The 115,343-nt window shown below is 42.7% G+C and carries 107 protein-coding genes, 1 tRNA gene, 1 other RNA gene, 4 pseudogenes and 2 riboswitches (1 of these 115 running past the window's edge); of the genes and pseudogenes, 87 read left to right on the top strand and 26 right to left on the bottom strand.

Annotated features, from left to right (window positions below):
* From hprK to BTO30_RS00715, 22 genes are all read left to right on the top strand, one after another.
* Window positions 1-646 carry the 3' portion of an HPr(Ser) kinase/phosphatase gene (gene hprK, locus BTO30_RS00820; protein WP_075396813.1) on the top strand. It extends 293 nt beyond the left edge of the window, so 646 of the gene's 939 nt are visible here — the last part of the coding sequence; the start codon falls outside the window, past its left edge; its stop codon occupies window positions 644-646.
* Between the two features lie 11 nt (window positions 647-657).
* A complete protein-coding gene (lgt, locus tag BTO30_RS00815) occupies window positions 658-1,485 on the top strand; it encodes a prolipoprotein diacylglyceryl transferase (protein WP_075396812.1) in 828 nt (275 codons plus the stop codon).
* Window positions 1,482-2,423 (top strand): nucleoside recognition domain-containing protein, encoded by a 942-nt coding sequence (locus tag BTO30_RS00810; RefSeq protein ID WP_075396811.1) that lies wholly within the window; start codon window positions 1,482-1,484, stop codon window positions 2,421-2,423. Before lgt ends, BTO30_RS00810 begins: the two co-directional genes overlap by 4 nt.
* Window positions 2,420-3,076, top strand: coding sequence for a pyrophosphatase PpaX (ppaX, locus tag BTO30_RS00805; protein WP_075396810.1), 657 nt, complete (start codon window positions 2,420-2,422; stop codon window positions 3,074-3,076). The genes BTO30_RS00810 and ppaX overlap by 4 nt, the downstream gene beginning before the upstream one ends.
* Window positions 3,073-3,567, top strand: coding sequence for an acyltransferase (locus BTO30_RS00800; protein WP_075396809.1), 495 nt, complete (start codon window positions 3,073-3,075; stop codon window positions 3,565-3,567). The genes ppaX and BTO30_RS00800 overlap by 4 nt, the downstream gene beginning before the upstream one ends.
* Window positions 3,568-3,726: 159 nt before the next feature.
* Window positions 3,727-4,434, top strand: coding sequence for a response regulator (locus tag BTO30_RS00795; protein WP_075396808.1), 708 nt, complete (start codon window positions 3,727-3,729; stop codon window positions 4,432-4,434).
* A gap of 128 nt (window positions 4,435-4,562) precedes the next feature.
* Window positions 4,563-5,480, top strand: coding sequence for a DUF4003 family protein (locus BTO30_RS00790; protein ID WP_075396807.1), 918 nt, complete (start codon window positions 4,563-4,565; stop codon window positions 5,478-5,480).
* Window positions 5,481-5,608: 128 nt separating this feature from the next.
* Window positions 5,609-6,793 carry an ATP phosphoribosyltransferase regulatory subunit gene (locus BTO30_RS00785; RefSeq protein ID WP_075396806.1) on the top strand — a complete coding sequence of 395 codons (1,185 nt, stop codon included), beginning with the start codon at window positions 5,609-5,611 and terminating at the stop codon, window positions 6,791-6,793.
* Complete coding sequence (gene hisG / locus BTO30_RS00780) at window positions 6,793-7,425, top strand: ATP phosphoribosyltransferase (RefSeq protein ID WP_075396805.1); 633 nt, start codon at window positions 6,793-6,795, stop codon at window positions 7,423-7,425. The genes BTO30_RS00785 and hisG overlap by 1 nt, the downstream gene beginning before the upstream one ends.
* A 6-nt stretch (window positions 7,426-7,431) precedes the next feature.
* Window positions 7,432-8,697 carry a histidinol dehydrogenase gene (gene hisD / locus BTO30_RS00775; RefSeq protein WP_075397047.1) on the top strand — a complete coding sequence of 422 codons (1,266 nt, stop codon included), beginning with the start codon at window positions 7,432-7,434 and terminating at the stop codon, window positions 8,695-8,697.
* A 19-nt stretch (window positions 8,698-8,716) separates the two neighbouring features.
* Window positions 8,717-9,310 carry an imidazoleglycerol-phosphate dehydratase HisB gene (hisB, locus tag BTO30_RS00770; protein ID WP_075396804.1) on the top strand — a complete coding sequence of 198 codons (594 nt, stop codon included), beginning with the start codon at window positions 8,717-8,719 and terminating at the stop codon, window positions 9,308-9,310.
* Window positions 9,311-9,949, top strand: a complete 639-nt coding sequence (gene hisH, locus BTO30_RS00765) for an imidazole glycerol phosphate synthase subunit HisH (RefSeq protein ID WP_075396803.1) — start codon at window positions 9,311-9,313, stop codon at window positions 9,947-9,949.
* Window positions 9,946-10,674, top strand: coding sequence for a 1-(5-phosphoribosyl)-5-[(5-phosphoribosylamino)methylideneamino]imidazole-4-carboxamide isomerase (gene hisA, locus BTO30_RS00760; RefSeq protein WP_075396802.1), 729 nt, complete (start codon window positions 9,946-9,948; stop codon window positions 10,672-10,674). The genes hisH and hisA overlap by 4 nt, the downstream gene beginning before the upstream one ends.
* Complete coding sequence (gene hisF / locus BTO30_RS00755) at window positions 10,671-11,429, top strand: imidazole glycerol phosphate synthase subunit HisF (protein ID WP_075396801.1); 759 nt, start codon at window positions 10,671-10,673, stop codon at window positions 11,427-11,429. The genes hisA and hisF overlap by 4 nt, the downstream gene beginning before the upstream one ends.
* Entirely contained in the window at window positions 11,426-12,055 is a 630-nt protein-coding gene (gene hisIE, locus BTO30_RS00750; RefSeq protein ID WP_075396800.1) for a bifunctional phosphoribosyl-AMP cyclohydrolase/phosphoribosyl-ATP diphosphatase HisIE, read from the top strand. The genes hisF and hisIE overlap by 4 nt, the downstream gene beginning before the upstream one ends.
* A gap of 103 nt (window positions 12,056-12,158) precedes the next feature.
* Window positions 12,159-13,670 carry a tetratricopeptide repeat protein gene (locus BTO30_RS00745; protein ID WP_075396799.1) on the top strand — a complete coding sequence of 504 codons (1,512 nt, stop codon included), beginning with the start codon at window positions 12,159-12,161 and terminating at the stop codon, window positions 13,668-13,670.
* A gap of 100 nt (window positions 13,671-13,770) precedes the next feature.
* Window positions 13,771-14,724 carry a thioredoxin-disulfide reductase gene (gene trxB / locus BTO30_RS00740; RefSeq protein WP_075396798.1) on the top strand — a complete coding sequence of 318 codons (954 nt, stop codon included), beginning with the start codon at window positions 13,771-13,773 and terminating at the stop codon, window positions 14,722-14,724.
* Window positions 14,725-15,020: 296 nt separating this feature from the next.
* Complete coding sequence (locus BTO30_RS00735) at window positions 15,021-15,479, top strand: NUDIX hydrolase (RefSeq protein ID WP_075396797.1); 459 nt, start codon at window positions 15,021-15,023, stop codon at window positions 15,477-15,479.
* 15 nt (window positions 15,480-15,494) lie between these two features.
* A complete protein-coding gene (gene rapZ / locus BTO30_RS00730) occupies window positions 15,495-16,385 on the top strand; it encodes an RNase adapter RapZ (RefSeq protein ID WP_075396796.1) in 891 nt (296 codons plus the stop codon).
* Entirely contained in the window at window positions 16,382-17,344 is a 963-nt protein-coding gene (locus tag BTO30_RS00725) for a gluconeogenesis factor YvcK family protein (RefSeq protein WP_075396795.1), read from the top strand. The genes rapZ and BTO30_RS00725 overlap by 4 nt, the downstream gene beginning before the upstream one ends.
* Before the next feature lie 27 nt (window positions 17,345-17,371).
* Complete coding sequence (whiA, locus tag BTO30_RS00720) at window positions 17,372-18,325, top strand: DNA-binding protein WhiA (protein WP_075397046.1); 954 nt, start codon at window positions 17,372-17,374, stop codon at window positions 18,323-18,325.
* Window positions 18,326-18,341: 16 nt separating this feature from the next.
* Complete coding sequence (locus BTO30_RS00715; protein ID WP_075396794.1) at window positions 18,342-18,605, top strand: HPr family phosphocarrier protein; 264 nt, start codon at window positions 18,342-18,344, stop codon at window positions 18,603-18,605.
* Window positions 18,606-18,907: 302 nt separating this feature from the next.
* Here BTO30_RS00715 and yyaC read toward each other — a convergent pair whose 3' ends face one another.
* Window positions 18,908-19,468, bottom strand: coding sequence for a spore protease YyaC (gene yyaC, locus BTO30_RS00710; RefSeq protein ID WP_075396793.1), 561 nt, complete (start codon window positions 19,466-19,468; stop codon window positions 18,908-18,910).
* A 404-nt stretch (window positions 19,469-19,872) separates the two neighbouring features.
* A riboswitch (cyclic di-GMP riboswitch) is annotated at window positions 19,873-19,961 on the top strand.
* 38 nt (window positions 19,962-19,999) lie between these two features.
* Here yyaC and BTO30_RS17315 point away from each other — a divergent pair.
* Together BTO30_RS17315 and BTO30_RS00705 are read left to right on the top strand one after the other, a co-directional pair.
* Window positions 20,000-20,140, top strand: a complete 141-nt coding sequence (locus BTO30_RS17315) for a hypothetical protein (protein ID WP_169829338.1) — start codon at window positions 20,000-20,002, stop codon at window positions 20,138-20,140.
* Entirely contained in the window at window positions 20,131-20,385 is a 255-nt protein-coding gene (locus BTO30_RS00705) for a helix-turn-helix domain-containing protein (protein WP_075396792.1), read from the top strand. The genes BTO30_RS17315 and BTO30_RS00705 overlap by 10 nt, the downstream gene beginning before the upstream one ends.
* Before the next feature lie 172 nt (window positions 20,386-20,557).
* Here BTO30_RS00705 and BTO30_RS00700 read toward each other — a convergent pair.
* A tRNA-Arg gene (locus BTO30_RS00700) sits at window positions 20,558-20,629 on the bottom strand.
* A 214-nt stretch (window positions 20,630-20,843) separates the two neighbouring features.
* On the opposite strand from BTO30_RS00700, the gene clpP reads away from it, so the two are divergent.
* The 15 genes from clpP (at window position 20,844) to ssrA (ending at window position 36,874) form a co-directional block, all read left to right on the top strand.
* Entirely contained in the window at window positions 20,844-21,446 is a 603-nt protein-coding gene (gene clpP / locus BTO30_RS00695) for an ATP-dependent Clp endopeptidase proteolytic subunit ClpP (RefSeq protein ID WP_075396791.1), read from the top strand.
* Window positions 21,447-21,521: 75 nt separating this feature from the next.
* Complete coding sequence (gene rpoN, locus BTO30_RS00690) at window positions 21,522-22,853, top strand: RNA polymerase factor sigma-54 (protein ID WP_342743364.1); 1,332 nt, start codon at window positions 21,522-21,524, stop codon at window positions 22,851-22,853.
* 1 nt (window position 22,854) lies between these two features.
* Window positions 22,855-23,109: a glutaredoxin family protein gene (locus BTO30_RS00685; RefSeq protein ID WP_342743363.1), complete on the top strand. Its 255-nt coding sequence runs from the start codon at window positions 22,855-22,857 to the stop codon at window positions 23,107-23,109.
* Window positions 23,110-23,263: 154 nt separating this feature from the next.
* Entirely contained in the window at window positions 23,264-24,292 is a 1,029-nt protein-coding gene (locus BTO30_RS00680) for a sugar-binding transcriptional regulator (RefSeq protein WP_075396790.1), read from the top strand.
* Between the two features lie 64 nt (window positions 24,293-24,356).
* Window positions 24,357-25,364: a type I glyceraldehyde-3-phosphate dehydrogenase gene (gap, locus tag BTO30_RS00675; RefSeq protein ID WP_075396789.1), complete on the top strand. Its 1,008-nt coding sequence runs from the start codon at window positions 24,357-24,359 to the stop codon at window positions 25,362-25,364.
* 266 nt (window positions 25,365-25,630) lie between these two features.
* Window positions 25,631-26,812, top strand: a complete 1,182-nt coding sequence (locus BTO30_RS00670) for a phosphoglycerate kinase (RefSeq protein ID WP_075396788.1) — start codon at window positions 25,631-25,633, stop codon at window positions 26,810-26,812.
* Between the two features lie 28 nt (window positions 26,813-26,840).
* A complete protein-coding gene (gene tpiA, locus BTO30_RS00665; RefSeq protein ID WP_075396787.1) occupies window positions 26,841-27,602 on the top strand; it encodes a triose-phosphate isomerase in 762 nt (253 codons plus the stop codon).
* Window positions 27,595-29,127, top strand: a complete 1,533-nt coding sequence (gpmI, locus tag BTO30_RS00660) for a 2,3-bisphosphoglycerate-independent phosphoglycerate mutase (RefSeq protein WP_075396786.1) — start codon at window positions 27,595-27,597, stop codon at window positions 29,125-29,127. The genes tpiA and gpmI overlap by 8 nt, the downstream gene beginning before the upstream one ends.
* A 14-nt stretch (window positions 29,128-29,141) precedes the next feature.
* Window positions 29,142-30,437 (top strand): phosphopyruvate hydratase, encoded by a 1,296-nt coding sequence (gene eno, locus BTO30_RS00655; protein WP_075396785.1) that lies wholly within the window; start codon window positions 29,142-29,144, stop codon window positions 30,435-30,437.
* A gap of 125 nt (window positions 30,438-30,562) precedes the next feature.
* A complete protein-coding gene (locus BTO30_RS00650) occupies window positions 30,563-32,311 on the top strand; it encodes a methyl-accepting chemotaxis protein (protein WP_075396784.1) in 1,749 nt (582 codons plus the stop codon).
* Window positions 32,312-32,383: 72 nt separating this feature from the next.
* Window positions 32,384-32,620, top strand: coding sequence for a preprotein translocase subunit SecG (gene secG, locus BTO30_RS00645; RefSeq protein WP_407919202.1), 237 nt, complete (start codon window positions 32,384-32,386; stop codon window positions 32,618-32,620).
* A gap of 126 nt (window positions 32,621-32,746) precedes the next feature.
* On the top strand, window positions 32,747-33,493 hold the full coding sequence (locus BTO30_RS00640; protein ID WP_075396783.1) for an alpha/beta hydrolase: 747 nt from the start codon (window positions 32,747-32,749) through the stop codon (window positions 33,491-33,493).
* A 26-nt stretch (window positions 33,494-33,519) separates the two neighbouring features.
* Entirely contained in the window at window positions 33,520-35,883 is a 2,364-nt protein-coding gene (rnr, locus tag BTO30_RS00635; protein WP_075396782.1) for a ribonuclease R, read from the top strand.
* A gap of 20 nt (window positions 35,884-35,903) precedes the next feature.
* Window positions 35,904-36,371 carry an SsrA-binding protein SmpB gene (smpB, locus tag BTO30_RS00630; RefSeq protein WP_075396781.1) on the top strand — a complete coding sequence of 156 codons (468 nt, stop codon included), beginning with the start codon at window positions 35,904-35,906 and terminating at the stop codon, window positions 36,369-36,371.
* A gap of 141 nt (window positions 36,372-36,512) precedes the next feature.
* Window positions 36,513-36,874: a transfer-messenger RNA gene (gene ssrA / locus BTO30_RS00625) on the top strand.
* Window positions 36,875-37,010: 136 nt separating this feature from the next.
* On the opposite strand, the gene BTO30_RS00620 is transcribed toward ssrA, so the two are convergent.
* Both BTO30_RS00620 and BTO30_RS00615 read right to left on the bottom strand, forming a co-directional pair.
* On the bottom strand, window positions 37,011-38,180 hold the full coding sequence (locus BTO30_RS00620; protein WP_075396780.1) for a tyrosine-type recombinase/integrase: 1,170 nt from the start codon (window positions 38,178-38,180) through the stop codon (window positions 37,011-37,013).
* Between the two features lie 158 nt (window positions 38,181-38,338).
* The gene (locus tag BTO30_RS00615; protein WP_075396779.1) at window positions 38,339-38,608 is read right to left on the bottom strand and encodes a helix-turn-helix domain-containing protein; all 270 of its coding nucleotides are present in this window, start codon (window positions 38,606-38,608) and stop codon (window positions 38,339-38,341) included.
* A gap of 1,093 nt (window positions 38,609-39,701) precedes the next feature.
* Between BTO30_RS00615 and BTO30_RS00605 the strand changes: the two genes are divergently transcribed.
* Window positions 39,702-40,733 carry a hypothetical protein gene (locus BTO30_RS00605; protein WP_075396778.1) on the top strand — a complete coding sequence of 344 codons (1,032 nt, stop codon included), beginning with the start codon at window positions 39,702-39,704 and terminating at the stop codon, window positions 40,731-40,733.
* A gap of 919 nt (window positions 40,734-41,652) precedes the next feature.
* Here BTO30_RS00605 and BTO30_RS00595 read toward each other — a convergent pair.
* Together BTO30_RS00595 and BTO30_RS00590 are read right to left on the bottom strand one after the other, a co-directional pair.
* The gene (locus BTO30_RS00595) at window positions 41,653-42,576 is read right to left on the bottom strand and encodes a hypothetical protein (RefSeq protein ID WP_245796270.1); all 924 of its coding nucleotides are present in this window, start codon (window positions 42,574-42,576) and stop codon (window positions 41,653-41,655) included.
* On the bottom strand, window positions 42,569-43,024 hold the full coding sequence (locus tag BTO30_RS00590) for a hypothetical protein (protein WP_143331881.1): 456 nt from the start codon (window positions 43,022-43,024) through the stop codon (window positions 42,569-42,571). The genes BTO30_RS00595 and BTO30_RS00590 overlap by 8 nt, the downstream gene beginning before the upstream one ends.
* 1,215 nt (window positions 43,025-44,239) lie before the next feature.
* On the opposite strand from BTO30_RS00590, the gene BTO30_RS00580 reads away from it, so the two are divergent.
* From BTO30_RS00580 to BTO30_RS00570, 3 genes are read left to right on the top strand one after another with little or no spacing between them, the layout of a single operon-like run.
* The gene (locus BTO30_RS00580) at window positions 44,240-45,028 is read left to right on the top strand and encodes an SMODS domain-containing nucleotidyltransferase (RefSeq protein WP_075396774.1); all 789 of its coding nucleotides are present in this window, start codon (window positions 44,240-44,242) and stop codon (window positions 45,026-45,028) included.
* 12 nt (window positions 45,029-45,040) lie between these two features.
* Complete coding sequence (locus BTO30_RS00575) at window positions 45,041-45,808, top strand: hypothetical protein (protein WP_075396773.1); 768 nt, start codon at window positions 45,041-45,043, stop codon at window positions 45,806-45,808.
* Window positions 45,809-45,849: 41 nt separating this feature from the next.
* Complete coding sequence (locus BTO30_RS00570; RefSeq protein ID WP_075396772.1) at window positions 45,850-46,992, top strand: AlbA family DNA-binding domain-containing protein; 1,143 nt, start codon at window positions 45,850-45,852, stop codon at window positions 46,990-46,992.
* Between the two features lie 730 nt (window positions 46,993-47,722).
* Here the strand turns inward: BTO30_RS00570 and BTO30_RS00560 are convergent.
* The gene (locus BTO30_RS00560) at window positions 47,723-48,211 is read right to left on the bottom strand and encodes a DUF4365 domain-containing protein (RefSeq protein WP_211272804.1); all 489 of its coding nucleotides are present in this window, start codon (window positions 48,209-48,211) and stop codon (window positions 47,723-47,725) included.
* Between the two features lie 120 nt (window positions 48,212-48,331).
* Between BTO30_RS00560 and BTO30_RS00555 the strand changes: the two genes are divergently transcribed.
* From BTO30_RS00555 to BTO30_RS00520, 5 genes are all read left to right on the top strand, one after another.
* On the top strand, window positions 48,332-48,982 hold the full coding sequence (locus BTO30_RS00555) for a hypothetical protein (protein WP_075396770.1): 651 nt from the start codon (window positions 48,332-48,334) through the stop codon (window positions 48,980-48,982).
* Window positions 48,982-49,554, top strand: coding sequence for a hypothetical protein (locus BTO30_RS00550; RefSeq protein WP_075396769.1), 573 nt, complete (start codon window positions 48,982-48,984; stop codon window positions 49,552-49,554). Before BTO30_RS00555 ends, BTO30_RS00550 begins: the two co-directional genes overlap by 1 nt.
* Window positions 49,555-50,437: 883 nt before the next feature.
* Entirely contained in the window at window positions 50,438-50,644 is a 207-nt protein-coding gene (locus BTO30_RS00540) for a hypothetical protein (RefSeq protein WP_075396767.1), read from the top strand.
* A gap of 1,408 nt (window positions 50,645-52,052) precedes the next feature.
* Window positions 52,053-53,126: an S-layer homology domain-containing protein gene (locus BTO30_RS00525; protein WP_075396764.1), complete on the top strand. Its 1,074-nt coding sequence runs from the start codon at window positions 52,053-52,055 to the stop codon at window positions 53,124-53,126.
* Between the two features lie 161 nt (window positions 53,127-53,287).
* A complete protein-coding gene (locus tag BTO30_RS00520; RefSeq protein WP_075396763.1) occupies window positions 53,288-56,248 on the top strand; it encodes a hypothetical protein in 2,961 nt (986 codons plus the stop codon).
* Between the two features lie 527 nt (window positions 56,249-56,775).
* Here the strand turns inward: BTO30_RS00520 and BTO30_RS00515 are convergent.
* Both BTO30_RS00515 and BTO30_RS00510 read right to left on the bottom strand, forming a co-directional pair.
* The gene (locus BTO30_RS00515; protein ID WP_075396762.1) at window positions 56,776-57,078 is read right to left on the bottom strand and encodes a hypothetical protein; all 303 of its coding nucleotides are present in this window, start codon (window positions 57,076-57,078) and stop codon (window positions 56,776-56,778) included.
* Between the two features lie 52 nt (window positions 57,079-57,130).
* A pseudogene (locus BTO30_RS00510) lies at window positions 57,131-58,159 on the bottom strand (IS1595 family transposase).
* A 138-nt stretch (window positions 58,160-58,297) separates the two neighbouring features.
* Here BTO30_RS00510 and BTO30_RS00505 point away from each other — a divergent pair.
* Window positions 58,298-58,774 (top strand): annotated as a pseudogene (locus BTO30_RS00505) (S16 family serine protease); the annotation flags it as partial.
* Window positions 58,775-58,825: 51 nt separating this feature from the next.
* On the opposite strand, the gene BTO30_RS00500 reads toward BTO30_RS00505, so the two are convergent.
* Window positions 58,826-59,116, bottom strand: coding sequence for a hypothetical protein (locus BTO30_RS00500; RefSeq protein ID WP_075396761.1), 291 nt, complete (start codon window positions 59,114-59,116; stop codon window positions 58,826-58,828).
* The gene (locus BTO30_RS00495; RefSeq protein WP_075396760.1) at window positions 59,113-60,087 is read right to left on the bottom strand and encodes a ParM/StbA family protein; all 975 of its coding nucleotides are present in this window, start codon (window positions 60,085-60,087) and stop codon (window positions 59,113-59,115) included. The genes BTO30_RS00500 and BTO30_RS00495 overlap by 4 nt, the downstream gene beginning before the upstream one ends.
* 296 nt (window positions 60,088-60,383) lie before the next feature.
* Here BTO30_RS00495 and BTO30_RS00490 point away from each other — a divergent pair, with 296 nt between their 5' ends.
* Window positions 60,384-62,603 (top strand): phage/plasmid primase, P4 family, encoded by a 2,220-nt coding sequence (locus tag BTO30_RS00490; RefSeq protein ID WP_075396759.1) that lies wholly within the window; start codon window positions 60,384-60,386, stop codon window positions 62,601-62,603.
* A gap of 872 nt (window positions 62,604-63,475) precedes the next feature.
* Here the strand turns inward: BTO30_RS00490 and BTO30_RS00485 are convergent.
* The 7 genes from BTO30_RS00485 to BTO30_RS00455 are packed head-to-tail and all read right to left on the bottom strand — an operon-like array spanning window position 63,476 to window position 69,217.
* Window positions 63,476-63,805 (bottom strand): Na+/H+ antiporter subunit G, encoded by a 330-nt coding sequence (locus BTO30_RS00485; RefSeq protein ID WP_075396758.1) that lies wholly within the window; start codon window positions 63,803-63,805, stop codon window positions 63,476-63,478.
* Window positions 63,783-64,067, bottom strand: coding sequence for a Na(+)/H(+) antiporter subunit F1 (locus BTO30_RS00480; protein WP_075396757.1), 285 nt, complete (start codon window positions 64,065-64,067; stop codon window positions 63,783-63,785). Before BTO30_RS00480 ends, BTO30_RS00485 begins: the two co-directional genes overlap by 23 nt.
* A complete protein-coding gene (locus BTO30_RS00475) occupies window positions 64,064-64,549 on the bottom strand; it encodes a Na+/H+ antiporter subunit E (RefSeq protein WP_075396756.1) in 486 nt (161 codons plus the stop codon). The genes BTO30_RS00480 and BTO30_RS00475 overlap by 4 nt, the downstream gene beginning before the upstream one ends.
* A 30-nt stretch (window positions 64,550-64,579) precedes the next feature.
* Window positions 64,580-66,061: a Na+/H+ antiporter subunit D gene (locus BTO30_RS00470; RefSeq protein ID WP_075396755.1), complete on the bottom strand. Its 1,482-nt coding sequence runs from the start codon at window positions 66,059-66,061 to the stop codon at window positions 64,580-64,582.
* Window positions 66,054-66,392 (bottom strand): Na(+)/H(+) antiporter subunit C, encoded by a 339-nt coding sequence (locus BTO30_RS00465; protein ID WP_075396754.1) that lies wholly within the window; start codon window positions 66,390-66,392, stop codon window positions 66,054-66,056. The genes BTO30_RS00470 and BTO30_RS00465 overlap by 8 nt, the downstream gene beginning before the upstream one ends.
* A gap of 1 nt (window position 66,393) precedes the next feature.
* Window positions 66,394-66,816: a Na(+)/H(+) antiporter subunit B gene (locus tag BTO30_RS00460; protein WP_083632222.1), complete on the bottom strand. Its 423-nt coding sequence runs from the start codon at window positions 66,814-66,816 to the stop codon at window positions 66,394-66,396.
* Entirely contained in the window at window positions 66,803-69,217 is a 2,415-nt protein-coding gene (locus BTO30_RS00455) for a Na+/H+ antiporter subunit A (RefSeq protein ID WP_075396752.1), read from the bottom strand. The genes BTO30_RS00460 and BTO30_RS00455 overlap by 14 nt, the downstream gene beginning before the upstream one ends.
* Before the next feature lie 278 nt (window positions 69,218-69,495).
* Between BTO30_RS00455 and BTO30_RS00450 the strand changes: the two genes are divergently transcribed.
* Window positions 69,496-70,182 carry a universal stress protein gene (locus tag BTO30_RS00450; protein WP_075396751.1) on the top strand — a complete coding sequence of 229 codons (687 nt, stop codon included), beginning with the start codon at window positions 69,496-69,498 and terminating at the stop codon, window positions 70,180-70,182.
* Between the two features lie 143 nt (window positions 70,183-70,325).
* Here BTO30_RS00450 and BTO30_RS00445 read toward each other — a convergent pair whose 3' ends face one another.
* Entirely contained in the window at window positions 70,326-70,865 is a 540-nt protein-coding gene (locus BTO30_RS00445; RefSeq protein WP_075396750.1) for a tyrosine-type recombinase/integrase, read from the bottom strand.
* A 258-nt stretch (window positions 70,866-71,123) separates the two neighbouring features.
* Between BTO30_RS00445 and BTO30_RS00440 the strand changes: the two genes are divergently transcribed.
* The 4 genes and pseudogenes from BTO30_RS00440 to BTO30_RS17895 form a co-directional block, all read left to right on the top strand.
* On the top strand, window positions 71,124-71,918 hold the full coding sequence (locus BTO30_RS00440) for an ABC transporter ATP-binding protein (RefSeq protein ID WP_211272803.1): 795 nt from the start codon (window positions 71,124-71,126) through the stop codon (window positions 71,916-71,918).
* 20 nt (window positions 71,919-71,938) lie between these two features.
* Window positions 71,939-72,952 carry an ABC transporter substrate-binding protein gene (locus tag BTO30_RS00435; protein WP_158023550.1) on the top strand — a complete coding sequence of 338 codons (1,014 nt, stop codon included), beginning with the start codon at window positions 71,939-71,941 and terminating at the stop codon, window positions 72,950-72,952.
* A 1-nt stretch (window position 72,953) separates the two neighbouring features.
* Window positions 72,954-73,709, top strand: a complete 756-nt coding sequence (locus BTO30_RS00430) for an ABC transporter permease (protein ID WP_075396748.1) — start codon at window positions 72,954-72,956, stop codon at window positions 73,707-73,709.
* An 85-nt stretch (window positions 73,710-73,794) separates the two neighbouring features.
* Window positions 73,795-73,902, top strand: a pseudogene (locus tag BTO30_RS17895) (DsrE/DsrF/DrsH-like family protein); the annotation flags it as partial.
* 157 nt (window positions 73,903-74,059) lie between these two features.
* Here the strand turns inward: BTO30_RS17895 and BTO30_RS00425 are convergent.
* Window positions 74,060-75,463, bottom strand: a complete 1,404-nt coding sequence (locus tag BTO30_RS00425; protein WP_075396747.1) for an amino acid permease — start codon at window positions 75,461-75,463, stop codon at window positions 74,060-74,062.
* 72 nt (window positions 75,464-75,535) lie between these two features.
* Window positions 75,536-75,717: riboswitch (Lysine riboswitch) on the bottom strand.
* A 224-nt stretch (window positions 75,718-75,941) separates the two neighbouring features.
* Here BTO30_RS00425 and BTO30_RS00420 point away from each other — a divergent pair.
* On the top strand, window positions 75,942-76,772 hold the full coding sequence (locus BTO30_RS00420) for a methyl-accepting chemotaxis protein (protein WP_075396746.1): 831 nt from the start codon (window positions 75,942-75,944) through the stop codon (window positions 76,770-76,772).
* An 18-nt stretch (window positions 76,773-76,790) separates the two neighbouring features.
* On the opposite strand, the gene BTO30_RS00415 is transcribed toward BTO30_RS00420, so the two are convergent.
* Complete coding sequence (locus tag BTO30_RS00415; protein ID WP_075396745.1) at window positions 76,791-77,120, bottom strand: MerR family transcriptional regulator; 330 nt, start codon at window positions 77,118-77,120, stop codon at window positions 76,791-76,793.
* 181 nt (window positions 77,121-77,301) lie between these two features.
* Here BTO30_RS00415 and nirB point away from each other — a divergent pair, with 181 nt between their 5' ends.
* The 10 genes and pseudogenes from nirB to hflX all read left to right on the top strand — a co-directional run bounded on the left by nirB (window position 77,302) and on the right by hflX (window position 86,331).
* Window positions 77,302-79,707, top strand: coding sequence for a nitrite reductase large subunit NirB (nirB, locus tag BTO30_RS00410; RefSeq protein ID WP_075396744.1), 2,406 nt, complete (start codon window positions 77,302-77,304; stop codon window positions 79,705-79,707).
* A gap of 14 nt (window positions 79,708-79,721) precedes the next feature.
* Window positions 79,722-80,039 (top strand): nitrite reductase small subunit NirD, encoded by a 318-nt coding sequence (nirD, locus tag BTO30_RS00405; protein WP_075396743.1) that lies wholly within the window; start codon window positions 79,722-79,724, stop codon window positions 80,037-80,039.
* Window positions 80,040-80,054: 15 nt separating this feature from the next.
* Window positions 80,055-80,873 (top strand): formate/nitrite transporter family protein, encoded by an 819-nt coding sequence (locus BTO30_RS00400; protein ID WP_075396742.1) that lies wholly within the window; start codon window positions 80,055-80,057, stop codon window positions 80,871-80,873.
* 12 nt (window positions 80,874-80,885) lie between these two features.
* A pseudogene (gene cobA, locus BTO30_RS00395) lies at window positions 80,886-81,635 on the top strand (uroporphyrinogen-III C-methyltransferase).
* A gap of 119 nt (window positions 81,636-81,754) precedes the next feature.
* Window positions 81,755-82,564 (top strand): formate/nitrite transporter family protein, encoded by an 810-nt coding sequence (locus BTO30_RS00390; RefSeq protein ID WP_075396741.1) that lies wholly within the window; start codon window positions 81,755-81,757, stop codon window positions 82,562-82,564.
* 82 nt (window positions 82,565-82,646) lie between these two features.
* Entirely contained in the window at window positions 82,647-83,246 is a 600-nt protein-coding gene (locus BTO30_RS00385) for an alpha/beta hydrolase (RefSeq protein ID WP_075396740.1), read from the top strand.
* 79 nt (window positions 83,247-83,325) lie between these two features.
* Window positions 83,326-83,628: an AbrB/MazE/SpoVT family DNA-binding domain-containing protein gene (locus tag BTO30_RS00380; RefSeq protein WP_075396739.1), complete on the top strand. Its 303-nt coding sequence runs from the start codon at window positions 83,326-83,328 to the stop codon at window positions 83,626-83,628.
* A 51-nt stretch (window positions 83,629-83,679) separates the two neighbouring features.
* On the top strand, window positions 83,680-84,501 hold the full coding sequence (locus BTO30_RS00375; RefSeq protein WP_075396738.1) for an undecaprenyl-diphosphate phosphatase: 822 nt from the start codon (window positions 83,680-83,682) through the stop codon (window positions 84,499-84,501).
* A gap of 87 nt (window positions 84,502-84,588) precedes the next feature.
* Window positions 84,589-84,975 (top strand): DUF302 domain-containing protein, encoded by a 387-nt coding sequence (locus BTO30_RS00370; protein WP_075396737.1) that lies wholly within the window; start codon window positions 84,589-84,591, stop codon window positions 84,973-84,975.
* An 87-nt stretch (window positions 84,976-85,062) separates the two neighbouring features.
* Complete coding sequence (gene hflX, locus BTO30_RS00365; RefSeq protein ID WP_425429436.1) at window positions 85,063-86,331, top strand: GTPase HflX; 1,269 nt, start codon at window positions 85,063-85,065, stop codon at window positions 86,329-86,331.
* A gap of 123 nt (window positions 86,332-86,454) precedes the next feature.
* Here the strand turns inward: hflX and BTO30_RS00360 are convergent, their stop codons facing one another.
* Complete coding sequence (locus BTO30_RS00360) at window positions 86,455-87,018, bottom strand: FAD-dependent oxidoreductase (protein WP_075396736.1); 564 nt, start codon at window positions 87,016-87,018, stop codon at window positions 86,455-86,457.
* A gap of 106 nt (window positions 87,019-87,124) precedes the next feature.
* Window positions 87,125-89,248 carry an MMPL family transporter gene (locus tag BTO30_RS00355; RefSeq protein WP_245796268.1) on the bottom strand — a complete coding sequence of 708 codons (2,124 nt, stop codon included), beginning with the start codon at window positions 89,246-89,248 and terminating at the stop codon, window positions 87,125-87,127.
* A 318-nt stretch (window positions 89,249-89,566) separates the two neighbouring features.
* On the opposite strand from BTO30_RS00355, the gene BTO30_RS00350 reads away from it, so the two are divergent.
* From BTO30_RS00350 to BTO30_RS00320, 7 genes are all read left to right on the top strand, one after another.
* Window positions 89,567-89,995 carry a MarR family winged helix-turn-helix transcriptional regulator gene (locus tag BTO30_RS00350; protein WP_075396734.1) on the top strand — a complete coding sequence of 143 codons (429 nt, stop codon included), beginning with the start codon at window positions 89,567-89,569 and terminating at the stop codon, window positions 89,993-89,995.
* A 105-nt stretch (window positions 89,996-90,100) separates the two neighbouring features.
* On the top strand, window positions 90,101-91,051 hold the full coding sequence (locus BTO30_RS00345) for an ABC transporter permease (RefSeq protein WP_075396733.1): 951 nt from the start codon (window positions 90,101-90,103) through the stop codon (window positions 91,049-91,051).
* The gene (locus BTO30_RS00340) at window positions 91,044-91,991 is read left to right on the top strand and encodes an iron chelate uptake ABC transporter family permease subunit (RefSeq protein WP_075396732.1); all 948 of its coding nucleotides are present in this window, start codon (window positions 91,044-91,046) and stop codon (window positions 91,989-91,991) included. The genes BTO30_RS00345 and BTO30_RS00340 overlap by 8 nt, the downstream gene beginning before the upstream one ends.
* Window positions 91,991-92,749: an iron ABC transporter ATP-binding protein gene (locus BTO30_RS00335; RefSeq protein ID WP_075396731.1), complete on the top strand. Its 759-nt coding sequence runs from the start codon at window positions 91,991-91,993 to the stop codon at window positions 92,747-92,749. Before BTO30_RS00340 ends, BTO30_RS00335 begins: the two co-directional genes overlap by 1 nt.
* 15 nt (window positions 92,750-92,764) lie before the next feature.
* Window positions 92,765-93,724 carry a siderophore ABC transporter substrate-binding protein gene (locus BTO30_RS00330; protein ID WP_075396730.1) on the top strand — a complete coding sequence of 320 codons (960 nt, stop codon included), beginning with the start codon at window positions 92,765-92,767 and terminating at the stop codon, window positions 93,722-93,724.
* Window positions 93,725-94,059: 335 nt separating this feature from the next.
* On the top strand, window positions 94,060-94,866 hold the full coding sequence (locus BTO30_RS00325) for an alpha/beta fold hydrolase (protein ID WP_211272802.1): 807 nt from the start codon (window positions 94,060-94,062) through the stop codon (window positions 94,864-94,866).
* A gap of 15 nt (window positions 94,867-94,881) precedes the next feature.
* Complete coding sequence (locus BTO30_RS00320; RefSeq protein ID WP_075396728.1) at window positions 94,882-95,832, top strand: GGDEF domain-containing protein; 951 nt, start codon at window positions 94,882-94,884, stop codon at window positions 95,830-95,832.
* A 321-nt stretch (window positions 95,833-96,153) separates the two neighbouring features.
* Here the strand turns inward: BTO30_RS00320 and BTO30_RS00315 are convergent, their stop codons facing one another.
* The 3 genes from BTO30_RS00315 to BTO30_RS00305 all read right to left on the bottom strand — a co-directional run bounded on the left by BTO30_RS00315 (window position 96,154) and on the right by BTO30_RS00305 (window position 98,834).
* Window positions 96,154-97,593 carry a sensor histidine kinase gene (locus BTO30_RS00315; protein WP_245796266.1) on the bottom strand — a complete coding sequence of 480 codons (1,440 nt, stop codon included), beginning with the start codon at window positions 97,591-97,593 and terminating at the stop codon, window positions 96,154-96,156.
* Window positions 97,580-98,263 carry a response regulator transcription factor gene (locus tag BTO30_RS00310; RefSeq protein WP_075396726.1) on the bottom strand — a complete coding sequence of 228 codons (684 nt, stop codon included), beginning with the start codon at window positions 98,261-98,263 and terminating at the stop codon, window positions 97,580-97,582. Before BTO30_RS00310 ends, BTO30_RS00315 begins: the two co-directional genes overlap by 14 nt.
* Window positions 98,264-98,375: 112 nt before the next feature.
* Window positions 98,376-98,834: a hypothetical protein gene (locus tag BTO30_RS00305; RefSeq protein WP_075396725.1), complete on the bottom strand. Its 459-nt coding sequence runs from the start codon at window positions 98,832-98,834 to the stop codon at window positions 98,376-98,378.
* A 139-nt stretch (window positions 98,835-98,973) separates the two neighbouring features.
* Between BTO30_RS00305 and BTO30_RS00300 the strand changes: the two genes are divergently transcribed.
* The 14 genes from BTO30_RS00300 (at window position 98,974) to BTO30_RS00235 (ending at window position 115,287) form a co-directional block, all read left to right on the top strand.
* Window positions 98,974-99,969 (top strand): LacI family DNA-binding transcriptional regulator, encoded by a 996-nt coding sequence (locus BTO30_RS00300; protein ID WP_158023549.1) that lies wholly within the window; start codon window positions 98,974-98,976, stop codon window positions 99,967-99,969.
* Between the two features lie 112 nt (window positions 99,970-100,081).
* Window positions 100,082-101,071, top strand: coding sequence for a Gfo/Idh/MocA family protein (locus BTO30_RS00295; protein ID WP_075396724.1), 990 nt, complete (start codon window positions 100,082-100,084; stop codon window positions 101,069-101,071).
* A gap of 12 nt (window positions 101,072-101,083) precedes the next feature.
* A complete protein-coding gene (locus tag BTO30_RS00290; RefSeq protein WP_075396723.1) occupies window positions 101,084-102,085 on the top strand; it encodes a Gfo/Idh/MocA family oxidoreductase in 1,002 nt (333 codons plus the stop codon).
* A 175-nt stretch (window positions 102,086-102,260) separates the two neighbouring features.
* The gene (locus BTO30_RS00285) at window positions 102,261-103,814 is read left to right on the top strand and encodes a sugar ABC transporter ATP-binding protein (RefSeq protein ID WP_075396722.1); all 1,554 of its coding nucleotides are present in this window, start codon (window positions 102,261-102,263) and stop codon (window positions 103,812-103,814) included.
* A 4-nt stretch (window positions 103,815-103,818) separates the two neighbouring features.
* Entirely contained in the window at window positions 103,819-104,811 is a 993-nt protein-coding gene (locus BTO30_RS00280) for an ABC transporter permease (protein WP_075396721.1), read from the top strand.
* Between the two features lie 54 nt (window positions 104,812-104,865).
* On the top strand, window positions 104,866-105,840 hold the full coding sequence (locus tag BTO30_RS00275) for a sugar ABC transporter substrate-binding protein (protein WP_075396720.1): 975 nt from the start codon (window positions 104,866-104,868) through the stop codon (window positions 105,838-105,840).
* A gap of 83 nt (window positions 105,841-105,923) precedes the next feature.
* Entirely contained in the window at window positions 105,924-106,934 is a 1,011-nt protein-coding gene (locus BTO30_RS00270; RefSeq protein ID WP_075396719.1) for a LacI family DNA-binding transcriptional regulator, read from the top strand.
* Between the two features lie 203 nt (window positions 106,935-107,137).
* Window positions 107,138-108,160: an inositol 2-dehydrogenase gene (iolG, locus tag BTO30_RS00265; RefSeq protein ID WP_075396718.1), complete on the top strand. Its 1,023-nt coding sequence runs from the start codon at window positions 107,138-107,140 to the stop codon at window positions 108,158-108,160.
* Window positions 108,161-108,210: 50 nt separating this feature from the next.
* Window positions 108,211-109,212, top strand: a complete 1,002-nt coding sequence (gene iolC / locus BTO30_RS00260; RefSeq protein ID WP_075396717.1) for a 5-dehydro-2-deoxygluconokinase — start codon at window positions 108,211-108,213, stop codon at window positions 109,210-109,212.
* 21 nt (window positions 109,213-109,233) lie between these two features.
* The gene (locus tag BTO30_RS00255; protein WP_075396716.1) at window positions 109,234-110,697 is read left to right on the top strand and encodes a CoA-acylating methylmalonate-semialdehyde dehydrogenase; all 1,464 of its coding nucleotides are present in this window, start codon (window positions 109,234-109,236) and stop codon (window positions 110,695-110,697) included.
* Between the two features lie 93 nt (window positions 110,698-110,790).
* Window positions 110,791-112,713 carry a 3D-(3,5/4)-trihydroxycyclohexane-1,2-dione acylhydrolase (decyclizing) gene (iolD, locus tag BTO30_RS00250; protein ID WP_075396715.1) on the top strand — a complete coding sequence of 641 codons (1,923 nt, stop codon included), beginning with the start codon at window positions 110,791-110,793 and terminating at the stop codon, window positions 112,711-112,713.
* A gap of 14 nt (window positions 112,714-112,727) precedes the next feature.
* Window positions 112,728-113,624: a myo-inosose-2 dehydratase gene (iolE, locus tag BTO30_RS00245; RefSeq protein ID WP_075396714.1), complete on the top strand. Its 897-nt coding sequence runs from the start codon at window positions 112,728-112,730 to the stop codon at window positions 113,622-113,624.
* 12 nt (window positions 113,625-113,636) lie between these two features.
* Window positions 113,637-114,491, top strand: coding sequence for a class II fructose-bisphosphate aldolase (locus tag BTO30_RS00240; protein WP_075396713.1), 855 nt, complete (start codon window positions 113,637-113,639; stop codon window positions 114,489-114,491).
* On the top strand, window positions 114,484-115,287 hold the full coding sequence (locus tag BTO30_RS00235; RefSeq protein WP_075396712.1) for a 5-deoxy-glucuronate isomerase: 804 nt from the start codon (window positions 114,484-114,486) through the stop codon (window positions 115,285-115,287). Before BTO30_RS00240 ends, BTO30_RS00235 begins: the two co-directional genes overlap by 8 nt.
* Window positions 115,288-115,343: the final 56 nt, after the last annotated feature.

The following is a 115,343-nucleotide window of genomic DNA, read 5'->3' as shown; positions in this document are numbered from 1 at the left end:
AATTGAAGCATCTGAAGCCTTTTCCGTACCGGTTATGCGGACAAAAATGACGACTACAAAATTTTCAAGTCAGCTGACGAATTACCTGGAATCAATGCTTGCGCCAACAACAGCTGTCCACGGTGTACTCGTTGATATTTACGGCGTCGGCGTACTGATTACGGGTCAGAGCGGCGTCGGGAAAAGTGAGACGGCACTTGAACTTGTCAAGCGTGGACATCGTCTTGTCGCAGATGACTGTGTGGAGATCCGACAGGAAGATATCGATACCTTGATCGGCCATTCACCGGAGCTCATTGAGCATTTGCTGGAAATTCGGGGTCTTGGCATTATTAACGTCATGACTTTATTCGGTGCTGGGGCTGTTCGCTCTCATAAGCGCATTACCCTCAATGTTTATCTGGAACAATGGCATCCGAAAAAGCAGTATGACCGGCTTGGGATTGAAGAAGATAAGTTAAAAATCCTGGATTCTGAAATTACAAAAATTACGCTGCCGGTCCGCCCGGGACGAAATTTGGCTGTTATTATCGAAGTCGCTGCGATGAATTTCCGCCTGAAAAGAATGGGCATGAACGCGGCGCAGGAATTTACAGATAAATTGGCTGGCGTCATCAGTGAAGCTGGCGTCGACGAAATGAAATAAGGAGTGACAGAATGGACGGTTATCCGATAAATCCGATTGCTTTTGAACTCGGTCCGATTCAAGTACATGGATACGGACTCATTATCGGTCTTGGCATCGCACTCGGCTTTTATTTAGCATCCAAAGAAGCGGACCGCCTTGGCCTTCCGAAAGATACATTCGCCGACCTGTTAATTTGGGCGATTCCAATTGCGCTTATTTCAGCGCGTCTTTATTATGTGTTATTTCAATGGGATTACTACGCAGCGAACCCAGGGGCGATTATTCAAATTTGGAATGGCGGTATCGCTATTCATGGCGCCTTGATCGGTTCTATTGTAACGGCCATTATTTTTTCCAGGAAGAAAAAGATTTCATTTTGGAAAATTGCGGATATTGCCGCTCCTTCCATCATTCTTGGTCAGGCAATCGGGCGATGGGGCAATTTTATAAACCAGGAAGCGCACGGCGGAGAAGTCACAAGAAGTTTCCTTGAAAATCTGCAGCTGCCTGACTTTATTATTAATCAAATGTACATTGATGGTTCATACTATCATCCGACCTTTTTATATGAATCCATTTGGAACATCATTGGATTCTCCTTGTTGCTTTTACTAAGAAGAGTGAACTTAAAACGGGGCGAATTGTTTTTATCGTATGTCATCTGGTATTCAATCGGCCGCTTTTTCATCGAAGGAATGCGGACAGACAGTTTAATGCTGACAGACTTTCTGCGGATTGCCCAGGTGCTTTCACTTTCATTAATTGTGATGGCAGCGGCAATTCTCGTTTACCGTCGTTTCAAATTTAATCTTCCGCGTTATAACGATCAGTCAAATGAAGGGAAGATCACGTCTTGAAACAAACGGTGGCAAAAGGGTTTAAGGCAGGATTGAAGACAACGTGGACGCTCGGGAAAGTCATTTTTCCTGTTGCGCTTATCGTCACGATTTTGCAGTTTACACCGGTTTTGCCATGGATGATTCAGTTGATCAGTCCGGTGATGGTGATTTTTGGTTTATCAGGGGACGCGGCCATTCCGCTTGTTCTCGGAAACGTACTTAATTTGTATGCGGCAATCGGGGCCATTTTATCCCTTGATTTAACGGTAAAAGAAGTTTTCATTTTAGCGGTTATGCTTTCGTTTTCGCACAATCTCTTTATTGAGTCGACTGTTGCTTTAAAAGTGGGTGTGAAATTGTGGATTGTCCTTGCGGTTCGTCTTGGACTCGCTTTCATGTCAGGTGTCATTATTCACCTTGTCTGGCGCGGGGGCGGGGAACTGGCGCAGTATGGCATGGTTCCTGCTGCAGTGCAGGAGCCTGAAACGTGGGGCGCGATTGTTCTGCTTGGAGTTGAAAAAGCGGGCTTTGGGGTGCTGCAGCTGGCGATCATTGTGGTTCCGCTTATCGTCCTCATTCAAGCAGCAAAAGATTTAAAATGGCTGGATGCCTTTTCGCGGGCGATGGCACCGGTGACGCGCTTTCTTGGCATGAAAGAAAATACATCCATGACGCTTGCTTCCGGTCTGTTAATTGGTCTTGCGATGGGATCAGCTGTTATGATTCAGGCGGTTGAGGAAGACGGAGTAAGCAGGAAAGATGTAACGCTTGCGTTTATTTTTCTTGTTGCCTGTCATGCTGTGATTGAAGATACACTAATTTTAATTCCGCTGGGAATTCCGGTGCTGCCGCTCTTTTTGATCCGGCTTGTAACAGCTGTCATTTTGACGCTTATTGTCGCCCGGCTCTGGGATCGCGCGGAAACGGCGCGGAGAAAGGAAGCTACATACACATGAAAAAGATTACAACACTATTGTTTGATTTAGACGGCACATTAATTAATACAAATGAGCTGATTGTGGAGTCCTTTTTGCATACGCTCAACCATTTTTGCCCGGGTCAGTATAAGAGGGAAGATGTGTACCCGTTTATGGGACCGCCGCTTATTGATACGTTTGAAGCGATTGATAAAGAACGGGCTATGGAAATGGTCGCGCATTACCGAAAATTCAACCTTGAACAGCATGATGCGCTTGTTACAGAATTTCAAGGTGTTTATGAAACGGTTCGCACGCTTCATGAAAACAACTACAAAATGGCGATTGTTTCAACGAAACTGCATAATTCAGTCGTTAAAGGATTAAAGCTGACGAAACTGGATGCGTTTTTCGATGTCATCATTGCGCTTGATGATGTTGAAAACGCGAAACCGCACCCGGAACCGCTTCAAAAAGCGCTCGCTGCCCTTGGTTCGAAACCGGAAGAGGCCATGATGATCGGGGATAATTACCATGATATTGAAGGCGGCCAAAATGCGGGTACGATGACAGCAGGTGTAGCCTGGTCAATAAAAGGCCGTGATTTTTTGAACGAATACAACCCTGATTTTATGCTTGAGTCCATGACGGAGCTGCTTGATATTTTGAAAGTCGGAGCCGAAAGTAAATGAGACGAACGAAGCGGTACAAACTGGAAGACGATGAAAACCCGCTGTTCCATATATATAAGACCGTTTCGTTCTGGAAGACGTTTAAAAATACAGCGGTCATTGAAATCGGCCGTTTTACGCCGACTGCCCGGATGAAAAATGCATTGTACAGCGGGCTGCTTGGGATGAAAATCGGGGAGGGCAGCGCGCTTGCTTATAAAGTTGTGCCGGACATCATGTTTCCGGAGCAGATTACGATTGGCAAAAATACGATTATCGGCTACAACACGACCATCCTTGCCCATGAATATTTAACCGATGAATACCGGATCGGTCCGGTTGTGATTGGCGACAATGTCATGGTTGGCGCTAACTGCACCGTACTGCCTGGTGTGGATATTGGCGATGGTGCGATTGTGTCGGCGATGACACTTGTGAACCGCGATGTTCCGCCCGGTGCGTTTGCGGGCGGGAATCCAATGGTGATTAAACCTGTTTCAGCGAAAAGCTGAAGCAGGTTTTTTGTATGCTATTATTGAGAAATATAATATCAAAGTAGTTTTATAAATAAAAATCAAGCATTTAAACAGGTTTTTTTAAAAAGGTTGTTTATAAATTTACATAATATAAATTGAAGTAAATATCTCATTTTCAGGGAAGGAGTGATGATCGTGATCAACGTACTTATTGCAGAAGATGACCCAATGGTAGCGGAGTTAAACCGCCGCTACATTGAATCTGTACCAGGATTTCAAACGATGGATGTTGCCGGAACCCCGGAAGAAGCACTCGCGATTGCGCTAAAGGAAAAGCCGGATTTAATGCTGCTTGATATTTATATGTCGGGCATGAACGGCCTTGAGCTGCTTGAAAAACTGCGGGCGGCCGGATCAAAAACAGACGTCATTATGGTCAGTGCAGCGAACGATCCGGATAGCATTCAAAAAGCGATTCATTTCGGTGCATCCGATTATTTAATTAAGCCATTTCAATTAGAACGGTTTCAGCAGGCACTTCTTTCTTATGCGGATCGACACGGCTTTTTCTCTCATGCATCTGATGTGAAACAAAGCGATCTCGATCATATACTGTTTCAAAAAAGCAAAACGGAAACCCCGTCAGAACTTCCGAAAGGGCTGACAAAAGAAACGCTGTCAATTGTCTGGTCTGCATTATATGAATCAAAAGGGGAGGATTTCTCTGCGGGAGATGTCGCATTTGCTTCTGGCGTGTCACGTGTTTCAGTTCGGAAATACTTATCGTTTTTGCAGGAAGCCGGAATTTTAGACGTCGCGGTATCGTATGGATCGATCGGCCGTCCGCAGACAAGGTATCAAATAAATGAATCAAAGCGAGATCAAGTCGGGCTGTATATATAAAGAAAATTATTGTTTGCTTCATGATTGCAACTGGTTTCTTAATTGATGTGGGTATCAATACAGCTCTTTTTTTAGGAACTTTTTTCTTTTGAAATCGTATAAAAAGGTATACAAGCGGGGGAGGGATCATGGTGGAAGTCAAGCTATTAGAGGAAAACGCTGCAATTTTGCGCAAAACCGCAGGGAAATGGATGGATAAGCGGCTTGTTTTGCTGACGGCAGCACAATTTGCTGCAAGGCAGGAAAGGATTGACGAGCGGGAATTTACAGCGGTATCCAATAAAATAAAGAAAACAGGTTCCATTTTTTCACCGCTTCGGACGATTCATTTTCCAATGACAGGGCTTCTGATGACCAAAGAAGGGGACCCGGATGAATCGCTGGAAAAGCTTCTTCTTCATTATGAAACACTGCGTTCAGCCGGCTTTCGTTCTTCCGTTTACACGTACATTGCTGCTTTTTTAGTAGAGGGTTCGACGAAACCGGAACGTATAAAAGAGATTTTTGAGGAAATGAAACGATATCACCGTTTTTTGACGTCTCATGAAGATTATCCGGCGGCCGTTATAATGGCCAAGCGGCCAGAGAGCGCAGGCGATCTTGTTGATTCATCTGAACGCTATTACCGCCTATTAAATGATCATGGTTTCTGGAAGGGAAATGATTTGCAATTTTTAGCGAATATGCTCGTGATGGATGGCTTGTTTCAAAAACAGCCGGCAGAATCTGTTCTTCAAGCAAAGAGTGAACTGGAAGGTCGCGGATTGAGGGTGAAATCAATGCACTATCCCGCTCTTGGTGTCATTGCTCTTTCAGGAAAGATAGAAGAAGCTGCAAAAATGGCCAAGGAGTTAAAAGATACGCAGCAGTTGAAGTGGTCAAAGGATATGGCAATCACGATCTCAGCCATTTTTGCGCCACAGGCTTATATTGATTCATCTGCCGGACTCACGGCTTCTGTTCAGGCGATGGTTCAGGCGCAGCAGGCAGCGATAGCAGCCACTGCTGCAGGGGTTTTCGCGGCATCTTCTTCATCTGATTCTTAGACCGGGGTTTGCCCGGTTTTTTGACTTGACGAGAATTGTCAGAACCGTTACACTACATATAAATAAATCTTTAGTACATTAGCGAACTAAAGCGGAAGGCGCTAAATAATAATGGATCGGGTGATAAAATGTCGAAGCTGTTAATGTTTGAAAAGCCTGTTGGCATGCGGGATACATTGCCGCACATTTATGAAACGAAACGAAAATTAAAAGAAGCGGCAGAACAGGAAATGGGAAGCTGGGGCTATCGCTTTATTGAAACACCGGCGCTGGAATATTATGAAACAGTCGGTGATGCCTCCGCGATTTTGGACCGTCAGCTGTTTAAACTGCTTGACCAGGAAGGGAATACACTTGTTCTTCGTCCGGATATGACGGCGCCGATTGCGCGTGTGGCCGCTGCCAAACTGTTAAAAGAACGGGTGCCATTGCGACTTGCTTATTCCGCAAGTGTTTACCGCGCACAGCAGCGTGAAGGCGGACGGGCGGCAGAATTTGAGCAGATCGGTGTGGAAATGATCGGTGATAACACAATCAGCGCGGATGCAGAAGTCATCGCTTTGCTTGTATCCGTTATGAAAAAATCAGGGCTGGAAAAATTCCAGATTTCTTTAGGACATATTCGCTTTACCGATGAATTATTCCGTCAGATTCTTGGAACGGAAGAGCGTTCTGAACAATTGCGCCGCTTCCTTTACGAAAAAAATTATGTCGGCTACCGTGAGCACGTAAAAAGCTTGCCGCTGTCTTCCATCGATAAGCAGCGTCTTCTGCAATTTTTAGCGTTGTCCGGGGGGATCGGCTGCCTGGATGAAGCGGTCAAATTGATCGAAGGAAGCGCAGGAAGCGAAGCGCTTGACGAATTAAAAACCGTGTATGAACGATTGAAAGAATACAATGTTGATCAATATGTGACATTTGATTTGCCGCTCGTCAGCCATATGAGCTATTATACAGGCCTTGTTTTTGAAGTGTATGCAGAAGGTGTCGGCGCTCCTGTCGGCAATGGCGGACGCTACGATGACCTGCTTGAAAAGTTTGGCCATCCTGCAGGAGCAACTGGTTTTGGCCTGCGTGTCGACTTTTTATTGGAGGCACTGGAAAAGCTTGAGGATGAGGCTGGTATTCATTGCGTTCTTTTCAGCAATGAACGGCGTGTTGAAGCGATACAAGAAGCACAGAAACGCCGCGAAGCAGGAGAATGTGTCTTGCTTCAAGATGTAGCGGGTGTAAAAGATGTCGATAAATTCACCGAATCGTGCAAAAGCGTTACTTTTTTTGTGGGGAAATCAAGTAATGGAGGAGAAGGTTGATGTTAACAATTGCGATGCCAAAAGGGCGTATTTTTGAAGAAGCGGCGGCGCTTTTGCAGGAAGCCGGATATCAGCTTCCGCCAGAACTTGATGAATCACGTAAATTGATCATTGAAGTGCCGGAAGAAAACATGCGCTTTTTCCTGGCAAAGCCGATGGATGTCGCGACATATGTGGAGCATGGCGTCGCGGATGTCGGCATTGCCGGCAAAGATGTGCTTCTGGAAGAAGAACGTGATGTGTATGAATTGCTCGATTTAAAAATCAGCCCTTGCTATCTTGCTGTTGCCGGTCTGCCGGATACATCATTAAATGAAGTCGCGCCGAAAATTGCGACGAAATATCCGAATGTGGCTTCCACGTATTTCCGCGGAAAAGGCGAACAGGTCGAAATTATTAAATTAAACGGTTCAATCGAACTGGCGCCGTTAATTGGATTGTCCGACCGGATTGTCGATATTGTGTCAACCGGCCAGACGCTGAAAGAAAACGGGCTTGTTGAATATGAAACGATTGTCGGAATCACGTCGCGCCTTATCGCAAACCCGGTCAGCTACCGGATGAAAAATCAAGATATTTCAACGCTTGTCAGCCGTTTAACGAATACAATCGCGGAAAAGGCGGTGCAGTAATCGATGATTAAAATCGAACGGGTCACAGCCGGAATGTCGATAAAACGATCCGTTGATGCCGGAACGGAAGACCAGCAGCGGACAGTTCGTGCTATTATTGAAGATGTAAAAGAAAACGGCGACCGTGCTCTTTTTGACTATACGGAAAAATTTGATGGCGCAAAACTATACAGCTTGAAAGTCACACAGGAAGAAATTAATGAAGCATACGAAGCGCTCGATGATGAGATGATTAAAGTCATTCGCGAAGCCGCGGATAATATTGCTGCTTTCCACGCGAAGCAAAAACGGGAAACGTGGCTGTATACAAATGAGGACGGCTCCATTCTCGGACAGAAAATGACGCCGCTTGATTCTGCCGGTGTTTACGTGCCAGGCGGGACAGCCGCATACCCGTCCTCCGTTTTAATGAATGTCATGCCGGCCAAAATAGCCGGGGTTGAACGGATTGTGATGGTGTCACCTCCTGGAAATGACGGCCGTCTTCCGGCCGGCGTGCTTGTGGCCGCTGACATAGCTGGTGTTAAAGACATTTTCAAAGTGGGTGGTGCCCAGGCGGTGGCGGCACTTGCTTATGGAACGGAATCCATCAAAGCAGTCGATAAAATTACCGGTCCGGGCAACATTTTTGTGGCGCTGGCGAAGCGGGAAGTGTTTGGAGATGTGGACATTGACATGATTGCCGGACCAAGTGAAATTGCCGTGCTCGCGGATGACACAGCATCCGCAAAAGAAGTGGCGGCAGATATGCTGTCTCAGGCCGAACATGACCGCCGGGCGTCAGCGGTGCTGGTTACAACGTCACAGGAACTTGCGCAGGCGGTAGCGCGTAAAATTGAAGATCAGCTGATGAGCCTGCCTCGTTCTGAAATAGCTCGCGCATCCATTGACGATTACGGTGCCATTTATGTGGCAGGTTCAATGAAAGAAGCTGTTCAGACCATTAATGAACTGGCGCCGGAGCATCTTGAAATCATAACAGAAAACGCATTAGAACTCGTGAAGGATATTAAACATGCCGGCGCCATTTTTGTCGGCCGCTATTCATCCGAACCGGTCGGAGATTACTTTGCCGGACCGAATCACGTATTGCCGACAAACGGCACAGCCCGTTTTGCCGGCCCGCTGTCTGTTGATGACTTTATGAAAAAATCGAGCATTATTATGTACAGCAAGCAGGCATTTGATAAACATGGCAAGAAAATAGCTGCATTTGCCCGGCTTGAAGGATTAGAAGCACATGCCCGCGCGATTGAAGCGCGTAACGATTAATAAAGAAAGAGGTATCATGATGGGAAATCGCTATGCAGAGCTCCAGCGCTACACAGGTGAAACGAAAATTGACCTCGCATTTGAGGTGGACGGTGAAGGGAAATCCAACATTGATACGGGTGTTCCATTCATGGACCATATGCTCGATTTGTTCACCAAGCACGGTCACTTTGATCTGACAGTAAAAGCGGACGGTGACGTGGAAGTGGACGATCATCATACGACCGAGGATATCGGCATTGTGCTTGGAATGGCGTTAAAAGAAGCGCTTGGTGATAAAAAAGGCATTAAACGGTACGGAAACTTTTTCGTGCCGATGGATGATACACTTGCACAAGTCGTAGTTGATCTAAGCAACCGCCCTCATTTTGAAATTCGGGGAGCGGACTTTCCATCACAAAAAGTCGGCACATTTGATACAGAGCTTGTGCATGAATTTTTATGGAAATTTGCGCTTGAAGCACGTATGAATCTTCATGTCATTATTCACTACGGAACGAATACGCACCATATGATTGAAGCGGTATTTAAAGCGATGGCGCGCGCGATTGACGAAGCGACGACGGTGGACCCGCGTGTGAAAGGCGTACCGTCGACGAAAGGGATGTTGTAAATGATCGGCATCATTGATTATGGAATGGGCAATTTATTCAGCGTCAGCAAAGCACTTGAGCGGATCGGCATTCCATACGTAATCAGCGAATCACCGGAAGAATTGAATAACACAAAAGGGCTCATTCTGCCGGGTGTCGGTGCGTTTAAAGATGCGATGGCGCGCCTGCGTGAAAAAGAGCTTGATCAGTTTATTCACAGATATGTTGACAGCGGCCGTCCGCTGCTCGGCATTTGCCTTGGCATGCAGCTTTTATTTGAAGAAAGCGAAGAAAACGGACAATTTGAAGGACTCGGTCTGTTAAAAGGGCGCGTCGTACGTATTCCGGACCGTGATGTGGATGGTGAACGGTTAAAAGTGCCGCATATGGGCTGGAACAAGCTTCATTTTCACCAGGAAGCGCCTGTGCTGCAAGAGGTGGAAGAAGGTTTCGTATACTTTGTCCATTCCTATTATGCAGAGAACATGGACGAAAAATCGCTGCTCGCGAGTGCTTCCTACGGTGTGCAAGTGCCGGCTATTGTCGGGCGTGACAACGTATCTGGCATGCAGTTTCACCCGGAAAAAAGCAGTGAGACCGGCATGAAGCTGCTCGCCAACTTCGCAAAAGCGATGGAACGATCGGAGGAAATGCTATGAGTTTTGTTATTTACCCGGCGATTGATATGCGCGGCGGCAAATGTGTCCGCCTCGTTCAGGGGGATTACAATCAGGAAACCGTATATGGCGATTCGCCGTTCGATATGGCGAAGTCTTTTGTGGAGCAGGGAGCCGAGTGGATCCATATGGTTGACCTGGATGGCGCGAAAGACGGTCAGCGCATTAACGATACATTTGTAATTGAAGCGGCGCAAAAGCTGGATGTGAAAGTGCAGATTGGCGGCGGAATCCGGACGGAAGAAGACGTGAAGCATTATTTGGATAACGGCGTAGACCGTGTGATCATCGGCAGTCTGGCTGTAAAAGAACCGGCACTTGTGAAGCAATGGCTCGGTACATATGGAGATAAAATTGCCATCGGTCTCGATGCGAAAAATGGCTATGTAGCCACACATGGATGGCTGGAGACTTCTTCTGTAAAAGCGGTTGATCTGGCGAAAGAATTTGCGGAAGCTGGTGCTGAAACATTTATTTTCACCGACATCGCGAATGACGGCATGCTGTCAGGGCCGAACACGGAAGCAACGGCGGAACTGGCCCGCGCGACCGGAAAAAGTGTGATCGCATCCGGCGGTGTCAGCTCACTGGAAGATTTGCGGGAACTGGCGAAATATGCATCAGACGGCTTAGCGGGTGCGATTTGCGGGAAAGCCATTTACACGGGCCGCTTTAGCGTGAAGGAAGCGCTGGAGGTGGCGAAATGATGACGAAACGCATCATCCCGTGTCTCGATGTAAAAGAAGGCCGTGTTGTAAAAGGCATTCAATTCGTTGAGCTGCGTGATGCAGGTGATCCGGTTGAACTGGCCCGCGTGTACGATCAGCAAGGGGCGGATGAGCTCGTTTTTCTTGATATTTCGGCATCGGTTGAAGGCCGTAAAACGATGGTAGACGTTGTACAGGCTGTTGCATCTGAGCTGGCGATTCCCTTTACAGTCGGCGGCGGTATTAACGCATTGGATGACATGAAACGGATCTTGCGCGCCGGTGCAGATAAAGTATCGCTGAACACAGCTGCTGTAAACAACCCTGATTTGATTAATGAGGGGGCGGCGTTTTTTGGCTCTCAGTGCATCGTCATTGCTATTGATGCAAAATATGACGAAGAAATCGGCACATGGCGCGTCTATACGCACGGCGGACGCACACCGACAGAGCGCACCGTTATTGACTGGGCGAAAGAAGCTGTTGAACGCGGAGCCGGTGAAATTCTGCTGACGAGCATGGACGAAGACGGCAGTAAAAAAGGATTTGACATTGCCCTCACGAAAGCCGTTGGCGATGCGGTGTCTGTCCCGGTTATTGCTTCAGGCGGAGCAGGCAATGCGCAGCACTTTTTAGATGTATTTACAGAAGCGAATGCCGATGCGGCGCTTGCAGCATCAATTTTTCACTATAAAGAAACAGGTGTTGGAGAAGTAAAACAATTTTTGAGAAATGCGGAGGTGAACGTCAGATGATGGAAGAAGTAAAATTTGATGAAAAAGGACTTGTGCCTGCTATTGTACAGGATGCGACAACTTATGAAGTATTGACGCTCGCCTATATGAATAAAGAATCGCTTGAAAAAACAATGGAAACGGGCGAAACATGGTTTTACAGCCGTTCACGACAGGAGCTTTGGAATAAAGGAGCAACAAGCGGCAACACGCAAAAAGTCGTTTCCATGCAGTTTGACTGCGATAAAGATGCGATTGCCGTAAAAGTGGAACCGGCTGGTCCGGCGTGCCACCGCGGTACAACAAGCTGTTTTGATGCTCCTTTTTATGGCGAAGAGAGCGGAGCGCTTCCATACGCCATTTTGCAGCAGCTTGAGCAGGTCATTGCAGATCGCGAACAGAAACGTCCTGAAGGTGCCTATACAACGTATTTATTTGATAAAGGCGTCGATAAAATTTTGAAAAAGGTTGGCGAAGAAGCAGCGGAAGTCATTATTGCGGCAAAAAACCGTGATAAAGAAGAGCTGCAATGGGAAGCGGCGGATTTGCTGTACCACTTGCTTGTGCTGCTCCGTGAGCAGGACCTTGCGCTTGATGACGTGCTTTCTGTACTTGCACGCCGCCATGAAGGAAAAGGAAAAGAATAATTAAAAGCTGGTCCTGTGACGGACCGGCTTTTTCTCTCTATTCTTCCCATGAGCACCTATGATATAATACACAAGTTAAACATCAAACGTTCGGAGGATTTTCATGGGACATGACTCAAGGAGCCGGAAAGAGAAAGGGAACGTTGTCTCGTTTTTTCCGACAGGAGAGTTTTACTATTTAAAAGGAATGAAGGCGCTCGAAAGACGGGAACTGCAAAAAGCGAAAAAATACTTATCGCGGGCGATGGATCTGGAGCCGCTGGAACCGATTATTGCCTGCCAGCTGGCTATTGTGGAAACAGAACTCGGTCATTATGAACAATCAAATGGATTGCTTCATTTTGTGCTGGATGATCTCGATCCGCACATGAGTAAGTGCCACTATTTTTTAGCAAACAATTACGCGCACCTCGGATCGTTTAAAGAGGCGTTCCGTCATGCGCAGGCATATTTGGATTTAAATGAAAAAGGCGAATACAGTGAAGACGCGGAAGATTTGCTTGATTTAATTACACTGGACAGCGAAGAGGCTTTTGAGGATTTGTACGAACAGGATGAAATGATGGAGCTTCAGGAAGAGTCCCGTTATTTACTTGAAAGCGGTCATTTTGCGAAAGCAGCTGCTCATCTCGAAGAAACGGTAAAGAAATACCCGGACTTTTGGGCGGCGTATAATAATTTGGCGCTCGCTTATTTTTATCTCGGACAGACCGAGAAAGCGCATCAAGTGCTTGAAGATGTATTAGAGAAAAACCCTGGCAATCTGCATGCCCTCTGCAATAAGATTGTGTTTTATTTTTATGAAAAAAAGCAGGAGCCGCTCGATTATTTAGCGGATCAGCTGGCAAAAATTCAGCCGCTCATTCCCGATCAGCAGTTTAAGATCGGGGCGACATTTGCGCTTATTGGCCGCTATGAAGAAGCATACCGGTGGCTGAAAAAGCTTCAAAAAAACGGGTTTGAAGGGGAAGCTGGCTTTTACTACTGGCTCGCGTATGCGGCTCATTTTACCGGGCATCCTGAAACAGCACGTTCGGCTTGGAAAAAAGTGATCCGCGACAATCCGGAAAAAGAAGGTCTGGAACCGTGGAATGGCACTCTGGAGGAAAGTGACATTGAACGGAACCCAGAAGCCATTGTCCGATATTTAAATGGCGGCCGCGATGAAGAACGGTTATTCGGTATTTTTCTGCTTTCGCTTGCCGCTGATCAAAAAGAAGTCATGACCCATCCTGATTTTTGTGATATCGATCATCTGCAGCCGCATGAGAAGATTTATATGGCCGATGTGCTCGGCATGCCGGTGGACAGCGCGCTGTTAGCGGAAATGAATACACGGCTTGCGCATGAAACGGCGCTTACGCTGTACCGTCATTTCCGGCCGCTTAAAAAGGAAGAGGAAGGTCTTTTTTTAATCTGGTTTTCGATTTTTTTGGAGATTCAGTATCAAAAAGTGAAGCTGACCAAGCCGGCTGGTCTTGCGGCGGCGGTCGAATATGTTTGGCGAAAGCTTCGCAGTGATACGGTCAGCCAGTCCGGCGTGGCGGATAAATACGGCGTCTCCGTATCGACCGTGCAAAAATACGCGAAATTTATCCGAGAGCACCTTTTATGAGCAAAATATTAGACGGAATTAGTGAAATTAAGTAGGATTAAAAGTATAAACTAAAAAATACGTTTCAGGGTATATATTATAGAAAAGGAGTGCAGATATTATGTCCACTGAAGAAAAAATTTATGACGTGATCATTATCGGTGCCGGTCCTGCGGGGATGACGGCTGCTGTCTATACATCACGTGCGAATCTCTCAACATTAATGATTGAACGCGGCGTGCCGGGCGGCCAGATGGCCAATACGGAAGAGGTTGAAAACTATCCGGGCTACGATCACATCCTTGGTCCTGAATTATCGACAAAGATGTTTGATCATGCGAAAAAATTTGGTGCCGAGTATGCATATGGCGATATTAAAAAAATTATCGACGGCAAAGAATACAAAACGATTGATGCAGGATCGAAGCAATATAAAGCACGTGCGATCATCATTACAACAGGAGCGCAATACAAAAAAATCGGTGTGCCCGGTGAAAACGAACTTGGCGGCCGCGGTGTATCTTACTGTGCGGTCTGCGACGGCGCTTTCTTTAAACAAAAAAATCTCGTTGTTGTCGGCGGCGGTGACTCTGCCGTTGAAGAAGGCGTGTATTTAACTCGTTTTGCGGAAAAAGTAACGATCGTTCACCGCCGTGATGAGCTGCGGGCGCAAAAGATTTTGCAGGACCGCGCATTTGCAAATGATAAAGTGGACTTTATCTGGAGCCATACGGTAAAAGAAATTAATGAAAAAGACGGAAAAGTCGGCAGCGTGACGCTCGTTTCGACTAAAAATGGCGAAGAGCGCGAATTCCCGGCAGACGGTGTCTTTATTTACATTGGTATGGTGCCGCTCACGAAGCCATTCCTTGATCTTGGCATTACAAATGACGAAGGCTATATTGTAACGAACGAAAAAATGGAAACAAAAATCCCTGGCATTTATGCGGCGGGAGACGTGCGTGAAAAAATGCTCCGCCAAATTGTGACAGCAACTGGTGACGGCAGCATTGCGGCCCAGGCTGCTCAGCATTATATTGAAGAATTGAAAGAAGAAATGGGCGTAAAAGCGTAATCCATTTTTTACTTGTTCGTAATCAATCTGAAATATGCGGGTGGTACAATGGTTTTGTAATCAAACTGCCCCCCTGCAGATTTGTACACCGCGTCCGGCTATGGCCGGGCGCTTTTTTTAGGCCCACAGGATGTGGGTCACAAAGGTGTGGCGATTGAGGTCGCGAACTTAGCTTTTATCCTTATACCGTCGTTCCTGCTTTTCTAATAAAACACACCCGGCAGCGTTGAACTTCTTTCTGCGTACATATATAATAAAGGAAATATATGTTGGGCGACTTTTTGGGGGTGTTTTTTGTGCAGCGTGTCACAAATTGTGTGCTTGTGAAAGACGATCAAGTATTTTTAATGCAGAAGCCGCGCCGCAACTGGTGGGTGGCCCCCGGAGGAAAAATGGAGCCGGGTGAATCTGTCCGCGATGCGGTGATTCGAGAATTTCGTGAAGAAACCGGTCTCTACTTGCGCAATCCAAATGTAAAAGGCATTTTTACCTTCATTATTAAAGAAGGGGATCAAGTATTGTCCGAATGGATGATGTTTACCTTCTTTGCTGATCAGGCAGATGGCAGCCCATTGACGGAAACAAGAGAAGGAGTTCTTCAGTGGAAGTCAATTGAAGAGTTAAAAGAACTTCCAATGGCGGAAGGAGATCGTCATTTGCTCGAATATATGGTGCATGGAACCGGCCTGTTATATGGTGCGTTTACATACACACCTGATTTTGAATTAATTTCTTACCGGCTCGATCCGAGTTAATGAAAAGAGAGGGGAATGACGATGGCGAATAATGATGTACAGCTTGTCATCATTACGGGGATGTCAGGCGCCGGAAAAACGGTTGCTGTGCAAAGCTTTGAAGATTTAGGCTTTTATTGCATGGATAATTTACCGCCGACGCTGCTCCAGCCTTTTTTAGCTTTAATGAAAGATTCCGGGCAAAAGCTGAAAAAAGTGGCGATCGTCATGGATATGCGCGGGCGTGAATTTTTTGATCATTTATCGTCGGCGCTTGACGAAGCTGCTGACACGTTGAATACAGCGCCAAAAGTGCTTTTTTTAGATGCGGAAGACGAAGTGCTTGTCCGCCGTTATAAAGAAACACGCCGGACGCATCCGTTGTCGCGTGATGATCGTCCGCTTGATGGCATTCATCAGGAGCGCGAACTGTTAAATGATTTGCGAGGCCGTGCATACATGATTTTAAATACGTCAAAAATGAAACCGAAAGATTTGCGTGAAACGATTATGCGTGAATTTTCACCGGATAAACAAGCATCCTTTACGGTAAATGTGATGTCATTTGGCTTTAAACACGGATTGCCGATCGATGCAGATCTCGTCTTTGATGTCCGCTTTTTGCCGAATCCGCATTACATCGAACATATGAGACCGCGGACAGGGCTTGAAGCGGATGTCGCAGAATATGTGATGAAATGGAATGATACGCAAAAGTTTCTTGAAAAAGTGACGGATCTTCTTACCTTTATGATGCCGCATTATAAGATGGAAGGGAAATCGCAGCTTGTCATTGCGATCGGCTGCACAGGCGGACAGCATCGTTCTGTAGCTTTATCTGAATACTTGGCGAACTTTTTTGCGGATGACTATAAAACCCGTGTTACACACCGTGATATTGATAAACGGAAGGCTTCAAAATCATGACCAAAGCGGCGCAGCCAAAAGTCGTCATTATCGGCGGCGGCACCGGGCTATCTGTTTTACTCCGGGGACTGAAGCGTCATCCAATCGATTTGTCAGCCATTGTCACAGTCGCAGATGACGGCGGCAGCTCCGGACGGTTGCGCGATGAACTGAATATTCCGCCGCCAGGTGATATCCGCAACGTTCTCGCGGCACTATCAGACGTCGAACCGCTTGTCGAATCTCTTTTTCAGCATCGATTTTCAACCAAAAATGAATTGTCCGGCCATGCGCTTGGCAATTTGATGATTGCGGCGCTGTCATCTATTACCGGTGACTTCGGGCATGCGATTCAGGAAATGAGCCGCGTATTAAACGTGCGCGGTAAAGTGCTGCCAGCCGCGAATCAAAGTGTTGTTCTTCATGCGGAAATGGAGGATGGGTCTGTTGTATCCGGCGAATCGAAAATTCCGTACTCAGGGAAAAAAATCAATCGTGTATTTTTAACACCGGAGAAAATTGAACCGCTTCCAGAAACCATTCGATCCATTCGTGAAGCAGATATGATTATCCTTGGCCCTGGGAGTTTATACACAAGTATTTTACCCAATTTATTAGTACCGGGAATCGGTGAAGAAGTATGTGCGGCGAAAGCGAAAAAGGTATACATTTGCAATTTGATGACGCAGGCGGGTGAAACGCTTGATTTTACAGCCTCAGACCATGTCGGCGCGATTTATGATCATATGAAATGTTCGTTTATAGATACCATTCTGGTCAATAAAGAACCGATCCCTGCCGTCATCCAGGAGCGATATAAAGAAGAAAGAGCGAAACCGGTTGTGTATGATGTCGAGAACCTGCAATCAATGGGGCTGGATGCCATTTTCGATGATATCGTCACATATGATGACTGTATCATCCGGCATGATACAGCAAAAGTAGCCGAAATATTAGTGCGCCTCATCCCGAAACGGTAAGCGGACATCACGAGAGGAGTGGTGATGTTGTCTTTTGCATCTGAAACAAAAAAAGAACTGACCACCATTGAAACAAGCGGATGCTGTGCAAAAGCGGAACTTTCCGCACTCATCCGCATGAACGGCTCCCTGTCATTTTCAAACAGACAGCTTGTCGTCAACATTCAAACGGAAAATGCCGCGATTGCCCGGCGTATTTACGTGTTAATAAAACGAAATTATGAAGCGGGAGTAGAACTTCTTGTCCGCAAAAAAATGCGGCTGAAAAAAAATAACGTGTACATTGTCCGGCTGAAAGATGAAGCGAAGGAAATACTGGATGACCTGGCGATTATTGAAGATGGCTTTTCGTTCGTTCATCACATTTCCGAAAAGCTCATTAAGAAAGACTGCTGCCGCCGCGCCTATTTACGCGGTGCATTTTTAGCGGGGGGTTCCGTTAACAACCCGGAAACGTCATCCTATCACCTTGAAGTCTTTTCTCTTTACCAGGAGCATAATGAAGCGCTTTGTGAATTGATGAATACGTTTCATCTGAATGCGAAACCGCTTGAGCGGAAAAAAGGTTTTATCACGTATTTGAAAGAAGCGGAAAAAATTTCGGATTTTTTCAGTATTGTCGGGGCGCACAGTGCTTTAATGCGCTTTGAAGACGTGCGGATCGTTCGTGATATGCGCAATTCCGTCAACCGTCTTGTGAATTGCGAAACAGCAAATTTGAATAAAACGATCGGCGCGGCATTGCGTCAGGTCGAAAATATAAAGTTTATTGACGAAACCGTCGGACTAGGTGTACTGCCGGACCGGCTCCGTGAAATCGCAGAACTGCGTGTCCTTCATCAGGATGTCACGTTAAAAGAGCTTGGAGAAATGGTATCTGGCGCGGCGATCAGTAAATCAGGCATTAATCATCGCCTGCGTAAAATAGATGAAATTGCGGATAAAATTCGAGCCGGAGAACTTGCGTCGGCGAAAAAATAAAAAGGAAGTGAATGAAGTGGTTGAAAAAACAGTAAACGTCCAGTTAAAATCAGGACTGCAGGCAAGACCGGCTGCCTTATTTGTACAGGAAGCGAACCGATTTAACGCCGAGATTTTTCTTGAGAAGGAAGGCAAAAAAATTAATGCGAAAAGCATTATGGGGATCATGAGCCTTGCGCTCGGACGCGGCACAGACGTGATCATCAGTGCGGAAGGACGCGATGCAGAAGAAGCTGTTGAAACACTGGCGGAACTTGTAGAGCGGGAAGAGTGGGTATAAGAAAGCTTGGAATGAACCATTAGCCGAATAGGGGCTGTTAAAAAGTCGCCTGTTCGGATTTTTTGTGTTTCAGTATAAAAACCCATTCAGTAAGGGGATGGTGCATATGGGGCTGACCCATAACAGCGGGTGGAAGACCGGATCACGCCCCATTTAGCCCGATTTGTCAATATGAAGGCCGGATTCATTGATAATCCGGCCAAAAGAACAAGAAACCGTTCATGCGTACGATCCGCATCGAAAAAGCGTTAAATAAACGGCGCACAAAAGTGTTAAGTGGCTGGAAAATCACAAGAAAAGTATCACAAGACTTGTTTTTTCTTTTTTTCGTATTCCAATTCAAAAAGGGCTCTCGTAATAAAATCAGCGGTTTTATTGGCCATTTTGTAAACCAGTGAAAGGCGTGTGCACTGAAGAACTTGCAGAGGAAGAAATCCTCCCGCATTGACTATACCTGAAATGCTGTAATCTCCGATAGGCGGCAGGTCTTTTTGAACCCCTGATCCTGGTTTCATTGGTCCTTTTTCGAGATGAATGGTTCCTATATGTTTGGAAGAGCCAAGGCAGGAATCGATGGCAATAACGGTTGGATCTCTATGATTTTGCTGGATTAATTGAGCAGTCTCTGCTAAATTTTTAGCGTGAACAGGGTGATCCAAACAGCCATAAACCGAGACATGAGTATATTTTCTGAGGGTAAACGTTTTTTTTAGTCTTAATCCGACAAACGGGCCGTAGCTGTCACCTGAAGATCGGTCTGAACCTATACAAACGAAGACCACTTCTTGCTTATCAGATACAATAGGCTTTAATTCGTTTTTCATATTGTGAACAAAAAAAGCTTCATCTACAAATTGCCTCATAATTTAGAAACCACCTTGCCACCTGTTTATGATCATTTGATCTTTTCTTCACTTTATTACAAATGAATCGCAATATTCCTTTACTAAAAATGTTCTGATTTATTTCGGGTGAAATAGGCTCATGTACTAAGCGGCCGGCTTAAAATCTTTTTTTGATAAAATGTATTATTTACAGTTTTACATATTTTTATCCAGTTTTTTAAAGTGTCTTCGGTAAAGTGAAAATTCCCGCCGTGATACGGTACCGAAGGGTTCTTTTGCGAGCTGGGGCAGTCTAATTTACAAATAGAAAAGTTATGAAATGTTTTGCTTATATTGATATGACGGCTTTTTGTAATAATTTGTCCAAAAAATAAATGTAATGGAATAGATTACAGGGTTTATAATGGGATGTACCCAATTATTGTACGAAAAGACAAAGCCATTGAAAGATGGTGACGTAAAGCTATAGGGACTAAGGCATGGAAACATGTTAAGTCAGCCAGTTGTCGAATACGATTTCCGTACAATTTTTAACAGGGGGAACACTTTATGCAGCTCTATTCTATGAAAGAAATTTGGACGACGTTAAAGTGGATTGGAATCAATAACTTTAAATCGCTTAATAAAGATGGTGTTTATGACACCAAGGTTGGTAGTAACCCAGGAAAGAGAATGAAAAGATGGGGTTAAAAGATAAAGGGTGGGAACGTTCAGCGGGTCAGAAATTTTCAAAAGAGGAAACACTATTTATCCAAACACTAACCAATGAAAGAAAGAGACGAAGAATTACCCAAGAAGATCTGGCAAAAAAGGCCGGATTGGATCAAGCTGCTGTTGGGCGATTAGAAGCAATGGGAGGGAATCCTACTTTAAAGACTATTGTAAAAATATTAAATGCAATGGATATGCAGTTGAAAATTGTGGATAAAGAATAAATTGTGATATTTGTTTATTAGAAGTGAAAGAATAGAAGGAATTATTCGGCTGGGGGAGTTTAGGGGAAATATTTGCTGTTATTTATGGCATTCGGGACAAAATAAAAAAACTCCAAAACCTTATTGTAAAGGCTTTGGAGTTTTTTTATCATTTCATATCGAATTGTATAAACGCCCTCGGCAGGAATCGAACCCACATCTCAAGAACCGGAATCTTACGTGCTATCCGTTGCACCACGAGGGCATGAAGAGTACATTTCAAAATTATAGAGGATAAGCGATAAAAATGCAACTATTAATTGAAAAAACGTTCACAAACAGAAAATCATTGTTGATTAGCAGGAATTTGCCGGGGGAAAGAAGAAAACGTACACATAGAAAAGCATAACGTTTGACCTTCATTGACCTTGAATTGTATGATGGTTAAACAGAACAGCAATTAATAAGGAGGAACATTCATGAATTTAATTCCTACAGTTATTGAGCAAACAAACCGTGGCGAACGTGCGTATGACATTTACTCCCGTCTTTTGAAAGACCGTATCATCATGCTTGGCAGCGGAATTGATGATAACGTGGCAAACTCGATTGTCGCGCAGCTTCTTTTCCTGGAAGCGGAAAATCCTGAAAAAGATATTTCCATCTACATAAACAGCCCGGGCGGCAGCATTACAGCCGGTATGGCAATTTATGATACAATGCAGTTCATTAAACCGGATGTACAGACGATCTGCATCGGAATGGCGGCATCTATGGGTGCATTCTTGCTTGCGGCTGGTACAAAAGGAAAACGCTATGCGCTTCCAAACAGTGAAGTGATGATTCATCAGCCGCTTGGCGGGGCGCAAGGGCAGGCGACGGAAATCGAAATTGCGGCCAAACGCATTTTGTTCCTTCGTGAAAAATTAAACGGCATTTTGTCTGAGCGTACAGGCCAGCCTCTTGAAGTCATCGCGCGCGATACAGACCGCGACAATTTCATGACTGCCGAACGTGCGAAAGAATATGGTCTTGTAGATCATATCGTTACGCGCAACGAAGTGACAAACAAAGAAAAGTAAACTGTACGACCTGCAGCTGCAGGTCTTTTTTTTTATGATGTCAATCTGTATAATAGTGAAAGGGGGGGAGCACGGATGAATATGCAGATGAAACCGGGATTGTGGCAGCAGCAGACAATGAAGCTTACGATGACTCAGGAACTGACGCAGGCAATAACACTTCTTCAATATTCTGCGCAGGAGCTTGTGGAGTTTCTTGAATCCAAAGCGGTAGAAAATCCGTTTATTCAGCTGGAAGCGCCTGATTTGAAAGCGCTCTACAAAAAAGACAGGCAAACCGGGGTGAAAAGTCAGACGGATGACAAGAATTGGATCGAACATATTCCGGATTCCTCTTATACGATAACCGATCATTGGAACACCCAATTTCAGTTAATGACATTAACCAAGTCACAACGACGAATTCTTGATTTTTTGCTTCATAATATGGATGGAAATGGATATATGAAAATCGAAAGTTCTGAAGCATCCATTTTATTGGGTGAGGAGGAACGAGAAGTTATTTATATTCTTAATTTGATTAAAAGGATGGAACCCTCGGGCATTGGAGCACGTGATTTACAGGAATGCCTGCTCCTGCAGCTGGAGCGCAGCCTGGACGCGCCTTTTCTTGCGGAAAAGATTGTCCGTGATCATTTTACAGAATTTGCGAACAAAACGTGGAAACCGCTTGCGAAAAAGCTCGGTGTGGAGCTGAATGAGATTCAGCAGGCCGCCGATTTTATTCAAACGTTAAATCCGAAGCCCGGCGCTTGTTTTCATCATGATGCATCACCGTATGTGCGTCCGGATGTAACGGTCACTCTATCCGGTGATACAATCGAAGTGCACCTTCTTGATGAAGATTTGCCGAAAGTCATTTTTCAGCGTGATTATTATGAAGAATTGGCGGCGCACTCGGATACAGATGTGAAAAGATTCATAAGGGAAAAAGAAAAGGATTATCAATGGCTGTTAAAAAGCTTGGAACAGCGTCAGCAGACCATTCAGCGTGTTGGCTTGAAGATTGTCCAAAAGCAGCGTGACTTTTTCTTTAGCGGACCCGGTTGTCTGCAGCCGCTGACGATGAAAGAAGTGGCTGATGAGCTGTCCATTCATGAATCGACAGTCAGCAGAACGGTACGGGGGAAATATATGCAGACTCCGTTCGGGACATATGAATTAAAATTCTTTTTCCCGTCCGGTCTCGCAGCAGCGCAGTCAGATGGAGAAGGCACCTCTTCCAATCAAGTAAAGGTGCGTATTGAAACGCTTGTTGCTGCGGAAGATAAAAAAAAGCCTCTATCGGATCAAGAGATTTGTACAATACTAAAAGAAGAGGGACTAACAGTTTCCAGGCGGACAGTTGCCAAATACCGCGAACAATTAAATATACCGTCGTCATCAAAGCGGAAGCGGTACGATTGAGGTGAAAAACGTGGATGTCTTTTTTTACACGCGTCCTAATTGTCATTTGTGCGAAGAAGCGAAATGGGTGATGAAGCTGGTCCAGGAGGAAATCGCCATGACACTCCAAGAGCGGAATATTGATGAGAGTGATGAGTGGACAGAAAAATATGGATTGATGATTCCGGTCGTAGAATACGGTGGTGAATTGGTTCAATACGGACAGATTGATTATGTAACCGTTTTGGAAAAATTAAAACAGAAAGTTAACAAATAATTTAAAAAATAAATGGTCTCTTTCGTTGATTTTTAAATAGCACCCTGCTACAATGAGTTTGTGAGCAGGGAAAAATTTTTTTCGGCTAAGTGGGACACATTGAGTTTTTAATGGGACGCGATTAAACCCGAACAACCGAAGAGGAGCGCCGGATATGAAACCGATATTAAATATTCAACAGCAGCTCGTACCGGACCTGCTTGACATAATGCAAAAACGCTATCGGCTTTTGCAGGCGGTCAGAATTGCAGGGACGGCGGGACGAAGAACGTTAGCCCAGTCGCTCAGCATGACGGAACGTGTTGTCAGAAGCGAAGCGGAGTTTTTGAAAGAACGCGGATTGCTTGATTTTAGTGCAGCAGGAATGAAATTGACAGAAACGGGTATGGATGTGGTGAGAGAGCTGGAAGAATTGATGCTTGAGCTAAAAGGGATCGATTCTATGACAGAGGAATTGAAGTCACGCTACAACTTATCAGAAGCTGTCATCCTTCCAGGTAACTGCGATGAATCGGGATTTGTAAAGAAAGCAATTGGTGAAGCGTGCGCAAGCCGTATAAAGAGCCATCTTGGTGGAAAGACTATCATCGCTGTTACTGGCGGCTCGACTATGGCGGAAGCTGCCCGCACAATGAAACCGGATTTTGCGGAAGGAAGACAGGTATTGTTTGTGCCCGCGAGGGGTGGAATTGGGGACGATGTCCGAAATGAAGCGAATACCGTTGCTGCATTAATGGCACAAAATACAAATGGCTCACACCGTGTTTTGTATGCACCCGAGCGAATCAGCCCGGATGTCCGTGAATCATTGCTGCAAGAACCGGCTATTAAAGAAGCGGTCAGCATGATTCAATCAGCAGACATTGTGCTGCATGGGGTCGGCGATGCCATTGCGATGGCGAAACGCCGCAAAACACCGGAAGCAGAATTATCCGTTTTAGAAGAAAAGGAAGCGGTGGCTGAAGCATTTGGCTACTACTTCAATAAAGAGGGCGAAGTCGTTCAAAAATTGTCGACGATCGGATTGAAGCTGGATGATTTGCAGCATGCAAAAGTCGTTATTGCGGCAGCAGGCGGCGCATCGAAAGGAAGAGCGATTCGATCATACTTAAACGGATCACCGAAACTTGACATTCTTGTAACAGACGAAGCCGCCGCACGCGCACTGCTTGAACAAGCATAATTATTCTAACATCCGAAAGTCTTTGACTTCCGGTTTGATAAACAAATTTGAGGAGGCAACACTCATGACAGTAAAAATTGGTATTAATGGTTTTGGCCGTATTGGACGTAACGTTTTCCGCGCAGCACTTAAAAATCCTGAAGTAGATGTAGTAGCGATCAACGATTTGACAGATGCAAACATGCTTGCACACTTGTTGAAATACGATACCGTTCACGGCACACTTGAAGCGGACGTAACAGTTGAAGGCGACACAATCGTTGTAAATGGCGAGCGTGTAAAAGTAACAGCTGAGCGCGATCCGGCTCAAATTCCTTGGGGTTCTAACGGTGCGGAAGTGGTTGTTGAATCAACGGGCCGTTTCACAAAACGCGCAGACGCTGCGAAACATCTGGAAGGCGGCGCGAAAAAAGTCATCATTTCTGCTCCAGCTTCTGACGAAGATATTACAATCGTTATGGGTGTTAACGAAGATAAATACGATGCGGCAAACCACCAGGTTATTTCAAATGCATCTTGTACAACAAACTGCTTAGCTCCATTTGCAAAAGTATTGAACGAAAAATTCGGCATCGTGCGCGGCATGATGACAACTGTTCACTCATACACAAACGATCAGCAAATTCTTGACTTGCCGCACTCTGACTACCGTCGTGCACGTGCAGCAGCAGAAAATATGATCCCAACTTCTACAGGTGCAGCGAAAGCCGTTTCTCTTGTGCTTCCTGAATTGAAAGGCAAATTGAACGGTATGGCGATGCGTGTTCCAACACCAAACGTATCGGTTGTAGACCTTGTAGCAGAGCTTAAGAGCAATGTAACAGCTGAAGAAGTAAACGAAGCGCTAAAAGCAGCTGCAGAAGGCGAATTGAAAGGTATTCTTGATTACACTGAGCTTCCGCTTGTTTCATCTGACTTCAACGGCAGCACAGCGTCTTCAACAATCGATGCTCTTTCAACAATGGTTATGGAAGGCAACATGGTGAAAGTTCTTTCTTGGTACGATAACGAAAACGGCTACTCTAACCGTGTAGTAGACCTTGTGCAATACATCGCTACAAAAGGTCTATAATAAAAAGCAGCACTGTTTTCCAGCTAACAGTTGGAAATGAACAGTTCACCGTCTATAATGAAGAGGTGAAACGGGGAGCGGGGTACAATCCCTGCTCCTCTTTTTTTCGTCTGTTCCATTATGTCTAGCTGCAGCGGCTAGGCTCTCCAGGTCACAAGTGTCACCAGCTGTGCGGCAAAGAGCGCCGCGTCGCTGATGCCCCTTGCGCTTGTCGAGCCTGGGCAAGCTGCTGCCGCTGTTCAATTAACGATATGGGGGTCTTTTACATGAACAAGAAAACGATTAAAGATCTGGATCTGAAAGGAAAGCGCGTCTTTTGCCGCGTTGATTTTAATGTGCCGATGAAAGACGGCGAAGTAACGGATGACACACGTATCCGTGCTGCCCTTCCAACGATTCAATATTTGTCAGAGCAAGGCGCGAAAGTCATTTTGGCAAGCCACCTCGGCCGGCCAAAAGGTGAAGTGAACGAAGAGATGCGTCTTACGGCTGCCGGCAAACGTCTGGAAGAACTTCTTGGACAACCGGTTACAAAAACAGACGAAGCATATGGCGACAGTGTAAAGGAAGCCATTTCAGGATTGAAGGAAGGGGATGTTCTTCTTCTTGAAAATGTCCGCTTCTATAAAGGGGAAGAAAAGAACGATGAAGAGATTGCAAAAGAATTTGCATCTCTTGCTGATGTGTATGTGAATGATGCCTTTGGCGCAGCTCATCGTGCACACGCATCAACAGAAGGTATTGCTAAATTCCTGCCATCTGCCTCCGGGTTCTTAATGCAAAAAGAATTGGATGTACTTGGGAAAGCTTTATCCAATCCTGACCGCCCATTCACGGCCATTATCGGCGGCGCGAAAGTCAAAGACAAAATCGGTGTGATCGATCACTTGCTTGATAAAGTGGACAATTTGATCATCGGCGGCGGTCTTGGATATACGTTCGTTAAAGCGTTAGGACATGAAGTAGGAAAATCATTGCTGGAAGAAGATAAAATTGATTTGGCAAAACAATTTATGAAAAAAGCAGAAGACAATGGTGTGAAATTCTTAATGCCGGTTGATGTTGTCGTAGCAGATGATTTTGGCGAGCATGCTAATACGAAAATTGTGCCAATCAACGAAATTCCGGCTGACTGGGAAGCCCTTGATATCGGACCGGAAACGGTTAAACTTTATGAAGAAACAATCAAAAATTCAAAGCTTGTGATTTGGAATGGCCCGATGGGTGTATTCGAACTAGATAAGTTTGCAAATGGAACGAAAGGTGTTGCGCAGGCACTGGCAGAATCTGATGCGTACACGATTATCGGCGGCGGTGATTCAGCAGCAGCAGTCGAGAAATTCGATCTTGCAGACAAAATGAGCCACATTTCAACAGGCGGCGGCGCGAGCCTCGAGTTTATGGAAGGAAAAGAGCTTCCAGGCGTCGTGGCACTTGACGATAAGTAATTCACAGATTCGAAGGGAGATTTTTTCAATGCGTAAACCTATTATTGCGGGAAACTGGAAAATGAACAAAACACTTGGCGAAGCACTTGAATTCGCCAACGATGTTAAAGGAAAAGTACCGGCTGCAGAGAAAGTGGACAGCGTCATCGGTGCACCTGCTTTATTCCTTGGTCAGCTTGTTGAGGCCGTTAAAGGAACCGATGTAAAAATCAGCGCACAAAACGCACACTTTGAAGATAATGGTGCGTTTACAGGCGAAGTAAGCCCGAAAGCACTGGCAGACCTCGGCGTTTCATACGTTATTATTGGTCATTCTGAGCGCCGTGAAATGTTTAATGAAACGGATGAGTCTGTAAACAAAAAAGCGAAAGCGGCGTTTTCGCATGGTCTTGTTCCAATCGTATGCTGCGGTGAAACACTTGAGCAGCGTGAAGCAGGGGAAACGAACGACTTCGTAGCAGGCCAGATTAAAGCAGCTCTTGACGGATTGTCAGAAGAGCAAGTAAGCAATACCGTTATCGCTTACGAGCCAATCTGGGCAATCGGTACAGGTAAATCATCCTCTGCACAGGATGCAAACGAAGTATGTGCGAAAATTCGCGAAACAGTCCGTGAACTTTATTCGGAAAAGTGCGCTGATTCAGTCCGCATTCAATACGGCGGCAGTGTAAAACCGGAAAATATTGCTGAATACATGGCGGAACCGGATATCGACGGCGCACTTGTCGGCGGCGCAAGCCTAGATGCGGCTTCCTACCTGGCACTATTGGAGGCTGTGAACAATGGCTAAAGGACCGGTCGCGCTCATTATTCTTGACGGGTTTGCCTGCCGGGAAGAAACGAGCGGAAATGCGGTCGCGCAGGCAAATAAGCCGAATTTCGACCGTTACTGGAATCAATTCCCCCATACGCAATTAACGGCAAGCGGTGAAGCAGTCGGTCTTCCGGACGGACAGATGGGCAACTCGGAAGTCGGCCATATGAACATCGGAGCCGGCCGCATTGTGTACCAAAGTTTAACGCGTATTAATATTGCCATTCGCGAAGGGGAATTTTTTGAGAATGAGCAGTTTTTAAAAGCAGCAGCTCATGCAAAAGAACATGGCACAGCCCTTCACTTATTCGGATTGCTTTCGGATGGCGGCGTCCACAGCCATATTGATCATTTGAAAGCGCTGCTTGAATTTGCGAAACGTCAAGGTCTTGAAAAAGTGTACGTTCACGCGTTTCTTGACGGCCGTGATGTTGGGCCGAAGACAGCAAAAGGCTATATTGAAGATGTGCAGGCAAAAATGGATGAGCTTGGTGTGGGTCAGTATGCGACAATTTCCGGCCGCTACTACGCGATGGACCGTGACAAACGGTGGGACCGCGTTGAAAAAGCATACCGTGCGATTGCGCATAATGAAGCCCCGATCTTTGAAGATCCGATCGAAGCCCTTGAAGCATCTTATGCAGCGGGGGTTGTCGATGAATTTTTCATCCCTACCGTTATTGCAGATGAAAACCGCAAGACGGTGGCGAAAGTAAAAGACAAGGATGCGGTTATTTTCTTTAATTTCCGTCCGGACCGTGCGATTCAGCTTGCCAACGTCTTTACAAATGATACGTTTGAGGGCTTTGACCGCGGCAGCCATCCAAAAGATTTATTCTTTGTCTGCATGACACCTTACAGCGAAACGGTTAAAGGTGTGATTGCTTATGACAAAACGGATTTGTCGAATACAGTTGGTGAGGTACTTTCCAAAAACAATCTTCGCCAGCTTCGAATTGCCGAAACAGAAAAATATCCACACGTCACGTTTTTTATGAGCGGCGGACGTGAAGGGGAGTTTCCTGGTGAAACACGCATTTTGATTAATTCGCCAAAAGTGGCGACGTACGATTTGAAGCCGGAAATGAGCGCATATGAAGTGACGGACGCGTTGCTTGCGGAAATTGATGGGGACAAACAGGATGCGATCATTTTAAACTTTGCCAATCCGGATATGGTTGGACATTCGGGACTTTTGGAACCGACAATTAAAGCGGTAGAAACAGTTGATGAATGCCTTGGCCGGGTGGTAGACTTAATCTTGTCAAAAGGCGGCACAGCCATTATCACAGCGGATCATGGGAATGCGGATGAAGTTGTGACAGTGGAAGGCAATCCGATGACAGCCCACACCACAAACCCGGTGCCGGTCATCGTGACCAAAGAAGGCCTAACTTTGCGCAGCGGCGGCATTTTAGGCGACTTAGCACCGACAATGCTTGACTTATTGAATGTTGAACAACCGGTCGAAATGACTGGGAAATCACTAATTGAAAATTAAGGGAGAGAAAAAACATGCCAGTAATTACAGACGTTTATGCACGCGAAGTACTTGATTCACGCGGAAATCCAACAATCGAAGTAGAAGTGTACACTGAGTCCGGTGCATTCGGACGCGCGCTTGTTCCATCTGGAGCATCCACTGGTGAATACGAAGCGGTGGAGCTTCGTGATGGCGACAAAGGCCGCTACCTTGGCAAAGGTGTAGAGCAAGCTGTGAAAAACGTAAACGAAGTCATCGCTCCTGAAATCGTGGGAAGCTTCGTTGTAACGGATCAAATCGGCATCGATAAAGCGATGATCGAGCTTGATGGAACAGAAAATAAAGGCAAATTGGGTGCAAATGCAATCCTTGGTGTTTCCATGGCCGTTGCACATGCAGCAGCTGACTATCATGGCGTATACCTATATGAATACCTTGGCGGTGTAAACGGCAAGCAGCTTCCAGTGCCAATGATGAACATCGTAAACGGCGGTGAGCACGCGGACAACAACGTGGATATTCAAGAGTTCATGATCATGCCTGTTGGCGCTCCGACATTTAAAGAAGCGCTTCGCATGGGCGCGGAAATTTTCCACAACCTGAAAGCTGTTCTTCATGACAAAGGTTTGAACACAGCTGTTGGTGACGAAGGCGGATTCGCACCGAACCTTGGTTCAAACGAAGAAGCTCTTCAAACAATTATTGAAGCAATTGAGCGTGCGGGCTACAAACCAGGTGAAGAAGTGAAATTGGCAATGGATGCGGCTTCTTCAGAGTTCTACAACAAAGAAGACGGTAAATACCATCTATCTGGTGAAGGTGTTGTGAAAACATCTGCTGAAATGGTTGACTGGTATGAAGAAATGGCAAACAAATATCCAATCGTATCAATCGAAGACGGTTTGGATGAAAACGACTGGGAAGGCCACAAATTGTTGACAGAGCGCCTTGGCGATCGCGTGCAGCTTGTTGGGGATGACCTATTCGTTACAAACACGAAAAAATTGGCTGAAGGTATTAAAAACGGCGTAGGGAACTCAATTCTGATCAAAGTAAACCAAATCGGTACATTGACTGAAACGTTCGATGCAATCGAAATGGCAAAACGCGCTGGCTACACAGCGGTTATCTCTCACCGTTCTGGTGAAACAGAAGATGCAACAATTGCGGATATCGCGGTTGCAACAAATGCCGGTCAAATTAAAACGGGTGCTCCGTCACGTACGGACCGTGTTGCGAAATACAATCAGCTTCTTCGCATTGAAGACAATCTCGGTGAACTTGCCCAATACCTTGGCAACGACACATTCTACAACTTGAAAAAGTAATAAATGATTAAATGGCACCCGGCACTGCCGGGTGTTTTTTTTTAAAAGATAAATTGACTGAATAGTCTTTCTTTCATTTCCTTTATATAGTAAGATTTAACTATACATGGAAAAGAGGCGATAATATGAAATTCACATCATTGAAATCAAGTTTTTTAGCGATTACTCTGGTGCTGCTTGGTATGCCGGCACTCATCATTGGACTTATTTCATATGGAGAAGCAAAATCGCAGTTAAATATGCTTGGAGAAATTAACTTGAAAAATGACGTTCAATTTGTAATCGCTTTCATCGAAACATTAAATGAACAGGTAGAGGCGGGAATGCTCGAAAAATCGGAAGCCCAGGAACGTATAAAACAATTGATTCTCGGTGAAAAGCAGGGAGACGGCACAAGACCGATTTCCGAAAAATTTGATTTAGGGGAGCACGGCTACCTGTTTATCATGTCACCGGAAGGCGAATTGATCGGACACCCGCAGCAGGAAGGAAAAAACTTAAACGGCGTGCTTGATCCGAACGGCGTGGATGTTGGAGCATCCCTTTTACAAGCGGCGGGAACAACATCTGAAGGGAGTTTCGTCAACTATGATTGGGAGATTCCGGGTACTGATGGCAAGATTGCCCCAAAGATTACATACGCGGCACATGATGAAAACTGGGACTGGAATGTTATGGCAGGTACGTATATTAGCGACTTTAACAGCGGAGCCGATCAAATTTTAATGAGTATGCTGATCACATTAGGCCTCTCATTTGTGATTGGCGGTATGATTATTTATTTTTATACAAAAGGTCTTATTCAGCCGATTTTGCGAATCGAAAAGACCGTTCAATCGGTGGCGGAAGGAGATTTTACACAGCCGGTACTGGCGATTAACCGAAAAGATGAAGTAGGAAGGCTTGCCCAAAATGTGAATAAAATGAGCAGTGAAATGAAGGCCATCATTCAGCACGTTCGTGAAAATGCAGAGCGGGTATCGGAAACTTCGGTGGAATTAAGTGCGGCGTCTGAAGAAGCGGTGAAAGCGTCCGAGAAAGTATCTGAATCGATGTCGCTTATTGCCGAATCAGCCGGTGGCCAGCGGAATATAATGAAAGAAACAGCTGCTTCCGTCTTGCAAATGAGCGGCATGATGGATGGAATGAACAATGAATCAAGTAAAGCGGATCTGGCAGCGAGAGAAACCATTGAAGCAGCGCATGCGGGAGTGGAGATTTTAACGCAGTCTGTTACGCGTATGAATGAGATCGACCATTCCATTGAGGGACTCGGTGCAGACATTGAAGATCTGGTGAAACAAACTGAAAATATCGATACGATTGTGAAGGTCATTTCAGATATTGCTGATCAAACGAACTTGCTTGCCCTTAATGCATCCATTGAAGCGGCACGCGCAGGCGAACATGGCAAAGGATTTGCGGTTGTGGCGGAAGAAGTGCGCAAACTGGCCGAGCAGTCCGCTTCCTCGACAAATGAAATTACGTCGCTGATTCAAACGGTTCAATTACAAGTAAAGAAAGCAGAACAGACGATGGAAAAATCCGTCCAGGAAGTGCGGACAGGTGTACAAACGATTTATCAAGCGAATGAACAATTTCATACGATTCAGCAGGCCGTCGATCATGTAAAAGTAATAATCAGTACCATTACGGATCAGATCGGCATCATGAGCGAAGAGTCAAAACAGATCGCTCAATCAGTTAAATTATTGGAAAATGGAGCAGATGAAACGGCGGAAAGCACCGACAATATTGCAGCGGCAACAGAAGAAGAGCTTGCTTCAATGGAACAAATTGCAAGCTCTTCAGAATCATTATCTGCGTTAGCAGAGAATCTGCATCAATCGATCCGTAAGTTCAAATTAAGCTGATATTTTCAATAAAACAACGGATATGTTATAATGGACGTAACGATATGTTCGTCTTAATGGAGGTAAAAAACAATGTTGCATACAGTGCTTATTGTACTGCTCGTGATTGTGGCGATTTCGCTCATCGCGGTCGTGTTGCTGCAATCAGGAAAAAGTGCGGGTCTTTCCGGCGCAATTTCCGGCGGTGCAGAGCAATTATTCGGAAAACAAAAAGCGCGGGGAATTGATCTTGTGCTTCATCGGCTGACCATTGTGTTGTCTGTACTGTTTTTCGTCTTGACAATTGCGCTCTCTTATTTTGGTTTATAATAAAAAGGCGATTCGGCTGAATCGCCTTTTTTGCGCTTTAGTCCCGCAGGAAGCGGGTCAACAAGACGTGGCTGAGCCTTTGAACCATAATCTCTATTCATAAAACAAAGAAAGGAAACAACATACATGAAACTTTCATTACCGGAACCATTTACTTTTGAAGCTGGAAAACGGGCGGTTTTGCTTTTGCACGGCTTTACAGGAAATTCCTCCGACGTGCGCATGATCGGGCGTTTCCTTGAGAAAAAGGGGTATACGTCACATGCGCCGCATTACAAAGGACATGCTGTGCCGCCGGAAGAGCTTGTCAAAACAGGTCCCGAAGATTGGTGGCAGGACGTCCTTGACGGGTATAACCACCTTCTTGATCTTGGTTATAAAGAAATTGCTGTGTGCGGACTTTCGCTGGGCGGTGTTTTCGGACTCAAACTCGGTTATACTAAGCCTATAAAGGGTATTATTTCAATGTGTGCGCCGATGTCGATGAAAGATGAGACGACGTTATATAACGGTGTTGTCGAGTATGCGCGCGGGTTTAAGAAATTTGAAGGAAAATCAGCGGACGTTATTGAAGAAGAAATAAAGGCCTTTAAGCAAACACCGATGAATACGCTGAATGCGCTTCGCGAGTTAGTTCAGGATGTAAGAAACCACATCGATCACATTTATGCCCCGGCATTTGTCGTGCAGGCACGTCTGGATAAAATGATTGATCCAAACAGCGCCAATATCATTTTTGACGGTGTGGAGACAGATGAAAAGCAAATAAAATGGTATGAACAGTCTGGTCACGTCATTACACTGGGGAAAGAAAAAGAACAGCTTCATGAAGATATTTTCAGCTTTCTTGAACGTCTTGACTGGACCGTTTAAACCGAAACGGAGGAGGCGGGTCCCGAATGGATCAGCACATACAAGAAAATGTCGACCGTTTGTTGACATATATGAAAGAAGAATCATACAAGCCGCTTACGGTGCAGGAGCTGGAAGAAGTGCTCGGCATAGAAGGATCCGATGGATTTCGTGACTTTGTGAAGTCACTTGTTTATATGGAAGAACGGGGACTCGTTGTCAGAACACGTGCAAACCGATACGGCCTGCCGGAAAAAATGAATCTGGTGCGCGGTAAAATTTCCGGTCATGCAAAAGGATTTGCTTTTTTAATTCCGGACGAGCAGGGGATGGATGATGTTTTTATCCCTCCTCATGAAACAAAGGGTGCATTAAATGGTGATACGGCCCTTGTACGCGTCACGAAAGAAGATCAGAGCGGATCCCGCCGTGAAGGAACGGTGGTCCGGATTTTAGAGCGCGGCCAGACGGATATTGTCGGTACGTTTATTGACAATAAAAGCTTTGGCTTTGTGGAAACGGATGATAAAAAATTCAACGCCGATATTTTTATTCCGAAAGAAAAAACAGCCGGGGCCATTGACGGTCATAAGGTTGTGGTTAAAATTACGCGCTGGCCGGAAGGAAGGCAGGCGGCGGAAGGGGAAGTCATCGAAATTATCGGTCACAAAAACGACCCAGGTGTGGACATTATGTCGATTATTTATAAACATGGACTTCCTCAGGAGTTTCCGGAAGAGGTGCTTGAGCAGGCGAATGCGGTGCCGGAGCAGATCGATGAAAAAGACTTACAAGGCCGGCGTGATCTTCGTGATGAGGTGATTGTTACCATTGACGGCGCAGATGCAAAAGACCTTGATGATGCCGTAACCGTGACAAAGCTGAACAACGGAAATTATAAGCTTGGCGTTCACATTGCGGACGTCAGCCACTATGTGACGGAACATTCACCGATTGACCGGGAAGCATACGAACGCGGAACGAGTGTGTACTTGGTCGACCGTGTGATCCCGATGATTCCGCATCGTCTGTCAAACGGCATCTGTTCCTTGAATCCGAAAGTGGATCGATTAACATTATCATGCGAAATGGAAATTACTCCTGCGGGCGAAGTCGTCAGCCATGAAATTTTCGACAGTGTCATCCGGACAACAGAGCGAATGACGTACTCGGACGTAAACGCGATATTAGCGGATAAAGATGAAGAGCTGCGTGCGAAGTATGAACCGCTTGTGCCATTGTTTGAACGGATGGAAGAATTAGCGGAAATTTTGCGCCAAAAGCGGACAGACCGTGGTGCAATTGATTTTGATTTCAAAGAAGCGAAAGTACTGGTAGACGATGAAGGTTATCCGATTGATGTCGTGCTTCGTGAGCGTTCTGTCGGTGAAAGGCTGATTGAAGAGTTTATGCTGGCGGCAAATGAAACGGTCGCTGAGCATTTTCACTGGATGGACGTGCCGTTTATTTATCGTATCCATGAAGATCCGAAAGAAGATAAGCTGCAGCGTTTCTTCGAGTTTTTAACAAACTTCGGACTGAATGTGAAAGGAACGGCGAATTCCGTTCATCCACGGGCACTTCAGGAAATCATTGAAGCTGTGAAAGATACGCCGGAAGAAACGGTTATTTCGACAGTTATGCTTCGCTCGATGCAGCAGGCGAAATACAATGCGGACAGTCTCGGCCACTTCGGTCTGGCGACGGAATTTTACACCCATTTCACGTCGCCGATCCGCCGTTATCCGGATTTAATTGTTCACCGGCTGATTCGTACGTATTTAATTGAAGGAGATCTTTCGCCGCAAACACAGGCGAAATGGGATGCGCGTCTTCCGGAAATAGCCGATCACACATCCAGCATGGAGCGCCGGGCTGTAGATGCGGAACGCGACACAGATGAGCTGAAAAAAGCGGAGTTTATGCTGGATAAAATCGGCGAAGAGTATGATGGTGTCATCAGCTCTGTCACGAATTTCGGCATGTTCGTCGCGCTTGATAATACCATTGAAGGACTTGTTCACGTCTCCTACATGACCGATGATTATTACCGTTATGATGAACGTCATTTTGCCATGATTGGGGAGCGCAGCGGGAATGTTTTCCGAATCGGTGACGAAATCACGGTGCGCGTGCGTGACGTCAATAAAGAGGAACAATCCGTTGATTTTGAAATTGTCGGCATGAAAAAACAGCGCCAGCGTCCGAAACGCGATGATTCGGCCCGATCGAAAAAACCGCGGAGCCGCGGAAAAAAAGCGCAGGCGATTCGAAAAGATGACAAGCCGGCCAAAAAACCGGCGCGCCCGGATATGAAAGACAGCGGAGATGAATGGTCCACGCAGCCGCCGAAGAAAAAGAAAAAACGTAAATTTTACGAAGGAATTGGCAAGAAAAAGAAGCGGAAATAAGAAAGTGAGGGAACTAAACATTGCCAAAAGGAGAAGGGAAAGTGATTGCGCAAAATAAAAAAGCGCGTCACGACTATTTTATTGAAGAAACGTATGAAGCAGGCATGGTGCTGCTGGGTACAGAAATTAAAGCAATCCGCGCGGGACGGGTGAATTTAAAAGATTCATTCGCCCGCATCCGGAACGGCGAATTATTTGTTCATAATATGCATATCAGCCCGTATGAGCAGGGGAATATTCATAACCATGAACCGCTTCGCACGCGGAAGCTTCTTTTGCACCGAAAGCAGCTCAATACATTAATTGGTGAAACAAAAGAAGCCGGCTACTCGATTGTACCGCTGAAAATTTATTTAAAAGATGGCTATGCTAAAATGCTGATCGGTCTAGCGAAAGGGAAAAAGAAATACGACAAACGGGAAGATTTAAAGCAAAAAGAAGCGAAGCGCGACATCGAGAGGGCATTCCGAGATCGTCAAAAAGGTTGAGAAGCTAGTCTGTTTATGTTACAATAGATTCTGTCAAAATGAAGCAACCTTGCTTCGAACGACACCTTTAGAGATGTTCTTATGCTAAGAACGAGCACGTCGCGTGCTCAACGCATAAGTCAGAACATCCTGTTCAAGCCCGGGGACGTTACGGATTCGACAGGGGTAGTTCGAGCCTGGGCTGCGGGTCAGAGGGCCGGCTCTGTCAAAACGCACTTGCCTATAATAACTGGCAAACAACAAACACAACTACAAGCTGCCTAATTTAGGCTAGCCTGTGCTCCTCCCGCTGTTGTCCGTGCAGTCGGATGAGGGGCCCACTCTTAGCGGACTACGCCGGATTCCTCCGCCTGGGGATGAAGGAAGAGACTAATCAGGCTGGCTGATCCAGAGGCCTGCCGTCCGGCAAATGGATCGGCGAGATCTAAATAGTACGGCTACACCCGTAGACGCTCAGGTGCCGTTATCTTTGGACGCGGGTTCGACTCCCGCCGTCTCCATAAAGTGGATTTCATTGAATTTCACTCGATTTCAATGAAGCTCAAAACCCTTGATAATCAAGGGTTTTTTATTTTTTGCTCTTTCATTGAGTTTCATTACATTTCAATTATACATGGTTAAAACCATGGTCAAAAACTGTTACATATCCATATATTTTTCTAACTTATTGATTGATGCTTCTTTTACATGCTCCGCTACGTGAGCATAGATGTTTAAGGTTGTCTGTACATCAGAGTGACCAAGGCGGTCTTGCACCTCTTTAATGCTGAATCCTGCCTCAAATAATATTGAGCAATGTGTGTGCCTAAACCCATGTGTTGTTATTTTGGGAAGGTCGTATTTGGTTAATACGTGCTCAAGCCATTTTCTTGTTTTGGTCGGTTGCAGGAATTCATTCTGCTCATTGCTGAATACCAATTGCTTAGTTTGCAACGTATTAATGCCCAAGATAAGAAATTCTTCTCGTTGTTGTTTCTTCCACTTTTTTAGGATAGCCAGGGTTTCTCCATCCATTTTGATCGTTCTTGCAACACCAGTCTTCGTGGACTTTAGATAGAGCTGATTATTTTTTCCTCTTGAAATAGCTTTATTAATGCGGATTTTATTTTTTTCAATATCGATATCCTTCCACGTAAGTGCAAGGGCCTCTCCCTTACGCATTCCGCTGTACGAAAGAAGACGGAATAACACAAATGCCTTAAAATTGTTTTCTTGTTCCATTATTTCAAGAAACGTTTTAAGTTGTACTTTCGTATAAAAGTTTTCGTTATCATTGTCGTCTTCCATGCTTACCTTTTTAATTTTCTTTGGCACTTCAACCAGAGAAAAGTAATTTGTCTTCACGTGACCTCGTTTAATAGCAAAATCAATCACCTTTGAAGCGTATGCTTTTACCATTCGGAAGTTTTTCAATTTGGAAGCCCATTCATCAAGGTGTCGCTGGCAAACATCCACATTTATTTTATCAATCTTGTAATCGCCCAAGGCTGGCAAAATATGATTGCGAAAAATGCCAATTGTTTTAATGAAAGTGCTCTCTTCTACGGTGTTCTCATAGTAAGATACCCAAAGATTGTATACATCCAAATATGTTTCACATTGCGTTTTTTTATACTCGCCATTACTGATTTGAAGTTTGAGTCGTGCCAGTGCTAATTCTGCTTCTTTCGGGGACTTAAATTTACTTCTTGTAGTATACATGGGTTTTCCCGTTAAAGGGTTGACACCACAATATACTTTAAATCTATAACGTTTTTCTTTGTTCTTCAGACAATATGGCGTGATTTTTGTACCAGATGATTTTTTCATTATCAATACTCCTCCTGTATCTTACGGAGACACGTTCGTAGAGGAATATATTGCATTCAGTTTGAGCTGTGGCAATATGCTCTATCATAAACGATAAAAGTGGCCATACTCAAGCGTATCGCCACTTTTTCTCTACATCGTGTTCCATTTTATAGTTTTTAGTAGCTAAATCTATTCAAAAAACTGTCAATTTCAGATTTTGATACCCGTTTTACTCCATCTATTTCACAGACTCTTAGTCCCATTTCACGATATTTGGCAAAAGTGTTATATGCTACCCCGATGTAAACGCAGGCTTCTTTAATGCTCATCCATTCTTTTTTTGTTGGCTGATGTGTTTCTACGTTCTTAAAGGCTTCAGCAATCCACGCTTTAAATTGATTTTCTGTAAAATATGATTGTTCATTATTGGTTTGCAATTGATTCATTTTTTCCTCCTTTGTGTTTTGTGAACTTATCATAAATGGAAATGAAATTTAGGAAAACACAAAAAGTGTCGTACCATGTCTGACCCCTGGAACCTGATTGAGATATGTTAAAATAGAATAGTAAATTACAAAATACTGCACACGAATGAGGAGGATTGTCATCCTATGAAATTCGTTTTCTTCAACGACACAGGACGGATTGTTTATCCACATCCTGTTACACTCATGGCTGTTCTGGAAGTGATAACCCAATTCATCATTTGGAAGAACGTGTTTTTATATTGCCAGAGGGGAGTTATCCATTGTTGAAACTGTGGGATTATGGTGGTGACAAAGGATTGCAGATTCTAATTACCCCTTGCAAAGATGAGAATTGAAATCGTTAATTTAGAAATGGATTTCTCAGTGGAATGATAGTATGATAAAAAATATAAAGTTACTCAAATATTCTGGAAAAGGTGATTTATTATGAACAATTTCCGCCACCATCATATAACTAAAAAATTTCTAACCAACGCTTAGTCACCCGACTGAGGGAAAGGAATGTTTTAGGTTGAAATTTCAAGTATGGAGTAGTTCTTTTTGGAGATATTGATTCCGTATTCGGGAGCACTTTTTTGTCCTGGTTTATAATAATTTCTGTCAACAAAAACCTTATTAGATGCTTCCCATGCTTGTGCTGGTATGAGGAATACATCCGGCAGTTTCCCATCCTCAAAAATCAACATAGATTTTTATTCGTAATATCAAACTTAGGAATCCTCTCCTGGGTATTTATATTCCAGTCAATCCGTTGTAATTTTATATTTTTCTAAAGAAGTTTCTGATAAAAATAGCTTGAATTGTTTATGGAAATAAAAGATTTGTAAGGGGAAATGGAGGTGTGAATAAATTGAAAGAGTTTTCCGACAAAAATGTTTGTAACCAGATAAAAAATGTATAATAGAAGATACAAGACAAAGTATTCAAGCGATTGACCAAGAAGCCCACTTACTGTATAAGGTGGTCTTTTTTAGACAAGTGAATTTAAAAAGGTGTAAAAGAATGTTTTTATTCAAGAATAATATATAGATAAGGTTTAGGGGGTTGGATTATGAGTTTTAATGGTACAAAAGAACTTTTTTTAAGCAGTCGTACGGATAGTGATTTTTATAATAGGTCATTAACAACTTACAAAAGAAAGATAGAAGTTTTTTTTGAGTTTTTGACTGAGGATTATGGTGTTAACGACAATAATTACAAAGAAGTGCTAAGAGGAATTGATAACATTGCAATAACCAAGAGTATAGAATTTTATGTTAAAAGGTATAGCATTTCTTTTAAGAATACTATTGATTTATATATTTCTGTTATAAAATCATATTTTGAATTTTTAAATAAAAAATTGGATATTAGAAACGATAACTTTGACAGTGCTATAAGTTTTTCAGCAATAAAGAATTCGGTAGATAATAAAATTATTGAGTTAGGATTGGAAACAACCGAACTTAAATCCCCAATTACAGAACAGGCATTTGTTAAGATTTTGAACAGATGTGATGAAATTCTTAATTCTTATAATCTAAATTATCTATTGGAAAATAGAGGTAAGTCCAGGAAGAATCCTGTGCAAGTATTCACTTCTGCCATAGTCACAAAATTAGTCATGCTTACAGGTATAAAAAACCAAGTAATTGATACCATAAAATTGAAAGATTATGACTCAGAGTTAAATATAGTTACAATAAACAACTTTTCTATTCATTTACCAAATGGTCTTGGTAAACAAATGAAGAGATATTTGGAGTTGAGAAATTGTATAGTTAATAATAAGGATGAAAATTATCCATTATTTGTTAAGAGAGATGGGACAAGTATTGGAATTGCGTATGAGTATATATTTAAAATTTTAAAAGATACTTTAGGTAGTACAAGTGCAGAATGTGTAGCAAAGTACACAATAATGCAAATGATTAAAAAAGGAATGAATCTTTATTTGATAAAAATGCTAACAAAGTTTGGGATTGAAAGTTGTTTGCATTGTCAAGAATTAGTTAATGACGAAAAAACAAATGAGGATATAACTTCTCAAAATAGATATATTGATTCAAAAATTAGAAGCATGGATGTGTTTGATTTATTGTAAAAGTAAATAATATGGCTAATTTCCCCGACCTCAAAAGATTTGAGTAGTAGTTATAGAAGGTTGCTCCTTTTCCTATAAAATCTAAAACCTGTTCTTCTATGTTATCGAAAAATGAAGTGTTTCCCAAGGCAAACAACTTGTTCCCTTGGTTAAATAAGTCGTTCCCTAAAGCGAGTGAAAATTGGAGTATTTCCTCCAGTTTTCCTCGTTTTTTGTTCTTGAAAAGAGAGAAAAAGGCACGAGTAAGGTATGGAAAAAAGCAGGAGTTGCACTGAAATACGTACCGTTGGTACGTCAGAAAAAGTTAAACGATTGATATAATCCCGATAATACTTGTCAAACCAAGGTTTTCAAGAAAGAAAGCAGGAGACAAAGAGAGGAAAAAGGTAGGGAAAAAATGCAGAAAAAAACAGAAAAAGAAGAAAAAAATAGCAGAAAAAAAGAGAGAACGGGGGATTGTAGGATTATTTTTGACGACTACATAGAAGGGCAGTGTATTTTGAAAACTAAATCTAATATAAATCTGAACTTAGTAGGGGAAAGGGATTAGGGATACAATATATGAGGTGTTACTGCATATACAAAAGTTGGTATAATGTAGAAAAGGTGGGTGAGAAAATGAAAGCCGATGAAAAATTGATTAAGGAAATTGAGGAGTTTGATAACGCCTTCCCTGACGGAGTTTTTGCTATGGGTCGTAAGAGTAAAAGTTAGAGCCTTGTGGGATTTCTGTAAGAATGAAAAAGGTGGAATAGAGCCGAAAGATTTAACAGCCGAAGAGATGAGGCAATTTCTTGAATACTAAGAAGAGAGTGGATTAAATCTTGTCCACTCTCTAAAATACAAAGGAATTTGATACAGCTATCCAAAAAGCCTGTTACCTTTTTGGTTTCAATAGTCGTAATATTGAAAATAGTCATTACTTTTTCCCTTTTAAATACAATGAAATTCTCTCCTTAACCATCTTCTCATTTAATTCATCTTTGTAGTCAAAATAAACTATTCCAAGTTTATAGTAATCGCATAATTCTGCTTTTTCTTTATCCCTTGCTTTAGTATTTTCAAATGCTTTCTCTCCTCCCATAAAAGCAATTGGTTTGAAGTGCTGTTCGCCTTGATATTCAATTACAAGGTTCAATTCTTCAATAAAAATATCGGCTTTTAAATGGTCAAGAGGGTATTGGTGAATAACTATATAATTTGGGTATAGTTTTTTTATGATTTCAAGAAGTTTTACTTCCGTTGTCCATTTTTTACCGATAGCAAAGTAACCCATCCGAATTCGTATGACATCTTCGCAATATCTTAGGAAATCTGTTATAGATTGATCATCGAGCCTTTTATCATCAAATAAATGAGTAATAAGATATGGAACTATATCAAGGGGTAAAAGTTCTGGTGCATAAATTCTCCCTCGTGAACCAATACCAAATCCAAAGGATAAACCATTTATATAATGCCCATAGATAGAGTGGAACTTTGTTCCGTTTGACGTTTTTCCGAATCCGTATTTTGGGCATACTTTATTGCAAACATGGCATAAATTATCTTTGAATTGGAGTGTATTTATAAACGCCTCTCCCAAATCGAAACGCAATGATTTAGGAATATCCCCAAACTGATTAAATTCTTCGTTCAAAAGGTATATTTCTAATCCTTTTTGTTGGCATTTGCAATTACATACAGGTGTGTTTTCATTTTCTTGAAAGCCAAAAAATGAACCAAATCTCGAAGGATAATGAACAATAGGATATGGTAGCTCTTCTTCATAAGTAACGCATCCGTCTAATTCTAAAGTCGGCACAGCTTCTTTCGGTACAATCTTGGAACGTATGTTATTCACTTGTAACTTCCTTCCTATTAGGTAAAAATTCAATCCCTGCTTTTTCATACCGATAAAACGGATTTATCCCATCCCAATCATCAGCCATTTTTATAGATGGCAATTTTTCGTCTTCCTCTTTTGTAACAGAGCAAACAAAGTAATATTTAATCAAAAGGTCATAGATAAATTCCTCTGTTAATTGTCCAGCTAATGTAATTTCCGAAATTTGTTTTATGTATAGATTTTTCGGTACCATATGTTCATAAATCAGGTTCTTTGAAACAATACCTGATTCAATGGCTTTCATAGCGTTAGGGGTAATATAATCGGACATACTATGTTTCCCCTTAAATAATCCCTTTTGTCTAAAATAGCTTTCCGTTAGAAAATAAAGGTCATCACCAATTCCTTTTGAACTAAGATGATATTTCCGTAAAAAGTCATCGGGAATTTCCCTTTTTAACATGAGAACCTCAAACAAGTTCTTGCTTAAATGTCGTATATATTCTTCTCTGTTAAAGGCAGAGGAAGAAGTCCCATTATTTAGAACAGGAACGTTAATTTTAGCTTCAACCACTGGAACAGTAGTGTAATTGTTGGATGATGAATCCTCTCGTTTTTGATGAAGAATTTGGAACAGGTGGACAAAGCAATATATAAATAATTCATTAAAGATGTCACGTTAGAACGGAGAAAATGGCATGAAACTCAAGAAAATGTCACGTTAGAACGAAGAATTTGGAACAGGTGAACAAAGCAATATATAAATAATTCAATAAAAATGTCATGTTAGAACGGAGAAAATGGCACGAAACACAAGAAAGTGTCGCTTCAGAACGGAGAAATTAGCACGAAACTCGTAAAGTATGTCACTTCAAAAGGGAAAAAGCGAGAGAGAAAGCGGAAGAAAAAGAAAGAGTGAATGGGTGAAGTCAGTAACTTTTGGACAAAGTTTATTCTCTCTACATCCATGTATTCGGGGTACAAGTTTGGGTGAAAACAGAAGGAAATTTGAGACAAACTTTTTATATTCCACATTATGGGGAAAGAACGTGAGAGCAAGCGGAGCAAGGGATGGGGAGGAAGAGCGAGGAGGAGAGGAAGGGACAGGGATTTTTATAGATGAACAGGAGAATGCCTGATAAACCTTCGGTTTGAAGGGCGTGAGCAAGAAAAGAGAAAGGGAAAAGACGGGGGAAAGTGCGAGAAAAAGCATGAGAAAAGGCGTGGGGAAAAGCAGAGGATGTACTGGATTTCAGGGAACAACTAATTTACCTGAAAAACATGAAATACGAAACTAAAATAAGGATTTTAACAAAATATTATGAGAAGCAAGTAAAAGAAAAATGTCACCTCGGAACGGAGAATATGGAACAGGTTGTAACACCAGATAATTTTTGTTCTTAAACATAAAAACATGCTCTTAAATAGAAAATCTTGTTCAAGAACGAAGTAATATCAGGTGAAACTCCTGGTAGACCCTTCGTTTTTTTGTAAAGGCAGTTTGAGTAGTTACAGAATGATGTATTTCCAATAAGATGGTTTTGAGGATGGGCGTTTATGAATAATGAGAAATAGAAGAATGTTTTAAATGATATAATAGAAATTGGAAGTCATTCTGATTTATACAGGTAAATTTGATTTTGATTTTCTGTAATTTTTTTAAAAAGGGGGATTTTTTGTGACAGTGCAATCACATTTAGATAATTTAGCAAGCCGATTGAATTTAAAAGAAGTTGAAAAAGAAAAAATAAGCACCTCTATTGAAACTTTGTCGAGTCGATTGAATTATTATTTTGGAAGTCAACTGACAGACCACTTTAAATTTGGTTCATATACCAGAGGAACAATACTTCCAAGAAAAGCTGACGAATATTCAGATGTTGATTACATGTTGATTTTTGAAAACCCTTATGGATATAAACCACAGACATTAATGAATTATATCAGGAAGTTTGTGAATCATTATTATAGAGCTTCTGAAATCTCCCAATCTCACCCAACTATAGTACTTGAGTTAAATCATATTCGATTCGAGTTAGTACCTGCTAAGAAAGATTTGTGGGGAACGATTTATATACCTTCAAGAAAATCGTTTTACGAAGAGTGGATTTCTACCGAACCAAATGCATTTAATCAAAAATTGACAACAGCTAACACTCAGCATAATTCAAAGATAAAACCATTAGTACGATTAATGAAATATTGGAATAGAATCAACGGAGGGCATCTATCGTCATATGAATTAGAAAATTGGATTGCTGGAAATAGCTATTGGGGTAATACCACTTTAAAAGATTATGTTTATAACACTTTTGAAAAATTAACTCCTGCTTATTCAGACCCTCAATCATATAAAAGTAAATTGGAGCGTGCCAAGAAGATTATAGAATCAACCAAGGAGTATGAAAGAAGTGGAATGCCATATTCTGCTGAATCCGAAATACAAAAACTGTTCCCTGACTTTTAAGGAGATTAATATATGACTAATGCGCGAGTTGATACAGTAGAGAATTATTTTAACAAGGTGTCGACTATAAGCAAGGTAAGTAATACACTTTTTTGGTGTTCAGTAATATTATCATTTACAATATTTTTTTCTGGAGAGTATTTAAACTTCAATAACCTTCTAAATGTGTTGTTTATTCTTATAACAGTTTTATATTTTATTTTTAGCAATTGGTTAAGTTTATTCTTGTTAAGGGAGGCACAGAACCGAAGACGTGTTCATCTATTATCTAATTCCCTTGGCTCAAAACTTGATGATGAAGAAACAAACCTATATTACAATAATCCACAATCACCTTCATTATATCGGTTAGGTATGAATGTATTTGAGAATAGCTTGTTTACATTCAGAGTTACTGAAAAAATGGTTATAGGAGAGAGGATAAGGATAATCGTATATTTGATTGTATGGATGGCTTTAATGTTGTTTAGAGAGACAGACTTGAATTTAGTATCAATAGTGGCCCAAACAATATTCACTACTGGAATATTGATATCATGGATTAAATTAGAAATTCTCAGGCACACATCTGAAAAAATTTTTAATGAATTCAGGCAATTATTTTTAACTAATGGAAGCGAAAAAAACGATAAAATAATCCCGATTATATTAAATTTAGTTTTTCGTTATGAAACTACTGTGGCAAGTATGGGAGTTCATTTCTCAAGCAAAATATTTCACTCTATAAACCCTAACGTTTCAACAGAATGGGAAACAGTGAAAAGAAACATAGGGTTATAATTTATTTCTTTAATTTTCTTTAGTCAGAAAGGAGAGGTATTTTGTTAGAGATTCCGCTTTTAGAAGAAATTAAGAATTTAATAGCTCTCAAAAGAGAAGGAGACTATTGGGATTTTAAAGAAAATCATTATGAGAATAATGCGAATTTATTACACGATATTATCTGTATGGCAAATAATAGAGCAGACAGAGACGGGTATATAATTTTGGGCGTAAGTGATAACTTTGTTATTAAAGGTACTGAAGGGGATACTAATCGGAAAAATCAGCAAAACTTAATCGATTTTCTAAAAGATAAACAGTTTGCTGGAGGAGTTCGACCAACAATAGAAATGCACTCTTTACAAGTCGATAAGTGTTCAATTGACGTGATTATCATTAAAAATACCACAGATACTCCTTATTACCTGAATAGTGAATTCAAGTGTAAAGGTAGAGTTCTTAAGGCTTATCATATTTATACTCGTATTGGAGACACTAATACTAATATTGATAAAAGTGCGGATATCAATCATGTAGAATATTTATGGAAGAAACGTTTTCTTCTAAATAAACCTCCTTTGGAGCAAATTAAAAATAAATTGCGGAATAAAGAGGAGTGGAGACAGAAAGCGGATGTTTACTATAATATCTATAGTCCCGAATTTACAGTTTGCTTATTGTCTAATTATGAGGAGAAAAAGCCTGTCTTCTACTCATATTTAATGACTAACCAACAGACATACTATGGAATTTTAGAGCTAAGATATTTCGGTACAAACTTATATAGTCAAGAATTCGCAGTTTTGGATAGCGGGAGATATACAACGGTAGTTCCAAACAGTGGTTTTATTGGAGAGAGGCATTCAACTAACGGAATGTTTTATTATAGATACTTTATTAAGGACAGTTTGGAATATATTCTTCATGAATTCCTTTCAACAAATGACGATGAAGCACTATGGGCGAGAAGTAGTTTATATGACGGGATTATTATTTATAAAAATATTGTTGAAAAAGAATTGTTTGAGGAGTTTCTTGATTCAAATAGAATGCTCCTTGAAGAACTAATTGATAAAAAAGAAGATTCAATCTCTTGGGATGAATCTGATAACTTACTGGAGAAGAAAGACGTACAAATAAAGTTGAAAACAGCTAAAGTCTTTAACCAACTGTTAAGGGAATATCGAAATGGAGACATATGAACGTTTTAAGTTGGCAGTATTAAACCGTTGACTTCCTTGTATCTTATAGCTTTTCTTTGTACACACTTAATAATCTTTGTCCTTAAATAAAAAAGTCTGTCCAAGACCGAAGCAAAATCAGGTGAAATGCCTGGTAGACCTTCGGTCTTTTTTGTACATGAACCCAAGAAAGCAGAAGGAAAAGGCTTGAGAAAAAGCATGGGGAAGAGCTCGACAAACCTACGGTTTGAAAGTGAGAAAGAAAGCGTGAAAAGGCAGGCGGGACAAGGGAGAGAGGTGGAGAAAGAGCGTGAGAGCAAGCGGAGCAAAGGATGAGGAGGAGCTGAATAGGAGAGTAAAAGGGACAAAGATTATTATGTATGAACAAAATAGAGGGATAAGGAAGGTACAAGGAAACGACTTAGAATCATAAGATGTTCTTTTTCGCTTATTTAACAGTGGTAGATGTACCTGCAAAATTAAGTTCTTCCTTAGATGACTAATAAGTTGTTTTATTGGTCAAGTGAAACATTTCCTGACACGGGCGGAAATTGAAATCACCGAAGTTAGTGATTCTACCAATGGCTGGAGGGAAGGACTTAATTTGACGGGTACAACGTTGAGAATAAAGAGAATATAGTTGGAAGAAAGCGTAAGAAAAAGATCGAATTACTAACAGGATATACACCCATAAATAAAAGGAACAAGGAGGGAGAAAATTTGAACAGGGGTTTTAAGACCTCTGCTCAGTTTAGAAAGAGATATTATCCTTCTCAAATTTCAGAAAGTCATTAATCGAATCCTCAAATTTAAAGATTTCAAGTATGGAGTAGTTCTTTTCAGATATATTTATTCCGTATTCTGGTTTACTTTTTTGGCCTGGTTTATCATAATTTCTATCAACAAATATCTCATTAGGTACTTCCCATGCTTGTGCTGGTATAAGAAAAACATCTGGTATTTTCCCGCCATTAAAAACTAATAGAGCCAAATATAGATTTTTATTAGTAATGTCGAACTTGCTTTTTTTCATAAACACATAATTCGTCCCTCTAAGGGACTTTACTTGAATCTCACAGAAACGGTCATTCTTATCTTTTACAATAAAATCTATTCCATGGTCATCCACTTCCGATGTATAAACATCACATCCATAAGATGCAAACTCCATTTTTGTGAAGTATTCCGCATATCTTCCTAACTGTAATGAACTAAGTTTTGACCAGTCAGTATTAGGCATAGTTATTCCTCCATAGTTATTTTTGACTATACAGCTTTCTTAATACCAAATAATAACATAGAATAATAACAAGTGAGTTTGTAATTTCAATATATTTGATACAAAGAAAGGTAGATGCGTTTGGAAAAACAATATTTCAATCTTATGCAGTTCTTAGAGGGGTATGTACGGAATTATCGAAGAATGAATTTATCTCAATTACATAATCGCTCCATGTTCACCAAAAGAGAAATAGATTATTTTGCTAATCTTGGCGAGATGCTTGGCTTCAGTGCATTTGTAGAAGATTCTAAATTTGATAAGATAAAAGGACGTTCCAGACCGATGGATTTATCTTGGTGGAAGTGGGATGCTCGAATTGATGATGAACATTTTTTATTTCTTGCTTTGCATTTAGAACGAGAAAATGCCTGGAACAAAGATGAAGATACAATTGAAAAGCTATTTTCACAAACAGATAAAGAGTATATTCCTCATAATGTAATAGGGATACAGTATATAGAATCAGCAGAAAGGATTCATTATCTAAACGAATTAGTTCTGCAAAAGAATATAGTTCAAAAGTCAAATTGCTTAATGATTTATCGCTATTATGATGCCGAGTTTGATTTAGAGCGAGTTTGTGCGTATAGCTTTAATCCAAAAGGATTGAAAGAAGTTAGAAGTGCTATCTGTAAACAAGATGATTCTGGGTACTGGTATATGTGTTTTAATGAAGAGTATATTCCTTTTCAAAATAATGAAATAGTTACTAATGGTGTAAAAGGGTGATGGGTTTGGTTATACAAGCACAATTAGGCGAGTTTATGGACCAGGTTTCAAGTGGCAATATAGAAATTTACAATGAGTACAGTATCCAGTTTGAATTGGCAATTTTTCTAAGAGCTAATCTACCAATAGAATATAAGATTCAATTAGAACGGAACATCAGTTATTTTGGTTTGGATAAAGAGAACTTTCTTAAAAAGGAAATGGATATTGTTGTCTTTAACCCTGATAAGAAGGAAAGGCACTGTATTGAAATTAAGAATCCAACAAATGGTCAGTTTCCAGAGCAGATGTTTTCAATATGTAAAGATATCAAGTTTCTCGAAGAATTGGTTGATGCAGGTTTTTCAGATTCATATTGTTTAGTTGTTGCGAATAACCCGTTATTTTACAACAACAATGGTGACGAAGGGATTTACCGTCTTTTTAGAAAAGAAAAGTTGCTAAAGGGAACAATTCAAAAGCCGACTGGTAAAAAGGATATTACTTATCAGCTTAATAATAAGTATAAAATTGAGTGGAAAGATTTAAGTGGAACAGAAAAGTATTTTATTACAACAGTTATAGGGAAGTAGATAATAACGATTACATATTAGGGGGAAACATCAACGAACCAAGAAAAAATAGAAAAAATACTTAAAGGCAGTAGCAAGAGCAGTTAGAACAGTATATTGTACTTTTGTTGATTAGTGAAATTAAATATTGTAATAAGTAAAAAGTATTTATTAAGCGAACTAAAGAAATCGAATCCTTGAGAGGAGACTTTTCATACAATGAAATTTGTTTTCTTAAACGATACAGGAAGGATTGTGTATCCTCATCCAGCTTGTTTCACCCATGGCTGTTTGGGAAGTGAGAGTCCGATTCAGCATTTAGAAGAACGAACATTCATATTACCAGAGGGAAGTTATCCGTCTGTGAAACTGTGGGATTATGGAGAAGAAAAAGGATTGCAAATTCTAATCTCTCCATGTATTGAAGAGGATTGATTTGCATCCTGTCTATCTAATAATTGATTTTCAAGTAGAAAAGAAATATGATGAAGTCAAATAATAGATTTTTTAAGAGGTTGGGATTCCTATGGAAAATTTCCGAAACCACAACTCAATAAAAAAATTTCTAACCAACGCTTAGTCACCCGACTGAGCGTTTTTTATATGGTTTGTTTTCAAACACTATTGAAAGAAGGTGAAACGAGTGAAGGGTAAAATTCAAAATTTATTAGTTGAAATCATTGGTGATTCTCTGATGATTGTCACTGCTTTAGCCGGTTCTTATTTTATTAAATATGTTTTAATCGGTTGAATTATTAGATGGTAGTGGAATAGTTCAAGTATTTACTACAAAGATATTTAAGCTAATCCTCGCTGCTAATTGAGACAATATTGATATATTCCAAACTGTAACTACCGACTTATGTTGGACAGAAAAAAATTGTAGTAGCAGGAGGCGAGAACTATGAAGAACGACAAAACACAGGTTAACGATAATTTGGACAGGATGTTTGACCAGGTAGATATGGTCGGTGTAGGTGACGACATTAAAGAATGGCTATTGGATGACATGAAAATTCATGAAGATGAAGATGTCTTTAATGGAGTTACCAGAGAAGAAGAATTTAAGGCAGTAAAAGAGACTATATCTGATGTAATGATGGAAAGATAACTTGCGACTAAAACATGTTGTTATTAAATCCTGTAAACCTGTTTTGAGGAGGCTTGTCTAAATGTTGCGTACTTATTAGCTAAAGGGATGTGCAAACAGATGAAATGCAGAATGCGAGAAAAGGGTGATGAAGATTGAGAAAAATAAAGGCTCGAGCAAAGTGTCAAAATCCAAATAGACGAGCAATGGAGGTTCCCATAGAGCTTATGGTGAACCAAACTTTAAAAGATGCTAATCAGAAGGTTCTTCGCCTCTTATCAAAAAGAGGCTTCTAACTATAAGTGGGAAGGAAGAGGGTAACTTATGAGTCGTAAAAGAAGAATTGTGAGGAAATCACGTTTTTCTGTGCCGATTCCAACTATTAGCACAAGAAGTGTAAAAAGAAAAAGGGATACGAAAGCACTGTTGGATTATCTGAACAGAAGACGCAAAGTGGTCATTATATTAAAATCTTTATCATTGGCTAAGGGGTGGTTAACTCATGAAAATCACTGCTGTATTTGCATGTAGGACATTCAAGTTAATCATGGAAGTGAATCATGTGGAATACTGGCTTTTGGATATGAAGGAATTTTTGCGGAATGACGAGGGGAAGTTTAGCGAATTACGAGACGATGTGAATACGATCCTGTCATTGAGAATTTCTGAGATAAGTGGGACGCTCGTATGGTCAAACGGAGTGAATTTCGATACAGCAGTTCTGGTGGAGAACAGCATGAATGTCGACTTTCTATTAGGTCGGGACAAGTAAAACAGACAATATTGGAGGGAATGTGATGGAAACTTTGAACACGCAATTCAACAGCGTTCTTGATGAATTGGAACAGGTTGTTATGGATTCTTGAATGATGACCAGCTCTCGTACTATGTGAAGCTATTGCGTATGGTTTTGGAAACAGACTCCGATATAAACCAAAGAGAGTGCATCGACACAATGAATCTGCTGATAAACAATGCGATGTTGACGAACTGACAAAGGAGTCTATGGTATGACCAAATACTACAAAATGCTGAAAAATGTTCATGTCGTGGTCAATTCTTCTGATGATTCGAAAGAGATGACGTTGAATTTTTGGAGTGGGGAGTCATACAGGAACTTTGAAGAGGTCAGTTTAAACATGGAGTGTTTATTGAAAATAGGAATATGTCGAGAAGATATCAACTTATAGTATGCAGATGATGTCGAATAATGTTGAATAGATTATTTAGTTGAAAAGTAATCGTTTCTTAGAGGTGGAATATGGTAAAATTAGCTTGTATATGGGTATATTTTCTTGACTACCAGACTATGTGACCTTCTATTTATAACACAGATTCTGTGACAATTATCTTACTGTATGAAACAGGGAGCATGTTTGATAATCGGTAATGTATTCAAATTCACTACAGGAAACGAGGAAATGCATCAATGAAAAAGGTTCTTTCAGGTCTCATAGCTCTTGCATTCGTTGTGGTTCTGAGTTCGGAGACACTTGCACAAACCAAATTCAAAGACGTGCCTACATCTCATTGGGCATACAATGAAGTTCAATTCCTAACAGGTAAAGAAATCATCTACGGGTATCAGGATGGCGATTTCAAGCCTGGAAAATCTATTACTCGACTGCAAGCTGTTCAAATGATGTTACGTGAAAAAGGAATTAAAGATTTCTCTAATGTTCCAAACCCTGGATTTGCCGATGTAAAACCTGGCAGAAGCGGGTACAATGAAGTGGCAAAAGCGGTTGAACTTGGCATTATTAGTGGAAAAGTAAATGCAAAAGGCGAAAAAGTCTTTGACCCGAATGGCGTGTTAACTCGCGCTCAAATGGCAAAAATTCTCTCTCTCGCCTATGATTTAACAGGAACATCAAATGAACAATTTTCGGACATTCCGAAAACGCATTGGGCGTATCCATATGTGCAGGGATTGGCTAAAAATCAAGTCACAATGGGGTATTCGAATGGAACGTTTGGTGGTGTTGATTATCTGTCACGAGTGCAGTTTGCTGTCATGATGGCAAGAACCTTGGATGAATCTTATCGCACCACCCCTACCCCACCTGTATCAACTGAACCAACGGGTAAAGTATATCCTGATGGTTGGACAGCTCCGGTGTTGGAGTCAACTTGGAGTCCTGACCATGCAACTAACTTGGCTACTCTACAAGATGAACTTGGTTTTGCTGATGGTGGTAGAATGTATTCTATTAAAGGTAAAACAGGTGCTATTCAAGTAGTTGGTCAGGGTACTGATGCTCCTTTTGAAGCAGGAATAAAATTCTATATGTGGCGTGATACTGGTCTTGCTGAAGGCTACCGAATCCCAATTGTTTCCAAAGAGCTGTTCAAGCTGTACTTCGGAGCGGACGCACAGCGTGTGTGGAACTATTTCGAGAACAATGACATTCCAGAGCGGTTTACTGCAAACGGAAGAACCGTCAAGGCTTCATATAGTCCAGCAGATGCAAGCGTCTACCTTGAAGTTGGTAAAAAGAAATAAGTTTTAAAGACCTTCGCTTTTAGCGAAGGTCTTTTTATATTTTCTTTTTCAATGAATATAATACATAAACTTATTGAGCAATATAGAACATGAAATCTATTTGTTTAAAGTGAAAAATAAAGTAACATTTGACTATAATCTTTCGAAAAGGAGGTAACGAAGTGAAAAAAAGAACTAAATATGGGATATATACTGCACTTGCGGGCGTTGGATCATTAGGATTGATTTCACATGTTACTACTATTGAGTCTAATGCAATTGGATTTGGTGGTGGGAGCAGTAACAATGGTGCTTTAATACATGAGACATCTTATTCGGAAGATGGAGAAACCGTCATGTCCATAAAGTTTAATCCAGGCTTTAATAATGGTGCTGGGAGTCCACAATCCAGATTCTATCAGTCAAGAGGAATAGTTGATTTGTATAGAGAAGTATACTTCCCTGAAAACAGAAAACTACCTGGTGGATTTGTCTGGTATTCAGTTGTGCCAAGGGATTACATGGATAGACCATTAAAGGAACATGATTTAAGTTTAATGCTCGAAAATAGGCAGACGGCTATAAATGGTGGGAATTATATTGTAAATGAAGCCAGCCGCCAAGCCTACCGAGAAAACCTTAAATATGGAGCGATTGACCCGTGGACTGGAAGATATCAAGGAAAAAATACTGGCACACAAACCATTAAATATGGAGCGTTTAAAAATAAGAAGTATGAATGGCGTTTTCTTGGCTATACTCAATATGGTTCTGCTGTAGGAAACCCTTATTTTCCAGATGATGAAGTGTCTAATTCAAGGAAAAATTTAAAAACAAAAAGTAAAATTGACTATTACTGGGCACATAGAAACTGGATTGAATATTCATGGACTAAAAGTTATAGCATTAACGCTTTTGGTGGTGATGACAGACTTAACGACATGGATAGAAAGGTTGAGTATATTAAAAAATACTTTTTACCTCAATATCCAGGGTTTGCAAAAGTAGGAAATGCAAACTATTGGGCGAAACGTCTCCGTCTCATGTCTAATCCTGAAACCGAGACAGGTATATGGCTTGGTTGGCATGGCTCAAAGCCTTGGTATAAAACCTTTATTACAGAACCAGCAAAGCAACCAAACTTGCGTTTAGTCGATTATAAAATTTATGATAGTGAGAATAAGTTAGTCGCAAGACAAACAAGAAACACAACTGACTATTATAAAGTGGATGCAAACGTGAAGATTAACAGCCCTTCGGTTCGTAAAGGAGAAACGTATCGTATTGAAGTAGACGTTAAGAATATGCCTCATGTTAAGAAAGACATTAAGGACATGCCAATCCAATTAGAGCATATGTACTCTTATGATGACACAATTGGATTAGCCACTGGATATTCAACTCCTAAATATAAGGATACAGCAGATGCACCAAACCAGAACAATTTAAAATCTGGTGGTACAGCTCATTTCTCTTACACGTTTACTGTTCCAACAACGGCTAAACCAAAAGATAAAGTTCAGTTTAACGCTCGTATTCCTGGTCAATTCTTTACAGAAGGCTACAATACGAACCAATATGATGATGAATCCTCTATCATCTTGGAGATTGCTCCTGAAAACTTAGGTGTAAAGTTTGACGGTTACTATGATATGGAGAAAAATCTTGTTGATTATGTAACGCCAAACTACGATATGTTTGTTAAATACCGAGTAACCAAAACAGACGGCACAATGCCTGTTGACGGTGCGGATTTGAAAATCAAATTAACTGACACAAAAACGGTTACTACGAATCAAACTTACAGCTATGAAGGTGTGTACGATAAATATGGCAAACCTATTCCAGATGGCAAACTGAAAAAACCAGGCGATTATGCAGTCTTTTGGGCTGGAATCACACCAAGAGTTCCTAAAATGTGTACACAAGCCAGTATCCCTTCTAAATGGGCGAACAGCGGTCTGAACGGAAATCCTGCTGATGACGTGGCAAAACCACCTTGCTTAGTGAACCCTGACAATATTGTGGTCAGCAACTTTGTTGCGAAACCCGGAACCGTTTGGTTAGGAAAAACACAAAGCAAAAAATCAGTTCAATATACAGTGAACTTCAACTTGACTAACTTCAATTATGACAAGAAAAATAAGGACATCCCTCTTGTTTACACAATTGACGGAAAAATTGTGAAAACTGAAACTGTCCCTGTTCAATCCTTGAAGACAATGAAAATTTCTCGCATCCTCCCTCCCCTATCACTTGGAGAAGGAGAACACATTGTACAAGTGGAGGCGAACCCTGCCCCACGTAAATATATTGAGGTAAAACGTGATGCTTACGGTAAGGAAGTAAATCCGTATACAGATAACATTGGTTTTGACCGAGTTCATTTGAAACGAAATGCAGACAGCTTTTACTGTCCAGCAGTTCACACTTCAAACTACTGGAATACGACCTTTACATTATCCTACTGGACAGGCTACATTTGGAGTCATTCAGTATATGATTCAGAAGGAAACTATTCTGGCTCTCATACACATTATGACAAGAACTGGCGTTATGAATACCCTACTGTGAGCTTCTATGAACGTCACAAAGTCGAAAAAATCTTGTTCCGTAGCAAGTATACAACGGATAAACAAGGTGGATGGGTAGATTTACTATCTACGAAGGGTACGATTAAAGCAGGATACGGATTCGAGCTTAAAGTAGTGACAAGCTACAAGACGAATACGTACAACGACACACCAAAGCCATACGACAATGGATTCTGGTCAGGTAGACACGTCTCTCCTGGTTACTCATGGGTAGATTCTTCCGCTCGATTAAAGATTACAATGCCTATGGTCGATGATATGGGTAAACCGATTGCTCTTGAGCTTGACGGTTCTAAAACAGGTTCGTGGTACAACAATACAACAACGTATGATTTAGAGCCACGAACAGTCATTAATAACCCTGAACGAAAAGTGTATATCAACGAGAATACAAAAGATGGTAACTACAATGTGCGTATTGAAACAGAACCGTTCTATGGTTCACCCGACAAGCCTTACACACCACGAGAGCTTTGTGACATTAAAAACGTCACAATCGAAGTTAAAGGCTCTTACTTGGATGACTTGAAAACACACATTGTGCAATAATAAAAAGAGAAGGATGGGACACCCCTCCCCTTCTCTTTTTTATGTTCTAATGTATCTATCAATTCATAATAAGTATGAGTTAGTTAGATTAGTTATGAAAAAGTATGAATAAAATAAGAACTAATTAGAATTGAACTATGACCTATTATGTAGAGCTAAAGACAACATAGTCTATCAATAGGATATGTTATATATCAAAATCCCACCTTTCATGTAGAACGAGAGTTATGATAGACAATGTATAGGATATATAATAGGTCTACATGCGAAATTTCATATAGGGCGAAAGATGACATTTCCTATCAGTAGGATATAATGATGATCAAGCTACCAGTTATGATGTAGAGCAAACTCTACTGATAGGTGCATTTGAGGTTCAACCATAGCGCCATATGTGAGATTTCAGGAAGGGCAACTTCTACCACGACCTATAAGAAAGGCTCTGTTAAATCTCAATGTTGATATTTGCATAATAATTAGGGGAAACCCCATTTATCAAGGTTTCCCCCGTTCTTTAATTAGCCTTTTTATTGAACGTGTTCTACTCCGTTTTCTACATACGATTCCAAAACAACTTCATTTTTATTTTTGTAATAATAATACGTTTTCTCATCATCTTTGAGTTTAATACTGACCATCCATTTCTTATCTCCTTGTAAATTTGCAATAAATGGTTCACTCGAAATAATATCCCTCTTTGAGATGTTCTTTTCTGTTGTTAGATACTTAATTACACTTTCCTCAACATTTGACTTTTTATATTGAATATAGCTAAATCCAATTCCAATAAAAGTAAATAAAATTAATAGAACCGTTCCTATTTTCTTCATTTACAACCTCCTAAGATAAAAGTTATTGCACTAAACTTTAGTTGAATAAGGACTACACATTGAATTTTGATAATCGTAAGCTATCATATGTATCTGTCATTTCAAATACAAATGATGTTAGCAGTAGTTCTTTAATATACTGTTTAGTGCTTTCGTTACTACGACTATCTATAAATAAGAACCAAGCGAGGTAATTGTTGAGATATTTTGTAGCCACGCCTTTAAATCGGTCTATCCATTGTTTCATACGAGAATGGAGACCATTGACGTTTTGAATGTGGTATAACCCTTTGATAACGTATTTACCATCATTTGATTTAATTCGATAATGTTCTAATCCTTTTTCTTTCGCGTAGGTTTTATAGGCTCTCCAAGCATCGGTCACAAGCACGTTTTCGTTAGACAGTTTAGAACCAACTAAAGTATGGACTTTTGTTTTCAAAATACGAACCATACAAGCAACTTTTGAGACGGTTGCTTTTGTTCAGTCTCTGGCAACAAGAACGCAAACTTGTTCGTGGCTTATACCTCTATGTTTAGATTTTCCACCACGCTTTCGAGGTTTGCGGTCAGTAATGCCACGTCTTCCCTTTTCAGAGTATAGGAAATAGGTCTCGTCAATTTCAACGATACCTTCAAAATGTTCAAAATCCATTTGCTTTAAAGTGTTTAGCAGTTTGTGTCTCCAATAAAAAAGTGTAACCCAAGTAACCCCAACGATTTCAGCCGATTTTCGCAGGGAATATCCTTTGAACATACAATCAACAAATGTAATCCATTCGTTTCCTTTTCGAGTGCGGTACAAGACGGTGTTGGTTGTGTCAGTAAAAGTTTTGCCACAACATTTACAACGATAGCATTGCCGACCATTATATTTTCCGAACCGAACAACGTGTTCAGATGAACAATGAGTACACTCAAATCCTTCTTTAAAACGAGTTTCTCTCATTTCATTGATTAAATGACCATCGACAGAGCCAGAAGGTTGAACATAGCGTTTTACCCATTGATATACTTGTTCTTTTTGCGTATGTGATAATTTATCAATGTGCTTTAATAGATTACTAAATGCTTTGCTCATTCTTACTCAATCCCGAATATTTGTTCTTATAACGATTATACTAAGAATTCGAGAAAGTATCAAATATCAACAACTTACTTTAACAGAGCCATTTTGTTAAATATGTTTTGATCGGTTGAATTATTAGATGGTAGTGGAATAGTTTCTGGGTCAGGTAAGTTTGAAAAGTCAGGTGTCGGTTCTAATCGTGCGGTAAAAGAGAGTCTGGATACAGCCTATCGTTATTTCACAGCAAACAGCAAAAGTATTAGTGGCACAATTGCAATTAAGACAAAAGATTACCTTATGCATATTGCTGATTTGCAAGGTATTGGCTTAACATCACAATTGGCCATTGCTGAATTAATTGGTCTTTGTTCGGGTGCGTTGGAAAAACCAGTTCAAGAAAACACCGTTGTTCTTGGCAACATGACTGTCGGAGGAACGATTGAAAAGGTAGAAGAGTTGGCAAATGTTCTACAGGTATGTGTAGATGCAGGGGCGAAAAAAGTGCTAATTCCAGCTTCCTCCGTTGTGGATTTTCAAACTGTACCATCAGATTTGTTAATAAAGGTCCAGCTCATTTTTTATTCAGATCCTATTGATACTGTGTTTAAAGCATTGGGGGTTTCATAATCGATAGATGATTTTTATGTAAAATGCTGATTTGCGTCAGCATTTTTTCTTTTAAAACAGAGAATGTATCGTACTTTTTGTTTCATCACTTACAGTTTCTTTTTCAACAATATTAGCTGGTTGAAAAGAAAGACTTGGCAAGAGAGTAGATAACATCTCAAGAATTTTTTCAATCGATTCATCTGGCTGTGGTGAAGAAAAATCGTTACTATTCATTTCTTTTCGTATTAAACTCCGAATGTATTCACTCAAATTAGAGGATTCTTTTTTTAACTGAACATATTGCCAAATGTCCTCGTCACGTGGCAGGAAACTTATGGTGATGGTGTGGCTTTTTGTCATGCATACTTGACCTTTACAATTTCCAAGAAACTTTTCACATTGGCGAACTGGGGATTAATAACAATTTTCGCATTAGGAAACTGCTCTGAAATTTCTTTTTGCAGAAGCAGTGCTCCGCCTCCTACAAAGTAAATAAAGTCTTGGTTAAAGGTATAGTTATGCTGTTTTGCATAGTTAATGATTTGTTCAAAGTGAGCTTGTTTCACCTGAGCAATAATCTTTTTGCTATCTTCTTCAATTTGTCCCATGTAGCTAATATACCCTCGCTGGATAAGTAATTCAAGGTCGGTTGCTGATACATTCCGATTGTATTTTTGCACTAATGCTTGTTCTAACTTCGCTTTCAGTATATTTATCCCTGCATGGGAAACTGTCATACTGCTGAAATCTGGTTGTATGCCGTTAAATACGCAATAGGTTGTATTTAATCCACCTATATCAATCACTGTTGAGGAAGAGTTTTTCACTTCACTTGAGTTAGAGTAAATTAACCCCATTCCTTCAAAGCATATCGTTACATCTGTTAAATTAAAGTTGTACTGACAATCATTAACCCGAAAGTAAATCGTTTTGCCGTTATTTTCAATGAATCGCTTAAAGGATTCTTTTTGTGTCTTCGATTTGTAAACATTAATGGGAACATTAACGGCCACATGCAATTGCACATTATGAAAGTAAATATTCGCTTTTCTCATTATTTCGCAGATGGCAGTATAGATTGAAACCTGATGAATCAGTGTTTCCTTACTTAAATTAAAATCACTTTGGCTTTCCGAAGACATATCTCCTAATAAAAATTGCCTTCCTTCAAAATCAATTTTATATGAAGAAGGCTGGACTTCCACTCCCAAATCATATGTTTCTTGCATTTTGGTTCGGAACAATAAAGTATACGTCTTGCCTCTATGCTCCATCAAAACCTTCGTACTATGCTTCCCTGTGTCAATTCCAATAAAAACATGTTCTCTCAAAATACCTTCTCCTCTCTAATTTTAATTACCTTCTATCTTATGCAGATTCATATTGAGAAATAAGAAAAATTAAGAAGATACGGTCTAAGTATGTCGAAGTAATCTTAAATTTTCTTAAAAGTGGTCAAACGTGGTCAAACCAAAAATGACTATGTAACAACAAACAGACATAATATAATCACTTTTTCGCTGCTTTGCTGAGTTGGTTTTAGGGTCGAACAGAGTCGAACCAAAAAGCTATTTCAGAGAGTTGTCAATCAGAATACAATGTGTTTATTAACGAGAGGAGGAAACGAATGTACAAAAATATTCCAAAAGAAATGAGAGAAATGAAACAGTGGGTCTGCTATAAAGCAGTACCACGAGGTGAAAAAATCACAAAAGTTCCAGTGAATCCAAACACAGGAATGAACATGGATTCAAACAGTGTAGAAAACTGGCTTTCCTTTGAAGAAGCCATTCAATATACAGGGAAGAACTTCATCACAGGCATAGGCTTCGTTTTTACGGAGGCGGATGATTTAGTAGGAATCGACATTGACGGTTGCGTGGAAAATGGGATATTTAATCAGGTTGCAGAGGAGATTCTTTGCCAATTGAAAGGAAAAGCGTATGCGGAATATTCCCCAAGTGGCAAAGGCATTCATTTAATTACAAAAGGAGCTAAAACATCAACTCGTTCAAAGAATAGCGAGTACGGCTTAGAAGTGTATCAAAACAAGCGTTACTTTACGGTGACGGGAAATATGTTAAATGGATACGACAAAATCGAATGGGCCACAGACGGAATTAATTCAATCTGCACGACATTTTTAGAGAAAGGAGATGAGGATGAACAATTGGTTTTACTGAGTCAACGAGAAGAAGTACGAGACGAAAGCATAATTGATGTTATGTTCAGAGGCAAAAGTGGGCATCGGTTAAAAAGTTTGTACGAAGGAGACTGGAAGGGGTATTATCAATCTCAAAGTGAAGCAGATATGGCCCTGTGCAACGCTTTAGCTTTCTACACCGCAAAAGATGCAAGCCAAATGGACGTGTTGTTTAGAAAATCGGGACTATACCGAAGTAAATGGGATAGTATTCACTACGCAGACGGAAGCACTTACGGAGATGTTGTAATTGGGAAAGCAATTAAAGATACGGGAAATGTATTTGAAAGAGAGAGTCAGAGAAATAAAGCTGAAAGCAAAAAGCCTGATATACCAAAGCCTGCCATTCAAAAAGCAGAGCTTCCACATTGGTACATGAAGGGACAAAGCTCCATCACTTTTATGCCAGGAATTTTGGCGAAGCATATTCAGTCAGAAGAAACGCTTTTGTATGCCAACGAACACTTTTTTCAATATCATCAAGGGGTTTATCAGCACATTGATGAACAACAAATTAAGACGAAGATACAAAGCAAGCTGATTGACGAGCACAGTAAATCATCACATGTTCGAGATACGCTGGACCAACTAAAGAATAGGTTATGGCATAATGGTGATTTGTTTGAATCGCCAATGTTAAAAAACAGAATCAATTTCAAAAACGGAATATTGAACTTGCAAACTGGGTTGCTTGAAGAGCATTCACCCGACATTTTCACTTCTATTCAAATAAACGCAAATTACATTGAGACAGCTGAGTATCCGATTTTCAAAGGATTCATGGAGTCGGTACTTTCAAAAGAAGACCAATTAATTGCACAGGAAATGCTCGGTTATTTTTTAATTGCAGAAACCATAGCAGAAAAAGCATTCATTTTGTATGGTCCTGGGCGTACTGGAAAATCTACTTTCTTGAAAGTTGTTGAAAACTTATTAGGAAAGAAGAATATTAGTAATGTCCCGTTGCAAGACTTGTCCCATCAGTTCAAATCAAGTTTACTTTTTGGTAAGCTCGCAAATATTTATGCGGATTTACCAAATAAAGCGTTGCAGGATACAGGTATCTTTAAAACATTGGTTAGTGGAGATACTATTGTAGCCGAAGAGAAGTTTCGCACTCCATTTTCTTTTAGCAACAAGGCAAGGCTTTTGTTCTCGTGTAATGAATTGCCATCCAATTATATTGACCGAACAGATGGATTTTACAGAAGGTTAATCATCTTGCCATTTGTCAGACAAGTTCCACAGGGTGAAATAGATACTGGGCTGCAAGCCAAACTGCAAAATGAAGTGGATGGAATCGTTCAATGGGCGATTACAGGATTAAAACGGTTGACGGCTAACAATTATCAGTTTACAAAGAGTTCTACTACTCAGAACCTTTTGTTTGAGTATAAAAAGCAAAGCAATAACGTTATCTGGTTCGTAACAGAGCATTGTGAACTCAATGTGAATGGACAAGAGCATAGTCAAAACCTTTATAACCATTATAAGAAGATGTGTCTCGAAAACAATATGCAGGCAATCTCACAGACGAAATTTAACAAAGCACTGTTATCTGAATATGGCCGCCAAATCCTTAAAACAGAAGACAGCCATAAACGTGTTGTATTCAAAGGAATATCAATTAATAGGAAACTATAAAGTTGGCAGCTCTTTGTAAAGAAGGGACAACCACGAGGAGGGGGGACACTGTAACACGAAGGTACGGCAAAAGAAGGGGGTTATTTGACCAATTTAACAATAAGAATTAAATCTATAATGATATGACGTAAACAAAGTCATAAAGTTTTTCGAAAAGCCTTCGTTTCCCTGATGCCCCCTCCTTGTGGTTGTTATGTATTGGAAAGAGGAAACATAACCATCCAGTATTATATAGAAGAAATATATCATCTTGCTGATATTCGTCATGAGGAGTATTTCAGAAGGCAGGAGATATTAAACAGGATTGTTTCATACAATCAAGATGAGTTGTAATGTACAAGTGTCCTTCAATGGAATCGTGATACGTTTGCTGGAACTGGGGGATCATAGGGCGAAGCAAATACTTTGAATCAAAGAAATAATGAGGTAAATTGAATAGTAGTAAACAAAGACGGGAACTATTATTTGTTACCGTCTTTTGTCATTGGTTCTCGTTATATGATTATCTGTATAGTTTTCATCCCAAAGTGCCATTCCGATTTGCAAAAGAAAACTCGTGAGCACATGGAAAGGATGATTTCAGGATGGCATTTAGCGTGCTTTTCAGGTATTGTATTAAGAAGTAATGAAGCATAAAAAACAGCGTGTCTCCGTAAGGTTTTTTTGAAACTCATGGTCAAAACCATGGTCAGTGATTTTTAAAATAAGCAAAAGTTGGGCTTAAACGTTGATACACCAGCGTTTGTAGAGATGACGGGTTCGACTCCCGCCGTCTCCACCAAATACATACGCTATACCTTGGTGGATAACTATAAAATAAAGCATGATTTCCGATTAAATGGAAATCATGCTTTATTTATTTTCCGGATATTTTATTGTTCATTTTCTGTCTTATCTTCCAGCTTTACTTCCGAATTATAAGCCGCCCGGCAAATGAGGTGCCCTGCGACAGGTGCGGTCAAATACAAGAAGACAATGCCAAGCACAAGCCGGATGCTGATATAATGTTCGGTGGACCAGAAAAAAATGAATACGCCTGTCAAAGTCAGAAGGACAGCCAGTGTTGAACTCTTTGTGCCGGCGTGTGAACGGGTATAAACATCCGGCAGACTAACAATTCCATAGGCACTGATGATGGCCATAATGCTCCCGAGCAAGACCATCAAAGCGGCGATCAATTCAACGATTTCGTTTTCGGTCAATGATGACACCTCTCTCAATGTATTTTGAGAAGGCAACGGTGCTGATAAAGGCGAGGATGGCAATAATCAAAATAACTTCCAAATACGCTTTCGTCCGCAACACAACACTTAACACCGCCACAATGGAAATAAGATTGACGCCGATGACATCGAACGCTACAACACGATCCGGCAGCGTCGGCCCTTTTAGAACCCGGAAAAGGGAGATGGCAATGGCGATACTAAACAGAACGATTGCCGAAACGAAAATAAGGTTCGTCATGGGCGGGTCACCTCCAAAATTACTTTTTCATACAGTTGAATGGACTTTAATACCATTGGCTTCGTATCTTTTACATCCATGGCATGAATATAAAACACATTCCCCTCTGGTGAAATACGCAGCACCACAGAACCCGGTGTCAACATGAGAAGGAGAGCGAGTGCAGTCACTTCCCAATCACTTTTCAGCTTTGTTTCGTATGAAAAAATGCCCGGCTCAAACGTAGCGCTTGGAATTAATATTTGTTTCATGATTAAGATGCTGGATGTCATAAGCTCATAGTTGAAAATCCAAAGCAGTTTCAGCATGGAGAAGGCACGCTTCAGATAAAAAGGTGTTCCGAAAAATCGATGCATCAAAAAGATGATGACAATTCCAATTAAAAAACCGGCCACAAAGGTTGGAACTTCAAACGTATCTTCATCTTTCAAAAAGACCCATAAAATGGCAATTAACAAATTTAATAGAAACTGTACAGGCAACGTTTTCCACCTCCTTCAGAATCTGTGCAATTATTCATTGTTCAGCGCTCCCTCAATATAAAGCTCCGGATTCATTAACACATGTGCCGCTTCTGTCACGTATGGAGAAACGACATCCATTCCCAACCCTAATCCTGCTGTCAGGGCGGCCAGAACAAGGCATGGAGCTAACATTCCTTTTGACAAAGGGATCTGATTTTGTGTTCGAATGGACGTTTCACCCCAGAACATATTCAAAAAGATGCGCAGCAGCGAATACAAGACGAACAAGCTTGATAAAAAGGCAACAGCAGTCAAAACATATTCACCGGCTCCAAGAGCGCCCTGTCCAATTAAAAGTTTCCCGGCAAAGCCACTGAACGGGGGAATGCCTCCTAAGGACAGAATCGTGATTAAAAAAATCCAGCCGAGCAGCGGATAGTTGGTAATTAAACCGCTTGCCTGATGAAATCTTGTTTTGCCGGACAAATAAATCACGGTGCCAATCAAGAGGAATAGCAGCCCTTTAACGAGAATATCGTGTATTAAGTAATAAATGGAGCCTTGAATTGCCTCGACGTTATGAGAGGCCAAACCAACCAGGATAAATCCAATGGCAATGACCACGTTATAGGCCGCGATTTTACTCAAATCAACATAGGCAATGGCACCGAGACTTCCTCCAACCATGGTGACTATGGCCATTAAGCCGATAATCGTATGCGTAATCGATGGCTCGTGGTAAAACAACAACGTGAAGAAGCGGAATAGTGCATAAACGCCCACTTTTGTCAGAAGCGCTGCAAATAAAGCAGAAACAGCTGTCGGCAAGGCTCCGTAAGAACCTGGAAGCCAGAAATAGAGAACCAATCCAGCTTTCAAAGAAAATACGATTAAAAACAAAATGCTGATGGTTGTCAGAAGCGGAGGCTGACCAGCTTCTGCGATTCGCTGTGATAACTGGGCGAGGTTCAGCGTGCCAAGCGTACCGTACATATAGGCAATGCCTAATAAGAAGAACCAGGATGACAAAATGTTGATTAAAATGTATTTGATTCCTTCGGTAAGCTGTTTTTTCTCCCCTCCGAGTGTCATTAAGACATACGAAGCAAGCAGCATCACTTCAAAACAAACAAATAAGTTGAATAAGTCTCCTGTCAAAAATGCGCCATTTACGCCCGCCACAAGCAATAGCAAGAACGGGTATAGAAAGAACTTTTCTCTTCTTTCATCTCTAGCAAAAACGGCATACAACAAACAAAGAATGGACACGAGTGAAGCCGTCGATACTAACAGCATCGCAAACGCATCGGCTACAAAGGTAATGCCGAACGGAGGCGCCCATTCCCCAAAATCAAGGCGTAAGATGCCTTCATTCATTACTTTCTCCAAAATCCAAAGGCTGATTAAAAAGACGACGACCATCGTCAGGACACTGCACCACCGTTGAATGTTTGGATTCGAACGGAAGAAAAGCAATAAAACACCCACAATGATCGGGAGGACCATAGGAAATACTAAAATATTATTCATCGTTTGTTCCTCTCATTTGCTGCAGATTATCGGTTCCCGTGCTTTGATAGGTCCGGTACACAAGAACAAGGAAAAAGGCGGTTACAGCAAAGCTAATCACAATCGCAGTTAAGATTAGTGCTTGCGGCAGCGCATCTGTGTAGGTATCCACGTGATCACCTAAAATTGGCACGCTCCCGATTTTCAATCCGCCCATTGTCATTAATAACAAGTGTACTGCGTGTGATAAAATCGCAGTACCTAATACAACCCGAATCAAATTTTTCGAGAGCAGCAGGTAAGTGGCAACAGATACGAGGACGCCGACTACAAGAGTAATCATCGTTTCCATATTACACATCCTCACTAATGCTAATCATAATGGTTACGACAACGCCAACCACACCTAAAGCGATACCTGATTCAAACAACACGACGGTTGCCAGTTCGGTCTTTCCAAAAATGGGGAGATCAAAGTATGCAAAGGTCTGGCTCAGAAAAGCGCTGCCGAATAGAAGGGCGCCCATCCCGCTGAATACAGAGATGAGAACGCCTGTTGCGGCGACCATTTTATAATCCATCGGAATCCCTGCATTGACTGTTTCCACGTCAAAGGCTAAATATAAAAGGACGAAGGCGGATGATAAGGTGAGACCTCCAATAAATCCGCCGCCTGGATTGTGGTGACCGGCTAAAAATAAATACACACCGAATGTTAATATAATGAACACGGCTACTTTAGAGACTGTTTGTAAAATAACATCATTTTCTCTCAATCTCATCCCCTCCTTGATCCGCTTTTAATTTAATGAGGGTATAGACTCCGACCCCTGCGATAAAGAGGACGACGACTTCAAGCATCGTATCAAAGGCACGGAAATCCCCTAAAATAGAGTTGACAATATTTCGCCCGCCCGCGAGCTCATAAGAATTTTCGAAATAACTCGAAATGGAGTCAAATAATTTGTTTCCCTGTACAGAGAGAGCGATCAAGACAGTCAGCACACCCATTCCGATGGATACGGCTATTTTAGGAAGGCGGACTTTCAATGACCGATCCTCTTTTGACCACTCCGGCAAATGATAAAAGCAAAGGAGAAACAAAACGGTTGTAACCGTCTCGACGACAAGCTGAGTCAGCGCCAGGTCCGGTGCTCTAAATAACACAAAGAAAATTGCGATGGAGTAGCCGAGAACGCCATTTAATAATGTAGCAGTCATACGTGACTTGGAAAAAAGGATGCCTGCAGCTGCGGTTGCCATGATAAAGACCATGATGCCTTCGTACAAACTCACCGGGGCATCATTGGAGGTATCAATGACGATACTGCCCGTCAGCCATAGCGTTCCTCCCAGCATAAGCAAAAGGAAGCCGTAAATATAATAAAGGTAATTTGGCAAGAAACCTGTCATATAGCGGTCGGTTGCCTTTTTTGATCCTCTTTCGCTCTTAGACAAAATCCATTGGTATCCGCGGTCAAGACTCCGATGCTCAGGGAATAAATCATAAACGATATTCCAGAATCGAAAGGTCTTCATAAGAAATGCGCCAAGCACGACAACCCCTGCTGTCATGAATAATTCTAAATTAAATCCATGCCAGGCAGAGATTTTAGGAATAATCCCTTCCACGTTTTGATACGCAGGGAGGATGCTGTACATGGCAGGTGAAAGCAAGTATTCACTTAACCGGTTCGGGAAAAAGAACAGGAGAATGACCATCGCACATAACACGATTGGTGAGATTAACATGCCAATGGGTGCTTCATGCGGATCTTTTTCCAATTTTTCACGACGGTACGGTCCCAAAAAGGTCCGATAAACAATGATCATCGAATAGGTGAAAGTGAAAATGCTTCCCACCCAGGCAATGATCGGGAATAACAGCCCCCATGTCTCCATAGAAAAAACAGTCATTTCATTCGCATTTAACACAGCGGTAAAGAACATTTCCTTACTTAAGAAACCGTTGAAAGGAGGCAGTCCAGCCATTGAAAAACTGCTAATGACTGCTAAGGTGAACGTGATCGGCATGAGTGAAATTAATCCGCCGAGTTTGCGGATGTCCCTTGTTCCGACCTCATGGTCAACGATTCCTACGACCATGAATAACGCGCCTTTAAACGTAGAGTGATTCACAAGGTGGAAGAGTGCGGCATAGATTGCTTTTGTATAAACGACGGACTCTGTAGAAGCCCCTCCTTGCAGCGCTGCGGACCCAAGTCCGAACAAAGACATAATCAATCCTAATTGGCTGATAGTTGAATAGGCGAGCAGTGCCTTTAAGTCTTTTTGTCTAACAGCTGAGAAGGAGCCCCAGAACATGGTGAAAATACCCACGCCGCTTACAAGCCAGAACCATGTTTCTTCACCGCCAAAAACAGGGGTGAAACGAGCGACTAAAAATAATCCTGCCTTAACCATTGTGGCAGAGTGCAAGTAGGCACTGACGGGCGTCGGTGCTTCCATCGCATCCGGCAGCCAGATATGGAATGGAAATTGGGCTGATTTCGTAAAGGCACCGAGCAAAATTAACACTAAGGCAGGAACAAATAATTCGTGTTCCTGAATCGAATCCCGCATGGCGATGATTTCCTGTACACTGTTTGTGCCGGTCATTACCTTCAGCATGATAAAGCCGACCAGCATGGAAATGCCGCCGCCGACCGTAATCAAAAATGATTTTTGGGCACCGTAACGTGACTTTTTTCGACGGAACCAAAAGGCAATTAATAAAAAGGACGAGATACTTGTTAACTCCCAGAATAGGTAAAGCACCATTAAGTTATCAGATAACACGACGCCCAGCATCGCACCCATAAAGAGGAGCAAATAGGCGTAAAAGTGGGAGAGTGATTCTCTTTCCTTTGATAAATAGAAAATCGAATACAATACTACCAGGCTGCCAACCCCTGTAATTAACAAGGTGAAAATGAGGCTGAGACCGTCTAAATAAACGGCAAAATGGAGATCTAATGCCTCGATCCAAGCCATAGAGCCTGCGATCGTTTCATTTGAGGAAATCGCTGGAATTTTGGAAACAAAAAAACTAAATAATACAATCGGAACTGCAAGTGCTGCCCATCCGAGATGCAGCTTAGGGAATTGCCTCCCAATGATCGGAATGAGAAAAGCTGTTAAAATAGGGATGAGAATTAACACATGAATAAGGATCAATCCGTTTCCTCCTCACTAACTTTTTATATGTAATGATTTGTTCATTTTGAATAATCCGAAATTAAAAATAAATAAACAAGTATATCCTTGTGAACCCTATGGAATATTGGGGAATACAAATAAAAAGTAACCATAATGAAATTTTAGGGTTGAAATTTTTGTCACTCCCCTTTATTCTAACATTCGGGATAAAAAAGTATCTTCATTATACTTGTTTCCGTTTCTAGACTTGGGCACAATGAAGTTAATTTAAAACTTTTAATAAAGGTGGGACTGGTATGAAAAAATTAAGAGCTCGGATGGATGAAAGCATCCTGGTTTGTGCGTATTATGGTCCAAATGGTGAGCGGCTAATCAAACGCGGATGCAAAATCGCCAACATGCTCGATTGCCCGCTTTACATTTTGACAGTTGATTCACTTCCTCTAGAGGAATTAAGTGCTGACAAAGCTGCCTATATTGATCAGTGGAAAGCTCTGGCTGAAGAGCTCGGCGCAGAAGAATTAATCATCCGCGATAATGAAAAGCGGCCGGCAGTTAAAGTTATTGCAGAAGTCGCGCGTGAATTGGATATTACCCAAATTATTTTGGGACAGTCCCCTCAAAGCCGCTGGGAAGAAATTAAAAAGGGATCCTTTGTGAATATGCTGTTACGCGAAATCTCGTTTGTCGATTTTCACGTGGTATCGATCGACCGCTCTGTTGAGGACGATGAAAACCTTTTTGACAATGGGACAAGAGCATACTTAGTAAAATCTGATGAAGGACATCGGATTAGCTTTACTCATTCTGATGAAGTGATCCATGAAGGAATATTCTATAAAGAAACGGGCACCGATTTTAATAACGGCGTCTTTAAATTCATTAAAGAAAATAAAATCTGCCAGCTTCATGTGACCGATGATAAGATCACGGAGCCTACTTCTATTCACTCTTCTATTAAAGAAGAAACTTTTGAAAAATAACTGATATAAAGCAGAGCCCTTTGATCTTTAAGCTATTAGAGAAATGAACCATTTTTCTCTAATAGCTTTTTTGTATGCATGATATAAAAAGTGCTCCGTCTTCAGCCGAATGAAGATGCTGCCCCAAGTCCATCACATAAAATTTAAAGGTTTACATCTATTTTCTGATCCGTATCATCCATACCTATATAACGAAACGTATCTGAAGGGCATGCATGATGAAATCGTTCTTGAATCAATGAAATAGCGACCCCTTTTATGTAGGCGTGGTACCCAAAGGTCTTTCTGAGCGTATGTGTGCCAATCTGATCGCTTATTCCGGCTTTCCGTGCGGCATCATTGATAACGCGATAGGCGTGCTGCCGGGAAATAGGTGATTCACTCTTTGGTGATTTAAACAGATAGCTGTTTAACGGTGGATTATTCTGTTCCAAGTGAAATCGTAATGCCGTTTTCACTTGATCATTAAGGTAAATACGCTGGTTGTCTATATGAAGAAATGAAAGTATCTCACCGGAATCGTCCACTAATTGATCCATTTTTAAAGAAAGAAGCATGTTGATTTTAAGCCCGGTATTAATGCCTAATACAAACAAAACATAGTCACGGCTGGATTGTTTTTTTAACAATTTCTTTATTAATTTTATTTCATGAATGTTTTTTATCGGGTTAACATATTCCACTTTCTTCTCTCCCTCATGTTACTTAATACTACCGTATCATGTATTTATGTAACATTCAAACGATAAGGGTATGTCCACATTCCATTTAAGGACAGTTCATGAATTATTTGATGTTTCCTTAGAATTAAAAGGAAGCCTTTTCATCATTCAGCCGAGAAATTTGGAGTTGAATTTGTTTAAACATATTGATAAAGTCTAATAATAGGTTATCATATGAATTTAGTTGGAATTAAATTCAAAGAAGGGAGGACCAGGATCTTGGTTAAACAAAATAATAAATTAACCATAGAAAATCTAAATCTTTCTTATGATGGAAAGAGGACAATCTTTAAAAATGTCTCCGCTCATATAAAGAAAGGTGAGTTTGTCAGCATAGTCGGACCAAGCGGCTGCGGAAAAAGCTCATTATTAAATGTGATAGCGGGATTTGTCCAGCCTACAAGCGGTGAAATATACGTCAATCAAACACCTGTTAAAAAACCGGGACCGGATCGCGCTGTTGTCTTTCAGGATTTGGCTCTTTTTCCATGGCTGAATGTCATCGACAATGTAGCATTCGGCTTGAAAATACAAAGTATGGACAAGAAAGAAAGAATCGAAAAAAGTATGGAGGCCATTCAATTAGTCGGCTTATCCGGTTATGAAAACGCCAGTATTCATGATTTATCCGGTGGAATGAAACAGCGTGTGGCGATTGCACGCACGCTCGTCACAAACCCTGAAATTTTATTGATGGATGAACCTTTCAGTGCACTGGATGCACAAACAAGGGAAAACATGCAGGATGAATTGATGCGCATTCAAGAACAAACCGGTATGACGATTATATTGGTCACACATAGCATTGATGAAGCCGTATATTTATCGGATCGAGTGGTCGTGATGCAAAATGGCGGCGGCGAGATTCTGGATTTAATCGACGTTTCCCTTCCGCGTCCCCGCAATTTGGAGGTGCGGTTGACGCCCGCATTTAACGAATACAAAAGACAGCTGATTCAACATTTAAAAGAGGGCCATGTCCACAAAGGGGAACAATCCGGTTCGGGAATTTAAGAAAGATGGAGGAAGAAAAAGTGAAACATATAACAGCAAAGAAGAAGTACTCATTACGCTTATTCATGTTATTAACAATAATCACGCTCATTCTTGCGGGATGCGGCGGCAATTCGGAAACGGATGAGGCAGCAGAAGAAAATGCCGGTGAAACCATTCGCATTGGCTATGTCAATATTTTGTCTAATGCACCCGCCGTTATAGCGGAAAGTGAAAAGTTGATCGATGCACAGGGATTGAAAAGTGAATTTTATTCTTTTTCAAATGGACCTGATTTATACAAAGCGTTATCTTCGGGGAAACTGGATATCGCCTATGCCGGCGTTCCTGCGGCTGTCAACTGGGTTTCCCGCGGTGCGGAAATTAAAGCGATCGCAAAAGTAAGTGACGGGAAGTTCGGCCTGATGGTAAACCCAGACTCGGGCATTGAAAGTGTGGAAGATTTAAAAGGGAAAAAAATCGGTTCTATTGTGAAAGGGAGCGGGGCGGATGTTCTTCTTCGCGGACTCGTCTTGCCGGAAGCGAATTTAGCAGAATCGGATGTAACGATTACCCAAATGCAAATGCCTGTCATGGAACAAGCCCTCAGCAAAGGAAGCGTTGATGCAGCGGTCGCTGCTGAACCGTTTTTATCCATCGCTGAATTGCGCGGCGTAAATGTAATAAAGGAAATGCCGGACCCTGCCCTTGTGATCTTAGCGACAGAGGACTTGTTGAGCAGTCAGCCTGAGACGGTCGAAAAATTTATGGCAGGCCATAAAGAGTCCATTCAATTTATTCAAGAAAATAAAGATGAAGCTGCTGATATTTTGGTGAATAACTATAATGTACCGGGTATCACAGATCAAAACGGCAAAGCATGGGAAGCAAAAGACGTCCTGCTAAAAGCGTTAGAGCGTCACAGCTTTGATGACAAAATAACGGAAGAAGATTTTGCCTTTTATCAAGAAGTGGCGGATATGAACTATGAGTTGAAAATGATTGAACAGCCGTTTGATGTAGAGGCCATGTTTGATCAGGGTTGGGTAGAGTAACATGATCGGCTGGAAAAAGTGGGTATGGGGAAGTTTATCGATTCCGTTTCTTTTTCTTGTTTGGACAGCAATCGCAAGCCGCTATCCTGATCTTATTTTTCCGGGACCTCTTGTTGTTATTAATGAGTTTACAGTGCAATTGGCATCGGCGGAATTTTATGACCATGTCGGGATCAGCTTATATCGTTTAGGGATCGGATTTAGCATAGCGGCGGTTAGTGCGTTTCTCGTTGGCACGTTAGCGGGTTTAAGTCATCCGTTTCGGTTGTTTTTGAACCCGATTGTTTCTTTTTTTCAGGCAACGCCTCCAATGGCGTGGGCGCCATTGTTTATCCTTTTGCTCGATTTAGGGAATGCGCCGATGATTGCGGTCATCGTCATGGCGGCCTTTTTCCCGATCCTGGTGAATGTGATACAAGGGATGGAGTTAATTAAACAGTCGCATATAAGAGCCGCCTTGAGCTTCGGGGCCAATCGTTTTCAATTAGCCCGGTATGTGTATTTGCCTGAAGTAATGCCATCTGCCTTCAGCGGTGTGATTGTCGGCTTTGGGATTGCGTGGCGTTCATTGGTCGCGGCCGAAATGATTGGCGGCGATGCCGGGATTGGATGGCTCATTTCAACGAGCGGCCAAATGGCGAATTCTTCTCTCGTTATGGTAGGGATTATTACAATCGGCTTGATGGCTTTATTCTTTGAGCTCGTCTTGTTACAGCCGCTAAAGAAACGATTTGCTTCCTGGGCACCGCGTTCATAACAAAATTTGAAGATTGAAGCAGCTATGTGTATGAAAAAAAGGGCAAATGAAAAGCGCTTTAAAACGCTTTTTATTTGCCTTTTTAATGCCAAAATGAGCGGATAAAATGGGCTTATCTAACATGGATTTTGCGGGCGTGGGTCCGAAAATGATCAAACAGGTCATTAAAAAGCATAATGCGATGACATTGCCGTAATTAATCGGGTTGTTTTACTCGATGATCCGAATTTTGAAACGTTATGGTTAGTGAATGTGATTGTCATTTATAAAAAAGGAATAAATAAAATAGCCAACAGAAAAGAGCGTCCTTAAAAGCAGGGGCCGCTCTTTTCTGTGTTCGCGCAATTGGATTATGATTTAATTAAACGAATACGGATAAGCAGGGGATAAAGAATAACCCCCAATAAAAACAAGCCGATCCCTAACGTAAATGTCGTCCAGTCAGCCGTTCCAGATTTGATCACCCATACGGAATATATGAAGGCAAAGAGAGCGATTATGCCATTCGATATACGCATTTTTTCGCCGGGATTGTACGTATCCCCTTTCACGGTCATTTTTAAAAGAAAGGCGGCGGATACCAAATAAGGAATTAAGTAAGCAAGTGTCGCCGATGTTGTTAAAAATGTATAAGCTTCACTGATTGTTCCTGAAATCGTTGAGAAAATAAAAATTTGAGACATCATATTTGTCACAGTTAAGGCGCGGACAGGGCTGCCTTTTTTGTTTGATTTCGCAAAATAGGCAGGGAAGATCCCAGTCTTAGCAGCATGATAAGGTATTTCTGAACTTAACAAAATCCAGCCAATCGTTGAGCCGAATAACGAAATGATCGCTAAAAGAGCCATAATTGTGGCGCCCGTATCGCCGATCATGACAGAGAGGGCATCGACAAATGGTTTATCTGATGTTTTTAATACTTCTTGAGGAAGCACACCCATGATTAATAATGTAATCGCCATGTAAATAACGAGTGCTATGAGAAGTCCTGTTACCGTTGCCCGGCTGACATCCCGCTGCGATTTTGCCCGTCCGGATAAGATAACAGCCGATTCAATGCCGACAAATGCCCATAAAGTGGAGATGGCGGCCAGGTTAATTTGGCTGAGCAGCCCGTGCGATGTTCCTTCTCCATCAACAATGGGTGTATATAAATCCCCGATAGTAGATAAATCAAATGCAAAAAGAGCGGCTGTAATAATGAGCATGAACCCGATCACTTTTGATGCGGTTGCAACGAAGTTTAATTTACCGGCACTCGTCATACTTGTTATTAAAATAAAATGAGTACCCCATAATAAAAGACTGCAGACAATAAAAGTTACGATTCTTCCCAATCCGATTTCTTGAGATCCGGCTGTGAAAAGAATATATTCGCTCCTCATAATAGGGAAAAAAGTAGACAAATATCCAGCGAAACTGGTTATGATCGCGACATTGCTGATCCAGTTTGCTACCCAGTATCCCCACACCATTGAGAATCCAGCTGTTTTTCCGTATTTGGGGTTATTAAATAGTGCACGGGCATAACTTTGTGGCCCGCCTGTTAATTCCGGCTGTCGATTCGAAAGCGTGCTGAATACGAGTGCGATCATTAATACACCAAAACCTGTAAGCAGCCAGGCGATGGCAACACCTAATGGACTCGCCATCTGCGCTAATGTGCTGGGCAGCATAAAGATCCCGGAACCGACCATATTTCCAACGACAATAGCGGTTAATAGCCAAAATCCCCATTTCTTCTCCATTTCTATATCCTCCTAATGAAAAAACGCAAAGGAAAAAACCTTTGCGTTTTAAATAAATGGTTATACCCCCGCAAACTATCTCAGCATAGCTCTCCACAGAAAGAATCTGTGACAGTTTTACACCTGTTTGATGTAAACCCAGTATAGAAAAATAAAATGGATTTTTCCTACTTCGGCAATAATTCCTTTCGACATACAATCAACAGTCCCATCAGACTTCAAGTAAGCTACTATTAATTATTGCAACCTCTACCCCATCGAGATAGTAATGAGGGTTTTATATTATATTTATATAGTTATGAAAGTAGCAAATACCTTTCATATTTGTCAATTTAAAAAATCATTTTGAATATTCTATTTAAGATTCTGAACGTTTCAATCGCTTCATACGACATAGTGAATTAGAATTTTCTGTAATCATATGTTTTCTTTGTCAGTCTATTGTTATAATGATGTCATCAATGCATAGACGGAGGGTTTTAATTTGGAAAATCATACACATCCGCTGCTGGACCAATTGTTAAAGACTGTGCCTGTTTTAAAGGGAGCGCTGCCGATTGATTCAAATATGACGATTATCGACGAGAATGGTGTTTGTCTCGGTTCCTTTCCGGGAGAAAAGTTTAATCTGGGCATTAAAGCAGGAGAGACGGTCAGCCGGGAGACGCCGCTTTTTGCTGCAGTGAGAGAAAATAAGAAGATGGTCATGAAAATTCCGGAACATTTGTATAATTTGCCGCTGACTGCCGGCGTTGTGCCGATTCATGATGAAAACAGACAGGTGATCGGCGGTCTCGGCGTTGCACTTGAAACGAAATATGAGAAAATTTTAAAAAAATTTCATGAACATGTGGAATCGTCCCTTACTGCTGTCAATACAAATATGGAAAAAATGAATGACGGAGCCAATTCGCTTGTGTCGATCAGCAGTACGCTTGCAGAGGAGCAGAAGCAGTCGGAAGAAAAACTGAAAAAAATTGATGATATCATTCAAAATATTAACTATATTGCAAAAAACGTCCAGCTCTTGGGGATTAATGCACGCATTGAAGCGTCGCGTGCGGGAGAAGCGGGGAAGGGATTTGCGGTCGTCGCGAGTGAAATACAAAAATTATCAACGAATATATTCGAATTTACATCCATTATGGAATCGTCAATTAGAGATGTGCAGGAAGTGGTGCAGTCCATCTCTGGATCAATCGGTCATATTGTGGAAGTCGGTGATAATCAATTAAAAGGAATTGAAGAAATTAATCTGTCTCTTCGGGAAGCAATGCAAATATTGGATACATATTTAATAGAGGAAAAGAAATAAGACTTGCTGCGGCAAGTCTTATTTTTTTAGACCGTTTTGAATGCCGAACCGGGCGTTTAGCTGCCCCTTGATCATATTACGCTTCATTTTTTGTTCACTTGGTTTCTTCTTCATTTCCTGTCTGATTTCAAACGTCCGCACACCATCTTCCATCTGGTTGGCGATATCCATTAACGTCTCAACGTCCGCGAATGAATATTTTCGTGTACCGCGGTCGGACCGCCCGGGGAAAATGAGCCTCCGTTCTTCGTAATAGCGGATCTGTCTTTCTGATAATCCGGTCAGCTCACTCACGATGCCGATGGTAATCACTTTTTTTGTTTTGTACGTTTTTTCTTCATCCGTCATACACTCACCTCAAACAGGTTTTAAATGTATTATATCGAAGTTATGTCAAAAGTGTAACGAAATAATGTTATTTAATATAACATAAATGTTTATGTGTTAGATAATATTACACAATTCATGACAGCTTCTTATTTGTTATCTATAATCAAATCTATCAACAGCCACTGAGGAGGATGTTAAGATGAATCAAGAAAAAATCGTTATGATTGGAAATGGAATGGCCGGTGTACGCTCGGTTGAAGAAATCTTGAACCTTCGTCCGGATCATTTTCATATAACGATATTTGGAACAGAAAAGTATCCGAACTACAACCGTATTCAATTGTCGAAAGTATTGCAGGGAGATACGACTATTTCAGATATTACGCTCAATGACTGGAGCTGGTATGAAGAGAACGGAATTCAACTTTATCCGGGAGAAACCGTTGTGCGGGTCGATACAGAAGCAAAGCTGGTTCAAACAAGTAAAGAACGCATTGTTCCTTATGACAAATTAATTATGGCAACAGGGTCTCTTCCATTTATCGTTCCAATCCCTGGTGCGGATAAAGAAGGAGTAACGGCATTCCGCGACATTCAAGACTGTGAAAAAATGATGAGTGTGTCAAAAGAATACAAGAAAGCCGCCGTCATCGGCGGCGGACTTCTTGGCTTGGAAGCCGCGCGAGGACTGTTGAATCTGGGCATGGATGTCGATGTCATTCATTTGTCCTGCACGCTGATGGAGCGGCAGCTGGATGAAACAGCGGGCAGCCTGCTCCAGAAAGAACTGGAAAAGCAGGGCGTGAATTTCTTCATGAATAAACAGACAGCTGAAATTTTTGGGGATGAACGGGTGGAAGGCATCCGGTTTAGTGATGGAGAAACGATGAAGACGGATCTCGTTGTGATGGCGGCGGGGATTCGGCCGAATGTTTCGCTCGCTCAAGAAAGCGGCATTGATGTAAACCGGGGGATCCTCGTCAACGATTACATGGAAACGAATATTCCGGATGTATACGCAGTCGGTGAATGTGCAGAACACCGGGATGTGGTATACGGTCTCGTTGCACCGCTTTATGAGCAGGGAAAAGTGATGGCGGCACGCATTTGCGGTGAGCCGGCAGCAGGTTATGCGGGTTCTGTTTTATCTACGCAGTTAAAAGTATCCGGGGTTGATGTCTTCTCTGTCGGTGAAATAACAGAAGACGAAGAAACAAAAACGATCAAAATGTTTGATGATTGGAAAGGGATGTATAAAAAAATCGTCATTCGCGATGGAAAAATGACCGGAGCGGTATTATTTGGTGATACGAGTGAAGGAAATAAACTGCTTCGTTTGATCAATAAAAAGGCGGATGTGGAAGAATACATGGGCGCCGCTGAAGAAGCCGCGGGAAATATGGCGGCGGCAATGGCGGACGGCGAACTCGTCTGCGGCTGTAGCGGTGTCACAAAAGGTACCATCACGACGGCGATCCGTCAAGATGGGTTAACAACATTTGAAGAAGTGAAAGCATGCACAAGTGCTTCGCGGTCATGCGGCGGCTGTAAACCGCTTGTGGTTGATCTTCTGGCGCATACGCTCGGCGATCAATTTGAGAAAGCGGACCAAAAAGAACCGGTTTGCGGCTGTACGACATTATCACGGGATGAAGTGGTCGAATCGATTCGTAAAAAAGGGCTGACGCATACACGTGAAGTGATGAATGTTCTCGGCTGGCAAACAGAAGATGGCTGCTCGAAATGCCGCCCGGCGCTTAACTATTATCTCGGTATGATCAATCCAATGGAGTATGAGGACGAAAAGGAATCGCGTTTTGTCAATGAGCGGATGCATGCCAATATAAATAAAGACGGTACGTATTCAGTTGTCCCGCGTATGTACGGCGGTGTCACATCGGCGAAAGATCTCCGTAAAATTGCGGATGTAGCAGAAAAATATGACGTGCCGCTTATAAAAGTAACCGGCGGGCAGCGCATTGATTTATTTGGTGTCAAAAAAGAAGATTTACCTGATGTATGGGCTGACCTGGATATGCCATCCGGTTATGCGTACGGAAAAACGCTCCGCACCGTCAAAACATGTGTCGGTGAACATTTCTGCCGGTTCGGAACACAGGATTCCATTAGTATGGGCATCGCGATGGAGAAAAAATTTGAACGAATCGGTACGCCGCATAAAGTGAAAATGGCTGTATCCGCCTGCCCGCGAAACTGTGCGGAATCGGGTATTAAAGATATCGGCGTTGTGGGTGTGGAAGGTGCATGGGAAATTTACGTCGGCGGCAACGGCGGCACACACTTACGGGCAGCAGATTTATTATGCAAAGTGAAAACGAATGATGAAGTGCTTGAGATGATTGGCGCGTTTATGCAGTACTACCGTGAAGATGCGGTATATCTGGAGCGGACATCTGTTTGGGTCGAGCGTGTTGGCCTTGATCATATTAAAGAAGTGCTGGCGGACAAAGCGGCGCGCGATGCGTTCAATACGCGTATAGATGAAGCGTTGTCAGTTACAAAAGAACCTTGGAAAGAAATCATTGAGAACAAAAAAATCCGGAAAGAATTGTATGAAACAGAACTTGTCAGCTTAACAAAATAAAGGAGGCAGTTGAAATGGAAAAAACAATTGAAAAAGTAAAGGCCGCGTCGTTTCAGGAGATGCCTGAAAAGATTGGTCAGACCATTCGGATTGGTTCGGTGGAAATTGCCTTATTTAAGCTGGCAGACGGCCATGTTCGGGCGATTGAAAACCGCTGTCCTCATAAAGGAGGTGTGCTCGCTCAAGGGATAGTCAGCGGCGAGCACGTCTTTTGCCCGATGCATGACTGGCGCATTAACACGACAGATGGAAAAGCGGCTGCACCGGATCATGGATGCGTTAAAACATATGATGTGAAAATTGAAGGGGACGACGTCTACATTTTTGTGTAAAAGGAGCGTGGCGGTATGAGTTTTGTTAAGCCGGACCAAGTAGTTGAAAACATGGTGCAGGCAGGGGCGATGAAGGCGGGCCTGCCTGTGAAAGATTTACTTTTGAGAAGTGCGCTTTCCGGTGTTTTTTTAAGCTATGCGGTCACGCTGGCCATGACGGCCACATTGCAAACCGGAGCCGGCATTGTCGGCGCGCTATTATTCCCGGTCGGCTTCGTTCTGATTATTTTACTGGGCCTGGAACTGGTGACCGGTAACTTCGCGCTTGTTCCGCTGGCTGTGCTTGAAAAAAGAGCAACGATGAGCCAGCTGTGGTCGAACTGGTCATGGGTCTTTATCGGCCACATCATTGGTTGTTTATTTTATGCCATTCTTTATTACGCAGCATTCCGTCATGCAGCGGATCAATCGGTTATTGAGCAAATTGTCAAAACAGCTGAAGCAAAAACAATTGGTTATCAGGCACTGGGCAGTGAAGGGTTTGTCGCTGTATTTATTAAAGCGGTGTTGTGCAATTGGATGGTGGCGCTCGGTGCGGTGATGGCGATGACAACAGAAAGTGTCATCGGTAAAATAGCGGCGATGTGGCTGCCGATTTTCATCTTTTTTGCGCAAGGGTTTGAACATGCAGTCGTGAATCTCTTTGTCATTCCGGCCGGCATGATGTTCGGCGCGGATGTATCCATGGCCGATTGGTGGATCTGGAATCAAATTCCAGTCACTATTGGAAACATTGTCGGGGGTTTATTATTTACCGGGATGGCGCTCTATGCCACGCATAAAAAGAAACAGGCACCGGCATCCGTTATCGTGGCGAAAACAGGAACAGAATAGGAGGCGGCCCGGATGGGAGAAGTGTATATCGTCGGCGCGGGACCGGGTGATCCGGACTTAATTACAGTGAAAGCCTTAAAAGCGATTCAAAAAGCGGATGTGGTTTTATATGACCGTCTTGTCAATAAGCAGTTATTAAATGTATCCAAACCTTCCGCTGTCCGTATATTTTGTGGTAAATTACCTTAGTGCCATACGATGAAGCAGGATCGAATTAATCGGCTTATGGTGAAATACGCCGCCAAAGGTAAAATGGTCGTAAGGTTAAAAGGCGGCGATCCGTTCGTTTTTGGCAGAGGAGGAGAAGAAGCGGCCTATTTAACAAAATTCGGTATTCCTTTTCACATTATTCCAGGTGTGACAGCTGGCATTGCAGCTCCGGCTTACGCGGGCATTCCTGTTACTCACCGTGAGTTTGGCAATTCGTTTGCCGTTGTGACAGGTCATCAAATGAACGGGAAAAAGGAAGTGAACTGGGCACATTTAGCGGCCGCCGTTGATACAATCGTCGTATACATGGGCATGAAGCACTTGCCGGACATCTGTCAGGAATTGATGAAAAATGGACGGAGCGGCGGGACAATGGCAGCCATTATCGAACAAGGAACAACATTGAATCAGCGTGTGGTGACCGCACCGCTTTCCGGTCTTGTGGAAGAAGCGGAAAAGTACGCGATTTCGAACCCGGCGATCATCGTTGTCGGCGACGTGGTCAAATGCCGAGAACTGTTGCTGAAGGAAGTGGTGGCCGCTGCTTATTAAAAGATTGGTCAATTGATAAAGCAGATTTGTGCGTAAGTCACAAATCTGCTTTATTTTTTTTCCCATACATAACGGCTTGATTGTATACTAAAAGAAAAAAATCGAAGGAGCAATCAAACGTGGGATACATAAAGCCTGAACAGGTTATTGAAAATATGGTGCAGGCCGGAGCCGTAAAAGCGGGCATGTCCGTTAAAGATTTACTGATTAGAGGTGCGCTTGCCGGCGTTTTTATCAGTTATGCCGTCACGCTGGCGATGACGGCTTCTATTCAGACAGGGATGGGCATCGTTGGCGCACTTATCTTTCCGGCCGGCTTTGTCATGGTGGTGCTGCTCGGGCTGGAGCTTGTCACGGGCAACTTTGCGCTTATTCCGCTTGCTGTTTATGAGAAAAAAGCATCGGCCCGTCAAATGTGGTCGAACTGGGGCTGGGTGTTTATTGGTCATATAATTGGCTGTCTGTTTTATGCTTCCCTTTACTTTATTTCGTTCCGTTTTTCGGCCGATCAATCGGTTATTGACCAAATTGTAAAAACAGCCGAAATGAAAACAACCGGATATGAAGCGCTTGGCAGTGCAGGACTGGCAGTCGTTTTTGTGAAAGCTGTTTTATGCAACTGGATGGTGGCGCTCGGAGTCGTCATGGCGATGACGTCAAGCAGTGTCATTGGCAAAATAGCGGCGATGTGGCTGCCGATTTTCATCTTTTTTGCACAAGGTTTTGAACACGCCGTCGTTAACTTATTTGTCATCCCAGCCGGCATGATGTTTGGTGCGGATGTGTCGATGGCAGACTGGTGGCTGTGGAATCAAATTCCTGTTACACTCGGCAATCTTGCCGGAGGGGCACTCTTTACCGGTGTGGCGTTATATGCAACACATAAAAAGCGTCCGATAGAAACATCGGCTGCTGTTGAAACGGAATAAAATTGAAATGATTTGACGTGTCATCGTTCCTCCTGTACCATTATCTTTAATTCGAGATAAATAATGAAACGGAGGAACAAACATGAAACATATTTTTCAGCAAGGGAAAAATGAACATGTATTGCTTATGCTGCATGGTACAGGCGGCACCGAGCGGGATTTGCTGCCGCTTGCACAAGCTGTAGACCCGGAAGCATCTGTGTTAAGCGTCCGCGGCAATGTACTAGAAAATGCAATGCCACGCTTTTTCCGCCGGCTCGCGGAAGGTGTTTTTGATGAAGAAGATTTAATTTTTCGAACAAAAGAATTAAATGAGTTTCTCGATGACGCGTCAAAAGAATATGGGTTTGACCGCGGTTCGATTATTGCGATTGGCTATTCAAATGGGGCAAACATTGCGGCAAGCCTGCTTTTCCATTACAAAAATGCCTTAAAAGGAGCTATTTTGCATCATCCGATGGTGCCGCGACGGGGAATTAATTTGCCTGATTTAACCGGAACGCCGGTCTTTATGGCGGCAGGTGAAAACGATCCGATGTGCCCGCCGCAGGAAACGGAAGAGTTACAGCAGCTGCTGGATCGTGCGGGCGCGGCCACAGCCGTTCACTGGGAACAAAATGGCCATATGCTGACCGGAACAGAAGTACAGGCGGCAGCTGCATGGTATAAAAAGAATGTGTGACTCACACATTCTTTTTATTTTACCATAAATGAAAAATATTGTAATATATATGGTGATAATGAATCATTGGAGGCGGATGATGATAGAGATTGTATTGAAGCGGATTGTCGATAAAGAGGGACGGGTCATCATTCCAAGAGCTTTGCGGGAACAGCTGAATATACATCATTTGGACTCCGTTATCATGACTCAGGAAAACGAGTCGGTTATTCTTAAAAAATATGACCCTGAACAGGCCCGGGAAGAGGAGCGGGTGTGTATGATGACGGGCGTGGCTTCAAAAAATCATTGGCGGTTCAGTGGGGATATTGTCCTAAGTAAAGAAGGTGCAGTCTGGCTTTTGGACGAAATTCAGTCTATGAGGATAAAAGTTGGCGTATAATTCAAAACATGCTATTTTTAAGAGTGGAAATCAATAGAAGGAGAACGAATAATGGATTTTATGACTCTTTTAAAAGCGGTGATCCTTGGTATTGTCGAAGGATTGACAGAATTTGCACCGGTCTCTTCAACGGGACATATGATTATCGTCGATGACATGTGGCTCCAGTCGCAAGAATTTTTAGGAAAGTATGCAGCAAATACGTTTAAAATCGTGATTCAGCTTGGTTCGATATTAGCTGTTGTGTTTGTCTTCAGAAATCGGTTCATTGATTTACTTGGATTAAACAAAGAAACACGTGGACAAGGCGGCCGCCTTCGTTTGACGCACGTTATAATAGGTTTACTTCCAGCCGGGCTGCTTGGTGTTTTGTTTGAAGATTATATTGACGAACATTTATTTTCAACGGAAACGGTGTTAATCGGTCTCGTTGTCGGAGCGTTTTTAATGATTGCAGCTGATTTAATCGGCGGACGGAAGCGAAAAGTGGAAACGGTCGATCAAATTACGTATGGACAAGCTCTTTCAGTCGGCCTCATTCAATGTTTGTCGCTGTGGCCGGGCTTTTCCCGCTCAGGATCTACCATTTCGGGCGGTGTTTTGCTTGGGATGAGTCATCGGGCAGCTGCGGATTTTACATTCATTATGGCGGTGCCGATCATGTTCGGCGCAAGTTTTCTTTCTCTTTTGAAAAACTGGCAATATTTCACGATCGAAGCGATGCCGTTTTTCGTTATCGGGTTTATTAGCGCATTTGTGTTCGCATTGATCTCAATCAAATTTTTCCTGAAATTAATTAACCGTGTGAAACTGATCCCGTTTGCCATTTACCGGATTGTGCTGGCGGCGGTTATTTATTTCTTCTTCTTGTAAAAGCGGGGCTTCAGCTCCCGCTTTTTTTGTTTGGATTTTACCATGGAGGGTACACTACGAAAGACGAATAGAAAGGAGGAGATAGGCATGTTTCATTATACAAGAGATGTCCATTTAACTGTGGACGAAGCTGCGGAACGCATTGAAGAAGAGCTGCAGAAAGAAAAATTCGGCGTGCTCTGGTCCTTTAATGTGAAAGAAATGCTTAATGAAAAAGGACTCGACTTCGATCAACATTATAAAATATTAGAAGTATGCAACCCGGTTGAAGCGAAAAAAGTATTATCTGAAAATCCGCTGGCGGGCTATTTTCTTCCGTGTAAAATGGCCGTGTATGAAGACAAGGGGCAAGTGAAAATCGGCATGCCGAAGCCGACCATACTGATCAGTCAGGTGGATTCAGCGGATCAAACGTTGAAAACAACGGCAGAGGATGTTGAACGAAAAATGCAGGCCGCTATTGACCGCGTTTGATTTGTACAAACAAAGCATGATAAAATAACGAAACGAATCGAAACCGCAGGCCGCCGTCTGCGGTTTTTTTATAACGGAGGACAAAGTATGAATGAAACAAAACTGGAGCAGTTAAAAGGCATTATCGCCGGCGTGAACCTTGATAATGGCGATGATTTTGATTATTCGATGGAAGAGCTGAAAAATCTGGCGGACGCCTGCGGGATTGATGTTCGCGGAGAAATGACACAAAACCTGCCTCGCATTCATTCAGCCCTTTACATGGGGACAGGGAAAGTGGAAGAATTAAAATCACTTGTTGAATATGAGGAAGCCGACGTCGTTATTTTTGACGGAGAATTATCGCCGTCACAAATTCGCAACCTGGAAAAGGAGCTGGAATGCGAAGTAATCGACAGAACGATGCTGATTTTGGATATTTTCGGCCGGCGGGCAAAGACGAAGGAAGCACAGCTGCAGGTGGAAATGGCGCGCCTTCAATATATGCTGCCGCGTCTTGTCGGGACATATATTGCACTCGGACGCCAGGGGGGCGGATCAGGTTTTAAAAACCGCGGCGCTGGTGAAACAAAACTCGAGCTCGACCGCCGGAAAATTGAAACGAAAATCTCGTATCTCCGCAAAGAACTGGCGAAAATTTCCGAACAGCGCACGGTGCAAAGAAAGCAGCGCAAGAAAAACAATATGCCGGTTGCGGCTCTCGTTGGTTATACAAATGCCGGCAAATCAACGGTAATGAATGCGATGCTGCAAACGTATGAAGGCGGCGGATCGGAAGTTTTTGAAAAGGACATGCTATTTGCCACGCTTGATACGTCTGTCCGAAGCATTACATTGCCCGACAAAAAGGAATTTTTACTGGCTGATACGGTGGGCTTTGTCAATAAGCTCCCGCATCATTTAGTAAAAGCATTCCGCTCGACGCTGGAAGAAGCGGCGGAAGCGGATTTACTCGTTCATGTCATTGATGTATCCAGCCCACAGCACTGGACGATGATCGACATTACTGATAAGACACTCGAGGACATCGGCGCGAAAGACATGCCTGTCATTTACGCCTATAATAAAGCGGATCTTGCCGGTATCGATTATCCGGGAGCATCCGGGAATTCGGTGTATTTATCTGCAAAAGAACGGGCCGGTATTTTGGAGCTGACGGATGTGATGAAAAGTCATCTGTTTAAAGAATACGTGCGATGTGAATTGTTAATCCCGTATGATGAAGGGGACATTGTCTCTCACTTTAATGAGCAGGCCGCGATTATTGGTACATCCTATGAAGAAGACGGCACAAAATTAACCGTTGAATGCCACCGGGCTGATTATGAAAAATATAAAAGATATGTTGTAAAGTAAGAGAACAATTAGCGCGGTGCTGTTCCATAAGCTGCAGATAACGAAGGACGGCCGGATTCACCGAAAATCCGGCCAAAAGAAATAGGAAGGAGATTTTTTGATGAACGTTTGAGACATCTCCGCTTATTTCAATACATCATGGTCTACATACCGTTCGCCATTCAGCTCGCTGATGACGTTAATGGCCACTTTTGCTCCATCACCAGCTGTAATAATGGTATGGACGCTTTGACCGGCAACGGTTCCCGCCGCCCAAATGCCGTCGACGTTTGTTTTTCCAGCTGCATCTACATCAATCACCGTTTTGATACGAGGCTCAGTGCCCTCTTTCGTTTTTAAACCGATCGCTTCAGCAAGTGAGACCGCGACGCCTGTTGCAAGAACCACATGTGCCGCTTCGAACGATTCCCCGCTTTCTGTTTCGATCGTGAAGCCGTTTTCATTTTTTTGGATGGTTGTCACCGATTCATTTTTCCAGTCTGTTCCGAATTTTTCCGCCTGCTTTTTCCCGGCCGCAATTAAATCAGGACCGGAGATTTCAAGAAGTCCTAAATGGTTTTCCAGCCACGCGCGTTTTGTCATTCCTTTGTCATTATCAAGTACCAATGTTTTCTTGCCCGCTTTTGCTGAAAACAGCGCCGCACTTGCACCGGCAGGCCCTCCGCCGATAATCGCAATCTCATACATGAAAAAAATCCTCCTTTATTCAATCTATAATTAGAATAGTAGCAATAATTGAATAATTATTCAATGAATAAACCCGCTGATCCACATGATGCAGCGGGTAAAATCATTATCTTCTAAACGGCATCCACCAGTTGGCGGTACCGAGCAGTTTCATTAAGCTTGGCACAAGGAGTAAACGTACAATGGTTGCGTCAATGGCAATCGCGATTGCGATGCCGATGCCGATCTGTTTAACAGGTACTACACCGGTAAAAGCGAAAGCGCCGGTGATGACGATCATAATAAGTGCCGCGGACGTAATAATTTTACTTGTACCGGCAAGTCCTTCAACCGTCGCATATGTGTTATCGCGTGTTTCAATGTAATATTCGCGGATGCGCGATATTAAAAACACTTCGTAATCCATACTTAACCCGAAGACGAGACTGAACACAAGTACCGGTAAAATAAGTGAAATATCCGCCGGTTCCAGACCGAAGCGGCCGCCCTGGAACAGCCAGACGAGAATGCCGAATGTAGATGACAGGCTGATGACATTCATTAAAATCGCCTTCAACGGAATAATAATGGAACGGAATGCCGCCATTAAAATAAAGAAGGTCGAAATTAAAATAACAGCAAGCACCGGAATGATTTTATCGTAAATTTCATCGTACAGCTCCTGATTGAATTTTGGCTGTCCGCCAAATTGAATCCCGGCAGGCCAATATGCCGCACTCCAGTTACGGACAAGCGTCTGTGCCTCATCAGACGAAGCTTCCACGTTCAATGAAACGGGAATGAGCAGCTGCTCGCCTTTCACTAATCCATCGATCGCCGTCTGCAGCCCGGCAGCTTGCGGCTGTTTGATCATAGAAGCAAGCTGAGCAGGGTCGTCCAGACTGCTTATTGAAAATAACGTATCGACGCCGCTTACGTGATCCTCTTGTTCAAATTTATTTTGCAGCTCTTTCATGACGGTCAACCCGTCTTCGTTAAGCCAGCCACCGTCACGTTCAGCGATTGCATAGACAGTTGAAGCAGTCTCTTTCATAAATTCTTTTTCAATCGTGTCATAGGCGGTGCGAGATTCAAATGACGCTGGCAGTGCATCGGCACCCGGAATAGCCAGATTCATATTTTTGACCGGTAAAATCCCTGCTCCGAGAACCGCCAGAGCCAAAGTCGCGACCAAAACCGGCCGTTTCATCACAAAGCCGGCAAACGTACGCCAGCGGTTCGACGTGTCATGATTTGAGCGGATTATTTTCCATTTGTACACGCGGTCACCGAGGCATTTTAACATTGCCGGCAAAAGAGTCATGGAAGCAGCAACGGCGATCGCGATGACGGTCATGCCGCCGATGGCGACGTTTTTAAAAATATCGATATCGATCAGTAAGACGGAACCGAGCCCAATAAACACGCACATGGCGGAAAACAAAATCGAATGTCCCGCTTTGGAAATGGTCACATTTATTGCGTCGTCGATCGATCGTCCATTTGCGCGTTCTTCTTTGTAACGGTTGATAAATAAAAGAGAAAAATCGATGGACAGCGCAAGACCAAGCATCGGCGCAATGTTTAAAATGAAAATGGCCAAATCGACATAATCGGCAATAAAGGATAAAATGCCGAATCCGATTACGATCGTTACGCCGCCGATAATGAGCGGCAAAACAGAAGCGGCTACGGTGCCAAGTGCAAGCAGCAAGACGATCAGTGCAACCGGCAAGCCGATTAATTCCGCCCTTTTCAAATCATCCTGGCTTGCTTGATTGATGTCATTCGAAATAACAGGTCCTCCTGTCAAGAAAACGCCGTTTTTATCCTTAATGATGGATTGAACGTCTTCGATGACCGGGTCCATTTCGAGCGATTCATCGTCAAAATGAACAGCCGCATAAGCAAATTGTTCTTTCATAAATGCATTGTTGACAAGCGGCGAATCGATGGCGGAAGGTTCGCTCGTTTTCTCAATGTCCGTTAAAATAGATTGGATTTGACTTTGAAATTCTTCAGCGGACTGACTCTCTTCCTTTTCAAATAAAATAAGCAGTGTGTTTTCAGGATAGTGAAATGTGTCATGCAGTTCTTGCTGGACTTTTTCATAGTCGCCGTCTGTCCGGAACCCATCGCCTTCAAGCTTCGATGGCAGCTTTGTGGCAAAAAAGCCGAAAATGACAGCAATGATCAGCCAGGTGGCGAGAATGATTTTCCAGGAACGGATAATAGGTGTTGAATTGTTCAAAATGATAGCTCCTTTTTGTAGTCTCGTGTTTTATCATATCGAAAAATAGAATAGAATGGAAAAAATTTTAATGTAAGAATATATTGACAATGAAAATCGTTATCATTATAATGAAACTGTGAAAAACGTTCTCATTTAAAATGAAGGGAGGAGCGATATATTTCTTAAAATGAAAGGACAGTGTTCGTCCAGCCGGAAACGTCACAGTGAGACGTTCAGAGCTGCTTCATCAAAAGAGCCTGTTTAACGGACAACTACTTGCGTCGACAAGTTCTTTCCTTTACAATGAAATAGATAAGTTGTCAAAGGAGAATAGTGATGTACAAGCTGGATGACTCGCTAGGGTATAAGTTATTTCAGAGTTCACGGCTTATGACCAATCGGCTGAACCAGTATTTTCGTTTAAAAGGGTATCCACTCACACATGAGCAATGGCAGGTGTTAAGCCGCCTGTACGACCATGACGGTCAAACTCAGCAGTCGCTTGCGGTGCTGAATGAACGGGATGAACCGAGCGTTTCACGGCTTGTTGCGAACATGGAGCGGAATGGACTGATTGTCAGACGTCCTCACCCGACTGATAAACGCATTAATCTTGTGTTTTTATCCGAAGAAAGCAAGCGGATGAAAGACGTTTATAATGCGATAGCAATGCAGACGATTGCGGATGCTTCGGCCGGAATTGATCCGGATGAATTTGAGCAGTGTTTGCGTACGCTGGACCTGATTCGCCGAAATTTGTCATAAACGTGATTGCCGGTTCTCAATCGGCATCTATATTTTTCGGTTCAATTGAGAATGAGTCTCTCTATCACTATTTCAATGACAGCAATACGAAGGTTAGGACGAGTCATGAAAAAACGTTATTTAGTTGTTTTGCTCATTTTATTATCATTTACATCATTATTTGTCGGCGTGACAAGCATTTCACCGCTTGATTTGTTCCGGTTCAGCGACCAGCAGACGCAAATTTTCTGGCAAAGCCGTGTTCCGAGACTGATCAGTATTTTAATTGCTGGTGTAACGCTCAGTATAAGCGGATTTATTATGCAGCAGTTAAGCCGCAACAAATTCGTGTCACCGACAACAGCAGGGACGATGGATTCTGCCCGGTTCGGTATTTTAATCGCGCTCATCGTTTTTACGGCAGCGAGTCCGATTGAAAAAATGATCGTTGCGTTTATTTTCTCGCTTGCCGGCACGTTTTTATTTATGAAGATTCTTGACCGGATCAAAATGAAAGATCCGATTTTTATTCCGCTCGTCGGTTTAATGTTCGGGAACATTATCAGCTCCATTACAACGTTTTTTGCGTATAAACACGATTTAATTCAAAACATGTCAGCCTGGCTACAGGGAGATTTTTCGATGATTACGGCAGGGCGCTATGAAATGCTGTATATCAGTATCCCGCTCGTTATCATTGCATACATATTTGCAGACCGTTTTACGATTGCCGGCATGGGTGAAGATTTTGCGCGCAACCTCGGTCTGAATTACAAGCAGGCGGTTAATGTCGGTCTTGTCATCGTTGCCTTATCGACAACACTTGTTGTGCTGACGGTTGGACTTATTCCTTTTCTCGGTCTTGTCGTTCCGAATATTGTGTCAATTTACAAAGGCGATAACTTAAAAAACAGCCTGTCTGACACAGCGCTGCTCGGTGCGGTTTTCATTTTGTTTTGCGACATTCTCGGCCGAATTCTCATCTTTCCGTACGAAATTCCGATTGGTCTGACAGTCGGTGTCATCGGAAGCGGAATATTTATTTACTTGTTGATGAGGAGACGGGATTATGCGTGAAAAAAGCAAACTTATATTATTAGTCATTTTAGCGGCCGCATCGATCGCCGGCTATTTGTTTATTGAACTCGGACCAAACTGGGATTACGCGTTGCCGCGCCGCGCTGAAAAAATCGCCGCGATTGTGCTGACAGGTTCCGTTATTGCCATTGCGACGCTATTGTTTCAAACCGTTACAAATAACCGGATTTTAACACCAAGCATTATCGGTCTCGATTCGCTTTACATGCTCGTTCAGACGACGCTTGTATTTTTCCTCGGTTCAACTAGCTTGACGGTTATGAACAAGCAGGTTAATTTTGCGATTTCGGTCGGTTTTATGGTCTTATTCGCCCTTGTCCTCTACCGTCTGCTGTTTCGCCGTGAAGGCCAGAACATTTACTTTCTGCTGCTTTTAGGCTTAATTTTCGGTACGTTTTTCGGCAGCTTCACCTCGTTTATGCAGGTGCTCATTGATCCGAATGAGTTTCAAATTATTCAAGACCGCATGTTTGCGAGCTTTAATAATATTCAGACGGAAGTATTTATGATGGCCATCGCGTTAACAGGTGCAACACTTCTTTATTTAATGAAGTTTGTTAAATATTTGGATGTGCTTTCATTAGGGAAAGACACGGCGATCAACCTTGGCGTTGATTACGACTATACCGTCAAACGGCTTTTAGTCATTATCGCCATTTTGATTTCAGTAGCGACGGCACTTGTCGGTCCGATTACTTTCCTGGGCTTGCTCGTCGTCAACGTCGCCTATGAAATGTTTAAAACGTATAAGCACTCTACGTTAATTTTCGCATCCGCACTTGTGTCAGTCGTTGCGCTTGCCGGCGGGCAGATGCTCGTTGAACACGTGTTTACGTTTTCCACACAGCTCAGCGTGATCATTAATTTCATCGGTGGCATTTACTTTATTTACTTGTTATTAAAGGAGAGTAAAAAATAATGGTAGAAGTACATTCAGTCTCGAAATCATACGGATTAAAAGCGGTCGTTGATGATGTGTCAGTCAATATTGAAAAAGGCAAAATTACTTCTTTTATCGGTCCGAATGGTGCCGGGAAGAGTACACTTCTCTCCATTATCAGCCGGCTGATGAGCGCCGACTCCGGGGAAGTGCTGATCGATGGGCAAAAAGTGAAGGAAACGAAAAGCCGGGATCTGGCGAAGAAGATTGCCATCTTAAAGCAGTCGAACCATTTAAGCCTGCGTCTTTCTGTACGGGATCTTGTCTCGTTTGGCCGCTTTCCTTATTCGCAAGGCAAGCTGACGAAAGAAGATCACGTATATATTGATGAAGCGATCCGCTACATGGAGCTTGAAGATATGCAGGATAAATATTTGGACCAGCTGTCCGGCGGGCAAAAACAGCGTGCGTTTATCGCGATGACGATTGCCCAGGATACGGAATATATTTTACTTGATGAGCCGCTTAATAATCTGGATATGAAGCATTCCGTCCAAATTATGAAAGTGCTCCGCCGCCTTGCGGATGAGCTCGGCAAAACGGTGCTGATCGTCATTCACGATATTAACTTTGCGTCTGTTTATTCCGATTACATTGTGGCGTTAAAAGACGGCAAAATCGAAGCGCAGGGAACTGTCAATGAAATTATCACAAGCCTGACGTTAAAGCAGATTTATGGGATGGATATGTCGATTCAAGAAATTAATAATCAAAAAATTTGCGTCTATTTCAGCTAATAAAAGGAGAAAATCATGAAAAAATATATCTTGTTTATTGTAATGGCACTATTTGCGATGATTGCCGCAGCGTGCAGCTCATCGACATCCGGGGAAGAAACGGCAAAACCGGCGGAAGGCAATGAGAAACCGGCAGAAATAACCGTTACACATGATCTCGGTGAGACAACTGTTCCCGTTAACCCTGAAAAAGTGGTTGTGTTTGATTTTGGTACACTGGATACAATGGCAGAGCTTGGCATTGAGCCGGCCGGTCTCCCGAAAGAAAATATTCCGGATTATTTGTCGCAGTTTGAAGACGAAAAGTATGCCAACACAGGAAGCTTGAAAGAGCCTGATTTTGAAAAAATTAATGAACTTGCCCCTGATTTAATTGTGATTTCCGGCCGTCAAATGGACCTCTATGATCAATTTGCGGAAATCGCGCCAACGATTTATCTTGCAGTCGATACAGCTAACTACATGGAGTCATTTAAATCAAATGCCACAACAATCGGTGAAATTTTTGCGAAAGAAACAGAAGTAGAAGAGAAATTAGCGGCCATTGATGAAAAAATCGCCGCTTTGAATGAAAAAGCATCTTCAATGGAAGGCAATGGTCTTGTGATCCTTGCCAATGAAGGAAAAATCAGTGCATACGGTCCGGCATCACGTTTCGGAATCATTCATGATGTATTCGGCGTGAAACCGGCGGATGAAAAAATTGAGGTATCGACTCACGGACAAAGCGTTTCATTCGAATACCTTGTTGAAACAAATCCTGATTACTTGTTTGTTGTAGACCGCGGCGCAGTCGTCACGGACGGCGAATCTTCTGTGAAGCAGGTCGTTGAAAACGATCTTGTGAAAAATACAAAAGCGGTAGCCAACGACAACGTGATCTACCTTGATCCAAACGTCTGGTACTTATCAGGCGGCGGACTTCAATCCGTTCTTGCTCAGACTGATGAAATTGAAAAAGGCATTTCGGAATAATGAAGGGCTGTCTCGACGAATTATTGAGACAGCTTTTTTAGTGATTGTCGTAAATAATGGAAAGACTCCGGAGAGATCCTCTTCGGCTTTTTTCGTTTACCAAATGTTATCGTTTTTTAAGCTTAGACGCCTTCTGTATACTTATTCGTCTTTGAAGTAAAGTTTGTTTATAATATAGTTAATTGTAAACGGGTATATCGGTTTAAAAATTAGACATAGAGCAGCATTGAAAATAAGGAATCAAGAAAAATCCGGCCGATTCTAAATGCCATTGTTCTTAACTTATTTTTACAAATTTATAGAAGAGAAAGACAAATGGAGAGGAGGAACTGTTGGTGGAAGGATCGACAGTGCTTACACGTAATCATGTCCGCGTTTTTGGAAAGGGAACGAAGCCGATTGTGTTTGCACATGGATTTGGGTGTGATCAGCAAGTATGGAGTGAAGTGGTGTCTGTGTTTGAAAAGGAATATCAGGTCATTGTATTCGATTATGTAGGGTCTGGAAAGTCTGATAAAACAGCCTATTCACCGACTCGTTACAGTTCACTCGAAGGATATGCGCTGGACTTGCTGGAGGTGTGTGATGCGCTTGAACTTGAGAAAGTGGTACTGGTTGGGCATTCTGTCAGCAGTATGATTGGGGTACTGGCGGCGAATAAAAAGGCTGCCCTTTTTGAGAAGCTCATTATGATTGGCCCTTCTCCCTGTTATTTAAATGATCCGCCGGATTATTACGGCGGCTTTGAGAAGGAGGATGTTGATGCGCTGCTCAATATGATGGAGAAAAATTATAATGGGTGGGCGAAGTATTTAGCGCCTATTATAATGAAAAATGAGGAACGGACGAGCTTGACGGAGGGCTTTGAGCAGACGCTGTGCGCAAATGATCCTATCATTGCCAGGCAATTTGCGGAAGTGACATTTCTTTCAGATGTACGAGATGAGCTTCGCAAGGTGACGACGCCGACGCTTATATTGCAGATGAGGGATGATGCCATTGCGCCGGTGGAAGTGGGCGAATATGTACACGCACAAATCAAGAATAGTAGGTTGGTGCTCATGCAAGCGTCAGGTCATAATCCGCATATGAGTCATCCAGCAGAAACGGCAGCATGTATTCAGGCATATTTGGCAAAGTAGAATGGAGGATGTGTGATGGATGATCAGTTGAATTATGCGCCTTGCGGATATCTTGTCATGCAAAAAGATGGGCGCATTATGGAAGCGAATCAGACGATGCTCGATATGCTGGAGCTTGCTGGGCATGAGCTGGCGGATCAACACATTCATTCCATTCTGACGGTACCATCAAAAATGTACTACCAGACATATTTTACGCCGCTGATTTCCATGTATCAACGCGTAAATGAGATGTATTTGACGTTGAGGTCCAGGAAAGAGCATATTCCAGTTTTGGTCAATGCGATTGAGCGAGAGGGACGTATCGAGTTTGTGTTCATGCAAATGAAGCTTCGTGACGAGTATGAAAATGAGCTGATTTGGGAGAAGCGGCATACAGAATGGATTTTGCAGGAAACGAACGAGGCGTATTGGAAACTGCAGCAGCTGATGAGTGAACTCGAAAGCAAGAAACAAGAACTGGTGACGCTGAATGCGGAGCTGCAGGAGATGGCACTTTCGGATCCATTAACCGGTTTAAAGAACAGACGTTTTTTTCAGGAGCGGATGGCCGCTTTCCTGCAGCAGGCCGAAACAGAAGAGGTCCCTTTCTCGATCCTTCTTATTGATGTGGATCATTTTAAAAAAGTGAATGATACTTTCGGGCATCCAATCGGGGATCTGGTGCTGCAGGAGCTGGCAGTGAAATTAGAAAATGAAATACGTGAAGAGGATGTTGTTGCCCGAATGGGAGGGGAAGAGTTTGTTATCATCCTGTCACAAACAAGTGCGAAGAAAGTACGGATGATCGCGGAACGAGTCCGGAAGAATATTGCTTATAGCGTTTGGGCGCACACTGCAGTAACCGTCAGCATCGGCGCGGCCACATATGAAAAAGACGATACAAGCATTACGCTCCTGTCACGGGCAGACGGCGCTTTGTATCAATCGAAAAAAGAAGGAAGAAATCGAGTATCGTTTCAGTAAAAGCACTCAAGTAGCGTTCAGTCTGCGGGGTGCTTTTTGTTTTGAGAGAAATTTGAGAGAGACATTCAGTATAGTCAATCTTAAAAAGATCTTGATGATCAGTTAAGACAGAAACGAGGGTGGCTAACTCGCTGAAAAGAAGGATTTGGACAAAAGCGGCGATGTGCCGTTTGGCTCGACTTTCAAAAATTGGTACAACAAAAAGATGAAGCGGCGCCATCCACTTGAAAACAGGAGGTATTGCGCCGCTTTTATGGAAGAAACGTGCCGGTTATAAGAGAAAAAATGCAGGAAATACCCCGTAAGTTTGCCCATCATTATTTATGGGACATTCACTTTTTTTACTTTCAATGTAAAAGTCGTGCCCGATGGCGATGTTTCTTTCAATTCCAGATCGCCATCCATCGCCCGGGCCAGAAGCTCGCTGAATGGCAGGCCGAGTCCGAGTCCCCGCACTTTATATTTTTTATTTTCCCCACGGTAAAACCGTTCAAAAATAAGCGTCTGCTCGGATTCAGGGATACCAATGCCTGTATCGGATACATGGATGGAAGCACCGTCCCCGTCGTCAATGACCGTCACTGTCATTTGACCGGTGCCCTCAATGGCATGTGCAGCGTTATTTAATAAGTTCATCATAATTTGGCGGAAGCGGACGGGATCGGTTAACACAATCAGATCATGGCCGCCCGGATGGAAATGAACGGGAATGCTGTCCGCATTGCGCGCCAAATTCCATTCATGAACAATATCACGCGTCAGTGCATTCAATTCATGGGGCGCTGTTGACACAGGAAGCGCATTGGCGGCAAATGTATTAAATTCCAGCAGGTCGTTAATCATCGTCTGCATTCGTTCCGTTTCATTCAGTGAAATGGTGATAAATTCCTTTGCGTCCTCACCGGTGACGACATCGTCTTTGACCGCCTGTAAAAGGCCGCTGATGGATGTGACAGGCGTTTTCAGTTCATGGGTAACACCTGCAAGCAGTTCAGCACGGATTGATTCAAGCTGTTCAAGCCGGACGGCCATGTCGTTAAATGATGTGACGAGATCGTATACTTCTTGTTCTTTCGCTTTTGATGGCATAAGCGAAACGCCATAATTGCCATTCCGGATTTCTTTGGCGGCTGCCGCGGCGGCACTGATCGGACGGGCAAGGCGGCGGGATAAAATATAAATCGCGGCCCAGCCGAGAATACCGCTGCCCAATATGAGCAAGGCGAGAAGACGGTATTCGTCGTTGAGATCGGCGAATTCATCTTCCGGCTGCAGCATGACCACCCAGCCGAATGTGACATCATCCACCGTAATTGGCTTTTTAATTAAATAGACGAGTGCGTTGTCGTTATTTATGGATGGGAAGGTCTGCACATCATTGTCTTTTTTTAAAATAACCGCGGGGAACGAATCTCTGTTGTACAATTCCTGTTCGCTGGCAGACAAAATAACCCCGTTGGCATCGGTAATGAAAATAGAAGGGGGAGACTCCATTTTCATCAGTTCATCACGCGCTTCAATCATGTCATCATCTAAATATGTTTCCTGACCGCCCGCTGCTTCCTGCTGGTTTCCCGCAATGCGGCTTGCAAGCTCTGCTGCCAAAAATTCTGATACATCGAGCCGGTTTTCAAGCGTTGTATGCCGGATCCAGACGACAGAAAGCATCGCCAGAACGAGCAGTCCAATGGCGAGTGTAATCGCGTAACGAGTCGTCCAATAGCGGAGGAGCGAGATGCGCCGTTCTTTATTCTTCCGCAACAAACTGATACCCCAATCCGCGCAGTGTTTTAATTTCCCCTTCGGACGCCGGCCATTTTGCCAGCGCTTTCCGTATACGCTTCACTGACAAATCAACGGCCCGGTCACTTCCGTCATAATCATGCCCCCATACTTCATCGAGAAGCTGCTCCCGCGTAAACGTCCGGTTCGGCGCGGCAGCTAAAAATAAAAAGAGGGATAAATCACGCGGTGTAAAAGAAACCTCTTGTTCAGCTAATGTGACACGATGGGCATCAAAATCAATGGTCAAGCTTCCGTATGCAGACTGGTTTTCCGGAGGCTTCACATCATCTGACCGGCGCAGCACAGCCCTTACACGTGCGACGACTTCATCGGCAATAAACGGCTTCGAAATATAATCATCGGCTCCGCCATCAAGGCCATCCAGCCGGTAGTGAACATCATTTAGCGCTGTAAGCATAATAACCGGGCATGTACTGGCTGCGCGAATTTCTTTAAGCACCGCCCATCCGTCTTTCCCGGGCATCATCACATCCAAAAGAACGAGGGAGGGCGTGTCAGCATGGAATTTATTAACCGCTTCAATGCCGTTATACGCTTGTATGACTTGAAAACCCGCTTTGGCCAGATAGACTTTCAACACCTTGCTGATTGCCCGTTCATCTTCCGCGACTAAAATCGTCTGCATATTTCACACCTCTTTTTTTGTCTCATTATATAATGAAATCGTAACAGTGAACAAAAGTTCAGGACCGAGAAAACGCCTTCTAGTCACAAAAAAACCGGCCGCGGCCGCCGGTTTAATAAAATCCATTCAATTGTGCAGCTGCCTGCGGGCTAATCGCCGCAATCTCGTTAATAAGGTCTTTTGTCCGCTTGCCATCTGTGGCGATTCCATAGTAATCCGCCATATTGAACACGTTTGTTTCATGTGCTTTTTTCACTTCAAGGCGGATGGTATTTTCATCTTTCCCATCCGTTTTAATGTTCAGCGCTGCAGCCTGTTGGTGTAATTTAGCCAACCGCACTTTTTTCGCGGCTGTCTCCAGATCATCGCCTTCTATATTAAGTCCGAGAGCGGCTGCCTGATCCGCAATGACATCCGCAAAATTCTTCGTTCCTGCTCTTGTTACAGACGGTGCCGCCTGTTCTTTTATCATTTGTGGAGAAGCGGCTTGAGCTGGAGAAGAGTGAACACCGCTTAAAATCGTAATCGATAGCGCGCCGGTCATCACATATGACATCGTCTTCTTCTTCATGATCAATCCTCCTAAGTTATCTATACACTTTATTTGATACACCTATTGTATAAGAAAAATGTGTCAGGGGAATGTCAAGTTTGCAAATTTTATATGTTTTTTCGAAGATTGTTATAATAAAAGAAAGGAGAGAGGGGATATGATGAAGCCAACAATTTATGATATTGCGAAAAAAGCGGGTGTATCCGCCGCTACCGTTTCAAACGTTATTAATGAACGAGGAAGAGTAGGGGATAAAACACGAAAAAAGGTGCTGGCGATCATGGATGAACTGCAGTACCGCCCAAATACCGCTGCATCTGTCCTAAAAGGAAAAGCCGCGTTTACAATAGGTTTTTTTGTGCCTGATATGCTCAATCCTGTCTATATGGAATACGTAAAACATGCTGAAGAACGAGCACAGGAGAGAGGATTCAGTATAATGATGTGCAGCACGGAAAATGACCCTGTGAAAGAACGACTTCAAGCAGACGTACTCCGTCAAAAAAATGTCGATGGTTTTATTATTACGTCGAAATTTCAAAATGAAGAATTATTGCGGGAAATCGAACGAGAACAGTATCCGTCTGTTTGTATTGCCCACGAACGGCCGGATTTTCAATTTGATAGCGTGAGCGGCAATGATTGGGAAGCGGGGATCATGGCGGCAGATTATTTATTTTCATTGGGACATACGAACATCGCGATGATTGCGGAGAAAGATTCCGTCAGCAGCTATGGACGCATTGAAGGATTCAAAGAACGTTTTCGGAAAAAAGAAATGAAACAACCTTTGATTCGCTATGCTGAAGCGTCAATCGATCAAGCGAAAGCGATGGCATTAAACCTGCTGAAACAAGATGATCGCCCTACAGCTGTTTTTGGCGGTAATGATGTGCTGGCTGTCGGGATTATGCAGGCGGCGCGAACATTGGGGCTGTCAATACCGGAAGATATCTCGGTCATTGGTTTGGACGATACGTTTTTGTGTCAAATTGTTTCTCCGCAGCTTACCGCCATTGCCATGCCGGTAAAAAAGATCAGTTACCGTGCAGTTGATTTACTCATTGAACAAATTGAAAAAGGAGGCACATTAAAAAGTACAGATCTTTTTCCTCCGGTCGTCATTGAGCGGGATTCAGCAAGGAAGTTGTAAATTAGAAATAAAAAATAAATTGAAAAAGAAAAGGGATTACGTTACAATCTTAAAAAGAAAGCGCTTAATCATAATTTTTGATTAATCGATTAATCTTGGAGGAGGTCATTCAATGACTAACGTACGTTGGGGAATTTTGAGTGCGGCGAACATTGCATATGATGAACTTGTACCGGCTTTACGGAGATCAGAGCAAGCAATTGTGTATGCGGTTGCTTCAAAAAGTGCAGGAAAAGCGGAACGATTTAACGTCCCGGTTATTTATGATCAATACGAACAGCTTCTCGATGATCCGTCCATCGATGCAGTTTATATCCCGCTGCCAAATGCGCTTCATGTGGAATGGGCGGTCAAAGCGATGCAAAAAGGAAAACACGTTTTGTTAGAAAAACCGGCTGCATTAACAGAAGCAGATATGGGTTTGATTAAGGAAGCAGCTAATCAAAACCGTGTTGTGTTTATGGAAGCCTTTATGTACCAGTTCCATCAGCAGCATAAACGAATGAAAGACCTATATTCATCAGGCCTCATCGGTGAATACAAACATTTGAAAGCGCATTTTTCCTGGATGCTGGATGATCCGGAGGACATTCGATTGAATCGGGTTCTCGGCGGCGGGGCGATGCGTGATGTAGGCTGTTATGGCATCCATGCACTCACCCAATTAATCGGATTTAAGCCGGTGTCTATGTCAATGACAGGCAAAATACATCCTCACTATGGTGTTGATACGACATCTACATGTGTAATGATTGATGAGAAACAGCGTACAGCTGAAGTAACAGCCTCAATGGAACTGCCCTTTTTAAACCGGTATGAAATCATTGGCGAAAAAGGCTCCATTACAGTCGATTCTTCTTTCCGTCCGGACGTATCAGATGATCAGCGTGGAAAAATTACGGTAAAAAATGATAATGGAACGGTCATTCATTATGAAACAGTAAAAGATGATCAGTACGTTAATCAGGTCAATCATTTTCAAGCGTGTGTGCTGGAGTCAACAACGCCGTCCTATCATGCGGGGCATTCAGCTGAGATGGCACGCTACCTTGAAAAAGCGTATGCATCGCTTGACAATCAATCTATTTTAACGAACGTATAGGAGGCAAAAAATATGAATAAAATTAAAACAGCCGTACTTGGACTTGGACGCCTTGGCTATTGGCATGCTGTAAATGTATCGAAAATCCGCGGGGCGGAATTGTCTATTGTCTGTGATATGAATGAGGAAACGGCCGCAAAGCTTACACAGGAACTGGAAGTACCGTCATACACAACGAATCCGGATGATGTGTTTCAAAATGATGACATTCGTGCTGTTATTATTTCATCACCGACGAGCACACATTATGAGTTATTGAAAAAGGCAGCCGAATCAGGCAAAGCGGTCTTTGTTGAAAAACCCCTTACGATTGATTTGGACGAAGCATACAGCATTCAAAAACTTATGAAAGAGAAAAATACCCTTTGCCAGGTTGGGTTTATGAGACGATTTGATCCAGCGTATGATGCAGCAAAAAAAAGAATTGAAGCGGGAGATATAGGACAGCCGATTTATTATCGGGGAATTTCTCGTGATGCCCATGCGCCGCACGAAGCGTTTATTGAGCATAGCGGGGGCATTTTCGTTGACGTTTCGATCCATGATTTCGATATCGCCCGTTATTTAATGAATGCGGAAGTGTCTTCTGTTGCCGCTCACGGACGAATATTGAAACATTCATTTATGGAAAAGTACGGTGACATCGATCAATCGCTTGCCTATCTTGAATTTGATTCAGGCGCCGCTGGTGATGTGGAATCAAGCCGCAACGCGTACTATGGCTATGATATTCGGGCAGAAGTAATCGGGACAGAAGGATCTATTTTTATCGGTGATCTTCGTCATCGTAACATTCATATTTTAACGAAATCGGGAAAAACGCACGACTTGCTGCCGGATTTTCCTGTCCGATTCGTCGATGCTTATACCATTGAACTGGAAGATTTCTTTCGAATCGTACAGTTGAATGAAACGCCTCGTGTGACAGTCCATGACGGAGTGAAAGCACTTGAAATTGCCTTGGCTGCCCGGCAATCGTTCCAAACAGGACAAAAAATAAACATGGCAAAGTGACTTAATAAGAAAGCGTTTACTTTAACGGGTAAATGTTTTCTTTTTATTTTAAAAATTTTTTTAAAACTTTCAAAAAAATTGTTGAATTATTAACACATACAAATTATAATTCAGATAAGTTAGGAAAACGCTTTCCTTAATTTCGTAACATAATTTACTGGAAAGGGGTCTTTATATGGTAACTCATGCAGGGAGCCTCCTTGAATTGAAGGCAATAAAAAAAAGCTTCAATCAAAACCATGTGTTAAAAGGAATTGATCTTGGAGTGAGAGCTGGAGAAGTTCATGTACTGCTCGGTGAAAATGGGGCAGGCAAGTCAACACTCATTAAAATTATGACGGGTGCTTATCAAAAAGATGCCGGGGAAATTTATTGGGAAGGTCTAAACGTACAGATTAACAATCCTGTCGATGCGATGAATCTCGGGATTGCCACCATTTATCAGGAATTAAATGTAATTCCAGAACTGAAAGTGTATGAAAATATTTTCTTGGGCCGCGAAATTAAAAAAGGCGGTAAAATATCACTGATTGATCATAAGAAAATGAAAAAAGAAGCGGAACGTGCGCTGGGAATGCTCGGTCAGGATCCCAAAATTGCTGATCGAATTTTAGGGGAGCTTGGCATTGGCCAGCAACAACTTGTGGAAATTGCTAAAGCGCTTACTCTTGATGCGAAACTTATTATCATGGATGAGCCGACAGCCAGTTTAAGCGGGTCGGAAGTAGAACAGCTTTACAAATGTGTGGAGCAGCTGACGGAACGGGGAATCGCGATTGTATTTATATCGCACCGCCTGGACGAAATAAGACGTATGGGAGACCGTATTACCATACTGAGGGATGGATTTAAAATTGATACGCTGAATGTCAAAACGACTGAAACCGATCATTGGATTGAATTGATGGTTGGGCGTTCATTGGATGAAAAATATCCGAAGCAGTCCTTTACGCTAGGCAATGAAGGATTCCGAGTAGAAAACCTAAAAGTGGCCGGCACAACGGAACCCATTGATTTTTCGGTTAACTACGGTGAAATTGTCGGGATTTCCGGACTTGTCGGTGCAGGCAGAACGGAGCTTGCGAGAGCCATTTTCGGGGCGGATAAACATGAACAGGGGAAAGTGTTTATCGATGGAAAACAGGTAAAAATTAAATCGCCGAAAGATGCGATTAGAGCCGGGATTGCCTTTATTACGGAAGACCGGAAAAGCGAAGGGCTTCTTCTGGATCAACCCCTTGATTTTAACATTGCCATGGCTAACATGAAGAAGTTTAAAAATAAGTCGAATCTTGTGAACTTAAAAGCGATTCGTAATGAAGCAAAAAATTACGTAAAGGAATTGAAAGTTCGGCCAGATGATATTGATCTTCATGCTCGAAAATTGAGCGGTGGAAATCAGCAGAAAGTCGTTATTGCCAAATGGCTGTGTACAAAAGCGAAAGTCTTTATCTTTGATGAGCCGACACGCGGCATTGATGTAGGAGCAAAAGTTGAAGTTTACCGCTTAATGAATCAACTTGTTGAAAGCGGTGCCATCGTGTTGATGATTTCGTCTGATCTTCCGGAAATTCTCGGAATGTGTGACAGAGTACTTGTAATGAGTGAAGGGAAAATTACCGCTGACCTTGCCATAAAAGAAGCGACTCAAGAACGGATCATGAAAGCGGCTACAGGAGTAGAAGAAGCTTCTACAGAGCAATTTATAAAAGCGGCTACAGGAGGGTAATAAGATGAGTGAAGCAGTCATTCAAAAAGAACAAGCGGCAGAAGAAAAGAAATCGTTCAAACATTTCTTGAGCAAATTTGGAGCGTTAATTGGATTAATTATTTTAGTTGTCGTTCTAACTTTTATGTCGGATAAGTTTTTAACGGTAAATAATGTGATGAATATTGCCCGGCAGTCTTCGATTAATGCGCTGCTTGCCATCGGTATGCTATTGCCGATCTTAACAGCTGGTATTGACTTATCCGTAGGTTCGATTTTAGCTATTTCCATCATGACAATGGGCATTGTTTCTGTGAACATGGGAATGAGCCCGATTTTGGGCATAATCGTTTGTTTAGCCGTCGGTGCAGGATTTGGCTTGCTAAACGGCCTGCTTTTGACGAAACTCCGCCTGCCGCATCCATTTATTTCAACACTTGGTACAATGAACATCGCACGCGGAATTGCCTTGATCATCACAGCGGCAGCGCCTATTGCAGGCTTCCCATTCATGATTCAATACTTGGGCCGGGAATTTGTCGGACCCATCCCTGTCAGCTTTTTGCTTGTCATTGCGGTTTACATCGTTTTCCACATTTTCTTAACGAGAACACAGACAGGGCGCCACATTTATGCAATTGGCGGAAATAAAGAAGCGGCTCATCTTTCAGGAATTAACGTAGATCGTGTCCTGATTATCGTCTACACAATCAGTGGTTTAATGGCAGGTCTCGCCGGACTTGTTATGGTGGGACGTGTCAACTCCGCTTTTCCGCTTGCTGGTCTTTCATACGAACTTGATGCGATTGCGGCGGTTATTATCGGCGGTGCCAGTTTCTTCGGCGGTGTAGGTACGGTTTGGGGAACGTTAATTGGTGCCATGATTATCGCGGTACTCCGAAACGGATTGAACTTGTTAAACGTATCAGCTGATTTTCAGATGGCGGTTATCGGGATCGTTATTATCGCAGCAGTATATGTCGATGTACTTCGTCAACGCAACAGTAAAAAGAATTAATATCATCTTTTGATAAAGCGCTTAACTCATTTTATATAATAGGGGGCAGAAAAAATGAAAAAGAAATTTAAAATGTTTGGTGCAGCAGCAGTGGTTACTAGTTTGGCGTTTGTAGCAGGATGCAGCGGTGGAGGAGACGACGCGTCTGGGTCAGGTGACGGCGGCGGAAATGAAAGCGTATCCGTTGTGTTGAAAACGTTATCAAGCCCTTACTGGAAGTACGTGGAGGCTGGTGCGAAAGCGGCAGGGGAAGAGCTTGGGGTTGATGTAACAGTCGTTGGGCCTTCTGCGGAATCACAAGTTATTGAACAGGTAAACATGCTTGAAGACCAGGTCAGCCAATCACCAGGTGCGATCGTTGTATCACCTTCACAGCCTGATACAGTTGTACCGGTATTAGAGCAGGCTGCACAAACAGATCTTCCTATATTATTGATTGATTCAGATGCTGATTTTGAAGGAAAAACAACGTTTATTGGAACAGAAAACTTCACAGCAGGACAAGAAGGCGGTAAATTACTTGCGTCCATGCTTGAAAAGGGAGATAAAGTAGCACTAATTGCTGGTGCGCTTGGAAATCCTGCAACAGATGACCGGATCAAAGGAGCGAAAGAAGCACTTGAAGCCGCGGGGATGGTCATTGTTGCAGAGCAGCCTGGTGACAGTGATAAAACGAAAGCGATGTCCGTTATGGAAAATATCTTGGAGAACAACGGTGATGTGAAAGGTGTATTTGCTGCAAATGACGATATGGCACTTGGAGTTCTTCGTGCAGTAGAGGCAAAAGGCCTTGATACAAAAGTGATCGGAACAGACGGTACACAAGAAGCAGTGGAATCAATTATTAGCGGCGGTCTTGCCGGTACCATTGCGCAAAGCCCTTATAACATGGGATATCAAGGGGTTGAAAACGCATTGAAGGCTATTAAGGGTGAAACGGTTGAAGAACGTATTGACAGCGGAATTGATATTATCTCTGCGGAAAATGCGCAGGAGCAGCTGGACTTCTTAAAGAGCATCTCCGAATAAGAACATCGTATTGATTTTTAGAGCTTCGAAGTATTTTCGTGGTAAGCTATAAAAAAGAACGAGCTAGAGGAGTTTGAATGCAGATGAAACCCACGATATATGACGTAGCAGAAAAAGCAGGTGTATCGATTGCCACTGTCTCAAAAGTCGTCAATAATACCGGCCGGATCAGCGATAAAACGAGAAAGCGGGTCACCGAGATTATGCAGCAGCTGGATTATCAGCCGAGCAGTGTCGCAGCGGCGTTAACCGGTAAGAAAACGTTTACGATTGGTGTTCTCGTTCCGGATATTGCCAACCCCTTTTTCGCTGAGGTCGCCCGGGCACTCGAAAATAATGCCAGAGAGACCGGCTACGCCATTATTTTATGCAGCACCGATTATCAAAGGGAACGAGAACAGGAATATTTGGAGCTTTTATTAAAAAAACAGGTAGACGGCATTATTATGGCGACGGAACCGAAAGATATGGAACCATTTCGAAAGCTAAATGAACGTCATGTACCATTGCTTATGTTTTCCGTTGATCATCTGGCCGTGGCAGCGAATGTTGTCACAACAGATAATGTACGGGGCGGCTATTTGGCCGGGCACTATTTACTTAAAAAGGGCCACCGCCGCTTGGCCGTTATTGCCGAGAAAAACCGGCAGTCCGGGCACGCGCGTTTATCGGGCTTCCAGCAGGCATTGTCCGATGGCGGCGTTGAGCTTGATGAGGAGCTCATTATTAACTCCAAATCCACGATTAAAGAAGCCCAGCAGGCGGCGCAGCGTCTTTTGGCAATGGAAAAAAAGCCGACTGCCGTCTTTACGGTAACAGATTTAATCGCCGTTGTTTTCATCAATGAAGCAAGGAAAGCAGGTGTGCATATCCCGGAAGATATATCTGTTATCGGATTTGATAATACGATTCATGCAGAAATTGCCGATCCAGGACTGACAACTATTGCACAGCCTATTGAAGAACTGGCTCGATATTCGTTTAATCAATTGCTTCAATCAATTGAAAAGCCGAATATGCCTGGCCACCGTATTATGCTCTCACCCGAGTTAGTGGAGAGGGCATCAGTGAAGGACTTATTGACAGAAAAATAAAAACCGGTATTGTCCGGTTTTTATTTTTCACAAAAAGAGTAAGCGCTTAATTGATTTAGGGAAACTTTTATGAAAAAAGTAAGAAATAATTTAAAAAGTTTGAAAACATCCTTGCGTAAGTGAAAAATTTCTATATAATGATTAATAAAAGAAAGCGCTTAACCAATTTGTGTGACGCATTGGACCTAAAGGAGGAACTTAACATGAAATTAACAGTAGGCATTATCGGTGCGGGACGAATTGGACAGCTGCACGTCGATAATTTACAACTTATCCCCCAAATTCGTGTAAAGAGTGTTTCGGACGTTGTAACTGATCACCTCGGATCATGGGCATCTTCAAAAAAAATTGATGTTTTAACGACAGACTATCACGACTTATTAAATGATGAAGAAATTGATGCCGTTTTCATTTGTTCACCAACAACGACGCATGCCACAATTATTAAAGAAGCGGCTGCTGCCGGAAAACACATTTTTTGCGAAAAGCCGGTTAGTTTTTCTGTAGAAGAAACAGAAGCCGCTCTTGCTGAAGTGGAAAAAGCAGGCGTAAAGCTTCAGGTCGGATTCAACCGCCGTTTTGACCCGAACTTTCGTAAAATCCGCGCGATTGTGCAAAATGGAGAAATTGGTCAGCCACACATTTTACGCATTACATCCCGCGATCCGCAGCCGCCGGGTATCGATTATATTAAATCGTCAGGCGGATTGTTTATGGATATGACGATTCACGATTTCGATATGGCCCGTTATATTATGGGAAGTGAAGTAGTGGAAGTATCCGCTTACGGTGCGGTTCTTGTTGATCCGGCAATCGGCGAAGCTGGCGATATTGACACGGCAGTCATTTCATTAAAATTTGCAAATGGTGCACTCGGTGTGATCGATAACAGCCGGCGGGCGGCATATGGATATGACCAGCGGCTTGAAATTTTTGGCGATAAAGGAGCCGCACAAGCTGAGAATAATCGTGCAACAACCGTTGAAGTCTCTACTGCCGATCATGTCGCAAAAGAGAAACCGCTTTACTTTTTCCTTGAGCGTTACACACAAGCGTACATCGATGAAGTCACTGAATTTGCCTTTGCCTGCCTTGAAAATGGAATGGTTACTTGCAGCGGATTCGATGGATTACAGGCTGAGCGCATAGCGAAAGCAGCGAAAAAGTCACTTGAAACAGGCGTTCCTGTTCGGCTTCAGCAGGAAGCGTCACCAACGGTCATTTAAGAAAGCGTTTTATAAGTTAGAGGGACACCGGACGAAAGGAAGGACACACTATGAATCCGCTTAAATTTTCGAATGATCGGCCGCTCGACATCATCGCGGTTGGCCGCTTATGTATCGATTTAAATGCAAACGAAACAAACCGTCCGATGGAAGAGACGAGCACCTTTACGAAATATGTCGGCGGTTCGCCGGCGAACATCGCAATCGGATCCGCGCGCCTTGGCCAGAAGACAGGTTTTATTGGCAAAGTCGCAGATGATCAGATGGGTCGATTTATTACACAGTATTTAGAAAAAAACAACATTAATACAGACGGTGTCACGATTGACAAAACAGGTGCTGTGACAGGACTTGCATTTACGGAAATTAAAAGCCCGGATGAGTGCAGTATTCTGATGTACCGCGACAATGCGGCTGATTTGAAATTGTATCCTTCAGAAGTGAGCGAAGACTATATTAAGCAGTCAAAAGCACTTTTGATTTCGGGTACTGCGCTCGCCGCAAGTCCTTCCCGTGAAGCAGTGTTTGTTGCATTGGAATATGCGGTCAAACACGATGTAACGGTCTTTTTTGATCTTGATTACCGCCCTTACACGTGGACAGATGAAGCCGAAACGGCCGTCTATTATAATCTCGCAGCCGAAAAATGTGATGTCATTATCGGCACACGTGAAGAGTTCGATATGATGGAAAAACTGCTAAATATTAAAGAATCTGATGATCACTACACCGCATCACGCTGGTTCTCCCATCGCGCGGAAATCGTCGTCATTAAACATGGAGGCGCCGGCTCGATCGCATACACAAAAGATGGCGGTTCCTACCGAAGCGGCATTTTTCGGACAAATGTACTGAAAACGTTCGGTGCGGGTGATTCGTATGCATCGGCCTTCATATACGGATTGATGACTGGCCATGACGTGTCGGAAGCAATGAAAATGGGCAGTGCCTCTGCTTCGATCGTTATTTCCCGCCACAGCTGCTCAGATGCCATGCCAACGGAACAGGAATTGACAGAACACATGGATACAGCGATTTACGAAACCGTTTAATGAAGAAAAGGGGAATGAAGCATGACACAAACAACAGTGAAACAACTTCAAAATTATATTAATGGCGAGTGGGTAGACTCTGCATCTGATCAAACAGAAATCGTTGTAAACCCGGCTACAGGTGAAGCGCTGGCGGAAGTGCCTCTTTCGACAAAAGAAGATGTCAACCGCGCGGTACAGGCGGCGAATGAAGCCTTCAAAACATGGTCGCAAGTATCGGTGCCAAAGCGTTCACGCATTCTGTTCAAATACCAGCAGCTTCTTGTAGATAACTGGGAAGAGCTTGCGAAGCTTGTCACAATTGAAAATGGCAAAAGCCTTTCTGAAGCAATGGGTGAAGTGCAGCGCGGCATTGAGTGTGTGGAATTCGCGGCAGGTGCGCCAACACTCATGATGGGCAGCCAGCTTCCGGACATCGCAACGAACATTGAATCAGGAATGTACCGTTATCCGATCGGGGTTGTCGGCGGTATTACACCATTCAACTTCCCGATGATGGTGCCTTGCTGGATGTTCCCGCTCGCGATCGCCTGCGGAAATACGTTCGTCTTGAAGCCATCAGAGCGCACGCCGCTTTTAGCAGCACGCATTGTGGACTTATTTAAAGAAGCAGGTCTTCCGGACGGTGTCTTGAACATCGTTAACGGTGCGCATGACGTTGTAAATGGCCTATTGGAGCATAAAGATGTAAAAGCCATTTCATTTGTCGGCTCCCAGCCGGTGGCTGAGTACGTATACAAAACAGGAACAGCAAACTTAAAACGCGTTCAGGCGCTTGCGGGAGCAAAAAATCACTCCATCGTACTGGCGGATGCCAACCTGGATCTTGCGGCGAAAGAAATTACAAGTGCGGCATTCGGATCAGCCGGTGAACGCTGCATGGCGGCGGCCGTTGTTGCGGTAGAAGAAAGCATTGCTGATGAGCTGATCGCGAAACTGAAAGAAGCAGCAGACAATATCACAATCGGAAACGGTCTCGATGACGGTGTATTCCTTGGCCCGGTCATTCGCGAAAATGCAAAACAGCGCACAATCGGCTACATCGAATCAGGCATAGAGCAGGGCGCATCACTTGTCCGTGACGGCCGTAAAGATGAAGCGGCAAACGGCGATGGCTATTTCCTCGGCGCCACGATTTTTGACCATGTTACGACAGACATGAAAATCTGGCAGGATGAAATTTTCGCACCGGTTCTCTCCATCGTCCGTGTGAAAGACCTGACGGAAGCGGTTGAAACAGCGAATGCATCCACACTTGCAAACGGTGCATGCCTGTACACAGACAGTGCATCCGCTGTACGCCAGTTCCGTGAAACGATTCATGCGGGCATGCTGGGCATTAACGTGGGTGTTCCGGCACCAATGGCATTCTTCCCGTTCTCTGGCTACAAAGATTCATTTTACGGGGATCTTCATGCAAATGGAAAAGACGGCGTCGAGTTCTACACACGCAAGAAAATGGTTACAGCCCGTTATGTGAAGTAATGGTGTGAAAGTGAAGGGAAGAGGAGGGACGCCGGCTGTCCACGCCGCTTCCCTTTCCTTGTCTTTATGCCTATCTTGAGAGGAGTACAGAGTATGACAAACACAATTCGTTTAACAACCGCACAGGCTGTTGTTAACTTTTTAAATCATCAATTTGTGGAATTTGACGGTAAACAAGAGCGGTTTATAAAAGGCATTTTTACCATTTTTGGTCATGGAAACGTAACGGGTCTTGGCCAGGCGCTCGAGGAAAATGCAGGGGAACTTGAAGTGTATCAAGGCCGCAATGAGCAGGGAATGGCAAATGCGGCGATGGCATTTGCGAAGCAGAAGCACCGGAAACAGATTATCGCCTGCACATCTTCCGTTGGTCCTGGGGCAGCGAACATGGTGACATCCGCTGCAACGGCAACAGCGAACAATATCCCGCTTTTATTGTTGCCGGGTGATGTGTTTGCGACACGTCAGCCGGATCCCGTCCTGCAGCAAATCGAGCAGACACATGATCTGTCGATTTCAACTAATGATGCGTTCCGTCCTGTCAGCAAATACTGGGACCGCGTCAGCCGTCCGGAGCAGCTTATGTCTGCGATGATCAACGCTATGCGTGTATTGACAAACCCGGCTGATACCGGTGCCGTCACCATTGCACTGCCGCAGGATGTACAGGGGGAAGCATGGGACTTCCCAAAAAGCTTTTTTCATAAACGCGTTCACCGTATTGAACGCCGTGAGCCGTCGCGTGAAAGTGTGCAGGATGCTGTGAAGCTCATTCAATCAAAGAAAAAGCCTTTGCTCATTTTCGGCGGCGGTGTCCGGTATTCAGAAGCAGCTGATTCATTTGTTCAATTTGCGGAAACATTCCATATCCCATTCGGTGAAACGCAGGCGGGGAAAAGCGGTGTGGAAAGCAGTCATCCGCTGAATCTCGGAGGAATTGGCGTCACAGGAAACGCAGCCGCAAACGCCATTGCCAAAGAAGCGGATGTCATTATTGGTGTCGGCACACGCTTTACCGATTTTACAACTGCTTCTAAGCAGTTATTTGCTAATGCGGATGTACTGACTATTAACATTTCGGAATTCCATGCTTCAAAGCTTGATGCAGTGAAAGTAGTAGCGGATGCAAAAGCGGGACTCGAAGCTATTTCAACTGCGCTTGGTGACTATAAATCCAGCTATGCAAACGAAATTGTGGAAGCTAAACAGGGCTGGCAGGATGAACTGAAACGCTTGTACGGTGTTACATACGGAGAGGGGTTCACGCCGGAAATTGCCGGTCATCTGGATGAAAAGCTGCCGGAGTATAAAGAAGCATTGAACACTGAGTTGACGCAGACGAGTGTGATCGGAAAAATAAACGATCTGTTGGATGACAATGCCATCATCGTCGGCGCGGCAGGCAGCCTGCCGGGGGATTTGCAGCGAATGTGGGCAGCAAAATCACGCAACACGTACCATATGGAGTACGGCTACTCATGCATGGGTTATGAAATTGCCGGTGCATTCGGCGCAAAGCTGGCCGAGCCAGACAAAGAAGTATACGCGATGGTGGGGGACGGAAGCTTTTTAATGCTTCATACGGAGCTTGTGACCAGTATGCAGGAAGGGAAAAAAGTAAATATCATCCTGTTCGACAATTCCGGTTTCGGCTGCATTAACAATCTGCAGATGGAAAATGGCATGGGAAGCTTTGGCACGGAATTCCGCAAGCGCAGCCCGCAGACTGGGAAAATGGACGGCGAAATCATGAAGGTCAATTTTGCACAGGTAGCAGCTGGTTATGGTGCAAAAACATATTCTGTCCACACAATGGAGGAACTTGAAGCAGCAATTGAAGATTCGAAAAAACAAACAATCAGTACGCTGATTGACATTAAAGTGCTGCCGAAAACGATGACGCATGGCTACGATTCATGGTGGCACGTGGGCATTGCCGAAGTGTCAGAAAATGAAAGTATCCAGCATGCATTCGAAAAGAAAAAGACAAATCTTGAAAAAGCGCGCGCGTATTGATGGAGGAAACGACAATGTTTATGGACAAACAGGTGAAGCTGGCGATTGCGCCGATTGGCTGGACAAATGATGATCTGCCGGAACTTGGCGGAGAAGCAACATTTGAACAATGTATTAGCGAGATGGCCCTGGCTGGATTTACAGGAAGTGAAGTAGGCAACAAATATCCGCGTGATACAGGTATTTTGAAAAAAGCACTTGAGCTTCGCGGGATAAGTATTGCCAGCGCTTGGTTCAGTTCCTTTTTAACATCAAAGCCGTTTGAGGACACAAAAGCGGCATTTATAGAACACCGCGACTTTCTGCATGAAATGGGTGCCGATGTCATCGTCGTTTCCGAGCAGGGCAACAGCATCCAAGGTCAGATGGAAACACCGGTCTTTGACCAAAAGCCGGTTTTCACAGAAGAAGAATGGCAGCTGCTTGTGGATGGATTGCATCGTCTTGGTGATCTGGCAGCGGAGAAAGACATGAAAATTGTGTACCATCATCATATGGGAACGGGTATTCAAACAACGGATGAAATTGCCCGCTTAATGGATGAAACAGATGCTGATAAAGTATCGCTTTTGTACGATACCGGCCACCTTGTTTTTTCAGGAGAAGATCATCTGCACATTTTAAAAACCTATATGGACCGCATCCGCCACGTTCATTTAAAAGATATTCGTGCGGAAGTGGCGCAAAAAGTACGCGATGAAAAATGGAGCTTTTTACGCGCGGTCAAAGGCGGTGTTTTTACAGTGCCGGGTGATGGTGTCATCGATTTTAAACCGGTGTTTGAAGCGCTGTCTGAAGCAGGATATACAGGTTGGTTTGTTGTTGAAGCGGAACAGGACCCGGCTTTGGCAAATCCGTTTGAATATGCGCTGAAAGCCCGCCGATACATTCGCGAAACAAGTGGATTATAAAGGAGAAGGACAATGCCATTAGTGAAAATGAAAGAGATTTTGGATCAGGCAGAAGCAGGCAATTATGGTGTCGGCGCATTCAGTGTCGCAAATATGGAAATGGTCATGGCAGCCGTACAGGCAGCAGAAGAACTGCAGTCGCCCCTTATTTTGCAGATTGCAGAAGTACGTTTAAAACACTCACCGCTTCATCTCATTGGCCCGGTCATGGTGGAAGCAGCAAAAAAAGCAGCCGTGCCGGTCGCTGTTCACTTTGACCATGGCATAACGGAAGAAAAAATCCGTGAAGCACTTGAAATCGGCTTTTCTTCTATTATGTATGACGGTTCTCACCATCCGCTCGAAGACAACATTGCTGAAACGAAAAAAATGGCGGCCATTGCCTGTGAATACGGCGCAACGGTGGAAGCGGAAATTGGCCAGGTCGGCGGCAGTGAAGATGGATCGGTTGACATCGATATTTTAATTACATCAGTAGAAGAAGCGAAGCGGTTTGCGGACGAAACGAATATCGACGCGCTGGCGGTGGCAATCGGCAACGCGCACGGCTTTTACAAAGGAGACCCGAACTTGCGTGTTGACCGTTTGGAAGAAATCAATAACGAAGTGGACACGCCGCTCGTGCTGCATGGCGGTTCCGGTTTGACAGAAGAAGACTTCCGTACATGCATCCATTTGGGCATCCGGAAAATCAACGTTGCAACGGCTACATTTAACCATGTTGTGAGTTCTGTCAATGAAGACGCTCCATTCAATGATTACTTTACGTACCATGAACGTGTGATAGAAGCAGCATGTGAAAATGTAAAACGTCATATGCGTATGTTTGACAGCGCGGGACGTGTGAAGGAGGAGCATCATGTTTGAAAAATTGGGTGAGTTAAAGCAGGGATATACATCCTTGACGGAAATGAATGGCAAGCATAGCGACATGCTTCAAGATATCGGGATTTACAGGCTGGCAGAGGGAGAAAGCATCTGCCTGTCTGACGATGAAAAAGAAACAGCCGTTTTACCTCTTGAAGGCTCGGTGACCATGGAATGGAACGGCGAATTAGTGAAGGTGAAGCGCGATGATGTGTTTACAGAAGATCCGCATTGCCTGCACGTGCCGATGGGTGTAGAGGTGAAAATAACGGCTCATGCCGCTAGTGAAGTACTTGTACAAAAAACGAACAACGAAAAACAATTTGACGCTAAATTATACACACCGGCTGACTGTCAAAGTGTGAATGCAGGTGAAGGAGTATGGCAGGACACCGCTCTTCGTACGATCCGGACCATTTTTGATTATGAAAGTGCACCGTATTCAAATCTGGTGATCGGTGAAGTGATTTCGCATCCAGGACGATGGTCAAGCTATCCGCCGCACCATCACGATCAGCCGGAAGTATATTACTACCGGTTTGATAAACCGCAGGGATTTGGCTGTGCGATGGTCGGAGAAGAAGCGCATCGTGTCGTGCATAACAGCTTCATTACCATCCCGGGAGACCTTGATCACCCGCAGGCCACAGCTCCCGGTTATGCGATGTATTTCTGCTGGATGATCCGGCACTTAGACGGCAATCCATGGACGGAACGCATCTTTGAAAAAGAGCATGAATGGCTGATGGAGCCGGATGCAAAAATCTGGCCGGAAAAATCAGAACCACCAGTATAAGTGGTGGTTTGCTCTGCGCCTATAAGGCTCAATGTCTGGCTCATGTCAAAAGACAC

This window comes from Domibacillus antri, assembly GCF_001936625.1.
Lineage (GTDB): Bacteria > Bacillota > Bacilli > Bacillales > Domibacillaceae > Domibacillus > Domibacillus antri.
Note: the sequence above shows the minus strand (reverse complement) of the source record. Positions and strands in the feature narration are given on the sequence as shown.

What these genes read in the sequence shown, in the direction of transcription:
- BTO30_RS00295 (WP_075396724.1), top strand. Translation starts at nt 100,082, where the DNA reads ATGACTAACGTACGTTGGGGAATTTTGAGTGCGGCGAACATTGCATAT.
- BTO30_RS00785 (WP_075396806.1), top strand. Translation starts at nt 5,609, where the DNA reads ATGTCGAAGCTGTTAATGTTTGAAAAGCCTGTTGGCATGCGGGATACA.
- BTO30_RS00335 (WP_075396731.1), top strand. Translation starts at nt 91,991, where the DNA reads ATGGTAGAAGTACATTCAGTCTCGAAATCATACGGATTAAAAGCGGTC.
- clpP (WP_075396791.1), top strand. Translation starts at nt 20,844, where the DNA reads ATGAATTTAATTCCTACAGTTATTGAGCAAACAAACCGTGGCGAACGT.
- BTO30_RS00305 (WP_075396725.1), bottom strand. Translation starts at nt 98,834, where the DNA reads ATGAAGAAGAAGACGATGTCATATGTGATGACCGGCGCGCTATCGATT.
- BTO30_RS00330 (WP_075396730.1), top strand. Translation starts at nt 92,765, where the DNA reads ATGAAAAAATATATCTTGTTTATTGTAATGGCACTATTTGCGATGATT.
- trxB (WP_075396798.1), top strand. Translation starts at nt 13,771, where the DNA reads ATGTCCACTGAAGAAAAAATTTATGACGTGATCATTATCGGTGCCGGT.
- gap (WP_075396789.1), top strand. Translation starts at nt 24,357, where the DNA reads ATGACAGTAAAAATTGGTATTAATGGTTTTGGCCGTATTGGACGTAAC.
- nirB (WP_075396744.1), top strand. Translation starts at nt 77,302, where the DNA reads ATGAATCAAGAAAAAATCGTTATGATTGGAAATGGAATGGCCGGTGTA.
- BTO30_RS00375 (WP_075396738.1), top strand. Translation starts at nt 83,680, where the DNA reads ATGGATTTTATGACTCTTTTAAAAGCGGTGATCCTTGGTATTGTCGAA.
- ppaX (WP_075396810.1), top strand. Translation starts at nt 2,420, where the DNA reads ATGAAAAAGATTACAACACTATTGTTTGATTTAGACGGCACATTAATT.
- BTO30_RS00240 (WP_075396713.1), top strand. Translation starts at nt 113,637, where the DNA reads ATGCCATTAGTGAAAATGAAAGAGATTTTGGATCAGGCAGAAGCAGGC.
- BTO30_RS00680 (WP_075396790.1), top strand. Translation starts at nt 23,264, where the DNA reads ATGAAACCGATATTAAATATTCAACAGCAGCTCGTACCGGACCTGCTT.
- BTO30_RS00525 (WP_075396764.1), top strand. Translation starts at nt 52,053, where the DNA reads ATGAAAAAGGTTCTTTCAGGTCTCATAGCTCTTGCATTCGTTGTGGTT.
- BTO30_RS00360 (WP_075396736.1), bottom strand. Translation starts at nt 87,018, where the DNA reads ATGTATGAGATTGCGATTATCGGCGGAGGGCCTGCCGGTGCAAGTGCG.
- iolE (WP_075396714.1), top strand. Translation starts at nt 112,728, where the DNA reads ATGTTTATGGACAAACAGGTGAAGCTGGCGATTGCGCCGATTGGCTGG.
- BTO30_RS00345 (WP_075396733.1), top strand. Translation starts at nt 90,101, where the DNA reads ATGAAAAAACGTTATTTAGTTGTTTTGCTCATTTTATTATCATTTACA.
- BTO30_RS00270 (WP_075396719.1), top strand. Translation starts at nt 105,924, where the DNA reads ATGAAACCCACGATATATGACGTAGCAGAAAAAGCAGGTGTATCGATT.
- BTO30_RS00515 (WP_075396762.1), bottom strand. Translation starts at nt 57,078, where the DNA reads ATGAAGAAAATAGGAACGGTTCTATTAATTTTATTTACTTTTATTGGA.
- BTO30_RS00380 (WP_075396739.1), top strand. Translation starts at nt 83,326, where the DNA reads ATGATAGAGATTGTATTGAAGCGGATTGTCGATAAAGAGGGACGGGTC.
- hisG (WP_075396805.1), top strand. Translation starts at nt 6,793, where the DNA reads ATGTTAACAATTGCGATGCCAAAAGGGCGTATTTTTGAAGAAGCGGCG.
- hisIE (WP_075396800.1), top strand. Translation starts at nt 11,426, where the DNA reads ATGATGGAAGAAGTAAAATTTGATGAAAAAGGACTTGTGCCTGCTATT.
- BTO30_RS00400 (WP_075396742.1), top strand. Translation starts at nt 80,055, where the DNA reads ATGAGTTTTGTTAAGCCGGACCAAGTAGTTGAAAACATGGTGCAGGCA.
- BTO30_RS00615 (WP_075396779.1), bottom strand. Translation starts at nt 38,608, where the DNA reads ATGAATCAATTGCAAACCAATAATGAACAATCATATTTTACAGAAAAT.
- BTO30_RS00430 (WP_075396748.1), top strand. Translation starts at nt 72,954, where the DNA reads ATGATCGGCTGGAAAAAGTGGGTATGGGGAAGTTTATCGATTCCGTTT.
- BTO30_RS00560 (WP_211272804.1), bottom strand. Translation starts at nt 48,211, where the DNA reads ATGCCTAATACTGACTGGTCAAAACTTAGTTCATTACAGTTAGGAAGA.
- gpmI (WP_075396786.1), top strand. Translation starts at nt 27,595, where the DNA reads ATGGCTAAAGGACCGGTCGCGCTCATTATTCTTGACGGGTTTGCCTGC.
- BTO30_RS00450 (WP_075396751.1), top strand. Translation starts at nt 69,496, where the DNA reads ATGAAAAAATTAAGAGCTCGGATGGATGAAAGCATCCTGGTTTGTGCG.
- hisH (WP_075396803.1), top strand. Translation starts at nt 9,311, where the DNA reads ATGATCGGCATCATTGATTATGGAATGGGCAATTTATTCAGCGTCAGC.
- iolC (WP_075396717.1), top strand. Translation starts at nt 108,211, where the DNA reads ATGAATCCGCTTAAATTTTCGAATGATCGGCCGCTCGACATCATCGCG.
- BTO30_RS00415 (WP_075396745.1), bottom strand. Translation starts at nt 77,120, where the DNA reads ATGACGGATGAAGAAAAAACGTACAAAACAAAAAAAGTGATTACCATC.
- hisF (WP_075396801.1), top strand. Translation starts at nt 10,671, where the DNA reads ATGATGACGAAACGCATCATCCCGTGTCTCGATGTAAAAGAAGGCCGT.
- BTO30_RS00500 (WP_075396761.1), bottom strand. Translation starts at nt 59,116, where the DNA reads ATGACAAAAAGCCACACCATCACCATAAGTTTCCTGCCACGTGACGAG.
- BTO30_RS00235 (WP_075396712.1), top strand. Translation starts at nt 114,484, where the DNA reads ATGTTTGAAAAATTGGGTGAGTTAAAGCAGGGATATACATCCTTGACG.
- nirD (WP_075396743.1), top strand. Translation starts at nt 79,722, where the DNA reads ATGGAAAAAACAATTGAAAAAGTAAAGGCCGCGTCGTTTCAGGAGATG.
- rpoN (WP_342743364.1), top strand. Translation starts at nt 21,522, where the DNA reads ATGAATATGCAGATGAAACCGGGATTGTGGCAGCAGCAGACAATGAAG.
- BTO30_RS00350 (WP_075396734.1), top strand. Translation starts at nt 89,567, where the DNA reads ATGTACAAGCTGGATGACTCGCTAGGGTATAAGTTATTTCAGAGTTCA.
- BTO30_RS00465 (WP_075396754.1), bottom strand. Translation starts at nt 66,392, where the DNA reads ATGGAAACGATGATTACTCTTGTAGTCGGCGTCCTCGTATCTGTTGCC.
- BTO30_RS00340 (WP_075396732.1), top strand. Translation starts at nt 91,044, where the DNA reads ATGCGTGAAAAAAGCAAACTTATATTATTAGTCATTTTAGCGGCCGCA.
- BTO30_RS00640 (WP_075396783.1), top strand. Translation starts at nt 32,747, where the DNA reads ATGAAACTTTCATTACCGGAACCATTTACTTTTGAAGCTGGAAAACGG.
- BTO30_RS00550 (WP_075396769.1), top strand. Translation starts at nt 48,982, where the DNA reads ATGGGTTTGGTTATACAAGCACAATTAGGCGAGTTTATGGACCAGGTT.
- hisA (WP_075396802.1), top strand. Translation starts at nt 9,946, where the DNA reads ATGAGTTTTGTTATTTACCCGGCGATTGATATGCGCGGCGGCAAATGT.
- BTO30_RS00575 (WP_075396773.1), top strand. Translation starts at nt 45,041, where the DNA reads ATGACTAATGCGCGAGTTGATACAGTAGAGAATTATTTTAACAAGGTG.
- BTO30_RS00280 (WP_075396721.1), top strand. Translation starts at nt 103,819, where the DNA reads ATGAGTGAAGCAGTCATTCAAAAAGAACAAGCGGCAGAAGAAAAGAAA.
- BTO30_RS00490 (WP_075396759.1), top strand. Translation starts at nt 60,384, where the DNA reads ATGTACAAAAATATTCCAAAAGAAATGAGAGAAATGAAACAGTGGGTC.
- iolG (WP_075396718.1), top strand. Translation starts at nt 107,138, where the DNA reads ATGAAATTAACAGTAGGCATTATCGGTGCGGGACGAATTGGACAGCTG.
- BTO30_RS00275 (WP_075396720.1), top strand. Translation starts at nt 104,866, where the DNA reads ATGAAAAAGAAATTTAAAATGTTTGGTGCAGCAGCAGTGGTTACTAGT.
- BTO30_RS00540 (WP_075396767.1), top strand. Translation starts at nt 50,438, where the DNA reads ATGAAGAACGACAAAACACAGGTTAACGATAATTTGGACAGGATGTTT.
- hflX (WP_425429436.1), top strand. Translation starts at nt 85,063, where the DNA reads ATGAATGAAACAAAACTGGAGCAGTTAAAAGGCATTATCGCCGGCGTG.
- BTO30_RS00650 (WP_075396784.1), top strand. Translation starts at nt 30,563, where the DNA reads ATGAAATTCACATCATTGAAATCAAGTTTTTTAGCGATTACTCTGGTG.
- BTO30_RS00285 (WP_075396722.1), top strand. Translation starts at nt 102,261, where the DNA reads ATGGTAACTCATGCAGGGAGCCTCCTTGAATTGAAGGCAATAAAAAAA.
- BTO30_RS00480 (WP_075396757.1), bottom strand. Translation starts at nt 64,067, where the DNA reads ATGACGAACCTTATTTTCGTTTCGGCAATCGTTCTGTTTAGTATCGCC.
- lgt (WP_075396812.1), top strand. Translation starts at nt 658, where the DNA reads ATGGACGGTTATCCGATAAATCCGATTGCTTTTGAACTCGGTCCGATT.
- BTO30_RS00745 (WP_075396799.1), top strand. Translation starts at nt 12,159, where the DNA reads ATGGGACATGACTCAAGGAGCCGGAAAGAGAAAGGGAACGTTGTCTCG.
- BTO30_RS00320 (WP_075396728.1), top strand. Translation starts at nt 94,882, where the DNA reads ATGGATGATCAGTTGAATTATGCGCCTTGCGGATATCTTGTCATGCAA.
- tpiA (WP_075396787.1), top strand. Translation starts at nt 26,841, where the DNA reads ATGCGTAAACCTATTATTGCGGGAAACTGGAAAATGAACAAAACACTT.
- secG (WP_407919202.1), top strand. Translation starts at nt 32,384, where the DNA reads ATGTTGCATACAGTGCTTATTGTACTGCTCGTGATTGTGGCGATTTCG.
- BTO30_RS00590 (WP_143331881.1), bottom strand. Translation starts at nt 43,024, where the DNA reads ATGTTAAAAAGGGAAATTCCCGATGACTTTTTACGGAAATATCATCTT.
- BTO30_RS00300 (WP_158023549.1), top strand. Translation starts at nt 98,974, where the DNA reads ATGATGAAGCCAACAATTTATGATATTGCGAAAAAAGCGGGTGTATCC.
- BTO30_RS00290 (WP_075396723.1), top strand. Translation starts at nt 101,084, where the DNA reads ATGAATAAAATTAAAACAGCCGTACTTGGACTTGGACGCCTTGGCTAT.
- BTO30_RS00790 (WP_075396807.1), top strand. Translation starts at nt 4,563, where the DNA reads ATGGTGGAAGTCAAGCTATTAGAGGAAAACGCTGCAATTTTGCGCAAA.
- BTO30_RS00800 (WP_075396809.1), top strand. Translation starts at nt 3,073, where the DNA reads ATGAGACGAACGAAGCGGTACAAACTGGAAGACGATGAAAACCCGCTG.
- BTO30_RS00385 (WP_075396740.1), top strand. Translation starts at nt 82,647, where the DNA reads ATGAAACATATTTTTCAGCAAGGGAAAAATGAACATGTATTGCTTATG.
- rnr (WP_075396782.1), top strand. Translation starts at nt 33,520, where the DNA reads ATGGATCAGCACATACAAGAAAATGTCGACCGTTTGTTGACATATATG.
- BTO30_RS00705 (WP_075396792.1), top strand. Translation starts at nt 20,131, where the DNA reads ATGGGGTTAAAAGATAAAGGGTGGGAACGTTCAGCGGGTCAGAAATTT.
- yyaC (WP_075396793.1), bottom strand. Translation starts at nt 19,468, where the DNA reads ATGAGGCAATTTGTAGATGAAGCTTTTTTTGTTCACAATATGAAAAAC.
- BTO30_RS00310 (WP_075396726.1), bottom strand. Translation starts at nt 98,263, where the DNA reads ATGCAGACGATTTTAGTCGCGGAAGATGAACGGGCAATCAGCAAGGTG.
- rapZ (WP_075396796.1), top strand. Translation starts at nt 15,495, where the DNA reads ATGACGATGGCGAATAATGATGTACAGCTTGTCATCATTACGGGGATG.
- BTO30_RS00725 (WP_075396795.1), top strand. Translation starts at nt 16,382, where the DNA reads ATGACCAAAGCGGCGCAGCCAAAAGTCGTCATTATCGGCGGCGGCACC.
- BTO30_RS00470 (WP_075396755.1), bottom strand. Translation starts at nt 66,061, where the DNA reads ATGAATAATATTTTAGTATTTCCTATGGTCCTCCCGATCATTGTGGGT.
- BTO30_RS00605 (WP_075396778.1), top strand. Translation starts at nt 39,702, where the DNA reads ATGAGTTTTAATGGTACAAAAGAACTTTTTTTAAGCAGTCGTACGGAT.
- BTO30_RS00620 (WP_075396780.1), bottom strand. Translation starts at nt 38,180, where the DNA reads ATGAAAAAATCATCTGGTACAAAAATCACGCCATATTGTCTGAAGAAC.
- BTO30_RS17315 (WP_169829338.1), top strand. Translation starts at nt 20,000, where the DNA reads ATGCAGCTCTATTCTATGAAAGAAATTTGGACGACGTTAAAGTGGATT.
- BTO30_RS00370 (WP_075396737.1), top strand. Translation starts at nt 84,589, where the DNA reads ATGTTTCATTATACAAGAGATGTCCATTTAACTGTGGACGAAGCTGCG.
- eno (WP_075396785.1), top strand. Translation starts at nt 29,142, where the DNA reads ATGCCAGTAATTACAGACGTTTATGCACGCGAAGTACTTGATTCACGC.
- BTO30_RS00255 (WP_075396716.1), top strand. Translation starts at nt 109,234, where the DNA reads ATGACACAAACAACAGTGAAACAACTTCAAAATTATATTAATGGCGAG.
- iolD (WP_075396715.1), top strand. Translation starts at nt 110,791, where the DNA reads ATGACAAACACAATTCGTTTAACAACCGCACAGGCTGTTGTTAACTTT.
- hisB (WP_075396804.1), top strand. Translation starts at nt 8,717, where the DNA reads ATGGGAAATCGCTATGCAGAGCTCCAGCGCTACACAGGTGAAACGAAA.
- BTO30_RS00670 (WP_075396788.1), top strand. Translation starts at nt 25,631, where the DNA reads ATGAACAAGAAAACGATTAAAGATCTGGATCTGAAAGGAAAGCGCGTC.